Annotated in this window: 95 protein-coding genes, 3 rRNA genes and 3 pseudogenes (2 of these 101 only partly in view); 66 read left to right on the top strand and 35 right to left on the bottom strand. The window is 69.8% G+C overall.

Annotation, left to right across the window (positions count from 1 at the left end; translation table 11 throughout):
• The 5 genes and pseudogenes from OG241_RS12745 to OG241_RS12725 form a co-directional block, all read left to right on the top strand.
• Positions 1–212: ribosomal RNA gene (locus tag OG241_RS12745) — 16S ribosomal RNA — on the top strand (it extends 1315 nt beyond the left edge of the window).
• Between the two features lie 320 nt (positions 213–532).
• Positions 533–3656, top strand: a 23S ribosomal RNA gene (locus OG241_RS12740).
• Between the two features lie 107 nt (positions 3657–3763).
• Positions 3764–3880 (top strand): 5S ribosomal RNA (gene rrf / locus OG241_RS12735).
• Together the 16S, 23S and 5S rRNA genes form the textbook arrangement of a ribosomal RNA operon.
• Positions 3881–4560: 680 nt before the next feature.
• Positions 4561–5289, top strand: a pseudogene (locus tag OG241_RS12730) (tetratricopeptide repeat protein); the annotation flags it as partial.
• A gap of 480 nt (positions 5290–5769) precedes the next feature.
• Positions 5770–6603 carry a hypothetical protein gene (locus OG241_RS12725; protein ID WP_405826177.1) on the top strand — a complete coding sequence of 278 codons (834 nt, stop codon included), beginning with the start codon at positions 5770–5772 and terminating at the stop codon, positions 6601–6603.
• A gap of 62 nt (positions 6604–6665) precedes the next feature.
• Here OG241_RS12725 and OG241_RS12720 read toward each other — a convergent pair whose 3' ends face one another.
• Positions 6666–7970: a DUF1015 domain-containing protein gene (locus OG241_RS12720; RefSeq protein WP_405815372.1), complete on the bottom strand. Its 1305-nt coding sequence runs from the start codon at positions 7968–7970 to the stop codon at positions 6666–6668.
• A 73-nt stretch (positions 7971–8043) separates the two neighbouring features.
• On the opposite strand from OG241_RS12720, the gene OG241_RS12715 reads away from it, so the two are divergent.
• The 4 genes from OG241_RS12715 to OG241_RS12700 all read left to right on the top strand — a co-directional run bounded on the left by OG241_RS12715 (position 8044) and on the right by OG241_RS12700 (position 12133).
• On the top strand, positions 8044–9072 hold the full coding sequence (locus tag OG241_RS12715) for an HAD hydrolase-like protein (RefSeq protein ID WP_405815371.1): 1029 nt from the start codon (positions 8044–8046) through the stop codon (positions 9070–9072).
• Between the two features lie 70 nt (positions 9073–9142).
• On the top strand, positions 9143–10186 hold the full coding sequence (locus OG241_RS12710; RefSeq protein WP_405815370.1) for a FecCD family ABC transporter permease: 1044 nt from the start codon (positions 9143–9145) through the stop codon (positions 10184–10186).
• A 56-nt stretch (positions 10187–10242) separates the two neighbouring features.
• Positions 10243–11256, top strand: a complete 1014-nt coding sequence (locus OG241_RS12705) for a FecCD family ABC transporter permease (RefSeq protein ID WP_405826175.1) — start codon at positions 10243–10245, stop codon at positions 11254–11256.
• 19 nt (positions 11257–11275) lie between these two features.
• Entirely contained in the window at positions 11276–12133 is an 858-nt protein-coding gene (locus OG241_RS12700; RefSeq protein WP_405815369.1) for an ABC transporter ATP-binding protein, read from the top strand.
• Here the strand turns inward: OG241_RS12700 and OG241_RS12695 are convergent.
• Complete coding sequence (locus tag OG241_RS12695; RefSeq protein ID WP_405815368.1) at positions 12117–12464, bottom strand: alkyl sulfatase C-terminal domain-containing protein; 348 nt, start codon at positions 12462–12464, stop codon at positions 12117–12119. The genes OG241_RS12700 and OG241_RS12695 overlap by 17 nt on opposite strands.
• Positions 12465–12506: 42 nt before the next feature.
• On the opposite strand from OG241_RS12695, the gene OG241_RS12690 reads away from it, so the two are divergent.
• The 5 genes from OG241_RS12690 to OG241_RS12670 all read left to right on the top strand — a co-directional run bounded on the left by OG241_RS12690 (position 12507) and on the right by OG241_RS12670 (position 17873).
• Entirely contained in the window at positions 12507–12827 is a 321-nt protein-coding gene (locus OG241_RS12690) for a hypothetical protein (protein ID WP_405815367.1), read from the top strand.
• A 7-nt stretch (positions 12828–12834) separates the two neighbouring features.
• On the top strand, positions 12835–13650 hold the full coding sequence (locus OG241_RS12685) for a TlyA family RNA methyltransferase (RefSeq protein WP_319098552.1): 816 nt from the start codon (positions 12835–12837) through the stop codon (positions 13648–13650).
• Positions 13647–14552: an NAD kinase gene (locus OG241_RS12680; protein ID WP_405815366.1), complete on the top strand. Its 906-nt coding sequence runs from the start codon at positions 13647–13649 to the stop codon at positions 14550–14552. Before OG241_RS12685 ends, OG241_RS12680 begins: the two co-directional genes overlap by 4 nt.
• Positions 14553–14769: 217 nt before the next feature.
• On the top strand, positions 14770–16512 hold the full coding sequence (gene recN, locus OG241_RS12675; RefSeq protein ID WP_405815365.1) for a DNA repair protein RecN: 1743 nt from the start codon (positions 14770–14772) through the stop codon (positions 16510–16512).
• A gap of 230 nt (positions 16513–16742) precedes the next feature.
• Entirely contained in the window at positions 16743–17873 is a 1131-nt protein-coding gene (locus OG241_RS12670) for a glycosyltransferase family 4 protein (RefSeq protein ID WP_405815364.1), read from the top strand.
• A gap of 22 nt (positions 17874–17895) precedes the next feature.
• Here the strand turns inward: OG241_RS12670 and OG241_RS12665 are convergent, their stop codons facing one another.
• The 3 genes from OG241_RS12665 to OG241_RS12655 form a co-directional block, all read right to left on the bottom strand.
• Positions 17896–19539, bottom strand: a complete 1644-nt coding sequence (locus OG241_RS12665) for a PucR family transcriptional regulator (RefSeq protein ID WP_405815363.1) — start codon at positions 19537–19539, stop codon at positions 17896–17898.
• Between the two features lie 66 nt (positions 19540–19605).
• The gene (locus tag OG241_RS12660; RefSeq protein ID WP_405815362.1) at positions 19606–20988 is read right to left on the bottom strand and encodes an FAD-binding oxidoreductase; all 1383 of its coding nucleotides are present in this window, start codon (positions 20986–20988) and stop codon (positions 19606–19608) included.
• 70 nt (positions 20989–21058) lie between these two features.
• The gene (locus OG241_RS12655; RefSeq protein WP_405826173.1) at positions 21059–22861 is read right to left on the bottom strand and encodes a glycoside hydrolase family 15 protein; all 1803 of its coding nucleotides are present in this window, start codon (positions 22859–22861) and stop codon (positions 21059–21061) included.
• 530 nt (positions 22862–23391) lie between these two features.
• On the opposite strand from OG241_RS12655, the gene OG241_RS12650 reads away from it, so the two are divergent.
• From OG241_RS12650 to OG241_RS12595, 12 genes are all read left to right on the top strand, one after another.
• Positions 23392–25059 carry a CTP synthase gene (locus tag OG241_RS12650; RefSeq protein WP_405826172.1) on the top strand — a complete coding sequence of 556 codons (1668 nt, stop codon included), beginning with the start codon at positions 23392–23394 and terminating at the stop codon, positions 25057–25059.
• A 133-nt stretch (positions 25060–25192) separates the two neighbouring features.
• Positions 25193–25822, top strand: coding sequence for an NUDIX domain-containing protein (locus tag OG241_RS12645; RefSeq protein WP_405815361.1), 630 nt, complete (start codon positions 25193–25195; stop codon positions 25820–25822).
• A gap of 169 nt (positions 25823–25991) precedes the next feature.
• Positions 25992–28088 (top strand): tetratricopeptide repeat protein, encoded by a 2097-nt coding sequence (locus OG241_RS12640; RefSeq protein ID WP_405815360.1) that lies wholly within the window; start codon positions 25992–25994, stop codon positions 28086–28088.
• A 143-nt stretch (positions 28089–28231) separates the two neighbouring features.
• A complete protein-coding gene (gene ald / locus OG241_RS12635) occupies positions 28232–29347 on the top strand; it encodes an alanine dehydrogenase (protein ID WP_319098560.1) in 1116 nt (371 codons plus the stop codon).
• A gap of 434 nt (positions 29348–29781) precedes the next feature.
• The gene (locus OG241_RS12630) at positions 29782–30918 is read left to right on the top strand and encodes a ParA family protein (protein ID WP_405815359.1); all 1137 of its coding nucleotides are present in this window, start codon (positions 29782–29784) and stop codon (positions 30916–30918) included.
• A complete protein-coding gene (locus OG241_RS12625; protein ID WP_405815357.1) occupies positions 30903–31493 on the top strand; it encodes a hypothetical protein in 591 nt (196 codons plus the stop codon). The genes OG241_RS12630 and OG241_RS12625 overlap by 16 nt, the downstream gene beginning before the upstream one ends.
• An 18-nt stretch (positions 31494–31511) precedes the next feature.
• Positions 31512–32552: a segregation and condensation protein A gene (locus OG241_RS12620; RefSeq protein WP_405815356.1), complete on the top strand. Its 1041-nt coding sequence runs from the start codon at positions 31512–31514 to the stop codon at positions 32550–32552.
• Entirely contained in the window at positions 32549–33211 is a 663-nt protein-coding gene (scpB, locus tag OG241_RS12615) for an SMC-Scp complex subunit ScpB (RefSeq protein WP_405815355.1), read from the top strand. The genes OG241_RS12620 and scpB overlap by 4 nt, the downstream gene beginning before the upstream one ends.
• Positions 33211–34455, top strand: coding sequence for a pseudouridine synthase (locus OG241_RS12610; RefSeq protein ID WP_405815354.1), 1245 nt, complete (start codon positions 33211–33213; stop codon positions 34453–34455). Before scpB ends, OG241_RS12610 begins: the two co-directional genes overlap by 1 nt.
• 292 nt (positions 34456–34747) lie before the next feature.
• The gene (locus OG241_RS12605) at positions 34748–35608 is read left to right on the top strand and encodes an NUDIX hydrolase (protein ID WP_405815353.1); all 861 of its coding nucleotides are present in this window, start codon (positions 34748–34750) and stop codon (positions 35606–35608) included.
• Positions 35605–36627: an ADP-ribosylglycohydrolase family protein gene (locus OG241_RS12600; protein WP_405815352.1), complete on the top strand. Its 1023-nt coding sequence runs from the start codon at positions 35605–35607 to the stop codon at positions 36625–36627. The genes OG241_RS12605 and OG241_RS12600 overlap by 4 nt, the downstream gene beginning before the upstream one ends.
• Before the next feature lie 3 nt (positions 36628–36630).
• Positions 36631–37392: a DNA polymerase beta superfamily protein gene (locus tag OG241_RS12595; RefSeq protein WP_405815351.1), complete on the top strand. Its 762-nt coding sequence runs from the start codon at positions 36631–36633 to the stop codon at positions 37390–37392.
• Here the strand turns inward: OG241_RS12595 and OG241_RS12590 are convergent.
• The 4 genes from OG241_RS12590 to OG241_RS12575 are packed head-to-tail and all read right to left on the bottom strand — an operon-like array spanning position 37318 to position 39833.
• Positions 37318–38100, bottom strand: coding sequence for a DNA polymerase beta superfamily protein (locus tag OG241_RS12590; RefSeq protein WP_405815350.1), 783 nt, complete (start codon positions 38098–38100; stop codon positions 37318–37320). The two genes, OG241_RS12595 and OG241_RS12590, sit on opposite strands and share 75 nt — an antisense overlap.
• 21 nt (positions 38101–38121) lie before the next feature.
• Positions 38122–38529, bottom strand: a complete 408-nt coding sequence (locus OG241_RS12585; protein ID WP_405815348.1) for a Rieske (2Fe-2S) protein — start codon at positions 38527–38529, stop codon at positions 38122–38124.
• Positions 38526–39110, bottom strand: a complete 585-nt coding sequence (locus OG241_RS12580; RefSeq protein WP_405815347.1) for a DUF6529 family protein — start codon at positions 39108–39110, stop codon at positions 38526–38528. The genes OG241_RS12585 and OG241_RS12580 overlap by 4 nt, the downstream gene beginning before the upstream one ends.
• Positions 39111–39137: 27 nt before the next feature.
• Positions 39138–39833: a hypothetical protein gene (locus tag OG241_RS12575; protein WP_405815346.1), complete on the bottom strand. Its 696-nt coding sequence runs from the start codon at positions 39831–39833 to the stop codon at positions 39138–39140.
• A 270-nt stretch (positions 39834–40103) separates the two neighbouring features.
• On the opposite strand from OG241_RS12575, the gene aroH reads away from it, so the two are divergent.
• From aroH to der, 5 genes are all read left to right on the top strand, one after another.
• Positions 40104–40466, top strand: coding sequence for a chorismate mutase (aroH, locus tag OG241_RS12570; protein ID WP_405815345.1), 363 nt, complete (start codon positions 40104–40106; stop codon positions 40464–40466).
• Positions 40463–41548 (top strand): prephenate dehydrogenase, encoded by a 1086-nt coding sequence (locus OG241_RS12565; RefSeq protein WP_405815344.1) that lies wholly within the window; start codon positions 40463–40465, stop codon positions 41546–41548. Before aroH ends, OG241_RS12565 begins: the two co-directional genes overlap by 4 nt.
• Positions 41549–41899: 351 nt before the next feature.
• Complete coding sequence (gene cmk / locus OG241_RS12560) at positions 41900–42577, top strand: (d)CMP kinase (RefSeq protein WP_405815343.1); 678 nt, start codon at positions 41900–41902, stop codon at positions 42575–42577.
• On the top strand, positions 42535–43287 hold the full coding sequence (locus tag OG241_RS12555) for a lysophospholipid acyltransferase family protein (RefSeq protein ID WP_405815342.1): 753 nt from the start codon (positions 42535–42537) through the stop codon (positions 43285–43287). The genes cmk and OG241_RS12555 overlap by 43 nt, the downstream gene beginning before the upstream one ends.
• Before the next feature lie 91 nt (positions 43288–43378).
• Entirely contained in the window at positions 43379–44851 is a 1473-nt protein-coding gene (gene der, locus OG241_RS12550) for a ribosome biogenesis GTPase Der (RefSeq protein ID WP_405815341.1), read from the top strand.
• A gap of 102 nt (positions 44852–44953) precedes the next feature.
• On the opposite strand, the gene OG241_RS12545 is transcribed toward der, so the two are convergent.
• Entirely contained in the window at positions 44954–45415 is a 462-nt protein-coding gene (locus tag OG241_RS12545) for a hypothetical protein (RefSeq protein WP_405815340.1), read from the bottom strand.
• Positions 45416–45569: 154 nt separating this feature from the next.
• Positions 45570–46343, bottom strand: coding sequence for a hypothetical protein (locus tag OG241_RS12540; protein WP_319098520.1), 774 nt, complete (start codon positions 46341–46343; stop codon positions 45570–45572).
• A gap of 540 nt (positions 46344–46883) precedes the next feature.
• Here OG241_RS12540 and OG241_RS12535 point away from each other — a divergent pair.
• The 3 genes from OG241_RS12535 (at position 46884) to OG241_RS12525 (ending at position 49371) form a co-directional block, all read left to right on the top strand.
• A complete protein-coding gene (locus OG241_RS12535; protein WP_405815339.1) occupies positions 46884–47600 on the top strand; it encodes a transglycosylase family protein in 717 nt (238 codons plus the stop codon).
• A gap of 136 nt (positions 47601–47736) precedes the next feature.
• A complete protein-coding gene (locus OG241_RS12530; protein WP_405815338.1) occupies positions 47737–48741 on the top strand; it encodes a helix-turn-helix transcriptional regulator in 1005 nt (334 codons plus the stop codon).
• A 408-nt stretch (positions 48742–49149) separates the two neighbouring features.
• Positions 49150–49371 carry an I78 family peptidase inhibitor gene (locus OG241_RS12525; protein WP_405815337.1) on the top strand — a complete coding sequence of 74 codons (222 nt, stop codon included), beginning with the start codon at positions 49150–49152 and terminating at the stop codon, positions 49369–49371.
• Positions 49372–49395: 24 nt separating this feature from the next.
• On the opposite strand, the gene OG241_RS12520 is transcribed toward OG241_RS12525, so the two are convergent.
• Positions 49396–50433 carry a phosphatase PAP2 family protein gene (locus OG241_RS12520; protein WP_405815336.1) on the bottom strand — a complete coding sequence of 346 codons (1038 nt, stop codon included), beginning with the start codon at positions 50431–50433 and terminating at the stop codon, positions 49396–49398.
• 233 nt (positions 50434–50666) lie between these two features.
• Positions 50667–51914 carry a mannosyltransferase family protein gene (locus tag OG241_RS12515; RefSeq protein WP_405815335.1) on the bottom strand — a complete coding sequence of 416 codons (1248 nt, stop codon included), beginning with the start codon at positions 51912–51914 and terminating at the stop codon, positions 50667–50669.
• A 258-nt stretch (positions 51915–52172) separates the two neighbouring features.
• Between OG241_RS12515 and OG241_RS12510 the strand changes: the two genes are divergently transcribed.
• Together OG241_RS12510 and OG241_RS12505 are read left to right on the top strand one after the other, a co-directional pair.
• Positions 52173–53786: an MFS transporter gene (locus tag OG241_RS12510; protein ID WP_405815334.1), complete on the top strand. Its 1614-nt coding sequence runs from the start codon at positions 52173–52175 to the stop codon at positions 53784–53786.
• A gap of 402 nt (positions 53787–54188) precedes the next feature.
• On the top strand, positions 54189–55385 hold the full coding sequence (locus OG241_RS12505) for an acyl-CoA dehydrogenase family protein (RefSeq protein WP_405815333.1): 1197 nt from the start codon (positions 54189–54191) through the stop codon (positions 55383–55385).
• A 38-nt stretch (positions 55386–55423) separates the two neighbouring features.
• Here OG241_RS12505 and OG241_RS12500 read toward each other — a convergent pair whose 3' ends face one another.
• Positions 55424–55867, bottom strand: coding sequence for a cell division protein SepF (locus OG241_RS12500; protein ID WP_189151702.1), 444 nt, complete (start codon positions 55865–55867; stop codon positions 55424–55426).
• A 1022-nt stretch (positions 55868–56889) separates the two neighbouring features.
• Between OG241_RS12500 and OG241_RS12495 the strand changes: the two genes are divergently transcribed.
• The 8 genes from OG241_RS12495 (at position 56890) to OG241_RS12460 (ending at position 69701) form a co-directional block, all read left to right on the top strand.
• The gene (locus OG241_RS12495; RefSeq protein ID WP_405815332.1) at positions 56890–58842 is read left to right on the top strand and encodes an FAD/NAD(P)-binding protein; all 1953 of its coding nucleotides are present in this window, start codon (positions 56890–56892) and stop codon (positions 58840–58842) included.
• 55 nt (positions 58843–58897) lie between these two features.
• Entirely contained in the window at positions 58898–60082 is a 1185-nt protein-coding gene (locus OG241_RS12490) for an LLM class flavin-dependent oxidoreductase (RefSeq protein WP_405815331.1), read from the top strand.
• A gap of 219 nt (positions 60083–60301) precedes the next feature.
• A complete protein-coding gene (locus OG241_RS12485; protein ID WP_405815330.1) occupies positions 60302–61153 on the top strand; it encodes a DUF1684 domain-containing protein in 852 nt (283 codons plus the stop codon).
• Between the two features lie 218 nt (positions 61154–61371).
• Positions 61372–62280 (top strand): S1 family peptidase, encoded by a 909-nt coding sequence (locus tag OG241_RS12480; protein ID WP_405815329.1) that lies wholly within the window; start codon positions 61372–61374, stop codon positions 62278–62280.
• Between the two features lie 191 nt (positions 62281–62471).
• The gene (locus tag OG241_RS12475) at positions 62472–63509 is read left to right on the top strand and encodes a slipin family protein (protein ID WP_405815328.1); all 1038 of its coding nucleotides are present in this window, start codon (positions 62472–62474) and stop codon (positions 63507–63509) included.
• 247 nt (positions 63510–63756) lie between these two features.
• The gene (locus OG241_RS12470) at positions 63757–64836 is read left to right on the top strand and encodes a S1 family peptidase (RefSeq protein ID WP_405815326.1); all 1080 of its coding nucleotides are present in this window, start codon (positions 63757–63759) and stop codon (positions 64834–64836) included.
• 324 nt (positions 64837–65160) lie between these two features.
• Positions 65161–68724 (top strand): DNA polymerase III subunit alpha, encoded by a 3564-nt coding sequence (locus OG241_RS12465; protein ID WP_405815325.1) that lies wholly within the window; start codon positions 65161–65163, stop codon positions 68722–68724.
• Positions 68721–69701 carry a DNA polymerase thumb domain-containing protein gene (locus OG241_RS12460; RefSeq protein WP_405815324.1) on the top strand — a complete coding sequence of 327 codons (981 nt, stop codon included), beginning with the start codon at positions 68721–68723 and terminating at the stop codon, positions 69699–69701. Before OG241_RS12465 ends, OG241_RS12460 begins: the two co-directional genes overlap by 4 nt.
• Positions 69702–69795: 94 nt before the next feature.
• Here the strand turns inward: OG241_RS12460 and OG241_RS12455 are convergent.
• The 3 genes and pseudogenes from OG241_RS12455 to OG241_RS12445 form a co-directional block, all read right to left on the bottom strand.
• Positions 69796–70357: pseudogene (locus tag OG241_RS12455) on the bottom strand (LuxR C-terminal-related transcriptional regulator).
• Between the two features lie 32 nt (positions 70358–70389).
• Positions 70390–70875, bottom strand: a complete 486-nt coding sequence (locus OG241_RS12450; RefSeq protein WP_405815323.1) for a lipocalin-like domain-containing protein — start codon at positions 70873–70875, stop codon at positions 70390–70392.
• A 468-nt stretch (positions 70876–71343) separates the two neighbouring features.
• Entirely contained in the window at positions 71344–72960 is a 1617-nt protein-coding gene (locus tag OG241_RS12445; RefSeq protein ID WP_405815322.1) for a S8 family serine peptidase, read from the bottom strand.
• A 751-nt stretch (positions 72961–73711) separates the two neighbouring features.
• Here OG241_RS12445 and OG241_RS12440 point away from each other — a divergent pair.
• Both OG241_RS12440 and OG241_RS12435 read left to right on the top strand, forming a co-directional pair.
• Positions 73712–74530: an ArsR/SmtB family transcription factor gene (locus tag OG241_RS12440; RefSeq protein WP_405815321.1), complete on the top strand. Its 819-nt coding sequence runs from the start codon at positions 73712–73714 to the stop codon at positions 74528–74530.
• Between the two features lie 74 nt (positions 74531–74604).
• Positions 74605–75201: a TetR/AcrR family transcriptional regulator gene (locus tag OG241_RS12435; protein ID WP_405815320.1), complete on the top strand. Its 597-nt coding sequence runs from the start codon at positions 74605–74607 to the stop codon at positions 75199–75201.
• Between the two features lie 313 nt (positions 75202–75514).
• Here the strand turns inward: OG241_RS12435 and OG241_RS12430 are convergent.
• A pseudogene (locus tag OG241_RS12430) lies at positions 75515–76506 on the bottom strand (sugar ABC transporter substrate-binding protein).
• A 111-nt stretch (positions 76507–76617) separates the two neighbouring features.
• On the opposite strand from OG241_RS12430, the gene OG241_RS12425 reads away from it, so the two are divergent.
• The 13 genes from OG241_RS12425 (at position 76618) to OG241_RS12365 (ending at position 91613) form a co-directional block, all read left to right on the top strand.
• Positions 76618–77655, top strand: coding sequence for a LacI family DNA-binding transcriptional regulator (locus OG241_RS12425; RefSeq protein ID WP_405815319.1), 1038 nt, complete (start codon positions 76618–76620; stop codon positions 77653–77655).
• A gap of 467 nt (positions 77656–78122) precedes the next feature.
• Positions 78123–79214 carry a sugar ABC transporter substrate-binding protein gene (locus OG241_RS12420; RefSeq protein ID WP_405815317.1) on the top strand — a complete coding sequence of 364 codons (1092 nt, stop codon included), beginning with the start codon at positions 78123–78125 and terminating at the stop codon, positions 79212–79214.
• Between the two features lie 104 nt (positions 79215–79318).
• Positions 79319–80404 carry an ABC transporter permease gene (locus tag OG241_RS12415; protein WP_405815316.1) on the top strand — a complete coding sequence of 362 codons (1086 nt, stop codon included), beginning with the start codon at positions 79319–79321 and terminating at the stop codon, positions 80402–80404.
• 5 nt (positions 80405–80409) lie between these two features.
• Complete coding sequence (locus tag OG241_RS12410) at positions 80410–81204, top strand: ATP-binding cassette domain-containing protein (protein WP_405815315.1); 795 nt, start codon at positions 80410–80412, stop codon at positions 81202–81204.
• Between the two features lie 61 nt (positions 81205–81265).
• Entirely contained in the window at positions 81266–82255 is a 990-nt protein-coding gene (gene iolC / locus OG241_RS12405) for a 5-dehydro-2-deoxygluconokinase (RefSeq protein ID WP_405815314.1), read from the top strand.
• 4 nt (positions 82256–82259) lie between these two features.
• Positions 82260–83132 carry an aldolase gene (locus tag OG241_RS12400; RefSeq protein WP_405815313.1) on the top strand — a complete coding sequence of 291 codons (873 nt, stop codon included), beginning with the start codon at positions 82260–82262 and terminating at the stop codon, positions 83130–83132.
• A complete protein-coding gene (iolB, locus tag OG241_RS12395) occupies positions 83129–84013 on the top strand; it encodes a 5-deoxy-glucuronate isomerase (RefSeq protein ID WP_405815312.1) in 885 nt (294 codons plus the stop codon). Before OG241_RS12400 ends, iolB begins: the two co-directional genes overlap by 4 nt.
• Positions 84014–85891 (top strand): 3D-(3,5/4)-trihydroxycyclohexane-1,2-dione acylhydrolase (decyclizing), encoded by a 1878-nt coding sequence (iolD, locus tag OG241_RS12390; protein ID WP_405815311.1) that lies wholly within the window; start codon positions 84014–84016, stop codon positions 85889–85891. It abuts the gene before it with no gap.
• A gap of 13 nt (positions 85892–85904) precedes the next feature.
• Positions 85905–87395, top strand: coding sequence for a CoA-acylating methylmalonate-semialdehyde dehydrogenase (locus OG241_RS12385; protein ID WP_405815310.1), 1491 nt, complete (start codon positions 85905–85907; stop codon positions 87393–87395).
• A gap of 47 nt (positions 87396–87442) precedes the next feature.
• The gene (locus OG241_RS12380) at positions 87443–88636 is read left to right on the top strand and encodes a Gfo/Idh/MocA family protein (RefSeq protein ID WP_405815309.1); all 1194 of its coding nucleotides are present in this window, start codon (positions 87443–87445) and stop codon (positions 88634–88636) included.
• Between the two features lie 29 nt (positions 88637–88665).
• Positions 88666–89664, top strand: a complete 999-nt coding sequence (locus OG241_RS12375; protein ID WP_405815308.1) for a sugar phosphate isomerase/epimerase family protein — start codon at positions 88666–88668, stop codon at positions 89662–89664.
• A 32-nt stretch (positions 89665–89696) separates the two neighbouring features.
• Positions 89697–90587 carry a sugar phosphate isomerase/epimerase family protein gene (locus tag OG241_RS12370; RefSeq protein ID WP_405815306.1) on the top strand — a complete coding sequence of 297 codons (891 nt, stop codon included), beginning with the start codon at positions 89697–89699 and terminating at the stop codon, positions 90585–90587.
• Between the two features lie 303 nt (positions 90588–90890).
• Entirely contained in the window at positions 90891–91613 is a 723-nt protein-coding gene (locus tag OG241_RS12365; RefSeq protein ID WP_405815304.1) for an isocitrate/isopropylmalate family dehydrogenase, read from the top strand.
• Between the two features lie 232 nt (positions 91614–91845).
• Here OG241_RS12365 and OG241_RS12360 read toward each other — a convergent pair whose 3' ends face one another.
• Positions 91846–92934 (bottom strand): alkene reductase, encoded by a 1089-nt coding sequence (locus OG241_RS12360; protein WP_405815303.1) that lies wholly within the window; start codon positions 92932–92934, stop codon positions 91846–91848.
• Positions 92935–93134: 200 nt separating this feature from the next.
• Positions 93135–94496 (bottom strand): aldehyde dehydrogenase family protein, encoded by a 1362-nt coding sequence (locus tag OG241_RS12355; RefSeq protein ID WP_405815302.1) that lies wholly within the window; start codon positions 94494–94496, stop codon positions 93135–93137.
• Positions 94497–94666: 170 nt separating this feature from the next.
• On the opposite strand from OG241_RS12355, the gene OG241_RS12350 reads away from it, so the two are divergent.
• Both OG241_RS12350 and OG241_RS12345 read left to right on the top strand, forming a co-directional pair.
• Entirely contained in the window at positions 94667–95020 is a 354-nt protein-coding gene (locus OG241_RS12350; protein ID WP_405815301.1) for an ArsR/SmtB family transcription factor, read from the top strand.
• A 181-nt stretch (positions 95021–95201) separates the two neighbouring features.
• The gene (locus OG241_RS12345) at positions 95202–96242 is read left to right on the top strand and encodes an NAD(P)-dependent alcohol dehydrogenase (protein WP_405815300.1); all 1041 of its coding nucleotides are present in this window, start codon (positions 95202–95204) and stop codon (positions 96240–96242) included.
• Between the two features lie 157 nt (positions 96243–96399).
• On the opposite strand, the gene OG241_RS12340 is transcribed toward OG241_RS12345, so the two are convergent.
• The gene (locus tag OG241_RS12340; RefSeq protein WP_405815299.1) at positions 96400–96657 is read right to left on the bottom strand and encodes a hypothetical protein; all 258 of its coding nucleotides are present in this window, start codon (positions 96655–96657) and stop codon (positions 96400–96402) included.
• Positions 96614–96805 carry a hypothetical protein gene (locus tag OG241_RS12335; RefSeq protein ID WP_405815298.1) on the bottom strand — a complete coding sequence of 64 codons (192 nt, stop codon included), beginning with the start codon at positions 96803–96805 and terminating at the stop codon, positions 96614–96616. Before OG241_RS12335 ends, OG241_RS12340 begins: the two co-directional genes overlap by 44 nt.
• A 369-nt stretch (positions 96806–97174) precedes the next feature.
• On the opposite strand from OG241_RS12335, the gene OG241_RS12330 reads away from it, so the two are divergent.
• Positions 97175–98068 carry an esterase/lipase family protein gene (locus OG241_RS12330; RefSeq protein WP_405815297.1) on the top strand — a complete coding sequence of 298 codons (894 nt, stop codon included), beginning with the start codon at positions 97175–97177 and terminating at the stop codon, positions 98066–98068.
• Positions 98069–98131: 63 nt separating this feature from the next.
• Here OG241_RS12330 and OG241_RS12325 read toward each other — a convergent pair whose 3' ends face one another.
• On the bottom strand, positions 98132–98260 hold the full coding sequence (locus OG241_RS12325) for a hypothetical protein (RefSeq protein ID WP_405815296.1): 129 nt from the start codon (positions 98258–98260) through the stop codon (positions 98132–98134).
• A gap of 156 nt (positions 98261–98416) precedes the next feature.
• Complete coding sequence (locus tag OG241_RS12320; protein WP_319098483.1) at positions 98417–98551, bottom strand: hypothetical protein; 135 nt, start codon at positions 98549–98551, stop codon at positions 98417–98419.
• Positions 98552–98688: 137 nt separating this feature from the next.
• On the opposite strand from OG241_RS12320, the gene OG241_RS12315 reads away from it, so the two are divergent.
• Positions 98689–99276, top strand: a complete 588-nt coding sequence (locus OG241_RS12315; RefSeq protein WP_405815295.1) for a class I SAM-dependent methyltransferase — start codon at positions 98689–98691, stop codon at positions 99274–99276.
• Positions 99277–99312: 36 nt separating this feature from the next.
• Here the strand turns inward: OG241_RS12315 and OG241_RS12310 are convergent, their stop codons facing one another.
• A complete protein-coding gene (locus OG241_RS12310; protein ID WP_405815294.1) occupies positions 99313–99831 on the bottom strand; it encodes a DUF402 domain-containing protein in 519 nt (172 codons plus the stop codon).
• Positions 99812–100741, bottom strand: a complete 930-nt coding sequence (locus tag OG241_RS12305) for a GNAT family N-acetyltransferase (protein ID WP_405815293.1) — start codon at positions 100739–100741, stop codon at positions 99812–99814. The genes OG241_RS12310 and OG241_RS12305 overlap by 20 nt, the downstream gene beginning before the upstream one ends.
• Before the next feature lie 71 nt (positions 100742–100812).
• On the opposite strand from OG241_RS12305, the gene OG241_RS12300 reads away from it, so the two are divergent.
• On the top strand, positions 100813–101181 hold the full coding sequence (locus OG241_RS12300) for a GntR family transcriptional regulator (protein WP_405815291.1): 369 nt from the start codon (positions 100813–100815) through the stop codon (positions 101179–101181).
• Positions 101182–101286: 105 nt separating this feature from the next.
• Here OG241_RS12300 and OG241_RS12295 read toward each other — a convergent pair whose 3' ends face one another.
• Positions 101287–102381: a DUF5925 domain-containing protein gene (locus tag OG241_RS12295; RefSeq protein ID WP_405815290.1), complete on the bottom strand. Its 1095-nt coding sequence runs from the start codon at positions 102379–102381 to the stop codon at positions 101287–101289.
• A 175-nt stretch (positions 102382–102556) separates the two neighbouring features.
• Here OG241_RS12295 and OG241_RS12290 point away from each other — a divergent pair, with 175 nt between their 5' ends.
• Entirely contained in the window at positions 102557–103984 is a 1428-nt protein-coding gene (locus OG241_RS12290; protein ID WP_405815289.1) for a GH39 family glycosyl hydrolase, read from the top strand.
• 60 nt (positions 103985–104044) lie between these two features.
• Here OG241_RS12290 and OG241_RS12285 read toward each other — a convergent pair whose 3' ends face one another.
• The 7 genes from OG241_RS12285 to OG241_RS12255 form a co-directional block, all read right to left on the bottom strand.
• Positions 104045–107836, bottom strand: a complete 3792-nt coding sequence (locus OG241_RS12285) for a lipopolysaccharide biosynthesis protein (protein ID WP_405815287.1) — start codon at positions 107834–107836, stop codon at positions 104045–104047.
• A complete protein-coding gene (locus tag OG241_RS12280) occupies positions 107829–108638 on the bottom strand; it encodes a polysaccharide deacetylase family protein (RefSeq protein ID WP_405815286.1) in 810 nt (269 codons plus the stop codon). Before OG241_RS12280 ends, OG241_RS12285 begins: the two co-directional genes overlap by 8 nt.
• Entirely contained in the window at positions 108635–109633 is a 999-nt protein-coding gene (locus OG241_RS12275; protein ID WP_405815285.1) for a glycosyltransferase family 2 protein, read from the bottom strand. The genes OG241_RS12280 and OG241_RS12275 overlap by 4 nt, the downstream gene beginning before the upstream one ends.
• Complete coding sequence (locus OG241_RS12270) at positions 109630–110469, bottom strand: glycosyltransferase family 2 protein (RefSeq protein ID WP_405815283.1); 840 nt, start codon at positions 110467–110469, stop codon at positions 109630–109632. The genes OG241_RS12275 and OG241_RS12270 overlap by 4 nt, the downstream gene beginning before the upstream one ends.
• A gap of 395 nt (positions 110470–110864) precedes the next feature.
• On the bottom strand, positions 110865–112004 hold the full coding sequence (locus OG241_RS12265; protein WP_405815282.1) for a GNAT family N-acetyltransferase: 1140 nt from the start codon (positions 112002–112004) through the stop codon (positions 110865–110867).
• A gap of 25 nt (positions 112005–112029) precedes the next feature.
• Positions 112030–112362 carry a hypothetical protein gene (locus OG241_RS12260; RefSeq protein ID WP_405815280.1) on the bottom strand — a complete coding sequence of 111 codons (333 nt, stop codon included), beginning with the start codon at positions 112360–112362 and terminating at the stop codon, positions 112030–112032.
• 252 nt (positions 112363–112614) lie between these two features.
• Complete coding sequence (locus OG241_RS12255; RefSeq protein WP_405815279.1) at positions 112615–113826, bottom strand: S8 family peptidase; 1212 nt, start codon at positions 113824–113826, stop codon at positions 112615–112617.
• A gap of 310 nt (positions 113827–114136) precedes the next feature.
• On the opposite strand from OG241_RS12255, the gene OG241_RS12250 reads away from it, so the two are divergent.
• A complete protein-coding gene (locus OG241_RS12250) occupies positions 114137–114943 on the top strand; it encodes an SGNH/GDSL hydrolase family protein (RefSeq protein ID WP_405815277.1) in 807 nt (268 codons plus the stop codon).
• Positions 114944–114964: 21 nt separating this feature from the next.
• On the opposite strand, the gene OG241_RS12245 is transcribed toward OG241_RS12250, so the two are convergent.
• Positions 114965–115343, bottom strand: partial view of a serine/threonine-protein kinase gene (locus OG241_RS12245; protein WP_405815276.1) — the final stretch only. Its footprint extends 1280 nt past the window's final position; only the last 379 of its 1659 coding nucleotides appear in the window; the start codon falls outside the window, past its right edge; its stop codon occupies positions 114965–114967.

Genomic DNA, 115343 nt, shown 5'->3' with positions numbered 1-115343 from the left:
CGGAGTTGCTAGTAATCGCAGATCAGCATTGCTGCGGTGAATACGTTCCCGGGCCTTGTACACACCGCCCGTCACGTCACGAAAGTCGGTAACACCCGAAGCCGGTGGCCCAACCCCTTACGGGGAGGGAGCTGTCGAAGGTGGGACTGGCGATTGGGACGAAGTCGTAACAAGGTAGCCGTACCGGAAGGTGCGGCTGGATCACCTCCTTTCTAAGGAGCATCTAGGCCGCTAGACATTGTCTGGTGGTCCAGGACCATTACGTCGGCATACGTTCGACGGTGGTTGCTCATGGGTGGAACGTTGATTATTCGGCACCGTCGGTCGTCTCAGGCTGCAAGTACTGTCCCCTTTTGGGGGGCGTGGAAAGCTGATCTGGGGGGCGGGGGTGTCGGGCACGCTGTTGGGTGTCTGAGGGTACGGCCGGAAACGGTCGCCTTCAGTGCTCGGCCCCAGTGAACTCGCCCGTGTGGGTGGGGTGGTGGGTGGTTGGTCGTTGTTTGAGAACTGCACAGTGGACGCGAGCATCTGTGGCCAAGTTTTTAAGGGCGCACGGTGGATGCCTTGGCACCAGGAACCGATGAAGGACGTGGGAGGCCACGATAGTCCCCGGGGAGTCGTCAACCAGGCTTTGATCCGGGGGTTTCCGAATGGGGAAACCCGGCAGTCGTCATGGGCTGTCACCCACATCTGAACACATAGGGTGTGTGGAGGGAACGCGGGGAAGTGAAACATCTCAGTACCCGCAGGAAGAGAAAACAACCGTGATTCCGGGAGTAGTGGCGAGCGAAACCGGATGAGGCCAAACCGTATACGTGTGAGACCCGGCAGGGGTTGCGTGTGCGGGGTTGTGGGATCTCTCTTTCACAGTCTGCCGGCTGTGAGGCGAGTCAGAAACCGTTGGTGTAGGCGAAGGACATGCGAAAGGTCCGGCGTAGAGGGTAAGACCCCCGTAGTCGAAACATCAACGGCTCGTTTGAGAGACACCCAAGTAGCACGGGGCCCGAGAAATCCCGTGTGAATCTGGCGGGACCACCCGTTAAGCCTAAATATTCCCTGGTGACCGATAGCGGATAGTACCGTGAGGGAATGGTGAAAAGTACCGCGGGAGCGGAGTGAAATAGTACCTGAAACCGTGTGCCTACAAGCCGTGGGAGCGTCGCGCGCCAAGTTTACTTGGTGCGTCGTGACTGCGTGCCTTTTGAAGAATGAGCCTGCGAGTTTGCGGTGTGTTGCGAGGTTAACCCGTGTGGGGAAGCCGTAGCGAAAGCGAGTCCGAATAGGGCGATTCAGTAGCGCGCTCAAGACCCGAAGCGGAGTGATCTAGCCATGGGCAGGTTGAAGCGGAGGTAAGACTTCGTGGAGGACCGAACCCACCAGGGTTGAAAACCTGGGGGATGACCTGTGGTTAGGGGTGAAAGGCCAATCAAACTCCGTGATAGCTGGTTCTCCCCGAAATGCATTTAGGTGCAGCGTCGTGTGTTTCTTGCCGGAGGTAGAGCACTGGATAGGCGATGGGCCCTACCGGGTTACTGACCTTAGCCAAACTCCGAATGCCGGTAAGTGAGAGCACGGCAGTGAGACTGTGGGGGATAAGCTCCATGGTCGAGAGGGAAACAGCCCAGAGCATCGACTAAGGCCCCTAAGCGTACGCTAAGTGGGAAAGGATGTGGAGTCGCACAGACAACCAGGAGGTTGGCTTAGAAGCAGCCACCCTTGAAAGAGTGCGTAATAGCTCACTGGTCTAGTGATTCCGCGCCGACAATGTAGCGGGGCTCAAGCGTACCGCCGAAGTCGTGTCATTCCAGCAATAGGGCCAACGCCTGCTGGGATGGGTAGGGGAGCGTCGTGTGCCGGGTGAAGCTGCAGCGGAAGCTAGTGGTGGACGGTTCACGAGTGAGAATGCAGGCATGAGTAGCGATACACACGTGGGAAACGTGTGCGCCGATTGACTAAGGGTTCCTGGGTCAAGCTGATCTGCCCAGGGTAAGTCGGGACCTAAGGCGAGGCCGACAGGCGTAGTCGATGGATAACCGGTTGATATTCCGGTACCCGCTGTGAAGCGTCAAACATTGAACCAGGCGATGCTAAGTCCGTGAAGCCGCCCCGGAGCCTTCGGGCAAGGGGGAGTGGTGGAGCCGACGGACCAGACCTGCAGTAGGTGAGTGATGGGGTGACGCAGGAAGGTAGTCCATCCCGGGCGGTGGTTGTCCCGGGGTAAGGGTGTAGGCCGTGCGATAGGCAAATCCGTCGCACACTAGGGCTGAGACCTGATGCCGAGCCGATTGTGGTGAAGTGGATGATCCTATGCTGTCGAGAAAAGCCTCTAGCGAGTTTCATGGCGGCCCGTACCCTAAACCGACTCAGGTGGTCAGGTAGAGAATACCGAGGCGTTCGGGTGAACTATGGTTAAGGAACTCGGCAAAATGCCCCCGTAACTTCGGGAGAAGGGGGGCCATCACCGGTGAGGAAACTTGCTTTCCGAGCTGGGGGTGGCCGCAGAGACCAGCGAGAAGCGACTGTTTACTAAAAACACAGGTCCGTGCGAAGCCGTAAGGCGATGTATACGGACTGACGCCTGCCCGGTGCTGGAACGTTAAGGGGACCGGTTAGTCACATTTCGGTGTGGCGAAGCTGAGAACTTAAGCGCCAGTAAACGGCGGTGGTAACTATAACCATCCTAAGGTAGCGAAATTCCTTGTCGGGTAAGTTCCGACCTGCACGAATGGCGTAACGACTTCTCGACTGTCTCAACCATAGGCCCGGTGAAATTGCACTACGAGTAAAGATGCTCGTTTCGCGCAGCAGGACGGAAAGACCCCGGGACCTTTACTATAGTTTGATATTGGTGTTCGGTTCGGCTTGTGTAGGATAGCTGGGAGACTGTGAAGTGGGCACGCCAGTGTCTGTGGAGTCGTCGTTGAAATACCAGTCTGGTCGTGCTGGATGTCTAACCTGGGTCCGTGATCCGGATCAGGGACAGTGTCTGATGGGTAGTTTAACTGGGGCGGTTGCCTCCTAAAGAGTAACGGAGGCGCCCAAAGGTTCCCTCAGCCTGGTTGGCAATCAGGTGTTGAGTGTAAGTGCACAAGGGAGCTTGACTGTGAGACCGACGGGTCGAGCAGGGACGAAAGTCGGGACTAGTGATCCGGCGGTGGCTTGTGGAAGCGCCGTCGCTCAACGGATAAAAGGTACCCCGGGGATAACAGGCTGATCTTCCCCAAGAGTCCATATCGACGGGATGGTTTGGCACCTCGATGTCGGCTCGTCGCATCCTGGGGCTGGAGTCGGTCCCAAGGGTTGGGCTGTTCGCCCATTAAAGCGGTACGCGAGCTGGGTTTAGAACGTCGTGAGACAGTTCGGTCCCTATCCGCTGCGCGCGCAGGAACATTGAGAAGGGCTGTCCCTAGTACGAGAGGACCGGGACGGACGAACCTCTGGTGTGCCAGTTGTCCTGCCAAGGGCATGGCTGGTTGGCTACGTTCGGGAGGGATAACCGCTGAAAGCATCTAAGCGGGAAGCCTGCTTCGAGATGAGTGTTCCCACCCCCTTTGAGGGGTTAAGGCTCCCAGTAGACGACTGGGTTGATAGGCCAGATCTGGAAGCCCGGTAACGGGTGGAGGTGACTGGTACTAATAGGCCGAGGGCTTGTCCTCAGTTGCTCGCGTCCACTGTGTTAGTTCTGAGACAACGAACAGTTGTCGGCTTTTGAGCTGGAACATCTAACTGAAAAGTGTGCTTGTTCGCTCGAAACCAATAGGGTTTCGGTGGTCATAGCGTGAGGGAAACGCCCGGTTACATTCCGAACCCGGAAGCTAAGCCTTTCAGCGCCGATGGTACTGCAGGGGGGACCCTGTGGGAGAGTAGGACGCCGCCGAACAATCTTTGGAGGACCCCTGGTCCCAGCGTTCACGCTGGGACCAGGGGTCCTTTTGTTTTTAAGGCAAGCACACAGCCCGGAGCGCGCCGGCTAGTCGGCTGCGCGAGAATGACTTGCGGTACCGAAGACAGGAGTCACCCATCATGTCCACCAACTCTCCCGACGAGCGCCCGGAGCGCGACCAGCGCCGCCGGGACAGTGGTGACCGCGGCGACCGTGGCGGATACCGAGGGGCGCCACGCCGCGACAACGATCGCCGTGACGACCGCAGCGGTTCTTCCGACCGCGGTGGCCGACCCGCCGGTGGTTACGGTCGCCGTGAGGACCGGCCGGCGGCCCCCCGACGTGACGACCGGGGTGACCGGCCCTCCGGCGGAGGTTTCCGCCGCGACGACAACCGTGGTGAGCGTGGCGGTGCTCCGCGCCGCGACGACCGCCGTGACGGAGATCGCGGGGCACGTCCCGCTTTCCAGCGTGACAACCGTTCGGACCGGCCGGAGCGCTCGGACCGTCCGGCGGGACCTCGTCGTGACGATCGGGGGGACCGTCCCGCTTTCCGTCGGGATGACAACCGTGGTGGTGGCGACCGTGGCGGTTTCGCGCGGCGTGACGATGACCGTGGTGGGTTCCGTGGTCGGAGTGACGACCGTGGAGGCCGTCCTGCCGGTGGTGGCTTTGCGCGGCGTGACGATCGTCAGGATGACCGTGGTGGCCGTCCCGCCGGTGGCGGCGGTGGTGGGTTCCGTCGTGACGACGACCGCGGTGACCGTGGTGGGTTCCGTCGCGACGACGACCGTGGTGGGTTCCGTGGTCGGAGTGACGATCGCGGTGGCCGTCCCGCTGGTGGTGGCTTTGCGCGGCGTGACGATCGTCAGGATGACCGTGGTGGCCGTCCCGCCGGTGGCGGCGGTGGTGGGTTCCGTCGTGACGACGACCGCGGTGACCGTGGTGGGTTCCGTCGCGACGACGACCGTGGTGGGTTCCGTGGTCGGAGTGACGATCGCGGTGGCCGTCCCGCTGGTGGTGGCTTTGCGCGGCGTGACGATCGTCAGGATGACCGTGGTGGCCGTCCCGCCGGTGGCGGCGGTGGTGGGTTCCGTCGTGACGACGACCGCGGTGACCGTGGTGGGTTCCGTCGCGACGACGACCGTGGCGGGTTCCGTGGTCGTAGCGACGACCGCGGTGACCGTCCCGCCAGTGGTGGCTTCCGTGGGCGGGACGACCGGCCGGCGGGGCCCCGTCGTGACGATCGGGGGGACCGTCCCGCTTTCCGTCGGGATGACAACCGTGGTGGTGGCGACCGTGGCGGTTTCGCGCGGCGTGACGATGACCGTGGTGGGTTCCGTGGTCGGAGTGACGACCGTGGAGGCCGTCCCACCGGCGGTGGCTTTGCGCGGCGTGACGATCGTCAGGATGACCGTGGTGGCCGTCCCGCCAGTGGCGGCGGGGGCGGGTTCCGTCGCGATGACAACCGTGGCGGCTTCGCTCGGCGCGACGACGACCGCGGTGGTAGCTCCGCCGGTGGCGGCGGGTTCCGTGGGCGTGACGACAACCGCGGCGACCGAGGTGGCTTCCGCCGGGACGACAACCGTGGTGGTGGCGACCGTGGCGGTTTCGCGCGGCGTGACGATGACCGTGGTGGGTTCCGTGGTCGGAGTGACGACCGCGGTGGCCGTCCCACCGGCGGTGGCTTCCGTGGGCGGGACGACCGTGGAGGTCGGCCCGGTGGCGGCGGCGGTTACCGGGGACGTGACGACAGCCGGGGCGACGACCGGCGGGGCGGTGGGTTCCGGGACGAGCGTGACCGGGACCGGGAGCCGATCAAGCGGCTGCCGATCGACGAGGACGTCACGGGCGACGAGATCGACAAGGACGTACGCCAGGAGCTGATGAGCCTGCCCAAGGGGCTGGCCGAGGAGGTCTCCAAGAACCTGGTGATGGTCGCCAAGCTCATCGACGAGGACCCCGAGGGTGCTTACGGGTACTCGCGGGTGGCCCTGCGGCTGGCCTCGCGTGTGGCCGCCGTACGAGAGGCGGCCGGGTTCGCCGCGTACGCGAACCAGAAGTACAGCGAGGCGCTGGCCGAGTTCCGTGCGGCTCGGCGGATGACGGGGAACGTCGACCTGTGGCCCGTCATGGCCGACTGCGAGCGTGGGCTCGGGCGGCCCGAGAAGGCGCTCGACATGGCCGGGGCGCCCGAGGTGCACAAGCTGGACAAGGCCGGGCAGGTCGAGATGCGGCTCGTCGCGGCCGGCGCTCGGCGTGACATGGATCAGCTCGACGCGGCCATCGTGACACTGCAGAGTCCCGAGCTGGCCTCCAACTCCGTACAGCCGTGGACCGCGCGCCTGCGGTATGCCTACGCCGACGCGCTGCTGGCGGCCGGGCGTGAGGACGAGGCACGCGAGTGGTTCGCCAAGGCCGTCGAGTCCGACAAGGACGGCAGCACGGACGCCTCGGATCGCCTCGCCGAGCTGGACGGTGTGGAGTTCGTCGACGCCTTCGACGAGAGCGAGGACACCGACGAGGACACGGACGAGGACGGGGACGAGCCCGACAAGGGCGTCGAGTCCGTCGAGATCGAGTCCGCCGCCTCGACCGAGGTTGTGGAAGCGGCTTCGGCCGACGACGACATCGACGACCCCGACAGCATCGATGCCAGTGACGACATTGATGTCAGTGACGACGTGGTTTCGGACGACGTCGAGGACGACAAGCGCTGATCCGAAGTAGTCGGTTGAGTTGAAGGGCGGGATCCCGGTCAGGGGTCCCGCCCTTCTGCGTTTCAGTGCACCAGGCTGCGCAGGACCAGGCCGGAGGCCGGCTTGGGGCCGAAGGACGTCGACTTGCGGGGCATCGTGACGCCCTGGCGGGCCAGGTCGCGTACGACCTCCTCGCGGACCGGGTGCATCAGGACGGCCGTACCGCCGTCCTGCTCCGCCTTCTCCACCGTCGCCGCAGTGTCGTGGATGTACGCGATGTGCGCCGGGGAGTCCTCGGGGATGTGCCAGACGTGGTCGAGGAGTGTGGCGTGCAGGACCGTCGCGTCCAGGGTGCGCCAGGCCTGTGGGTGGCCGGCCGGGACCGTACGGGCCAGAAGGGCCTCGTCCGGGTGGTCCACGAGGTGGAAGGCGCCGTCGCCGGCCAGGAGGAAGGCGTTGCCCGCGGTGGCCGCCTCCGCGAGGGCCGTGAGCGCCTCGGCGAGCGGGACAGCCAGATGACGTACCCGGAAACGGCCCTCCAGGGCCGCCAGGGCCTCGGAGACGGGGAGGCGGTGCAACAGGCGGTGGATCGCCCGGACCCGTAGGGGGTAGCGGAGGGTGTTCACGAGGAGTACCAGACCGTGGTCCCAGGGGCTGGGGGACGGATGCTCCGCGCGTAGACGCAGATACGTCGCCCAGCGGTGGTGACCGTCGGCGATGAGGGCCTGGTGATGTGCCAGGTCCGCCTGGATCCCGGCGAGTTCGGCGGGGTCGGTGACCGCCCACAGACGATGGCCGAAACCGTCCTCCGTGGTCGTCGAGAGCAGCGGGGGGCGGTCGGCCGCGCGTTCGACCACAGCGCTCGTGGTGTGCGGCGACGCGGCGGCCGAGTCGTCGCTCCGGTAGGTGAGGAGGAGCGGTTCGAGGTTCGCGGTGGTGGCCCGCATCAGGGCCGCGCGGTCCGCCACGACGTGCGGCATGACGTCCTCGTGCGGCAGTACGACGCCTTCCGACGGCTCCGACAGGCGCAGGGCGCCGATGACCCCGCGTTGGAGGTGACCCGTCGTGTCACGCTGCTCGTAGACGTACAGGGCGGGTTCGGGGTCGGCGGTCAGGATGCCCTCGGCGAGCCAGTCGTCCAGGGTGTCCGCCGCCTGTTCGTTGCGTATCGACGGGGTCGCCGCCTGGGGGAGGATCAGCCGGACGATGTTGTGCGGGTCGGCCGATTCGAGGTGTATCAGGCCGTCCGGGCGCACGATGACGTCGTACGGCGGAGAGGTCACGGCGGCCAGGCTGCCGACCCGGTCGGGGTCGTAGCGCAGCCCCCGGAAAGGGGTCAGTTGAAGGCCCATGCGAGCCGGTACGTCCGCGGGACCTGCAGTCTTCATTGGTGCATCGTAGGGCTGTCAGTGGCATGGGGGATGATCGGGGGAAAGCCGGTCGAACGAGGAGCGATGCACAATGAGCCAGACCGTCAGGACGCGGCCCGGAGGCAGTGCGCGGACCCTCAGTGAGGCGTACGACACGGCGCTGCTCGACCTCGACGGGGTGGTGTACGCGGGGGGCAACGCGATCGTGCACGCCGTCGAGTCGCTCGGTGTCGCGCGGGACGGCGGTATGCGGCTCGCCTATGTCACCAACAACGCGTTGCGCACCCCGGACGCCGTGGCCGAGCACCTCACCGAGCTCGGTATAGCGACCGAAGGCTCCGACGTCATCACGTCGGCGCAGGCCGTGGCCCGGTTGATCGCCGACCAGGTGCCGGCGGGCGCGCGTGTGCTGGTGATCGGCGGCGAGGGGCTCCGGGTCGCGCTGCGCGAGCGGGGGCTCGACCCTGTCGAGTCGGCGGAGGACGAGCCGGTGGCTGTCGTGCAGGGGTACGGCGGGCCCGAGTTGCCCTGGGGGCGGTTCGCGGAGGCGTGCTATGCCATCGCGCGCGGGGTGCCCTGGTTCGCGTCCAACACCGACCTGACGATTCCGAGCGCACGCGGGATCGCGCCGGGCAACGGGGCCGCGGTGGAGGTCGTACGCATCGCGACCGGGGCCGAACCCCAGGTGGCGGGCAAGCCGTTGCCGCCGATGCACAGGGAGACCGTACTGAGGACCGGTGCGAAGCGGCCCCTGGTCGTCGGGGACCGGCTGGACACGGACATCGAGGGCGCGTTCAACGGGGAGGTCGACTCGCTGCTGGTGCTGACCGGCGTGGCGGACGGCGCACAACTGCTCGCCGCGCCGCCGCAGCACCGGCCCACCTATGTCGACGCCGACCTGCGGGGGCTGCTGACCGGGCAGCCCGAGGTGACGGACGCGGGCGACGGTTTCCGGTGCGGGGGGTGGACGGCGACCGCGGGGGAGAAGCACCTGGAGCTGACAGGGGATGGGGAAGCGCTCGACGGGCTTCGCGCGCTGTGCGCGGCTGCCTGGACGGCTGCGGGGGACGGCACATGTGCGTTGGACGGGGGAAAGGCGCTGGCGCGGCTGGGGTTGTGAGGCACGGAGGCACGGGGCGCTCTCAGAGGCGGGCAACGAGACGCTAGCGAGGGTAGGCTAACCTAACCTTGTGTTTGTCGACAGCCCTCCCGAACCTCGCGCGGAGACCGCCCCCGCGCCCTCGAAACGTTGGGCGATACGGGCCGTTGGGCTCCTCGTCTCACTGGGGATCCTGATTCTCGTCGCTCTCGCGAGCATCGCGATCGGCGCGAAAGAGCTGTCCCTGGAGCAGGTCTGGCACGGCCTGCTCCAGGACTCGGGGACCTACGGCGACGTCGTCGTGGGCGAGCGGGTCTCGCGCACCCTCCTCGGCCTCCTGGCCGGTGCCGCACTCGGGCTGTCCGGCGCCGTTCTCCAGGCGCTGACCCGCAACCCGCTGGCCGATCCCGGGCTGCTCGGCATCAACGCGGGCGCCTCGGCGGCCGTCGTCACCGCCATCACCTTCTTCGGCGTCACCTCGCTCAAGGGCTATGTCTGGTTCGCGTTCTTCGGAGCCGCCGCCGTGGGCGCGCTGGTCTGGTTCCTGGGCGGCAGCCGGGGTGCCACGCCCGTGCGGCTCGCGCTCGCGGGCACCGCGATCAGCGCCGCGCTCTACGGCTATCTCCAGGCCGTGATGATCACGGACGACGCCGCGCTCAACAGGATGCGCTTCTGGACGGTCGGATCGCTGGCGTCGGCCACCGACGACACCATCACGCAGGTCCTGCCGTTCATCGTGGTCGGCACGGTCCTCGCGCTGCTGCTCGCCCGGCCGCTCAACGCCGTGGCGATGGGCGACGACACCGCCCGCGCCCTCGGCGCGAACCTGAACCGCACCCGCGCGTTGTCCATGGCGGCCGCGACCGTGCTGTGCGGGGCCGCGACCGCCGCCTGCGGTCCGATCGTCTTCGTCGGGCTGATGGTCCCGCACGTCGTCCGGTCGTTCACCGGCCCCGACCTGCGCTGGATCCTGCCGTACGCGACCGTCCTGTCACCTGTGCTGCTGCTCGGCGCCGATGTCGTCGGACGGATGGTCGCCCGACCTGCCGAACTCCAGGTCGGCATCGTCACCGCGGTCATCGGCGGGCCGGTCTTCATCTTTCTGGTACGACGGCGGAGGACGGCGCAGCTGTGAAGAACAACCTTGTCCGGCCCGGCCGAGGAGGTGCCCGCGCCGGCCGTTTCGTACGGATGCCTGGGGGCCTTTCCCTCCGCCTCGATGTGCGTGCGTTGGTCGTCGTCGTGGCGCTGCTGCTAGCCGCGCTCACCGCGAGCGTGGTGCTGATCGGCACCGGTGACTTCCCGATCCCGGCCGGCGACGTCCTCAGGACACTGTTCGGCGACGGGAACGCGGGCCAGGAGTTCATCGTCAACCAGCTGCGGCTGCCCCGGGTGCTGGTCGGGCTGCTGGTCGGGGCCTCGCTCGGGCTGGGCGGTGCCCTGTTCCAGGCCATCTCCCGCAATCCGCTGGGCAGTCCGGACGTACTCGGCCTCAGTCAGGGCTCGACAGCCGGTGCGCTGGTCGTGATCGTGCTGTTCTCCGGGAGCGCCGGCGCGGTCACCCTCGGGGCCCTCGCCGGCGGGCTGGTGACCGGGCTCGCCATCTATCTGCTCGCCTGGAAGCAGGGCGTGCACGGGTACCGGCTGGTGCTCGTCGGCATCGGGGTCTCCGCGGTCGTCACGGCGGTCAACGGCTACCTGATCACCAAGGCCGACCTCGTCGACGCGGCCCGTGCGGTGGTGTGGATGACCGGCTCCCTCAACGGGCGTGGCTGGGACCAGGTCTGGCCGCTGCTGTGGCTGTGCGCGGTCCTCGTACCCGTGGTGCTCGCGAACGCACGCGGGCTGCGGATGACGGAGATGGGCGACGACGTGTCGTACGCCCTTGGCGTGCGCGTCGAGCGCGTACGACTGGTGCTGATGCTGGCCGCAGTGCTGCTCACCGCGGCTGCCACGGCCGCCGCCGGGCCCGTGGGCTTCGTGGCGCTGACCGCGCCGCAGCTCGCCCGGCGGCTGACCCGCTCGCCAGGCTCGAACCTGGTGGCGTCCATGTGCATGGGCGCCACCCTGCTGATCGTGGCCGACTGGGCCTCGCAGCGGCTCTTCGGCGCCGACCAGTTGCCCGTGGGTGTGGTCACCGGGGTGCTCGGCGGGGTGTATCTGCTGTGGCTGCTGGTCACCGAGCGCAAGGCGGGCCGGATATGAACCGACCGGGCGGGCAGAAATGAGCGGCTCAGTGAACAAGGACGTCGAGAAGGGCACCCACACCGTGAACCGCCTGTCCGCAGAGAGCGTCACCCTCGCCTACGACCAGCGGGTGATCGCCGAGCAGTTGTCGGTGGAGATCCCCGACAACTCCTTCACCGTCATCGTCGGCCCGAACGCGTGCGGCAAGTCCACGTTGCTGCGGGCCCTGTCGCGGATGCTGAAGCCGAGTGAGGGCCGGGTGCTGCTCGACGGGCAGGTCATCCAGTCGATGCCCGCGAAGAAGGTCGCGCGGACCCTGGGGCTGCTGCCCCAGTCGTCGGTCGCGCCCGACGGGATCACCGTCGCCGATCTGGTGGGCCGGGGCCGCTACCCGCACCAGGGCATCCTGCGCCAGTGGTCCCACGACGACGAGCGGATCGTCCGGGAGTCCATGGAGTCGACCGGCGTCGCCGAACTCGCCGACCGCTATGTCGACGAACTCTCCGGCGGCCAGCGCCAGCGCGTGTGGATTGCTATGGCGCTCGCCCAGCAGACACCGCTGCTGCTGCTCGACGAGCCGACGACCTATCTCGACATCCAGCACCAGATCGACGTCCTCGACCTCTGCGCCGAGCTGCACGAGGAACAGGGCCGGACCCTGGTCGCCGTACTGCACGACCTCAACCACGCGGCCCGCTACGCCACCCACCTGATCGCGCTGCGTGAGGGCGCTGTCATCGCCGAGGGCGCGCCGGGCGACATCGTCACGGCCGGGCTGGTCGAGGAGGTGTTCGGGCTGCGCTGCCAGGTCATCGACGATCCGGAGACGGGGACGCCGCTGGTGGTGCCGGCCGCGCGCAAGGCCCGTAGCGGGGTGGCTACAGGAGCTTCCTGAGGCGGAACAGATCGCGCAGGCCCGCCTCCAGTTTCACCCGGCCCGAGCCCCACGCCTTCGCGAAGTTCAGCTCCCCGGCGACCAGCGCCAGCAGGTCGTCGCCGGTCATCGTGAGCCGGATCTCGGCCTTCTCCCGGGGCGGGCCCTGGAGGGTGTCCCGCACCTCGATACGGCCGCCCCGGAGACGTCCTACGAAGGTGACGTCCAGGTCGGTGATACGGCAGCTCAGCGAGCGGTCCAGGGCCGCCGCCTCGCGTACGTCCCCGCTCGCGCCCGCCATGTTGTCCGAGAGCTTGTCGAGTGCGCTTCGGCACTCCTCAGTCGTGGCCATCGCGAACGACGGTACCTCAGCCGTTCGGGGTAGCGTCGGGGCATGAACGACTCAGTGCCCCAGGCCGCGGGCCCGGCGGAGGCTCCCGTTCCGGATCCGGCTCCCGGCGTGGTCGCGGAAGCGGCCGTCGAACCCGAGCCGGACCCCGCCGCGCCGGCCCCGCTGGACGTCCCCCGCGCCCCCACGGGCGACGCCGACGTCGACGCCCTGCTCGACCGGCTCGGCGACGCCGACCACCTCGCCACGGACGGTCATGTCGAGGTGTACGAGGATGTACACCGGGGGCTGCGCGACACGCTCACCGCGCTCGACGCCCGCCCGGGACCTCCGGCGCCCCCATCGACGTACGGCAATAGGAGCTGAACCGAACGTGGCAGGAGTGGCACGCCGCCGCCTTGACGCCGAGCTGGTGCGGCGGAAGCTCGCCCGCTCGCGCGAGCACGCGAGCCAGCTGATCGCCGCCGGGCGGGTCACCGTCGGCAAGACCGTCGCGACCAAGCCCGCCACCCAGGTGGAGACCGCCGCCGCGATCGTCGTCGTGACCGACGACAACGATCCCGAGTACGTCTCCCGGGGCGGTCACAAGCTCGCGGGCGCCCTGGAGGTCTTCGTCCCGCAGGGGCTGAAGGTCGGCGGACGGCGGGCGCTGGACGCCGGCGCGTCCACCGGCGGATTCACCGACGTACTGCTGCGCGCCGGTGCCGCTCACGTCGTCGCGGTCGACGTGGGGTACGGACAACTTGCGTGGTCTCTCCAGAGCGATGAACGCGTCACCGTCAAGGACCGTACGAACGTACGCGAGTTGACGCTCGAAGCGATCGATGGGGAACCAGTGGATCTTGTCGTGGGGGATCTGTCCTTCATCCCGCTCGGTCTCGTGCTGCCCGCCCTTGCGCGGTGCGCGGCACCCGATGCCGACCTGGTGATGATGGTCAAGCCACAGTTCGAGGTGGGGAAGGAACGGCTGGGCAGTGGAGGAGTCGTACGCAGTCCCGAACTGCGTGCCGAGGCGGTACGCGGAGTCGCCACCCGCGCAGGGCAGTTGGGGCTCGGGGTGCAGGGCGTGACGGCCAGCCCGCTGCCCGGTCCTTCGGGGAACGTCGAGTACTTTCTGTGGCTGCGGGCCGGCGCACCTGAACTCAACCCGGCCGATGTTGACCGTGCAGTGGCGGAGGGGCCTCGTTGACTCAGACCCGAGATCGTACTGTTTTCCTGCTCGCCCACACCGGGCGGCCGGCCGCGATCAGAAGTGCCGAACTCGTCGTCCAGGGGCTGGTGCGCTCCGGACTCGGGGTTCGGGTGCTCGCGGCCGAGGCGGCCGACCTGCCGTTGCCGCCCGAGGTGGAGCTGATCGAGGAGGCCACGGCGCAGTGCCTCGACGGCTGCGAGCTGCTCATCGTGCTGGGCGGCGACGGCACACTGCTGCGCGGCGCCGAGTTCGCCAGGGCGTCCGGGGTGCCGATGCTCGGCGTCAACCTCGGTAGCGTCGGCTTCCTCGCCGAGGCCGAGCGCGACGACCTCGACAAGGTGGTCGACCGGGTGGTGACGAAGGCGTACGAGGTCGAGGAACGCATGACCATCGACGTCGTCGTGAGCCGGAACGGCAACATCGTGCACACCGACTGGGCGCTGAACGAGGCGGCCGTGCAGAAGGTGTCGGCGGAGAAGCTGCTCGAGGTCGTCCTGGAGATCGACGGGCGGCCTGTCACCGGCTTCGGGTGTGACGGCATCTGTCTGTCGACGCCTACGGGGTCCACCGCCTATGCCTTCTCGGCCGGTGGGCCTGTGGTGTGGCCCGAGGTGGAGGCGCTGTTGATGGTGCCGATCAGTGCGCACGCGTTGTTCGCGAAGCCGTTGGTGACTTCGCCGGATTCCGTGCTCGCTGTGGAGGTTCTGCCTCATATTCCGCCGGGTGTGTTGTGGTGTGACGGGCGGCGGACGGTGGAGTTGCCCCCCGGGGCGCGGGTGGAGGTTCGGCGGGGGGCTGTGCCGGTTCGGTTGGCTCGGCTGCACCATGCTTCGTTCACTGATCGGCTTGTGGCGAAGTTCGCGTTGCCTGTTTCCGGGTGGCGGGGGGCTCCTCACTAGCGCCGTTTGTGGGGGGTGGCCTGGGCTCGTTGGCGGGTGCGGGTGCGCTGTGGTTGTTCGCGCCCACGCGGCGGAGCCGCAGATGAGATACAGCCCCGCGCCCCTATGGGGGCGCTTCCACTCCCCTGGGTGATATGTGAAGGCCGGTTGTCATTCGTTACCTGCGGGTTCTCTCATTCGAGGTGGGGGGCGTCGCACATCGGGTGGCTGACCTCGTATGGTCGTGTTCGTGTTGGAGGAGATGCGGATACGGTCGCTCGGCGTGATCGACGACGCGGTCGTCGAGTTGTCGCCCGGCTTTACCGCCGTGACCGGTGAGACCGGTGCGGGTAAGACCATGGTCGTGACCAGCCTCGGGCTGCTGCTCGGTGGGCGGGCTGACGCGGCTCTGGTGCGGATCGGGGCCAAGAACGCCGTCGTGGAGGGGCGGATCACCGTGCCTCCGGGCGGGGCGGCCGTCGTACGGGCCGAGGAGGCCGGTGCGGAGCTGGACGACGGGGCGCTGCTCATCAGCCGTACCGTTTCCGCCGAGGGGCGCTCCCGGGCGCATCTGGGCGGGCGTTCGGTGCCCGTGGGTGTGCTGGCCGAGCTGGCCGACGAGCTGGTGGCCGTGCACGGGCAGACCGACCAGCAGGGGCTGCTCAAGCTGTCCCGGCAGCGGGCGGCGCTCGACCGGTACGCGGGGGACGCGGTCGCCGCGCCCCTCACCAAGTACGGGGAGGCTTACCGGCGGCTGCGGGCCGTCGCAGGCGAGCTGGACGAGATCACCACGCGCGCGCGTGAACGGGCCCAGGAAGCCGACATGCTGCGGTACGGGCTCGACGAGATCGCCGCCGTGGAGCCGCGGGCCGGTGAGGACGCCGAGCTCGCCGAGGAGGCGGAGCGGCTCGGGCACGCGGAGGCGCTGGCCTCGGCCGCGACCGTCGCCCACGCCGCCCTCGCCGGCAACCCGGAGGACCCCGAGGGCATCGACGCCGCCACGCTCGTCGCGGGCGCCCACCGGGCCCTGGAGGCCGTACGGTCGCACGACTCGGCCCTGGCCGCGCTCGCCGACCGGATCGGCGAGGTCGGCATCCTCCTCGGGGACGTCGCCGGGGAACTGGCGGGATACGCCGACGACCTGGACGCCGATCCGTTGCGGCTGGCGGCCGTCGAGGAACGCCGGGCCGCGCTCACCGCGCTCACCCGGAAGTACGGCTCCGATGTCGCCGGTGTGCTGGCGTGGGCCGAGGAGGGCTCCGCGCGGCTGTTGGAACTCGACGGCGACGACGAGCGGATCGGCGAGCTGACGGCCGAGCGGGACGCACTGCGCGGCGAACTGAGCGGGATGGCACAGGCGTTGACGGACGCGCGGACGGAGGCCGCCTCGCGGTTCGCGGACGCCGTGACCGCCGAGCTGGCCTCGCTGGCCATGCCCCACGCGCGCGTGTCGTTCGACATCCGGCAGACCGAGGACCCCGAGGGCGTCGAGGTCGACGGACGCACGGTCGCCTACGGGCCGTCCGGCGCCGACGAGGTCGAGCTGCTCCTCGCCCCGCACCCCGGGGCGCCCGCCCGGCCCATCGCCAAGGGGGCGTCCGGGGGTGAGCTGTCCCGCGTGATGCTGGCCGTGGAGGTCGTGTTCGCGGGGACCGACCCGGTGCCCACCTATCTGTTCGACGAGGTGGACGCCGGGGTGGGCGGCAAGGCGGCCGTGGAGATCGGGCGCCGTCTGGCCAAGCTCGCGAAGAGCGCGCAGGTCGTCGTCGTGACGCACCTGCCGCAGGTCGCCGCGTTCGCCGACCGGCAGCTGCTGGTGGAGAAGACCAACGACGGATCGGTGACCCGGTCGGGCGTGAAGGTGCTGGAGGGCGAGGAGCGGGTACGGGAGCTGTCCCGGATGCTGGCCGGGCAGGAGGACTCGGAGACGGCGCGGGCGCATGCGGAGGAACTGCTGGCGGCGGCTCGGGCGGACGGCTGACATTCGAACAGTTGACGTTTAGTGGGGTCTCTCTCACCCGAGTGAGTGACCCGCCGCACCCCTCCATGGTTCGGAACACCCGTACGTACTGGCATCCTTGAAGGAGTACGGAATATCCCCCGTACCCGGAGGAAGCAGCGCGGTACACCCCTTCCGCCCAAACCTTCTGTACGTTTCTCCGTGTCCTTTCTTCGTGACCGCCCGACGCCGAACCAGGAGCCCCCGGCCACGTGAGCCTCGCGAGCAGCCACTCACCGCACGGTCAGTCGCCGCTGCGCACCGTGCAGGTGCTCGGCGGCGGCAACGCCGGCAGCAGCGCGCACGTGCGCTCGCTGGCCGCGGGGCTTGTGGCGAGAGGCGTGCGGGTCATCGTGTGCGCCCCCTCCGACGCAGACAGTGCCTACGACTTCACGGGAGCCGGTGCCGAACACGTGCCCATCCCGCGCAGCAGCGACCCCGGCTCGGTGGCGGCGCTGCGCGCGGCCTGTTCGAACGCCGACCTGGTGCACGCGCACGGGCTGCACGCCTCCTTCCGGGCCGCCCTCGCGCTCAGCGGGCGCCGCACTCCGCTCGTCGTCACCTGGCACAACCGGGCGTACGCCGAGGGGCCGCGCGCCCAACTGCTGAGGGTGCTGGAGCGGCGGGTCGTGAAGGCCGCCGCCGTCGTCCTGGGAACCTCCTCCGACCTCGTGGACCGGGCCAGGCGGCGGGGGGCCCGGGATGTCCGGCTGTCCGCCGTGGCGCTGTCCGCCCCGCGCGGGACCGTCGGGCGGGACGAGTCCGACCGGAGCAAGACCCGCGCCGAACTCGGGGCCACGGACCGCCCGTTGCTCGTGTCCGTCGGCTCCCTCGACCGGCACCGGGGGTACGACGTCCTGCTGGACGCCGTCGGCGCGTGGCGCGGTCTCGATCCCGCGCCGCTCCTCGTGATCGCGGGGGAGGGGCCGCTGCGGGCGGAGTTGCAGGGCCGCATCGAGAACGAGGGGCTGCCGGTCCGGCTCATCGGTCAGCGCGACGACGTGAGCGAACTGCTGTTCGCCGCCGATCTCGCCCTGCTGCCCAGCCGTTGGGAGTCGCGCTCCGTTCTCGCCCAGGAGGCCCTCCACGCGCGCGTGCCGCTGATCGCGACCGCCGTGGGAGGCGTTCCGGAGCTGGTCGGGGACGCGGCCGAATTCGTCCCCTACGGCGACGCGGTGGCGCTTGGCAGGGCTGTCGTACGGCTGCTCGACGATCCGGAGCGCCGGGAACTCCTCCGGGAGCAGGGCGTCCGGCAGATCGCCACCTGGCCCACCGAGGACGAGACCGTCGCCCAAGTGCTCAGTGTCTACGACGAGTTCACACAGCCCCGGCCGCTGCCCTGAGGGATCGGGCGCCCGCCGGGGGTCAGGGCAGGTGTCTGCGGGCCCGTAGCGCCAGGCTCAACGCCAGTACGGTCTGCGGGTCGTCCAGGTCGGTGCCCAGCAACTCCCCGATCCGTGCGAGGCGGTTGTAGAGCGTCTGGCGGTTGAGGTGGAGTTCGCGGGCCGTCTCCGCCTTGCGGCCCGCATGGGCCAGATACGTCTCCAGGGTGGGCAGCAACGGCGGCTTGGAGCGGTGGTCGTGGGTGCTCAGCGGACCGATCGCGCGGTCCACGAAGGCCGCCAGGTCCGGGTGGTCGCGCAGCCGCCACAGCAACAGGTCGATGTCGAGGCGGCGGGCGTCGTACCACGGGCGGTCCGGCAGACCCTGGGCCGCCGTCGCCGTCTCCGCCGCATGGCGCAGCCCCGCCGAGGCCGCCGCCCAGCCGCCGGCGACCCCGACCACGACGACCGGAGGCCGGGCGCCCGGGCGTTGCATCCCGGCCCGTTCCACGCCCGCCCGCAGCGCTGTCGCGACGCGGTCGGCGACCGCCGGGCGCTCCGACTCCGCGCGCAGGCCCACCAGCAGCGGCACCCGTCCCTCCACCGGCCGTACGCCCAGCAGGACGGGCACGCCGACCGACGCCAGCTCCTCGGTGACCGCGCGGGCCAGCACCGCCCAGCCCCCGCCCGGGGTCAGCGTGTCGCCGAGCCGCATCACCATCGGCAGCAGCGGACCGGCGCCGGGCCGGAAACCGAGGACGCGGGCCTGCGCGGGGGCGGCCTCCGCGTCGACCCGGCCCTCGGCGAGGTCGGTGAGGAAGTCGCCCCGGCCGCGCGCCGCCAGCTCCTCCTCCTGGCGGGCCTGCATCAGGACGACGGCCAGGATGCCCGCGGCCCGTTCGGCGGCCATACGGTGCACGGGGGCAAGGGGTTCGAGGACGGGAAGCAGGACCAGACGTGCGCGGACCGACCCGGTGCCGGGCCCGCCCCCAGGGACGTCGACGAGCACGGAACCGGCGGGCGGCGGCGCGTCCTTGTGCTGGGTGCGCAGGCCCTCCCAGACCTGGAGCGGGTCGGCACCCTCGGGGCCGGCCCCGGCGGCGTACAGGAGCTGGCCGTCGGCCGTCTCCAGGAACACCGGGTTGCCGCTGAAGTCCGCCAGGATGCCGAGGACCTGCGGGACACCGCCACCGCCGAGCAGGGCCTCCGTGCAGCGCCGGTGGACCTCCTCGGCCCGCTGGAGCAGCGCGTAGTGGCCGTTGACGATCTCGGTGTGGATCTCCTCGGTGACGGCCACGAACGCCACCTCGCGGTGCAGCTGCACCAGGGGGAGACCGGTCGCGACGGCAGTCTCCACGAGGGCGGCGGGCAGCCGGGTGAAGCGCGGGCCCAGCTCCACTACGAGCGCCGCGATGCCACGCTCGGCGAGGGTGCGGACGAACGCGCGCTGCTCGGCCGGACGGGTGCCGAGCCCGTACCCGGTCGTCAGGAGCAGCTCGCCGCCCTTGAGCAGCGAGGCGATGTGCGGGACCTCACCCGCGTGCACCCACCGCACGGTCCGCCCCAGCCGGTCGGCCCCCGCCAGGACCTCCGGCAGCCCGCTGCGCAGCCCCGGCAGGTCGAGCGCCCGCCGCACGGTGATGCCGGCGCCCCGGGTCTCGTGACGGCTGTCCGTACGGCTGTCCATGCAGCGGACGCTACCCGCACCTGCGCCGAGCTGACGATCCGCGCATCGGCGGCACGCGCGGATCGGCTACGCCGGAACGATGTTGTGGTTGAAGCGGAACACGTTGTCCGGGTCGTACTGGCGCTTCACCGACGCCAGACGGCGGGTGTTCTCGGCGCCCAGGCCCGCGATCACGCGCTCCGCGCCCTCGTCCCCGATGAAGTTGAGGTAGACCGCGCCGGTGCTCCAGGGCTGGACGCGGGTCCGCACGTCGTGGACCCACTGGATGCAGCGCTCGTCGTCCGCGGGGTCCTCCCAGCAGCCGAAGGGGTGGACGGCCCATGGGGCGTCCCGGTAGGGGACGGGGTACTCGGACGGGCCGTCGGCGATGGCGCCGCCGAGCGGGAACAGCGCGCTCTGGGTTCCGGTGGGTACGGGAACCGCGTCCCCGAGAGCGCAGAAGACGTCCAGCAGCTCGTCGGGCGCGCCCGTCAGGTACTCGGCCGACCAGTAGTTCCGCATCCCGGGCGGGTCGTCGAGCATGCACTGGAAGTCGGCGTACGGGATCGCGGTGACGATCTCCACCTCGTGCGGCAGCGCCAGCAGCGGTTCGGCGAGCTTGCGCATGTCCTCCTCGGTGCCCGCGTACGTCAGCAGCGCCCCGCACAGCAGGTGCCCGACCAGATGCGGCGGGACGAACTCCTCGGGCGGGCCGGTGAGATGGATGACCCCGCCGCTCGCCTCGACCGGTCCGGCCTGGATCACGTCGCGGTAGGTACGGGTGACCTCGCCGGCGAACTCGGGGAGATAGAGCATCAGCGCGATGGAGAACGCGGGCAGCTCGTGCAGTCGCAGGGTGAGCGAGGTGGCGACGCCGAAGTTTCCGCCGCCGCCGTGCAGGGCCCAGAACAGGTCCGGATTCTGCTCGGGGCTCGCGTGGACCGCGGTGCCGTCGGCGGTGACCAGGTCCGCGCCGAGGAGGTTGTCGACGGCGAGGCCCTGGACCCGGTCGAGCCAGCCGCTGCCGCCGCCGAGCACGAAGCCGGCGACGCCGGTCGTGGAGACCCGGCCGCCGGTGGTCGACAGCCCGTACGGCTGGGTCGCCCGGTCCAGGTGGCTCATCAGCGCCCCGCCCTGGACCCGTACCGACTGCGCCGCACGGTAGACGGTCACGTCGTGCATCCGGCGCAGGTCGATCACCAGACCGGCGTCGTTCAGGCCCATGCCTGCCACGCTGTGGCCGCCGCCGCGCACCGCGATCGGCAGGTCCAGATCGCGGGCGAAGCGCACGGAACGGGCCACGTCGGCCTCGTCCGCGCACTGGGCGATCACCGCCGGACGCCGGTCGATCATGGCGTTGAAGACGGTCCGGGCGTCGTCGTACCCCGGATCCCCCGGGGCGAGTACGTCTCCGGTCAGATCCTCGCGCAGCGCGGCGAGGGCCGCGCCCGCCTTCGACGGGGAAGCCATGACGGTCCCCTTTCGATCAGGGGCATTCGTACGCTTTCCAGACTAGGTGGGTGCGGCTCATTGGGCGCGTTCAGCCGCCGTACGCCCCCGAAGCCGTCAGCCTCAGGGCCGTGTCGATGAGCGGGACGTGGCTGAAGGCCTGGGGGAAGTTGCCCACCTGGCGCTTGAGGCGCGGGTCCCACTCCTCGGCCAGCAGGCCCAGGTCGTTGCGGAGGTCGAGGAGCTTCTCGAAGAGCTTCCGGGCCTCGTCGACCCGGCCGATCATCGCCAGGTCGTCCGCCATCCAGAACGAACAGGCCAGGAACGCGCCCTCGTCGCCCGGCAGACCGTCGAGGTTCTCCTCGCCGCCTGTGGTCGGGTAGCGCAGGATGAAGCCGTCCGAGGTGGACAGTTCGCGCTGGATCGCCTCGATGGTGCCGATGACGCGCTTGTCGTCGGGAGGCAGGAAGCCCATCTGCGGGATCAGCAGCAGGGAGGCGTCCAGCTCCTTCGAGCCGTACGACTGCGTGAAGGTGTTGCGCTCCTTGTCGTAACCCTTCTCACACACGTCCCGGTGGATGTCGTCGCGCAGTTCGCGCCACTGCTCCAGCGGGCCGTCCGCGTCGCCGGACTCGATGAGCTTGATCGTGCGGTCCACCGCGACCCAGGCCATGACCTTGGAGTGCACGAAGTGCCGGCGCGGGCCGCGCACCTCCCAGATGCCCTCGTCGGGCTCGTCCCAGTGCCGCTCCAGGTAGCGGATCAGCTTCAGCTGGAGCAGGGAGGCGTAGTCGTTGCGGGCCAGACCCGTCATGTGGGCCAGGTGCAGGGCCTCGGTGACCTCGCCGTACACATCCAGCTGGAGCTGGTGGGCCGCGCCGTTGCCGACCCGGACGGGGCCCGAGTTCTCGTAGCCGGGCAGCCAGTCCAACTCGGCCTCGCCCAGCTCCCGTTCGCCCGCGATCCCATACATGATCTGCAGGTTCTCCGGGTCGCCGGCGACCGCGCGCAGCAGCCATTCCCGCCAGGCGCGGGCCTCGTCGCGGTAGCCGGTGCGCAGCAGGGAGGAGAGGGTGATGGCCGCGTCGCGCAGCCAGGTGTAGCGGTAGTCCCAGTTGCGTACGCCGCCGATGTCCTCCGGGAGAGAGGTGGTGGGCGCGGCGACGATGCCGCCGGTCGGCGCGTACGTCAGGGCCTTCAGCGTGATGAGCGAGCGGACGACGGCCTCCCGGTAGGGGCCGTGGTACGTGCACTGCTCGACCCACTCGCGCCAGAACTCCTCGGTGGCGTCGAGGGACTGCTCCGGCTCGGGCAGCGCGGGCGGCTGCTTGTGCGAGGGCTCCCAGGAGATCGTGAACGCGATCCGGTCACCCGGCGCCACCGTGAAGTCGGCGTACGTCGTCAGGGACTTGCCGTAGGTCTCGGCGGTGGTGTCGAACCACACCGAGTCGGGGCCCGCGACGGCGACCGTCCGCCCCTCGTGCTTGTGCACCCAGGGCACGACACGGCCGTACGAGAACCGCATGCGCAGGGCCGAGCGCATCGGCACCCGGCCGCTGACGCCCTCCACGATGCGGATCAGCTGCGGGGCGCCGTCGCGAGGGGGCATGAAATCGGTCACTCTGACCGTGCCGCGTGGGGTGTCCCACTCGGATTCGAGGATCAGCGAGTCGCCCCGGTAGCGGCGGCGGGCCGCCACGGGGGGTTTCGCGTCCGCCGCGTGCGCGGGACCGAGGCGCCAGAAGCCGTGCTCCTCGGTACCGAGCAGTCCCGCGAAGACGGCATGGGAGTCGAAGCGGGGCAGGCACAGCCAGTCGACCGTGCCGTCCCGGCAGACCAGCGCGGCAGTCTGCATGTCCCCGATGAGTGCGTAGTCTTCGATGAGCCCGGCCACGTGCAACTCCAGTCGAACGGCCACGTCGCCCCCAAAAGGAGAACGGGGGTCTCGATCTTGCGGTCAAGGGTTCGTTGTCCAGCATCGTTGAGCGATGAAGCAAACACCAATCTTTGCTCAACGGACTGACGAGCGCTCGTTGTTCCGGGGATACAGGCGGGGGTGGTGCCGTGTTGCCGGAAGGGCTCGGCAGCGAGTGTCCGAGGAGCATACGACGCACTCAGACGCTCCGCGTGCCGCTCCGGAGAACCCGGGTCCGCTGAACGAGTGAAGCTCTGGTGAGCGGGCACTGTTTCGGGTGAGCGCCGGACAGGGTGATGGTGACTCGTGTACGGGATCCGTGTCCGCGTGTGCGCGGAGCGTGGCCGGAAGCCAGCTCCCCGGGTCGCTGATACCCTGGTAGCCCGTGGACCGGTGGGCACGAAACCCCCGAACCGCAGCGACGGATCCTCCCCTGAAAACCCGGAAAGCTCCGGGCCGGGCGGCCGTACCGCACTCCAGACCGCGACCACGGGAGCCCCGCCTTGGCCATGACACCCGCTGCTTCTCGAAACAGCAACGCCACGACGACCAAGCACATCTTCGTCACCGGGGGTGTCGCCTCCTCGCTCGGCAAGGGTCTGACGGCCTCCAGCCTCGGCATGCTCCTCAAGGCGCGCGGTCTGCGTGTCGTGATGCAGAAGCTCGACCCCTACCTGAACGTCGACCCCGGCACGATGAACCCCTTCCAGCACGGCGAGGTGTTCGTCACTCATGACGGCGCCGAGACCGACCTGGACATCGGCCACTACGAGCGCTTCCTCGACCGCGACCTCGACGGCTCGGCCAACGTCACCACCGGCCAGATCTACTCGACGGTGATCGCGAAGGAACGGCGTGGCGAGTACCTGGGCGACACCGTCCAGGTCATCCCGCACATCACCAACGAGATCAAGCACCGCATCCGCCGGATGGCCACCGACGAGGTCGACGTCGTCATCACCGAGGTCGGCGGCACGGTCGGCGACATCGAGTCGCTGCCCTTCCTGGAGACCGTGCGTCAGGTCCGCCACGAGGTCGGCCGCGACAACGTGTTCGTCGTGCACATCTCGCTGCTGCCCTACATCGGCCCGTCCGGCGAGCTGAAGACCAAGCCGACCCAGCACAGCGTGGCGGCCCTGCGGAACATCGGTATCCAGCCGGACGCGATCGTGCTGCGCTGCGACCGCGAGGTTCCCACCGCGATCAAGCGCAAGATCTCCCTGATGTGCGACGTCGACGAGGCCGCCGTCGTCGCCTGTCCGGACGCCCGCTCGATCTACGACATCCCAAAGACCGTGCACCGCGAGGGCCTGGACGCCTATGTCGTCCGCAAGCTGGACCTGCCCTTCCGGGACGTGGACTGGACGACCTGGGACGACCTCCTGGACCGCGTCCACAACCCCGCCCACGAGATCAACCTGGCGCTGGTCGGCAAGTACATCGACCTGCCCGACGCCTATCTCTCGGTCACCGAGGCGCTGCGCGCCGGCGGATTCGCCAACCACGCGCGCGTGAAGATCAAGTGGGTCACCTCGGACGACTGCAAGACCCCGGCGGGCGCCAAGAAGCAGCTTGAGGACGTGGACGCGATCTGCATCCCGGGCGGCTTCGGCGACCGCGGTGTGTCCGGCAAGGTCGGCGCGATCCAGTACGCCCGCGAGCACAAGATCCCGCTGCTGGGACTGTGCCTGGGCCTGCAGTGCATCGTCATCGAGGCGGCCCGCAACCTGGCCGGCATCGCGGACGCCAACTCCACCGAGTTCGACGCCGCCACCGCCCACCCGGTCATCTCGACCATGGCCGAGCAGCTCGACATCGTCGCGGGCGACGGCGACATGGGCGGAACGATGCGCCTGGGCATGTATCCGGCCAAACTCGCCGAGGGCTCCATCGTGCGCGAGGTGTACGACGGCAAGGAGTACGTCGAGGAGCGCCACCGCCACCGCTACGAGGTCAACAACAGCTACCGCGCCGAACTGGAGAAGCAGGCCGGTCTCCAGTTCTCCGGCACCTCCCCGGACGGCAAGCTGGTGGAGTACGTCGAGTACCCGCGCGACGTCCACCCCTACCTGGTGGCCACGCAGGCCCACCCGGAGCTGCGTTCCCGCCCCACCCGCCCCCACCCGCTCTTCGCCGGCCTCGTCAAGGCCGCTGTCAAGCGCAAGACGGGCAAGTAACGCAAGGGCTGTACGGTGACCGGGGTGCGCGCCTTTGGGGGTGCGTGCCCCGGTTTTCTGTGCCGGCTTCCGGGGCCGGTGTTTTGTGTACGGGTGTACGGGCGGGACGCGGGATGCGAGAGGACAAGTCGACATGACCACCATCAAGGACACTCCGGAGGAGTGGGAGATCCGGGCGACGGAGACCCCCTTCGTGGGCAACAAGACCTCCGTGCGCACCGACGAGGTGGTCATGCCCGACGGCTCGGTCGTGGGCCGCGACTACCAGGTCCACCCCGGCTCCGTGGGCGTCCTCGCCCTCGACGACGAGGGCCGGGTCCTGCTGATCCGCCAGTACCGCCACCCCGTCCGCCAGCGGATGTGGGAGATCCCGGCGGGCCTGCTCGACGTACCTGGCGAGAACCCGCTGCACGCCGCCCAGCGCGAGCTGTACGAGGAGGCGCACGTCAAGGCCGAGGACTGGCGGGTGCTGACCGACGTCTACCCCACGGCGGGCGGCTGTGACGAGGCCGTACGGATCTTCCTGGCCCGGAATCTGTCCGAGGCCGACGGGGAGCGCTTCGAGGTCGAGGACGAGGAGGCCGACATGGAGTACGCGCGCGTGCCCGTCGAGGAACTCGTCCGGGGTGTCCTCGCCGGCGAAGTGCACAGCAACTGCCTGGTCGTGGGCGTCCTTTCGCTGGTGGCGGCCGAGAAGGGCGACGGACTCGACGCACTGCGCCCAGCCGACGCGGCGTGGCCGGCCCGGCCCTTCGAGGCCTGAGGCGCCCTCAGGGGCCCTGCCCCCTCCGGTGTGACCATCGGCTGATCCGATCGAGCGACCTGCCCGCCGCGCTCCGCACAGATCGTTGCAGAGCGTGAACTAGGCTCTGGAAACGCCCGAACCGGAGTCCCGGCGGGCTTGCGCGTGCAGGTGGACGGGAGTGTGGCCCGTGACGGATCAGGCGGTGGACACAGACGGTACGAAGGTGTCCGGAAATGATCGGTCGCCCGTTCCTACGGACAGTCAGTTCCTCGGCCGGACAAGAGAGTTGAAGGAACTGCGCGCCGACATCGAGCGCGCCGGACTCGACACTCTCGCGGGCCGGAAGGCTCCCCGCGCGCGCGTGCTCCTCATCGCGGGCAAGCCCGGATCGGGCCGCAGCGCGCTCGCCGAGGAACTGGCCCGCCAGGTCGCGGACAGTTACCCGGACGGCGTACTGCGCGCCCGGCTCACCGAGCCCGACGGCACGCGCGTGCCGACCGAGCACACCGCTCGCGAGCTGCTGACCGCCCTGGACCTGCCCACCCCGCCAGGCGCCGACGAGGACGAGCTGTCCGAGGCCCTTCGCGACGCACTCGCCGACCGCCGGATGCTGCTCCTGCTCGACGACGCGGCCGACGCCGAGCAGGTCGACGCGCTCCTCCCGGACAACCCGGACTGCCTGGCCGTCGCCGTCTCCGGGGGCCCGCTGACCGGGATCTCCGACGTCCGCCCCTGCACCCTGGGCGGCCTCGACACCAAGTCCGCCGTGGAACTGCTCGAACGCTTCACCGGGTCGGTGCGCGTCACCGTGGACCCGCGCTCCGCCGAAGCCCTCGCCGAGGTGTGCCAGGGCCAGCCCGCCGCACTGATGCTGGCCGGCGGCTGGCTGGAGGCCCGGCCCAAGGCGGCCGTCTCCGACCTCGCCAAGCAGCTGCACGCCGAGGGCGACGAGGGCACCGCCCTCAGCCGCGTGTTCCACCTCGTGTACGCCTCGCTGCCCACCCCGGCCGCCCGGATACTGCGACTGCTCTCCCTCGCCCCCGGCGGCCTGGTCGACCCGCAGACGGCCTCCGCGCTGGCCGGCTGCTCGGTCGGCGGCGCCCGCGCCACCCTGGACGACTTCGTCGCCCTGAGCCTTCTGACGGCCGTGGACTCGCCGCTGCCGCAGTACGAGGTCCCCGGCTGCCTGATGCCCCTCCTGCGCCCTCTCGCGGTGTCCCAGGACCGCCCGGCCGAGCTCCAGCTCGCCCGGGCCCGGATGCTGGAGCGGACGGTACGGCTGCTGGTGTCCTGCCGGGCGATCACCGAGACCGACAGTCCACTGGCCCGCGAGAAGCTCCTCGGCATGCCCAGCGCGCTGCGCTTCCCGAACCCGAGGGCGGCGGCGGACTGGCTCGCCGTCCGCAGGCCCGCCCTGCTCGCCTCGGCCCGGCTGGCCGTGGCCGACGGGGAACTGGACACACTGGCCAGGCGTCTGATGTCCGCCCTGGTCAAGGCCATGGTCGCGCATGTCGGCACCCAGGCCGCCGCGCCCGACCTCTACGGCGTCCACCGCCTGGTCCTCGACATCGCCGAGCGCCGCGAACTGCCCCGCGAGCGGGCCGCCGCCCTGCTGAACCTCGCCGACCTGGACGCCCAGACCGGCCGTACGAACGACGCGCTGGCCCGCTACCGGGCCGCGCTGGACGCCGGACGCGAGGCGAACGACCCGTACGCGACCGGGCGGGCGATGGAATCCGTAGGGGGCGCACACCAGGAGCTCGGGGACTACGACCGGGCCGCCGACTGGTACGGGCGGGCGCTCGCCCAGCGCCTGGCGCGCGACGAGCGCGAGGACGCCGCCCGGCTGTACGGCCGTATCGCCACCGCGCACACCTACGCGGGCCGCTACGGGGAGGCGCTGCGCAACTGGCGTGCCGCAGTGGCCGGGCACCGCAAGAACGGCGATGTGGGCGCGCACGCAAGGGCGTTGAGCGAGCTGGCGCGGGTCCAGGAGTACGCGGGGCGGCCCGACGAGTCGCTGCGCACCTGCCAGGAGGCGGTGGAGTGGGCGCGCCGCGCCGACGACGTACGGCTGCAGGGAGCGCTTCAGCTGCGGCTGGCCGACACGCTGGAGCACCTCGGTGACCCGGTGGCGGCCGGACTGCACCGGAGCGCCGCCGAGCGGCTGCTGGGCGACGAGCCGGACGCTCCGGAGAGCGGGCCGGAGCTCCCCGAAGGCGAACCCGACCTGGAACACGGCGCTAACACCTACGAAATCCGTAGCGCATCAGTCGAAGATTGATGCATTGAAAGGCTAGACACCGAGAACACCTTCATTAGACTGGCTCTGCCGCGCCTTCTCCTGCGGTCTCCTGGTGTGCCCCCGCACGTCCGGGTATGTATTGCTATGCCCCCACATCCTTCGAGCCAAGGACCGTGATCGACGTGAAGGTCGGCATCCCCCGCGAGGTCAAGAACAACGAGTTCCGGGTGGCCATCACCCCGGCCGGCGTGCACGAGCTGGTGCGCCACGGCCATCAGGTCGTCATCGAGCGGAACGCCGGTGTCGGCTCCTCGATCACGGACGACGAGTTCGTGGCCGCCGGTGCGCGCATCCTCCCGACGGCCGACGAGGTGTGGGCCACCGCCGACCTGCTGCTGAAGGTCAAGGAGCCCATCGCCGAGGAGTACCACCGCCTCCGCAAGGACCAGACGCTCTTCACCTACCTGCACCTGGCCGCGTCCAAGGAGTGCACGGACGCGCTCGTCGCGTCCGGCACCACGGCGATTGCCTACGAGACCGTCGAACTGCCCGGTCGCGCCCTGCCGCTGCTCGCCCCGATGTCGGAGGTCGCCGGCCGGCTGGCCCCGCAGGTCGGCGCCTACCACCTGATGCGCTCGGTCGGCGGACGTGGCGTGCTCCCCGGTGGCGTCCCCGGCACGCAGCCCGCGCGGGCCGTCGTCATCGGCGGCGGTGTCTCCGGCTGGAACGCCACGCAGATCGCCGTCGGCATGGGTTTCCACGTCACGCTGCTCGACCGCGACATCAACAAGCTGCGCGAGGCCGACAAGGTCTTCGGCACCAAGGTCCGGGCGATCATGTCCAACTCCTTCGAGCTGGAGAAGGCCGTCCTGGACGCCGACCTCGTGATCGGCGCCGTGCTGATCCCCGGCGCCAAGGCACCGAAGCTGGTCACCAATGAGCTGGTGTCGCGGATGAAGCCGGGGAGCGTTCTCGTCGACATCGCGATCGACCAGGGCGGCTGCTTCGAGGACTCGCGCCCCACGACCCACGCCGAACCGACCTTCCCGGTCCACGGATCGGTTTTCTACTGCGTCGCCAACATGCCCGGCGCGGTGCCCAACACCTCGACCTACGCGCTCACCAACGCCACGCTGCCGTACATCGTGGAACTCGCCGACCGTGGCTGGGTGGCGGCGCTGCGTCGCGATCCCGCCCTCGCCCGGGGCCTCAACACCCATGACGGCAAGGTCGTTTACCGAGAGGTCGCAGAGGCGCACGGGCTGGAGCACGTGGAGTTGGAGACACTGCTCGGCTGACGTTCCGGGCCGCTCCGACGGTGCTCCCGGTCGACTAAACGACCAAGTCATCAACGGGTAAAAGGCGATACGTCAACAGGGGTCGTCAACGCCCCGCACCCCGCCGGACCTTGCCCGACAAGGTCCGGCCGGATGTGTGTATGGTCACTTTGCGACACTCGTTCAACTCGCCTCGAACGTAACGCTTCAACCGATTCGCGCACCGGTGAACCCTGCCGTGCGACGGCCGTACGCCCTTGACAGAGGGATGTTTCATTGCCGACACATCGGGCCGGGTCCGGCGGATTGTGTTGCTGCGAACGGCCGACACGCCATAGAGTCGCCAACCGTCGGCATGGTGCCACGCTGACCTATCGAGAAGTTTCCTGGTCACCAAGGAGGTAAGACGACTTGTGAATGAGTCGACATTTACTCCCGGGGGTGGTCAACCAGGAATGCCGGCGCGGGGATCGGGCCCCACGGGGCTCGCGGCTGTCGGCTCCGTCGCGGTCCGCACCTTCGCAGCCCACCAAGGTCACCCGATGTCCGAGGTGACTCGGCCAGGACACATGAGCATGGATGGTCATCACGTGAACGCCATGGCCGGCGACGGTAGTGGCGGGGTCCACAACCACTTCGCCGACTACGACGAACTGCCCGACGGGCACTTCTACGACCCCGACGCCGAGTACGAGCCCGATCCGGAGTACGCGGCCACGCTCGCGCCCGACGCGGCCCGTCAGCGCCGCGAGCGCATCGGCCCCACCGGCCGCCCGCTGCCGTACTTCCCGATCCCGGGTCCGCTGACGAGTCACGGCCCCGCGACGATCGTCGCGATGTGCAACCAGAAGGGCGGCGTCGGCAAGACAACGTCGACCATCAACCTGGGTGCCGCGCTCGCGGAGTACGGACGCCGGGTCCTGCTGGTCGACTTCGACCCGCAGGGCGCCCTCTCCGTGGGCCTCGGTGTGAACCCGATGGAACTCGACCTGACGGTCTACAACCTGCTCATGGAGCGGGGGATGTCCGCGGACGAGGTGCTGCTCAAGACGGCGGTCCCGAACATGGACCTGCTGCCGAGCAACATCGACCTGTCGGCGGCCGAGGTGCAGCTGGTGTCGGAGGTCGCGCGCGAGTCGACGCTCCAGCGCGCCCTGAAGCCGCTCATGGCCGACTACGACTACATCGTGATCGACTGTCAGCCCTCGCTCGGCCTGCTCACCGTGAACGCCCTCACGGCCGCTCACAAGGTGATAGTGCCTCTCGAGTGCGAGTTCTTCGCGCTGCGCGGTGTCGCGCTGCTGACCGAGACCATCGAGAAGGTCCAGGAGCGGCTGAACCCGGAACTGGAGCTCGACGGCATCCTCGCCACGATGTACGACTCGCGCACGGTGCACAGCCGTGAGGTGCTCGCACGTGTAGTCGAGGCCTTCGACGAGCACGTCTACCACACGGTCATCGGGCGCACGGTCCGCTTCCCGGAGACCACGGTCGCCGGTGAGCCGATCACCACGTACGCCTCGAACTCCGTCGGTGCCGCCGCCTATCGCCAGCTCGCCAGGGAGGTGCTCGCCCGGTGTCACGCCGAGTGAGTCTGCCGGGGGCCGACGAACTGTTCCGTACCACCGGGGGCATGGCGCTCCAGTCGTCCTCTCCCAGGCGCCAGGCCAACGGGGAGGCCCGGGTTCCGGGTCCCGCCGGGGAGAGCGACGGGGCCGCCGCCTCGGAGGACGCGCCGCACTCGGTGCCCGTCCAGGGCGGCGACGGTGACGGCGACGAGCATGTCGCCGCCGGCGTGGACCCGGCCGGGGAGTCGCGCAGCCGGCAGGCCGCCGCGGAGCGTTCGATGCGCCGCCAGGGCGAGCAGGAAGGTTCTGCCTCCGGACAGCAGGGTCCGTCGCCCCAGTCGGTGTCGGCGTCCCGCAAGCGCGGCCGGGCCCCCTCGCGGCGGCCCAGCGGACGTGAGCGGCACGACGAGAAGATCACCGTGTACGTCTCCGCAGAGGAGCTGATGGACCTGGAGCACGCGCGTCTGGTGCTGCGGGGCGAGCACGGGCTTGCGGTCGACCGCGGGCGGATCGTGCGCGAGGCGGTCGCGGTGGTGCTCGCGGATCTCGAGTCCCGTGGGGACGCGAGCATCCTCGTACGACGGTTGCGTGGCCGCTAGCGGTAGCCTGCGTGGGCCATGACCTCGAACGACGCCCCTGCCCCTGCCCCCGGCCCCGGCTCCGCCGGTCGTCGGCGTGTGCTGGGGCGGGGTCCGGGAGGCTCGCCGCCGGTCGCGGCCGAGGAACCCCCAGGGGCGCCCCCCGAGGCCTCCGGGGAGCCGGTGGAAGCCCCCGAGGTCCCTGCGGTCGCCGAGGAAGTACCGGAAGTACCGGAGCCCCCGGTTCCGTCGGCCGAATCCGATGACGGTGTCTTCAAGGTCCGGCTCGCCAACTTCGAGGGGCCCTTCGATCTCCTCCTCCAGCTGATCTCCAAGCACAAGCTCGACGTCACCGAGGTCGCCCTCTCCAAGGTGACCGACGAGTTCATCACACACATCAGGGCGATGGGCCCCGACTGGGATCTCGACCAGACGACCGAGTTCCTGGTCGTCGCGGCCACCCTGCTGGACCTGAAGGCCGCGCGGCTGCTGCCCGCCGCCGAGGTCGAGGACGAGGCCGACCTGGCCCTGCTGGAGGCGCGCGACCTGCTGTTCGCGCGGCTGCTCCAGTACCGCGCGTACAAACAGGTCGCCGACATCCTCAGCCGCCGCCTCGACGACGAGGCCCGCCGCTATCCCCGTACCGTCGGACTGGAACCGCACCACGCCGAACTGCTGCCCGAGGTCGTCATCAGCATCGGGGCCGAGGGGTTCGCGAAGCTCGCCGTGAAGGCGATGCAGCCCAGGCCGAGACCACAGGTGTACGTCGACCACATCCACGCACCCCTGGTGAGCGTGCAGGAGCAGGCCCGGATCGTCGTCGCGCGGCTGCGGGAGCTGGGCGAGGCCACCTTCCAGGACCTCGTCGAGGACACCGACGACACACTGACCGTCGTGGCGCGCTTCCTGGCCCTTCTGGAGCTGTACCGGGAGAAGGTGGTCGTCCTGGACCAGGAGACCGCGCTCGGGGAGCTGGTGGTGCGCTGGACGGGCGGGGAGGGCGATCGGGAGCTGACGGTCACCGACGAGTTCGACCGGCCACCGGAGCCGGTGCAGCCAGGGAAGGACGAGAAGGCGTGAGCGAGGAGACCACAGAGGTGCCGGCCGGGCCGAGGACCGTCGCCGATCTCGATCTCAGGCCCGCACTGGAGGCCGTCCTCATGGTCGTGGACGAACCCGCGACCGAGGAGCACCTCGCGAAGATCCTGCAGCGGCCCCGGCGGGAGATCGCGGACGCCCTGCGCGCGCTGGCCGACGAGTACACCGTTCAGGGGCGCGGTTTCGAGCTGCGGCTCATCGCCGGGGGCTGGCGTTTCTACTCCCGGCCCGAGTACGCGGCGGCCGTCGAGGGCTTCGTGCTGGACGGCCAGCAGGCCCGGCTCACCCAGGCGGCGCTGGAGACGCTGGCGGTCGTCGCGTACCGCCAGCCGGTCAGCCGCAGCCGGGTCTCGGCCGTCCGCGGAGTCAACTGTGACGGGGTCATGCGGACCCTGTTGCAGCGCGGTCTGGTCCAGGAGGCGGGCACGGAACCCGAAACAGGTGCGATCCTGTACACGACGACGAACTACTTCCTGGAGCGGATGGGCCTGCGAGGCCTGGACGAACTCCCGGAGCTCGCACCCTTCCTTCCGGAGGCGGACGCGATCGAGGCCGAGACGCAGGAAGGTGTTCCGTCGTTCGATCCGGATGCTCCCGATGCTCCGGGTGCAGACGACGCAGACGACCAGACGGAATTTTGATGCGAAGCAGTAGCGGCAGCGGTAGCGGTGGCGGCAAGAGTGGTGGCGGGCGCGGTAACTCTCGCGGCGCCGGGAGCGGCGGGGGCGACAGGCGCGGCCAGGGCCAGGGTCAGGGTCGCGGTCAGGGCCAGGGCCGCGGTCAGGGTCCGAGTCAGGGGCGCGGTCAGGGCCAGGGTCAGGGGCGCGGTCAGGGCCAGGGTCAGGGGCAAGGCCAGAGTCGCGGTCAGGGTCAGGCCCCGGGCCAGGGGCAGCCCCAGGGGCGTCCCAGTAAGCCGCGCCCCGAGGAGCGCCGCTACGACGTGGGACCGGGCGCCACCCCGGACGGTCCGAAGTCCGGGCGCGGTGCCTCCGCGCGCGGCGGAGCCAAGGGCGGGCCCAGGCAGGGCCACAACAGCACCGGACGCGGGCGCTGGGTCCCGGCGACCTCTCGCGAGTACGACGCGCGGGCCGAGGAGCGCAACCGGGAGCGCTACGCCGAGAAGAAGGACGTCAAGCTGCCCAAGACGTTCCCGGGCGCCGAGCAGGAGGGCGAGCGGCTCCAGAAGATCCTGGCGCGCGCGGGCTACGGCTCCCGGCGGACCTGCGAGGAGCTGATCGAGCACGCGCGTGTGGAGGTCAACGGCGAGATCGTGGTGGAGCAGGGGCTGCGTGTCGACCCCGAGCACGACGAGATCAAGGTCGACGGGCTGACGGTGGCCACGCAGTCGTACCAGTTCTTCTCGCTGAACAAGCCCGCGGGCGTCGTCTCCACGATGGAGGACAACGAGGGCCGGCAGTGCCTCGGCGACTACGTGACGAACCGCGAGACGCGGCTCTTCCACGTCGGGCGGCTCGACACCGAGACCGAGGGCGTCATCCTGCTCACCAACCACGGTGAGCTGGCGCACCGGCTGACCCACCCCAAGTACGGCGTGAAGAAGGTCTACCTCGCGCACATCGTGGGCCCGATCCCGCGCGACCTGGGCAAGCAGCTCAAGGACGGCATCCAGCTGGAGGACGGGTACGCCCGCGCGGACCACTTCCGCGTCGTCGAGCAGACCGGCAAGAACTACCTCGTGGAGGTCACCCTTCACGAGGGCCGCAAGCACATCGTGCGCCGCATGCTCGCGGAGGCCGGCTTCCCGGTCGACAAGCTGGTGCGTGTCTCCTTCGGGCCGATCACCCTGGGCGACCAGAAGTCGGGCTGGTTGCGCCGGCTGTCCAACACCGAGGTCGGCATGCTGATGCAGGAAGTCGACCTGTAGGCGATCTGTGGGCGAGCCGATGTGCTCGCGCGTGCGGCCGGTCCCGGAGCAGTGCGGGGCCGGCCGTTTCCTGTGCGCCGCAGAGCCTCCCCTGGCGCGACTGGGCGCGCAGGACGGCTTCGGTGCCCTCCCGGGCCCTCCTGCGCCTCCCGGGCGCCTGAGGGGCCGCTGAGGGGCTTTGGGCGTATGGGAGTCGTCAAGAAGGGTTGTGCGGTCCGCTCGCGCTCTTTATAGTCGGTATGACTATTGGTCATGGTGACCATAAAGAGTGACCGCAGGGGGGTGGGCGGGCATGACCGCACCTGTGAACGGAGCGGCTCGGGGCCAGGCCCCCGAGGGGTACGACAAGTACGCCTTCGAACCCTTCGCCGTCACCGTCGACCTGGCCGTCCTCACCCTGCGCGCGGGCGCGCTGCACGTGCTGCTCGTCGAGCGCGGTCACGAACCGTACGCCGGCCGCTGGGCGCTGCCCGGAGGGTTCGTCCTGCCCGACGAGTCCGCGGAGAAGGCGGCCCGGCGCGAACTCGCCGAGGAAACCGGCCTGTCGGACGTGTCCGGACTGCACCTGGAGCAGCTGCGCACGTACAGCGAGCCCGACCGCGACCCGAGAATGCGGGTCGTCTCCGTGGCCTTCGCCGCCCTGCTGCCGCACGCGCCCGAACCGCACGGCGGCGGGGACGCGGCACAGGCCCAATGGCTGCGGTACAACGCGCTCGGGCCGCTCGCCTTCGACCACGACCGCATCCTCGCCGACGCCCACGACCGGGTCGGCGCCAAGCTGGAGTACTCCTGCATCGCGACCGCCTTCTGCCCGCCCGAGTTCACCCTCGGCGAGCTGAGGCAGGTCTACGAGACCGTGTGGGGTACCGCACTCGACCCGCCCAACTTCCGCCGCAAGGTGCTCGCCACCCCCGGCTTCGTCGAGCCCGTGCCGGGCGCCGCGCGTCTCACCGGCGGCCGGGGCAAGCCCGCCGCGCTGTACCGCGCGGGCACCGCGGCCACCCTGCACCCGCCGCTGCTGCGCCCGACCACGTCGGCGTCGCCGGCCCCGTTCGCACCAGCCGCATCCTCCCCGTCCCCATCCACCTCGTCCCCCTCCTCGCCGTCCCCTTCGTCACCGTCTCCCACGTCACCGGAAGGACGCCCCGCATGACCACCACGACCGTCAGGAAGCGCGCCGCCAGCGGGGCGTTGATCGGGCTCGCGCTCGGCGACGCCCTGGGCTTCCCGACCGAGTTCAAGGACATCCCGTCGATCCTCGCCACCCACGGCCCCTGGCGTCGGATGGAGCTGCCCACGCCCGCGATCGTCACCGACGACACACAGATGACCCTGGCGCTCGCCCACGGTCTGCGTGCGGCGATGGACCGAGGGCTGCTCGCCCCGGCGGGGATGGAACGGCCGGTGCGCGAGGAGTTCGTGAAGTGGTACCGGTCGCCGGACAACAACCGGGCGCCGGGCCACACCTGCCTGGTCGCCTGCGACCTGCTGGAGAACGAGCGGCTGCCCTGGCAGGAGGCCAGCCAGATCGGCTCGAAGGGCTGCGGCGCCAACATGCGCGTCGCGCCCCTCGGCCTGATCGCGGCCCTCAGTGACGAACAGCGCGCGGGCGCCGCCCAGTTGCAGGCCGCGCTCACCCATGGCCACCCGACGGCCCTGGCCGCGTCCGACCTCACCGCCTACGCCGTACGGCTGCTCGCCCACGGCGCCGGCCCGGCCGAACTGGTGCCCCTGCTCCGTACACACGCCCTCGAGAGCCGCAGCCACTACTACCACCGCTGGCTGGGCGACCTGTGGACACACAGCCACGACCCGAGCCCCGAGCACTTCATCGCCCGCGGCTGGGACGAGTGCCTGGCGATCCTGGACCGGCTCCAGCTCGCCGTCCGTACCGCCTCGCCCGAGGACGACCCCTGCCTCGCCACCGGCGCCGGCTGGACCGCCGAAGAGGCCCTGGCCACCGGTCTGCTGTGCTTCCTGCTCTTCCCCGACGAGCCCCTCACGGCCCTGCGCCGCGCAGCCTGCACCTCCGGCGACTCGGACTCGATCGCCTGCCTGACCGGATCCTTCGCCGGCGCCCACCACGGCACCGACGCCTGGCCGACCGCCTGGGCGGACCGCATCGAGTACGGGGGTGACCTGCAGACACTGGGCGCGCTCTGGGACGCTTGACGGATGCGCAACGCCCTCGATCTCGCCGACCTCGACCTGACGTCCGTGGTCGCCGAGCAGCCCGACCCGGTGCTCTTCGCCACTGTCTCGGGCGCCCACCTCTACGGCTTCCCGTCCCGCGACTCGGACGTGGACCTCCGGGGCGTCCATCTCCTTCCGGCCGCCGACCTGGTCGGTCTGCGCGAGCCGGAGGAGACGCGGTCGAGGATGTGGGAGCGGGACGGTGTCGAGCTGGACCTGGTCACCCACGATCTGCGCAAGTTCGTACGGCTGCTGCTGCGCCGCAACGGTTATGTGCTGGAGCAGCTGCTGTCGCCGCTGGTCGTGCACACGACCGACACGCACCGGGAGCTCGCCGTGCTCGCCCCCGATGTCCTCACCGGCCACCACGCGCATCACTACAGGGGCTTCGCGCTGACCCAATGGCGGCTCTTCGAGAAGACAGGCGAACTCAAGCCGCTGCTCTACACGTTCCGCGTGCTGCTCACCGGCGTCCACCTGATGCGCAGTGGCGAGGTGCAGGCCCATCTGCCCACGCTTGCCGGTGAGATCGGCGAGGCCCCCGCGTATCTGCCGGAGCTGGTCGCGGCCAAGGCCGAGCGGGAACACGGGGCGGCCGACGTCGGCCACGCGCGCGTGGCGGCCGATGTGGAGCGGCTGCACCGCGTACTGGACGAGGCGCAGGCCGCCTCAGGGCTGCCGGACGCCCCCACCGCGTACGACGCCCTGCACGACTTCGTCGTACGGGTCCGGCAGACGGGCTGAGGTGCGGCGGGTGCGGATCAGGAAGTCCTCGACGCGGGGGCGGTCCGGTTCCTCGGGGAGAGGGCTGGTGCGGGAGGCCTGCTCGACCTCCTCCGCGAGGCGGTTCATCCGGGACTCGATCTCCGGCCAGCCCACCTCGCCCCGTTTCACCGCCAGCAGCGAGCCGCGCTCGTCGCCGACGTCGATCGTCAGCGTGCCCGTGCGCAGCAGGTCGCGGCAGCTCATCAACAGGCGCAACAGGTGCATCGCGTGCTTCCAGCGCGGGGCGCCGTGGACGCGGACGTCGGCCTCCAGCTTCCCGCGCTGGCCGAGCGCGTAGCGCGCGAACGTCTCGTGCGCCCGGCGGGAGAGGAACGCCTCGCGCAGGGAGAGGAGTTCACGGCCGGTGTCGTCGGCGTACTCCACGAGAGGGGAGTGGAGGCACTCCAGGATGTTCGGGTTGGCCCGCAGAGCCAGCGTGCAGAAGCGTTCCAGCTCCCAGCTGAACTGCTCCTCCGCCGGTCCCGCCACATGCGTGGGCGGCTTCTCGAAGCGCCAGAACAGGGGAGTGGGCGCGAGGAAGACCCCGCGCCGGTCCGTGTCGCTGCCGTCCGTCGCCAGACCGAAGGCACGCGAACCCATCACACAGGCGTAGACCGTGTGGTCGCGTACCAGGGTCTCGTGGCTCTCCACGCTCTCGGAGCTCTTCGAGTCGGAATGCGGGCTCATTCCGGGAGCGTACGGGGGAGGTCACGCCAGGCGGATCGAATTTCCCGTCACCGTGATCTTCTTCTCCGCCAGTGGCCGCGCCGCAGGCGGGTTGGCCACCGAACCGTCCGTGATGTTGAACTTGCTGCCGTGGCAGGTGCAGTTGATGGTGCCGTCCTTGACGTTGGCCACCGGGCACTGCTGATGCGTGCAGATCGACGTGAAGGCCTTGAAGTCGCCCTCCTTGGGCTGGGTCACCACGACCTGCTCGTCCTTGAAGATCTTGCCGCCGCCGACCGGGATGTCGGCCGTCGTGGCCAGCTCCTGGCCGGGAGAGCCGGCGGAGTCCTTCGACGACCCGGATTCGTCGCCGTACTCGCTGCATCCCGCAGTGAGCGCCGCCGCGCCCGTCGCGAGCAGGATCGTGCGGCGCGTCGGGCCTTGCGTCATGTCGTCACTCCGATGTTGCGGAAGAACCAGAGGGCGGAAGTGAGCCAGATGACCGTCAGGACGGTGAAGACCAGTCCGCCGACGACCGGCAGCAGCCAGCCGGGCAGCCGGTCCCAGCGAAGCAGCAGCATCTTGGCACTGAACACGCCGAAGAAGAAGCATCCCAGGAGGGAGTGCCACATCACACGTGAATCGTATTTTTGATATCCGAAAGCGTACAGACAGTGCACTGCCACCGGAACCGCCACCAGGAACGCGATCCGCCCCGACCAGCGGTGCACCGCCGCCGACCAGCTCGGGCCCGGCAGCTTCCCGTACACCATGAGCGCCGACACGACCTGGAGGAGCGCGAAGCCGAACGCCGTCGTGGCGAGCCAGGACTTCACCGCGCCCGTGCTGCTGAAACCGGCCAGGTTGAAGGCGGTGCCCTGCGGGTCGTGGACCTTGCCGTACACCCCCAGGCCCACCGCCACGGCAGCGGCCACGAGCGCCGGGACGAGATAGCGGGCCGCGCTCGGGCCGCTGGGGGCAGGCGGGCGCGGAGGGAAGCTCTGGGTGGCGGCGTTCGGGTCCACGGTCATGTTCGGCTCCCTGCGAGGAGTGGGATGTCAGGGTGTGACCGGGCGGGCCGTGAGCCGCTGGCCGTCGATCGTGACCGCGCCGGTCTCCGGGTCGATCCGGGGCGCGGGGGAGGGCTTGCCGTCGCGCCTGAGGATGCCGACCTGCTTCCCGGTCGACAGCACGATCCAGCCGCCGTCGATCCTGGCGCCCCGGACGGTCGCGGTCGCCCGGTACAGCCCCGACGGCTTGACCGCCTTGTCCGCGGTGAAGGCGTAGTGCCCGCCCTCGATGTCGACCGTGCCGCGGATGCTCCTGCCCTTGAGGGTGCCGTTCAGTACGGAGCCGCCCCCGCCGGTGAGCTTCATGGAACCGTCGGCCTCGACATCGCCCTTCAGCCACGACTCCTTGTCGTGTCCGTCGCAGAAATACGCGATCGCGTGGCCGTCGCGCAGCGAGACCGCCACCGCGGAGGAGTCGTCGTCCGTACGGCCCGCGTAGTCCGCGTTCGGCGCGGGGGCCTTGGTGGGCGACGGCGACGGCGACGAGGACGGGGTCATGGGCGGGGAAGACGACGGAGACGCCTTCGTGTTCGGAGGTGCCGGCGACGGAGACACCTTGTAAGAGGGTGAGTCCGCCTTGGACGTGGACGTCGGCTTCGTCCCTGTCGTCGCGTTGAGCGACAGCATGAACAGGGCCAACAACAGTCCCGCGAGCAGTGTGAAAAGCGGTCCGGTGCGCTTCATCGGGCCTCCCCCGAGGCGAGCTTCCTGCCATGAGAGCGGACCCGGGCCCCCGCGTCCAGAGCGCAGGGGCGTGTTCGCACTCCAAGTCGCGGATTGGGGCGAATCGGGTGACATTGGCAGAGCCCGGTGTGAGGCGGGGGCGCGTCTCAGCGGGCGAGCGCCGCGGGTCCACTTCGCGCGGGCTGACTAGGCTGGATGCGCCAAGAGCCGATACGTAGATACGAATACGTACATCAGCTCCACCCATGTACATCAGCAAGGAGCATCACAGTGGCGGTACGAGCGGTCCGGGGAGCCGTCCAACTGGACCGGGACGAGGCCGGGCACATGGCCGAGCGGGTCGGTGAGCTGCTCGTCGCGGTCCTGGAGCGCAACAGCCTCACCGCGGACGACCTGATCAGCGTCTGGTTCACGGCCACCCCCGACCTGCACAGCGACTTCCCGGCCGCCGCGGCCCGCAAGCTCGGCATCGTCGACGTACCGCTGATCTGCGCCCAGGAGCTGGACATCGAGGGCGCGATGCCCCGCGTGGTGCGGATACTCGCGCACATCGAGTCGGACCGGCCCCGCGCGGACATCGCGCACGTCTACCTCGGTGCCGCGGGTGCCCTGCGCAAGGACATCGCCCAGTGAGGACCGCACTCGTCATCGGCACGGGCCTCATCGGTACGTCCGCCGCGCTCGCCCTCGTCTCGCGCGGCGTCGTCGTGCACCTCACCGACCACGACCCCGAGCAGGCCCGTACGGCATCCGCGCTGGGCGCCGGGACGGACGAGGCGCCGCAGGGGCCGGTCGACCTCGCGATCATCGCCGCGCCGCCCGCGCACGTGGCCGGCACCCTCGCCGACGCGATGCGCCGGGGTGTCGCGCGCGGCTACCTCGACGTGGCCAGCGTCAAGGGCGGCCCGCGCCGCGAGCTGGAGGCGCTGGGCCTCGACCTGGCGTCCTACATCGGCTCGCACCCCATGTCGGGCCGCGAGAAGTCCGGCCCGCTGGCCGCGACCGGCGACCTCTTCGAGGGCCGGCCCTGGGTGCTGACCCCGACGCGGGACACCGACACGGAGGTGCTGAACCTCGCCCTCGAACTGGTCTCGCACTGCCGTGCCGTCCCCGTCGTCATGGACGCGGACGCCCACGACCGTGCCGTGGCCCTCGTCTCCCACATGCCCCATCTGGTCTCCAGCATGGTCGCCGCGCGGCTGGAGAACGCGGAGGAGGCGGCTGTACGGCTGTGCGGGCAGGGCATCCGGGACGTCACCCGGATCGCCGCGTCCGATCCCGGCATGTGGATCGACATCCTCTCCGCCAACCCCGGGCCGGTCGCCGACCTCCTCACGGACGTCGCCGCGGACCTGGAGGAGACGGTTCAGGCGCTGCGGTCCCTCCAGTCCTCCGACGAGGCGAAGCGCCGTGCGGGCGTGTCCGGGGTCGAGGCCATGCTGCGGCGCGGGAACGCGGGACAGGTTCGGGTGCCCGGCAAGCACGGGGCCGCTCCGCTGGTGTACGAGGTCGTGGCCGTGCTCATCGACGACCAGCCCGGGCAGCTGGCCCGGATCTTCGCCGACGCGGGACGGGCGGGGGTCAACATCGAGGATGTGCGGATCGAGCATGCGACGGGGCAGCAGGCGGGGCTTGTGCAGTTGATGGTGGAGCCGAAGGCGGCTCCCGTGCTGTCGGCTTCGCTGCGGGAGCGTGGGTGGGCGATTCGGCAGTAGTGGGCGGTGTTGGTGCCGGCCTCGCTGGGGGCTGCCGCCCCCAGGCCCCCGCTTCGGCCCTGAACGGGCCTTGTCCTCAATCGCCGGACGGGCTGGATATGCGGGCCGGGGCGATAGGGGTGCGGCCGGGGCTGGAGGGGTGCGGCCGGGGCCGGAGGGGTGCGGCCTGGGCTGTAGATGCGGTGGGGGCGGGTGGGTGGGAAAGAAGCCGGCCCTGAAGGGGCCTTGTCCTCAAACGCCGGACGGGCTAAAAGGGCTTGCGGCCGGATGAGTGACTTGCACCCAGTAACCTTGTCCGGGGTGCCATGCGCCCTCGCCCCACCACCCCGGACCAGGAAAGGTGCCTCCACAGTGGATCGCGCCGCAGTGATTGTCGCCATAGACGGGCCCTCCGGCACCGGCAAGTCGAGCACGTCGAAGGCTGTCGCCGCGCAGCTCGGGCTGAGCTACCTGGACACCGGGGCCCAGTACCGGGCCATCACCTGGTGGATGGTGACCAACGGGATCGACCTCACGGACCCCTCCGCGATCGCCGACGTGGTGGGCAAGGCGGAGATCGTCTCCGGTACCGACCCGGAGAACCCGACGATCACCGTGGACGGCACCGACGTCAGTGGTCCGATCCGTACCCAGGAGGTCACCTCCAAGGTCAGCGCGGTGAGCGCCGTCCCGGAGGTGCGTGCCCTGATCACCGAGCTGCAGCGGTCCGTCGCCGCGTCGGCCGAGAAGGGGATCGTCGTCGAGGGGCGGGACATCGGGACGACCGTGCTGCCCGGCGCCGACCTGAAGATCTTCCTCACCGCGTCCCCGGAGGCCCGCGCCGCCCGCCGCAGCGGCGAGCTGAAGGGTGCCGACGTCAACGCCACCCGTGAGGCGCTGCTGAAGCGGGACGCGGCCGACTCCAGCCGTAAGACCTCGCCGCTCGCCAAGGCGGACGACGCGGTGGAGGTCGACACCTCCGAGCTGACTCTGCAGCAGGTCATCGAATGCGTCGTCACCCTCGTCGAGGAGAAGCGGGACGCGAAGTGAGCGTTCCCTCGAAGGCGGCGCCGGTGTCGAAGGCGGCCGAGGTTCCCACGCAGCGGGGTGCCGAGGTCGGGCGGCGTATCGGTGTCGGCCTGATGTACGGGCTGTGGAAGCCGCGCGTCCTGGGCGCCTGGAAGGTCCCCGCGACCGGTCCGGTGATCCTCGCCGTCAACCACTCGCACAACATCGACGGCCCGATGGTCATCGGCGTGGCGCCCAGGGCGTCGCACTTCCTGGTCAAGAAGGAGGCGTTCATCGGGCCGCTCGGACCCGCCATGCACGCCCTCGGCCAGGTGAAGGTGGACCGCTCGACCGCCGACCGCACGGCGATCGCCCAGGCCCTGGCGGTACTGGCGAACGGCGGAGTCCTCGGGATCTTTCCCGAGGGCAGCCGTGGCGAGGGCGACTTCGCCTCGCTGCGCGCCGGGCTGGCCTACTTCGCCGTGCGCAGCGGTGCGCAGGTCGTTCCGGTGGCCGTCCTGGGAAGTACCGACCGGCGCGGACGGTTGATAAAGGGGCTGCCTCCGCTGCGCAGCCGCGTCGACGTGGTCTTCGGAGACCCGTTCGAGGCGGGCGACGGCACCGGGCGGCGTACGCGGGCGGCGCTGGACGAGGCGACCGTACGCATTCAGAAGCAGCTCACCGCGCATCTGGAAAACGCCAGACGGCTCACCGGCCGTCAGGAAAACGCCGGGCGCCCCGCTGGGCGCTGAGCGACACTTGAGTACTTGAGCAGTTTGAGTAGTGGATCACCCGATACCGGGGGATTCCACCGATCACCACGATGAACGAGGTACGGACTTCATGAACGACCACATTCCCTCCGACGGCTCGGGAGAGCACGAGCACGGAGAGCTTGGCGATGCCGAGTACGCGGAGTTCATGGAGCTCGCCGCGGTGGAGGGCTTCGATGTCGCCGATGTCGAGGGCGCGCTCGACGAGGCGGGTCACGGGCCGCTGCCCGTCCTCGCCGTCGTAGGGCGGCCGAACGTCGGCAAGTCGACACTCGTCAACCGCATCATCGGGCGCCGCGAGGCCGTCGTCGAGGACAAGCCCGGCGTCACCCGCGACCGCGTGACCTACGAGGCCGAATGGGCCGGGCGGCGCTTCAAGCTCGTCGACACCGGCGGCTGGGAGCAGGACGTCCTCGGTATCGACGCCTCCGTGGCCGCGCAGGCCGAGTACGCGATCGAGGCGTCCGACGCCGTCGTCTTCGTCGTCGACGCCAAGGTCGGCGCGACCGACACCGACGAGGCTGTCGTCCGGCTGCTGCGCAAGGCCGGCAAGCCCGTCGTGCTGTGTGCCAACAAGGTCGACGGGCTGAGCGGCGAGGCCGACGCCTCGTATCTCTGGGCCCTCGGTCTCGGCGAGCCGCACCCCGTCTCCGCGCTGCACGGCCGTGGCACCGGCGACATGCTGGACGCCGTCCTGGAGGCACTGCCCGATGCGCCCGCGCAGACCTTCGGCGCCGGGGTCGGCGGCCCGCGCCGCATCGCCCTCATCGGCCGCCCGAACGTCGGCAAGTCCTCGCTGCTGAACAAGGTGGCGGGCCAGGAGCGCGTCGTCGTCAACGAGATCGCGGGCACCACCCGTGACCCGGTCGACGAGCTGATCGAACTCGGCGGCGTCACCTGGAAGTTCATCGACACGGCGGGCATCCGCAAGCGCGTCCACCTCCAGCAGGGCGCCGACTACTACGCCTCGCTGCGTACGGCCGCCGCCGTGGAGAAGGCCGAGGTCGCCGTCATCCTGATCGACGGCTCCGAGAACATCTCCATCCAGGACCAGCGGATCGTCACCATGGCCGTCGACGCGGGCCGTGCGATCGTCCTCGCGTACAACAAGTGGGACACCCTCGACGAGGAGCGCCGCTACTACCTGGAGCGGGAGATCGAGACCGAGCTCGCCCAGGTGGCGTGGGCGCCCCGCGTCAACGTCTCGGCGCGCACCGGCCGCCACATGGAGAAGCTGGTCCCCGCGATCGAGGCCGCTCTCGCGGGCTGGGAGACCCGGGTTCCGACGGGCCGGCTGAACGCCTTCCTCGGCGAGCTGGTCGCCGCCCACCCGCACCCGATCCGGGGCGGCAAGCAGCCGCGCATCCTGTTCGGCACGCAGGCGGGCGTCAAGCCGCCGCGGTTCGTGCTCTTCGCCTCCGGCTTCATCGAGGCGGGCTACCGCCGCTTCATCGAGCGCCGCCTGCGCGAGGAGTTCGGCTTCGAGGGCACGCCGATCCACATCTCGGTGCGGGTGCGCGAGAAGCGCGGCAGGAAGAAGTAGCCGTCGGTCGTATGCAGATGTCGTGCGTAGTGGTCGTACGTCTCTTACGTGACTGAGGGCGGCTCCGGATGGGAGCCGCCCTCAGTCACGTGCAGGTGGTGGTCACGCACCCCGGCGCGGGCCCGGTGGCAGCGCCGCCGGGATGTGGGTCATCCCGGTGTAGTGCTGCTGCCGGGCACCCGTCGGCCACACGGCGGTCGGGGTCGGGGCCGCCGACTGTCCCTGCTGCGCGTCGAGTTGGCCGACCCGCTGCCATCCGCCTCCCTGACTGCCGGTGCGCGCGCTGAGCGCCCCCGCGCTGTAGGCGCTGTACGAGCCGGAGTTCGAGCCGTACGAGCTGCCGTAGGGCGGGGTGAGGCCGTTCGGGTTGGCCCTGAACGCCGCGAAGTCCAGCTCTTCCTCGCCGCTACGGTCGCCCGGCAGCGAGCGGAAGGACTTGCCGTACTCGGCGTACAACGCGTCGAAGATCGGCGTGGCCGATGGGCCGCTCGGATAGTCCTGAGTCGCTCGCGCGGACGGGAGCGACTGGTAGGACTGGCGGCGGGGGACGTCGTAGGTGTGCACGTACGTGCAAACGACTCCGCCGCCCAACAGGTGCGGCCGACGCCCGGACTTTGCAGAGCGCGTAGCGCGCCGCAAAGGGGCGCGGGGAACTGCGCGCTCAGCCCAACTCGACCGGTAGCCGCCAACCTACCGATGCACCCCCGGTCCGCAGCGCTCAGGTCCCGGCCAGAGGCAGCGCGCTGGCGACCAGCTTCCCGATGCCCGCCGCCTTGTCCAGCGCGTCTCGCAGCAGGTCCTCGCGGGGCTGGCGGCCGATGGAGCCGACCGGCGCCGCGAACACCAGCACCTGCTGGTGCTTGTTGGCGGCGGCGCGCCAGCTCTCCGTGACCTGGAGCGGCTGGTGTGCCTGCCACCAGGCCACCGCCGAGCCGCCGTTCGGGCCCGGCTGGAGTACGGCGTGCAGCTGGCCGGCCGCGAGCAGCACCGACCAGCCGTGCAGCACGGGCGGCACCTCCGTCAGCTCGGTCAGGGGCATGAACCCCTGCTCGATGAGGAGGGGGAGGAAGTCGTCGCCGGCGCCGGTCGCGCCGGGGCGGACGATCGGGGCGGTCGGCTCGACGACCAGGGCGGGGTGCAACTCGCCCTCGATCAGGACGAGTCCGCTGGTGACGCCCAGTACTGCCTGCTCGGGTGCGGCCATCGGGGTCTCCTCGTCGGCGTTGATGGAGCGGACCGCGCCCTGGAGCTGCTCCTCGGTGACCTGGACGACCTGCGAAGGCAGGCAGCCGGCGTGGGCGAAGGCGAGGACGGCGGTCTCGTCCCCGATGAAGAGAACGGTGCTGGTGCGCTCCTGGGCGGAGTCGCCCGGCGTGCGGCAGGACGTGCAGTCGTAACTGCCCGGGGCGTTGTCGCCGGTGAGCAACCGGTCGGCTTCTTCGTCGCCGATCTCGGCGCGGACCTCGTCGCTGACATCGAGCATGCGCGGCACGGGTGGCTCCCTCGGGATGCGGTGCGTGGCGAGGCCGGGTCGCCCCCGGCCGGTGGGCCCGGACAGTCCGGGCTCATGAAGATGACAACGGACGACCTGTGGTGGGGGTCACGCTGCACGGCGAACGGAATCGAACCATCCTGCGCGCGCGGTCACAGTAGGTGCGGAATTGGTCACTCCATGTCAAGTAACAGGCAGGTTACGGAAGTTGGTCCGGTGAACTGACTCACAGTTTGTTCGAGTGATTGGTCGACACATCAGGAAATGGGGTGATGTAGTGGGTGGCCGAAACTCGCCGATACCGGCGGTAACCATGAACTGGCCTGGGACAACAGGGAGTTGGTTGATATCCCCTCGTCGTCGTCCATAGATTCCTCCGCCGAGTGCACCTAGCACCGCTCGGGTACGTCCGCCGGCAGCGCAGAACCAGACACCGCGCAGAATCACCGCCGACGGACGGGGCGGAGCGTGCCGACCGCGTTCACACGCGGCCGACGCGCTCCGGTCAGGGGGAGCCCGGGTCTGTGGAGAGGGATCTACATGTCCGAATGTGCCGATAGTTACACCCGCAAGACGCGCAAGACGGCGGTCCTCGCCGGGGCGGCTCTGCTCGCCCCCCTCGGACTGCTGGCCGCGACAGGCAACGCCGCGGCGGCGGACAGCGGGGTGTGGGACCGCATCGCCCAGTGCGAGAGCGGCGGAAACTGGCACATCAACACCGGCAACGGGTACTACGGAGGACTCCAGTTCTCCGCCGGCACCTGGCGCGCCTACGGCGGCACGGCCTACGCGGCCACCGCCGACGGGGCCAGCAAGTCCCAGCAGATCGCCGTCGCCACCAAGGTTCAGGGTGCCCAGGGCTGGGGCGCCTGGCCGACCTGTTCGGCGCGCGCCGGGGCCGCCGGGAGCGCTCCCGCGGCATCGGGCTCCAACTCGGGTTCCGACGCGGGCTCCGGTTCGGCCACCACCAAGTCGACGAAGAAGTCGGCCACCTCGTCCACCGGCCGGTCCGCCGGGAAGTCGACCGGTTCCGGTGAGTCCGCCGCGTCGAAGGCTCCTTCGAAGGCGCCGGAGCGTTCCCCGGCCCACACCGGCCGCAGCTCCTCCCGTGGCGACTACACCGTCCGCGTGGGTGACACCCTGAGCGGCATCGCCGCCCGGTACACGACCACCTGGCAGCACCTCTACGCCGCCAACAAGGCCGTCATCGGCGACAGTCCCGACCTGATCATGCCGGGCCAGAAGCTCGACTTCTGAGCCGCTTCCCCTGCTTCGGGCACGCTGCCCCACCCTGTCTCCGGACCGGGTGGGGCAGCGGCGTCCCACGCGGGCGGCCTACCTGCCATGGCCGTTGAGGACAGCGGCTGTCCGCGACCGCTGGCAGACTCGCCCCATGTTGGAGACCTCGGCACGGCTGCTGCGCCTGCTCTCGCTGCTTCAGGCCCACCGGGAGTGGTCGGGCCCGGACCTGGCCGACCGCCTCGGGGTGACCCCTCGTACCGTCCGCCGGGACGTGGACCGGCTGCGCGACCTCGGCTATCCCGTGGACGCCAGTCCGGGCACCGGCGGTGGCTACCGGCTCGGTGCCGGGGCCGAGCTGCCGCCGCTGCTGCTGGACGACGACGAGGCGGTCGCCGTGGCTGTCGGGCTGCGGACCGCTGCCGGGCAGGGCATCGAGGGCATCGGCGAGACCTCCGTACGGGCGCTGGCCAAGCTCGAACAGGTGTTGCCCGACCGGCTGCGGCGACGGGTCGGGGCCCTGAACGCCTTCACCGTGCCGATGCTGCGCGGGCCGCAGCCCTCCGCCGTGGACCCGGCCGTCCTCACCGAACTCGCCCATCTGTGCCGGGACACGGAGCGGCTGCGCTTCGAGTACCGGGGGCACGAAGGGGCTGTGTCCCGCCGTACCGTCGAACCGCACCGCCTGGTGTGCACCGAGCGGCGCTGGTACCTGGTCGCCTGGGACGTCGACCGCGCCGACTGGCGTACGTTCCGCGTGGACCGCATCACGCCGAAGCCGCCGCACGGACCGCGCTTCGCCCCTCGTACGCCTCCCGCCGACGATCTCGCCGCCTATGTCTCCCAGGGCGTCTCCACGCGTGCGTACGCCACGCACGCCGTCATCCGGCTGCTGGTGCCCCTCGACGAGGCCGCCGCGCGGATCTCGCCCTCCTCCGGGACGTTGGAGCCGGACGGCGATGAAGCCTGTCTGTTGCGCACCGGGGCCGGGAGCCTCGACGTGATGGTCATCCATGTCATGTTGACGGGCTTCGAGTTCGAGGTGCTGGAGCCCGCGGAACTCGTCGACGCGATCAGGACCTCCAGGGACCGGCTGTCCCGCGCGGCGGAGCGATCGCCGCATATCGGGAGCGGGAGCAGCTCAGGGTCGGTGTCCTGAGGATGCGGGGCGGTGGCGTGCGGAGGTTATGTGGGGAAGTCGTGGGTGTTTTATGCGTTCTGTCGCCAGGGGTGGCGGCCGAGACGCGTGGCATCAGCACGTATGGCGTGTATAAGAAACCGGTAAGGCGTAGTGGTGGGGGTGGCCGGGGCAATTCGCCGTCTCCGTAGTGCCCTTCCGGCGATCTTCGACGGGGTTTATGAGGGGATCGCGCAGAGGTGGCGAATTACGTTCGAATGGCCGCCGGTAGTTTGGGTGACCGGCCTTGCGTGTGGTGTGCGCGTGCTGATTATCGCTTGAAACGAGTGGCGCGATCTTGTGACAGAAGTGTGACCGGAGTCGGACGAGTGATGCGTGGGGTCGGGGCCGGGCTTCCCCGGCCGCCGGTGGGCGCCTACCGTGACGGGCATGTCACCGAATCCCAGGCCCGAAGAACCCCAGGACGCCCAGGACAGCCCGGACAGCTACGTCGGTCTCGATGCGGCCGGGGCCGAACGGCTCGCCCGCGAGCGCGGCTGGTCGGCGGTGCGGTCCCTGCCGCCCGGGGCGATCATCACCATGGAGTACCGGTCGGGGCGGCTGAACTTCGAGGTCACCGGCGGTCGGGTGACGCGCTGCTGGAAGGGCTGAAGCCGACCCCGCCGGGCCCCTGGCTCAGCTGCTGCCGGGCAGGGGGCGGGTCGACGGGTTGCCGGTGGCGCGCGGGGCACGGTCCGCGTGCGGGGGGCGGCGGCTGCCGGCCGGGGTGACCGGGGTGCGCTCCGAACGGCTCGCGTGCGGGTGCGGGGCCGGATGCGCGGGGTGCGCGGGTGCCCGTGACAGATGGGCCGCCGGGGCGGTGTCCTCGCGGGCCGTGGCCTCCTGCCCGGCGGTCGCGTGCGGCGTGACCATCGCCGGCGTACCGACCCGGGCCGGGACGGGCGCGGCGCTGGTGCCCCGGGCGCGCCTGCGGTCGCGCTGCTCCAGTATCCAGGTCTCGGCGCGAGTGATCATCGGCTCGCACCACGGCAGCGCCAGCAGGACCAGCAGGCCCGCGACCCAGCCCAGGACGACATCGCTCAGCCAGTGCGTGCCCAGATAGACCGTGGTGAGGCCGACGCCGAGCGACATCAGCGCCGAACTGGCGGACAGCCAGCGCCTGGCCCGCGGGGTCGAGGCCAGATAGGCCAGGATGCCCCAGGTCACCACGGCGTTCGCGGTGTGACCGCTGGGGAATATGTCCCCGCCCATACCCATCTCGTTCGAGCCGATGGTGGTCGCGTAGTGCGGTCCGAGGCGGCCCATGCCGATCTTCGCGGCACCGACCGTGACGTTGAGCAGCAGCAGCGCCGCGCCGAACGTGAGCAGCGGACGCAGGGTGTGCTGACGCCAGGCTCGCCAGCCCAGCCAGGCCGAGATCATCACGGCGGTGGGGCCGCGCTGACCGAGCACCACGTAGTAGTCGAGGATCGCGTGGATCTCCGGCCACTGCTGATAGGGCCGGAAGAACATGACCTGCCAGTCGAGCCGGACCAGCCATGAGGTGATCACGACGGCCCACACGGTGGCGAGATAGAAGACCAGGGTCGCGACAAGAAGCGCGATCCTGTGCCTGCTCATCTTCGGCACATCGATGTGGGTCGGCCGGCTCGGCTCCCGGTCGAGCCTCGCGAACACCCGGTCCAGACGGGCGAGATCTCCTTCAGTACGCACCCAATCGACGTTACAGCGAGTGAGCGCGGATCTCCGGCCGATCCGCCGGTTTGTAATGACGATGTGATGTGGGATTGCTCTCAAGGTGATGTTTAATTCACCGGAATCCCTATTCGGCGGCCCAGGTTCCCTGCATTTTCATTGATCAAGCGGGTGTGGCCCGGTGGGCGCTGTTTTATGGCTCTTTCGAATTGGTTCACCAGTTGGTTGTCCGGAATTCGCCGGAAGGTCGCTCAGGGGGGACCGGAGCCGTTCAGCCAGAACGCGCCGTAGACCGCCGAGGCCACCGCGACCACGCCCGTCACCAGCACCGATCGGGCCGTACGCAGCCGGGCCAGGGCCAGGGCGAGCGGCAGCAGGAGAGGGAAGGCGGGCAGCAACAGGCGTGGTTTCGAGCCGAAGTAGCTCGACGCGCAGAGGGCGAGCACGGTGACGACACCCGCGTACACGAGCAACGGCAGTGGCTGGCGCTGCCGTACACAGGTGACGAACAGCCAGATCAGCAGGCCCACACCGACGATCAGCCCGACCCCGGCCAGTGCCGACGGGAAGGACGTGAACTTGGCGGCGACGAAGCGGGCGAACGCGGCGCCGCCGTCGAAACCGTTGCGCCAGCCGGCCTGGACGTCCAGGTAGCCCAGCGGCCCCTTGCCGGTGTGATGACCGACCCACAGGACGTAGCCGGCGGCGCCGAGCGGCGCGATCAGCATGCCGAGGGCGCGGCGCCAGACGGGTGCGCCGTGCGGAGCGGGCGCGCTTCGCCGTCGTACGAACGAGGTACGGGAAGCGGCACTGGACTCGGGGCTGGAAGCGGGGCTGGACTCGGTATCGGAGGAGTTGCCGGGCCAGGTGCCGAACGAGGCGATGGCGGTTGCCCATACCGCCGCCACCACCGCGAGTCCCACCGGGCGGGTCAGGCCCGCCAGCAGAGCCAGGGTGCCCGCCGTGAGCCAGCGGCCGGTGAGGACCGCGTACAGGGACCATGCGGCCAGGGCCGTGAACAGCGACTCGCTGTACGCCATCGACTGGACGATCCCGACCGGCAGGACCGCCCACAGCACTGCGGCGTACACCCCTGCCCGACGGCCGTACACATGGTCGGCGACCGCGAACACGCCCCACGCGGCGGCCAGGGAGGCCAGGGCGCTCACCGTGAATCCCGCGTCGGCGTACGACATCGGGGTAACCGATGACAGAAGCCGCTCCAGCCAGGGCAGCAGCGGGAAGAAGGCGAGGTTCGAGTGGACGTCACCGTTCGGCAGGCGCACCTCGTAGCCGTAGCCGAGTTCGGCGACCCGCGTGTACCACAGCGAATCCCAGCGGGCGGTCAGCAGCTTGTACGCGCTCTTGTCCCGCGCCGCGCTCCACAGGGCCAGCGCGACCAGGCCCAGCACACGGACGGCCACGTACCCGAGGAGGGCGGGCGCGGCACGGCGGAGCGTTTGCGGCGCGGGGAGCGGACGGGTTCCAAGATCTGTCACCGGTCGATTATCGACGGGTGACCGAACGAGGGCGGTCGGGGGAGCGGGCGGCCCGCCGGACGCGTGGCGCACGCCACACGAGCTCCCGTGGAGGGGTGAGAGGTCCGCCACTTTTCGCCGGTGCGAACTCGCGTACGCTGTCGGACCACTCGCCTTTCGCCGCGCGGACTGAGGACCACCGCTCCTCCTCAGCCCAGACCCCCGGGGAGTCCCCACCCCGAGGATCGCCGAACGCGAGGGAATCTTGGAGGTACGTACATGTCCGGGACGACCACGGCTGCCGCAGCGCCGCGCCGTCGGACGGCCGGTGCGAGTGCCAACCGCTGGGTCGTACTCCTCGTCCTCTGCACGAGTCTGCTGCTCGTCGCGGTCGACGCGACCGTGCTGCATGTGGCGGTGCCCGCCGTCAGCGAGGATCTCCGGCCCGGCGCGATAGAGCTGCTCTGGATCGTCGACGTCTACCCGCTGGTCTGCGCCTCACTGCTGATCCTTTTCGGCACGCTGGGCGACCGGGTCGGCCGCAGACGGATTTTGCTCCTCGGATACGGACTGTTCGGCGTCGCCTCCGGCCTGGCCGCTTTCGCCGGCAGTGCGTCGTTGCTGATCCTGGCGCGGGCGCTGCTGGGCGTCGGCGGTGCGATGATCATGCCGGCGACGCTCTCGATCCTTCGCCAGGTCTTTCCCGACCGGCGCGAACGGGCGCTGGCGATCGGTGTGTGGAGCGCGGTGGCGGCGGTGGGCGCGGCGGTCGGCCCGCTGCTCGGCGGCTTCCTGCTGGAGCACTTCTGGTGGGGTTCGGTCTTCCTCGTCAACATCCCCCTGATGCTGGTCAGCCTGCCGGTCGGCCGGCTGCTGCTGCCCGAGTCGCGCGGTGAGCGCGGTGCCGGGCCGTGGGACGTGGTCGGCGCGCTGACAGCGGCGGGCGGGCTGTTCGGCGTCGTCCTGGGCGTGAAGCGGCTGGGCGGCGGGGAAGGTGCCGGGAACCTCCTGACGCTGGTGCCGCTGGTGGTGGGCGCGGCGCTGCTGGTCGCCTTCGTACGGAGACAGCGACGGCGTACGTATCCGCTGGTCGACCTGCGGATGTTCGCGCGGCCGGCCTTCAGTACGTCCGTCGGGTGCATCGTGCTGGCGATGCTCGCGCTGGTCGGACTCGAGCTGATCGCGGCGCAGTATCTGCAACTGGTGCTGGACCTCTCGCCCCTGGAGACGGGGCTACGGCTGCTGCCGCTGACGGTGGCGGCGATGGCGGCCGGGCTCGCGGGGGCGCGGCTGCTGCGGAGGTTCGGGCCGAGGGCGATGGTGTGCGCCGGGTTCTGCCTCACCGCGGCGGCGGTCGGACTGCTGACGGCGATGGGCGGCGAGGACAACCCGGGGCTGATGCTGTCCGGGTTCGTGTTGCTGGGCTTCGGCCTGGAGACGACGCTCTTCGGGGCGTACGAGTCGATGCTGAGCGAGGCTCCGGCGGCGCAGGCGGGCGGGGCGGCGGCGATCGGTGAGACGTCGTACCAGCTGGGCGCGGGGATCGGGATCGCGCTCCTGGGCAGTGTGATGAACGCGGCGTACGCGCCGGGGGTGGGGTCGGTGCCGGGGGTTCCGGCGTCGGCGTCGGCCGCGGCGGGGCATTCGCTGGGCGAGGCGTACGAGGTTGCCGGGCGGCTCGGGGGGTCGCCGGGGGTTGCCCTGCGGGCGGCGGCTCGGGATGCGTTTGTGCACGGGCTGCATGTGACGTTGCTGGTGAGTGCGGGGTTGTTGGTGCTGGGGGCGGTGATGGCGTTGCGGTTGCCGCGGGTGATGCAGTGTGGCGGCGCCGCTGAGGCGTCGGTCGCGGTGCCGGGGCCTCGCGAGGTCGAGGGGGCACGCGTGCCGGTGTGACCGCCGGGGGGGGGGCTCCCACCCACGCACCGCCCGTGACGGTCATTTGAGGGGTGGGCCTCTCCTGTGGGGGTGCGGGTGCGTCGGCGGGTGCGGGTGCGACGGTGTGATCGCCGGGGGGTCTCCCGCCCACGCGCCGCCCGTGGCGGTCGCTTGAGGGGTGGGTCTCTCCTGTGGGGGTGCGGAGACGTCGGCGGGTGCGGGTGTGTGCCACTGGCGGGCGGGCGGGCAGGGCAGGGCCAGCCGCGGGTCGCGGGCGGCACATGGAGTTCGGTGGGACAGTCGTCCGGGATGTGCACCTGAGGTGCCGGCGGGCCCCGTCGGGTTGTACCGGCGGAATTGCGGGCGTAGCGTCGGGCGCATCGTAACTAGCGGTGCTAGTTTAAGTTGCCGGAGGCTCCTGTGGCTGTGTTCGCGAAGCTGCCCCCTTTTGATCCCGCCGACCCGCTCGGCCTCGACGATCTGCTGGACGCGGAGGACCTGGCCATCAGGGACACCGTCCGGACCTGGGCGGCGGACCGCGTGCTGCCCCATGTCGCCGGGTGGTTCGAGGAGGGTGAGCTGCCGGACATCAGGGGGCTTGCCCGAGAGCTGGGCGGCATCGGCGCCCTGGGGATGTCGCTCACCGGCTACGGCTGTGCCGGCGCGTCCGCCGTGCAGTACGGGCTGGCCTGCCTGGAGCTGGAGGCCGCCGACTCCGGTATCCGGTCTCTTGTCTCCGTGCAGGGGTCTCTCGCCATGTACGCCATCCACGCTTTCGGGAGTGAGGAGCAGAAGCAGCACTGGCTGCCGAGCATGGCCGCCGGTGACGTCATCGGCTGCTTCGGGCTGACCGAGCCCGACCACGGCTCCGACCCCGCAGGCATGCGTACGTACGCCAAGCGCGACGGCGGCAGCGGTGACTGGGTGCTCAACGGGCGGAAGATGTGGATCACCAACGGATCCGTGGCCGGCGTGGCCGTCGTGTGGGCGCAGACCGACGACGGCATCCGCGGGTTCGTCGTCCCCACCGACACCCCCGGGTTCTCCGCGCCCGAGATCAAGCACAAGTGGTCCCTGCGCGCCTCCGTCACCAGTGAGCTGGTGCTCGATGACGTGAGGTTGCCGGCCGATGCCGTGCTGCCTGATGTCACCGGGCTGCGCGGGCCCCTCAGCTGTCTCTCCCACGCCCGGTACGGGATCGTCTGGGGTGCCATGGGCGCCGCCCGGTCCTGTTTCGAGGCGGCCGTCGACTACGCGAAGACGCGTGAGCAGTTCGGGCGGCCCATCGGGGGGTTCCAGCTCACCCAGGCCAAGCTCGCCGACATGGCGGTCGAGCTGCACAAGGGGATTCTGCTCGCCCATCATCTGGGGCGGCGCATGGACGCCGGCCGCCTGCGTCCCGAGCAGGTCAGCTTCGGCAAGCTCAACAACGTACGAGAGGCCATCGACATCTGTCGTACGGCCCGGACGATCCTCGGCGCCAACGGGATCTCGCTCGAGTACCCCGTGATGCGGCACGCGACGAACCTCGAGTCGGTGCTCACGTACGAGGGCACCGTCGAGATGCACCAGCTGGTGCTGGGCAAGGCGCTCACCGGACTTGACGCCTTCCGCTGACCTGAACAACGGACGGCGGTGCCGGTGAGCTGCCTTGCTCAGCTCTGGTTGAAGAAACCGTCCGCCCGGTGCGGCTGCGCCTCCCCGCTGACGATCTCCGTGTCGGCGGGGGTCAGCAGGAACACGCGGTTGGACACCCGCTCGATGGAGCCGCGCAGGCCGAAGATGAGGCCTGCCGCGAAGTCGACGACGCGCTTGGCGTCGGCGGCCTCCATGGCGGTGAGGTTCATGATGACCGGAACGCCGTCCCGGAAGAGCTCGCCGATGGCGCGGGCGTCCCGGAAGCTGTCCGGGGTGACCGTGCCGATGCGGCGGCCCTTCTCCTCGGCCACCTCGCCCGCGACCTTGACCCGGGGGTCCGTGACCCAGGCATCCCCGGGCTGCTCGGTCCCCTCGGAGTAGTCGTCGTCGTAGTAACGCTCGTCATCGTTGTTGTCGTCGACGAGGCCAAGCCAGGCACTCGCCTTGCGTACCGATCCCATGGACGCCTCCTCTCACAGCGGTCTCTCATGCTTTCCGCATCCCTATGGTCATCCATGATGCGGATGGCGCGCCAAGTGAATAGACGCCGCGCGGGGGTTTCGTGACGGTACTGGTGCACAACCATTTCGTCGAGAGGCCCGTTGCCGCAAGGGTCTTGCTGTGTCCGACTGCTGACTGAGAGTGAAATATGATTCTTCGTGGCGTATGGGTGAGCGTTGGGACGTATGGGTGAATGAGAGGCCTGCCCGCTTTCCTGACGGAGCCTCAGGCGTGGTCATGGGAGGCCCAGTCGTGTCCGGGACGCGTCTGACGTCGGGTCAGGCCTCGATCTGTCGTGGCGAGATCCGCGGAGGCCGGCTCCTGTTCGCTGTAGGTCTGTGTAGGTCTGCATGTTGTGCGTCTCCTTGCCCGTGTCCGCGCGAACATGCGTGAAAGGAACGGGAAAGGAACGCGAAAGGGAATGGGGAGTGCTTGAGGGGGAGGGGTGTGCGGTGTGTGAAGGCTCGGGTGAAAGGTGAGGTGCGCGGGAGAACGCGAAAAGGCGCCCGGCCGAGCGGGCGCGCAGGGGGTCAGCTCAACAGGAGGAGGACCACACTCGACCGAGATCGATGTGGGAGCGTTTGACCAGCCACTGCTGTGGATGCATGGGGCAAGTGGAACAGGCATCCGGTTTGGCGTCAACCGACGTGAGACGAAGCGCTCACAGTTCGGACACCCTTGACAGTGAGGGGAAACGTCGCCGTAGAGTCGGAGGACGGCCCTGCTGAGGGGCTCGGCCGTACAGCGCGCCCCGTACGTCGTACTGCTGCCATGTGCGCCGTACCGCGCGCCCTGCGACACCCGTGTGAAGGCATCACCGTGTTCGACCCATCGCGTCACGGAGCCTTTCCATGTCCTCGCACACCCTGGCCGCGTCGGCCCCGCCCCCACCTCCACCTTCGTCCCCACCCCGGTACCTGGAACAACCGCACGGCGCGGCGCTCCCGGCCGCCGTCCGCACGCACAGGGCGGAGCGGGTGCGATGAGGCCTGTGCTTGTCATCGTGGGGGCCGGTCCGCGGGGGACCGGTCTCCTGGAGCGGATCGCCGCCAACGCCCCCGAGCTGTACGGGGATTCGGGCCTCGACATCCATCTCGTCGACCCGCATCCGCCGGGTGCCGGCCGTATCTGGCGCCAGGAGCAGTCCCCGCTGCTGTGGATGAACTCGCAGGCCCAGGACGTCACCATGTTCACCGACGAGACGGTGGCCATGGTCGGCCCGGTGCGCCCGGGGCCCACGCTGCACGAGTGGGCGGACATCGACGGCCGCGTCTTCTCGGACCGCCAACGCCTCGGCGCCTACCTGAACTGGGTGTACGAGGACACGGTGGCCGCCCTGCCGCCCGGCATCCGCGTCCAGTACCACGCCGGGCGCGCCCTGCGGATCGCCGGGCCGCGCGAGGGGCGCCAGCAGGTGTGGCTGGAGGGGCGTGCCCGGCCGTTGCTCGCCGATCTCGTGGTGCTGACCCTCGGCCATCTCGACGCCGAACTCGACGACGAGCAGCGCGAGTTGGCCTCGTACGCGCAGGCCAACGGGCTGGTGCATCTGCCGCCAGACTTCACCGCCGACAGCGACCTGTCCGCGCTGCGGCCCGGTGAGCCCGTCCTCGTGCGGGGTTTCGGGCTGGCCTTCGTCGACCTGATGGTGTTGCTCACGGAGGGGCGCGGCGGACGCTTCGAGGAGAGTTCCGGGGGCGATCCCGGCAGCGGCGAGGGGGAGTTGACCTATCTGCCGTCCGGGCGTGAGCCGGTGCTGTACGTCGGCTCCCGGCGCGGGGTGCCGTACCACTCGAAGATCGACTACGACTGGACCGGTGAACGACCGCCCCTGCCAAGGTTCTTCGGGCCGGACGAGGTGGACGCCCTGCTCGCGCGGCCGGACGGCTTCGACTTCCGGCGGGATGTGTGGCCGCTGGTGGAGAAGGAGTTGGGATTCGCGCACTACCACCGGCTGTTCACCGTCCACCCGGAGCGCACCAGAGGCGCCTGGTCGGACTTCGAGGAGAAGTACGCAGCCGCGGACCCGGCGGAGCGGGAGGTGCTGGTCGCCTCGACCGTGCCCGATCCGGCCGACCGGCTCGACCTCGACGCCCTCGACCGGCCGCTCGAGGGCGTGCGGTATCCGTCGTACGAAGCGCTTCAGGAGGGGCTGCGGGAGTACATCCGGGATGATCTGACGCGACGTCATGATCCTTCGTACAGCCCGGATCTGGCTGTCTTTCTCGGGCTGCTCTCTGTCTACGGGCAACTCGTGCGGCTCGGGGACATCGGGTCCTGGTGGCACGGCTACTTCAGCTATCTCGCCTCCGGGCCGCCCGGACCCCGGCTGCGGCAGATGCTCGCGCTGTCCCGGGCCGGTCTCCTCAACTTCCTCGGCGCCGACGTGACCGTCACCGCCGAGGACGGGGTGTTCCGGGCGGGCGGTGCCAGTGTGCCCGGAGCTTCGGTGGAGGCCCGCGCGCTTGTCGAGGCGCGGCTGCCGGAACCCACGCTGGAGCGTGCCCGCGACAGCCTGCTGCGCGAGTTGTACGACGACGGGGTCGGCGTGACCGCCGAGGGGCTGCTCGCCGTGGACCGCGGTGACGGACGGCTCCTGGACCGGGACGGCCGGCCGCACCCACGGCGCTTCGCGCTCGGACCGCACACGGAGGCGCGGGGCTCCGGAGCATTCACCCGGCCGCGCACCGGCGGGCCCGCGTTCCGGCAGAACGACGCGACCGCGCGCGCCGCACTGGCCTTTCTATGGACGGCGGCCCGGCACGACGGCATCGGCGACGACGACGGCGACGACGTGCGCGGTGTCGGGCAGGGCGCTGAGCGCGTCGCGGATGGGCGCGGTACCGGGCGCGATGACGAGCTCATAGCTGAGAGCGGTGTCGAGAACGGTTCCGAGCGCGGTGTCGAACCGGTGGCCGGTCACGGCACCGCCGCATGACGCCTCCCCCTACTTGTCACGCGGGTGCTGTGGCACCGACGAAAGGTTCGTCCTCATGACCTCAACGCACGGCCGGGGGCTGTTGCACCTGGCCGCCGCCGTCGATCAGCCCGTGGCCGGACAGCAGGCCCTGCCCGACGTCGACCTGTACGTCGAGGCGGCGCGGCTCGCCGAGAGCGGCGGGCTCGACTTCGTGACGCTCGGCGACTCCTTCGCGCACCCCGGTCCCGACGCGCTCGGCGTGCTCGCCCGGATCGCGCCCGCCACCGCGCGGATCGGTCTGGTGGCCACCGGCACCACCACGTACGCCGAGCCCTTCCACGCCCGGGCGGCCCTGGCGACCCTCGTCCGGGTCAGCGGCGGCCGGGCCGGCCGGCAGCTCGACCTGCCGGCGACCGAGGCCGGGACCGGGAGCGGGGCCGAGGATCGGACCGTGGCTGAGGCTGAGGCTGAGGCTGGGGCCGAGACCGCCACCCGGCTTTTCGGGCGCCGTCGGGCTGCTCCCGGCGGCACACCGCCTGGGGAGATCGGTGAAGTCGCCGACAGAGCAGCCCGGTTGTGGGACAGCAAGGAGGGTGACGCCGGGACACGGGACCTGGCGACCGGCCGGTTCGTCGACGAAGGCAAGCCGCACCATGTCGACTTCGAGAGCGCCACCTTCTCCGGCACGGGCCCCTCCACGGGCCCCTCCGCCTTGCCGAAGCCGTCCCAGGGGCACCCCGTCCGTGTCGTCGACGCCACCGAGACGCAGGCCCGGCGGCTCGCGGCCCGGTACGCCGACGTGGTGCTCGTCCGGGCGGTGAGCGCCGCACAGGCGGGTGCCGTACGGGACGAACTGAGGCTTGCGGCAGAGGACTTGGGACGTGACCCGGACGAGCTGCGGGTCCTCGCGAGCCTTGTCGTCGACCTCGGCGGCGGCGAGTACGCGGCCGAGCCGGGGCACGGGGGCGGCGGTCCCCGGCCGAGTGCGCAGGGCCCGCTGTACCGGGGTGGCCCCGTCGACCTCGCCGAGCTGATCACCGCCTGGCACGCGTCCGGCGTCGTCGACGGTTTCCACCTCGTCCCCGCCGAGCCGCGCCGTGACCTGGAGCGCCTTGTCAACGGCACGGTGGCGCTGCTTCAGCACCGGAGCCTGTTCCGTACCTTCTATCCGGGCAGCACCCTCCGGGAGCACCTGGGGCTGGCCCGGCCGGTCAAGCAGTGCGCCGGGCCAGTCGTGAGCGCCGGGGGCGCGTCGTGACCGTACGGGCACCGGGGCGTGGACCCGCGCTCGTGTCCTGTGCTCGTGTCCTGTGCTTGTGCCGTGCGCCGCGAGACCCGTATGGACGGGCTGACAGGGCGTCGCACCGATAAAGATGACATACAGGTTGTGTACCGGCCGTGCACAGAACGTGCGGTCCGGGGCGTGGGCCGGAGGCGGCGCACGGAGTGATTCCAGGGAGTGAGCTGGAGTGAGTTCATGACGGCGGAGGTGTCCGAGGCGTGGCAGAGGTGGCACGAACGGCGCATCGAGACGGTGTCGGCGCCCTACGGGCCCCTCGCACTAGTCGGTACGCACTGGATCGAGGACTTTCCGGACGGTCGGCTTCCGGCCGTCCCCGGCCGCTGGACGGCCGACGGCGACGGGATCGTCCTGGACGCCGGGGCCACGGACGGGCTGACGCTCGACGGTGAGCCCTTCGCCGGGAAGGTCCGGCTGACCGCCGACTCCGGTCCGGCGGGCGCGGCCCGGGTCGGTGTCGGCGACCGACGCCTGGTCGTACTGGTGCGCGAGGGCAGCTGGGGCGTACGCGACTTCGACCCCGCCGCCGAGACGCGCACGGCGTTCAAGGGCGTCGAGGTGACCCCGTACGACCCGCGCTGGTCGGTGCCCGGCAGGTTCACGCCGTACGACGGGCGGCGGACCGTGCGGGTCGCGAACGCGGACGGGCGGGAGCGCGGGCTCGGGCTCGGCGGTGAACTGACGTTCACGCTCGACGGGCAGGAGCTGGCGCTGCGCGTGACGGTCGAGGAGGACGGCACGCTGTGGGCCGTCTTCGCCGACTCCACCAGCGGCGACGGCAGTTACCGCTTCCGATTCCTGCGCCCCGCGGCCCCGGACGCCGACGGGCGCACAACGGTGGACTTCAACCGGAGCCTGCTCCCACCGTGCGCGTTCGCCGACCATTTCGTCTGCCCGTTTCCCCCGCCGGGAAATACGCTGGACGTCGCGATAGCCGCGGGGGAGCGCGATCTTCGTCGGAACACCGCGAGACCACCGATAGAACACCGAGAGAAACACCGAGAGAAACACCGAGTAAGTACCGAGTAAGTACCGAGTTTCTTGTTCAACCCCTGTGAGTCGTACAGGGGTTGAACAGTGCGCGGCCGGAAGGCGCTCTTGCGTCGACCGGTCGAACGGCCGAATACTTCCACCCAGCGCTTGTCAGGGTCACAGCATGTCCGGAATCCGGGCAGAGCGGCTCCGACTGCGCCTCACGGGCCCCGACCCCACGCGGGCCCCCGACTTCCCATGTGGAGGAACGACAAGTGAGGATCAAGCGCACCACCCCCCGCAGTGGCATCACGAGACGGACCCGGCTGATCGCCGTCAGCACCGGACTCGTGGCCGCGGCCGCCATCACCATCCCCAACGCGACCGCCGCCGACGTCACCACCTTCAGCACCGCCCAGCTCACGAAGGCGAGCGGCTCGGTACTCAAGGCCGACATCCCGGGCACCGCCTGGGCCGTCGACGCCAAGACGAACCGCGTTGTCGTCACCGTCGACAGCACGGTCTCCAAGGCGGAGATCGCGAAGATCAAGCGGCAGGCGGGCAGCACCGCCGACGCCATCACCATCAAGAAGACCCCGGGCAAGTTCAGCAAACTGATCTCCGGCGGCGACGCAATCTATGCGAGTAGCTGGCGCTGCTCCCTGGGCTTCAACGTCCGCAGCGGCTCCACCTACTACTTCCTGACCGCCGGTCACTGCACCGACGGCGCGGGCACGTGGTGGTCGAACTCGGGCCACACCACCACCCTCGGGTCGACGGCCGGGTCCAGCTTCCCGACCAACGACTACGGTCTCGTCAAGTACTCGACGAGCTACCCCACGAGCTCGATCTCGGGCACCGTCGGCAGCGTCGACATCACCAGCGCCGCCACCCCGTCCGTGAACACCACGGTCTACCGTCGCGGTTCCACCACCGGCATCCACAGCGGCCGGGTCACCGCGCTGAACACGACCGTCAACTACGGCGGCGGCGACGTCGTCTACGGCATGATCCAGACCACGGTCTGCGCCGAGCCCGGCGACTCCGGCGGCCCGCTCTACTCCAACAGCGGCATCGCCTACGGTCTGACCTCGGGCGGCAGCGGCGACTGCTCCTCCGGTGGCACGACCTTCTTCCAGCCCGTCACGGAGGCTCTGAGCGCCTACGGCGTAAGCGTCTTCTAGGGCCTGCCCCACGGGTCCGCCCCACGGCACCATCGGTTTTCGCACAGTCCGACCTTGCAGCCGGCCGGCAGCAGGCGAGCCCCCGTACGCAACCCGCGTGCGGGGGCTCGCCCTTGTCCGCCCGACGGAGTTACCTTCGAAGTACAGGAAGTCTCCCCTGCATACGCCCACTTCGGACCCTGGGGGCCGGCATGGTCGAGGAGCTGGTGACGGCGGGAGTCGCTGTCGCGTCCGCCGGAGTGCTGTACGTGGCGGCTGCGGCGCGGGTCGTCAAACAGTACGAGCGAGGTGTGGTGTTCCGCCTCGGGCGCCTCACGTCGAGTGTGCGCGGGCCGGGGTTCACCGTGATCGTGCCCTTCGTGGACAGGATCCGCAAAGTCAACATGCAGATCGTGACGATGCCCGTGCCCGCGCAGGAGGGCATCACCCGGGACAACGTGACCGTGCGCGTGGACGCCGTCGTCTACTTCAAGGTGGTCGACGCGGCCGAGGCGATCGTCCAGGTCGAGGACTACCGGTTCGCGGTCTCGCAGATGGCGCAGACCTCGTTGCGCTCGATCATCGGCAAGAGTGACCTGGACGATCTGCTGTCCAACCGGGAGCAGCTCAACCAGGGGCTGGAGCTGATGATCGACAGTCCGGCCATGGGCTGGGGTGTGCAGATCGACCGGGTCGAGATCAAGGACGTGTCCCTGCCGGAGACCATGAAGCGTTCGATGGCCCGGCAGGCGGAGGCCGACCGGGAACGCCGGGCGCGGGTCATCAACGCGGACGCCGAGCTGCAGGCGTCGAAGAAGCTCGCGGAGGCCGCCGGAGTGATGTCCGAGCAGCCCGCGGCACTCCAACTCCGGCTGCTCCAGACCGTGGTGGCGGTCGCGGCCGAGAAGAACTCCACGCTCGTCCTGCCCTTCCCGGTGGAACTGCTCCGCTTCCTGGAACGGGCGCAGCAGCCGGCCGGGCCGCCGGCCGCACCAGCGGCCGCAGCACCGCCGGTCGTGTCGCCGGCCGTGTCGGCGGACGCGCCCTCGGTGGAGCCGTCGCAAGGGGAGAGGTCCGAGACGTCCGGTCCATCCGGGCCATCACGTCCGTCCGGGCCGTCCGGGCCAGTCGATCCGTCCGATCCGTCCGATCCGTCCGATCCGTTCGAGCAATCGGTGCAGGAGCAACTGCCTTCCGCCGCTTCCTTGTTGGAGTTGAGCCCCGAAAGGGCGATTTCAAGACAGGACTAGACCTCACGGTGTGCCCACTCATTACTCACGCGTAGTGTTTGCAGTGCGAATTCGCGTGAAGCAACTGTGAAATGACCGTGGACTGTCAAGGTGGGGCCGTGGGTGGGGGCGCACGCCCGTTTGTCTACGCGCGTCCTGAAGTCGACCTTGTGTGCTCCCCGAACGTCTCGGAATAGTGGGCGGCGTCCAACCGGCACAAGGAGGTCCCCACAACCTCCCGGCCGAACCCCCCACAGGAGGACACAAGTTGAAGCACCGACGCATATCAGGGCGCCGCGCCACCATGGTGGGTGCGGGCATCACCGCACTCGTGGCCGCGGGATTGACCTTCCAGAGTGCGAACGCCAGCGAGGTCGCCAAGACCGCTGAACCCAGGGCCCTTTCGGTCCCGGCGGCCGGAAAGATCGCCTCGACGCTCGCCAGGGACCTCGGCGCCGACGTCGCGGGAACGTATTACGACGCGAAGACGAAGAACCTCGTCGTCAACGTGCTCGACGAAACGGCGGCCCGGACCGTCGAGTCGGCCGGCGCCCGGGCGCGGATCGTCGAGAACTCCGTCGCCGAACTCGACAGCGCCCGTACGACGCTGAAGCGGGACGCGACCATCCCCGGCACCTCGTGGGCGGTCGACCCGACGGCCAACAAGGTCGTCGTCACCGCCGACCGCACCGTCTCCGCAGCCGAGTGGAGCAAGCTCACCAAGGTCGTCGACGGCCTCGGCGGCACAGTCGAACTCCAGCGTACGAAGGGGGAGTTCAGGACCTTCGTCGCAGGCGGCGACGCGATCACCGGCAGCGGGGGCCGCTGCTCGCTCGGCTTCAACGTGGTCAAGGGCGGCGAGCCGTACTTCCTGACCGCCGGGCACTGCACGGAGGCGATCTCGACCTGGTCGGACTCGTCCGGCGTGATCGGCCAGAACGAGTCGTCCAGCTTCCCCGGCAACGACTTCGGCCTGGTCAAGTACACGGCCGATGTCGCCCACCCGAGTCAGGTCAACCTCTACAACGGCAGCTCCCAGCGGATCACCGGCGCCGCCTCGGCCACCGTCGGCCAGTCGGTCACCCGCAGCGGCTCCACGACCCAGGTGCACTCCGGCACGGTCACCGGTCTGAACGCGACCGTGAACTACGGCAACGGCGACATCGTCAACGGGCTCATCCAGACCGACGTCTGCGCCGAGCCCGGCGACAGTGGCGGCTCGCTCTTCTCGGGCAGCAGTGCGATCGGCCTCACCTCCGGCGGCAGCGGCGACTGCAGCGCGGGCGGCGAGACCTTCTTCCAGCCGGTCACGGAAGCGCTGTCGGCCACCGGTACGCAGATCGGCTGAGCCCCTTACCGCGCGTCCTTCACGCGCGCTGTCCCTCTCCCGGTCCGATCGGTCCGGGACGGTCCCGCCCCTGGTTTCCAGGGGCGGGATTTCGCCGTTCGGGAGGCTGTGTACGAGGCCGGGCGCGAGGCCGTACGGACGGGGCTGTGGCGGCGTCGACGGCCTTCGAGCAGCTGCGGTCGTCCTTGATCAGGTCGCTGACCGGGGTCGATGGGGCTAGAGTGAACGAACCAATCGAACGGAAGTGCGAATCTCGTACGAGCCGATCGTCGAACTGGTGATCGAATGCGTGGCCGAAAAGGGACGGAGTGATGGAGGTGCGGCATGACGGGCTTCGCCCATCTGCACGTCGCGTCCGGTTATTCCGCCCGCTACGGCGCCGCCCACCCCGAGCTGCTCGCCCGGCGGGCCGCCGAGCGCGGTATGGGGACGCTGGCCCTCACCGACCGGGACACGGTCACCGGCGCCGTACGGTTCGCCCGGGCCTGTGCGAAGGAAGGGGTCCGGCCGGTCTTCGGCGTCGACCTGGCGGTGGCCGCCCTCGCGCCGCCGCCCCCGGACCGGCGGCGCCGTACCCCGGTGCGCGGCGGCGCCCATGTGGCCGAGCCGCCGCTGCGGTTCACGCTGCTCGCGCAGGACCGGGCCGGCTGGGCGCGGCTGTGCCGGATCGCCTCGGCCGCGTATGTCGGTACGGCGTCCGGCGCGGCGCCGGTGATGGTGCCCTGGGAAGCGCTGCGTGAGTACGGCGGTCCCGGTCTGACTGTGCTGCTCGGCCCGCTCTCGGAGCCGGTGCGGGCCCTGTCGGTGGGCCGGGAGGACGTCGCGGTGCGCTTGCTGGCGCCTTGGCGGGAGGTGTTCGGGAGTGGGGTGCGGCTGGAGGTGATCATGCACAAACGTTTCTTCATCGACGCCGATGGCAGTGGCATCGGCGGTGCCGGTGGCAGTGGCAAGGGCAGCGGCGGTGGTGGTGGCGGTGCAGCTACGGGTATCGGCCCCGGCCCCGGTACGGGTATCGGCCCCGGCTCCCTGCGCCTCGCCGCCCGTACCCTCGCCCTGGCCGACCGAACCCGTACCCCCGCCGTCCTCACCAATGCCGTCCGCTATGCCGACCCCGACCAGCACCGTCTCGCCGACGTCCTGGACGCCGCCCGGCTGCTGCGGCCGATCGACCGGCGCCGCCTCGACAGCGGGGAGCGCTGGCTGAAGGACGAGGGAGGGATGACGGAGATCGCGTACGCGGTCGCCGAGTGCGCCGGAGCCGACGCCCGGCGGGCCCGACGGCTGCTGGCCGACACCGCCGCCACGGCGGACGCCTGCGCCCTCGACCCCGTGGCCGACCTGGGCCTGGGTACCCCCCACCTGCCGGAACCTTCCGTACTCGGTGCCGGGCCCGGTGCGGGCGCCGCCGGCCGGTTGCTGCGTGAGCGGTGCGAGGCGGGCCTGGCCGTACGTGGCCTCGACCGCGACCGAGTGGCGCTCGGCCGGCTGGACGACGAGCTCGCCGTGATCTCCAAGCTGAACTACGACCCGTACTTCCTCGCCGTCGGCCAGGTCGTCGCCGACATCCGGGAACTGGGCATCCGGGTCGCCGCCCGCGGCTCGGGCGCCGGTTCCATGGTCTGCCACGCGCTGGGCATCGCCACCGCCAACCCTCTCGAACACCGGCTGCTGTTCGAACGGTTCCTCAGTGAGCGGCGCAAGGGGCTGCCCGACATCGACATCGACGTGGAGTCCGCCCGACGCCTGGAGTGCTACGACGCGATCTTCGAACGGTTCGGCAAGGAACGGGTCGCGGTCACCGCCATGCCCGAGACCTACCGCGCCCGCCGGGCACTGCGTGACACCGGCCTGGCCCTCGGCATCGCACCCGCGGACGTCGACCGGATCGCCAAGAGCTTCCCGCACCTGCGTGCCTCGGACATCACCGGCGCCCTCGCCGAACTGCCCGAACTGCGTCAACTGGCCGCAGAAGCACACCGGTTCGGACCGCTGTGGGAGTTGGCCGAGGGCCTCGACTCCCTGGTCCACGGCATGGCCATGCACCCCTGTGGCGTGGTCATCAGCGACGCGACCCTGCTGGACCGGCTGCCTGTACAGCCCACCCCGCAGGGCGACTACCCCATGGCGATGGCGGCGAAGGAGGAGATCGAGGCGCTGGGCAACATCAAACTGGACGTCCTGGGTGTGCGGATGCAGTCCGCGATGGCCCACGCCGTCACGGAGATCGAACGAACAACGGGTCGCCGTATCGAACTGGACGATCCGGAACAGGTGCCGCTCGACGACGTCTTCGCCTTCAAGCTCATCCAGGAGAGTCGGACCCTGGGTCTGTTCCAGCTCGAATCGCCCGGCCAGCAAGATCTTTTGTCCCGGCTCCAGCCGCGCGACGTGCAGGACGTCATCGCCGACATCAGCCTCTTCCGCCCCGGCCCGGTCGCGGGCGGTATGCCCGAGCGGTACATCGCCGCCCGTCATGGCGGCACCCCCGCCTACGCCCACCCGGACCTGGAACCGGTGCTCGCCGACACCTACGGCGTGACCATCTGGCACGAGCAGATCATCGAGACGCTGGCGGTCATGACCGGCTGCGACTACGCGATGGCGGAGATCGCACGGAGGGCACTCGGCGACAAGGCCCGGCTGCCACGGGTCAGGGACTGGTTCCAGGCCTTGGCACGCGCGCGTGGCTACAGCGCGGCCGTCCGGGACGAGGTCTGGAAGACCGTCGAGGCCTTCGGCGCCTACGGCTTCTGCCGCGCCCACGCGGTCGCCTTCGCCGTACCCGCGTTGCAGAGTGCCTGGCTCAAGGCCCACTACCCGGCGTACCTGCTGGCCGGTCTGCTCGAACACGACCCGGGTATGTGGCCCAAGCGTGTCCTGGTCGCCGACGCCCGGCGGGGAGGTGTGCAGGTCCTGCCCGTGGACATCAACCGCTCCCGGGTGAGACACATCGTGGAGAAGGCCGAGGGAGAGCGGTGGGGTGTACGGCTCGCGCTGTCCGAGGTGCGTGGCATCAGCGAGGAGGAGTCCGCGCGGATCGAGGAGGGGCAGCCGTACGGATCACTGTCGGACTTCTGGCAGCGAGGCCGGCCCAGCAGGCCGGTCGCCGAACGCCTCGCCGAGATCGGCGCCCTGAGCTGTCTCCACGACGGCCGGCTCACCCGGCGTGATCTCCTGCTCCAGATCGCCGAGTTGCACCGCCAGTCCCGCAACCGGACCGCAGGCGAGGGCCAACTGCCCATCGATACCGGGGCGGTCGGCGGGGCGGAGCCGAGCGGGCTGCCCGAGATGACCGGACGCGAGGCCCTGAGCGCCGAGTTGAGCACCCTGGGCATCGACGTCTCCAAGCATCTGATGGAGCATCACCATCGGCTGCTGCGGGAGATCGGCGCGACCGACGCGGCCCATCTGGCCGGACTGCGCGCCGGTCAGCAGGTCCTGGTCGCGGGGGTACGGGCCTCGACGCAGACTCCGCCGATCGCCAGCGGCAAGCGGATCATCTTCGTCACCCTGGAGGACGGCTCCGGCCTGGTCGACCTGGCCTTCTTCGAGGATTCGCATCCGGCGTGCGCGCACACCGTCTTCCACAGCGGGCTGCTGCTGGTGCGCGGCACGGTCCAGGTGCGCGGCACCCGTCGTACCGTCGTCGGCACCATGGCCTGGGACCTCGACGAGATCGCCGCCACCCGCCGCGACAACGGCCCCGAGGCCGCACTCGCTCTCCTCGGCGAGCGTCGCCCGCACCCGACCCCCGCCCAGCCGCGGCGCACCCTCGCCAACGGCACGACAGGGGCTCAGCTGCATCCGTACGCCGATCTGCAGCCCGCCGGGACCCGCTCCGCCGACCTGAAGAAGTTCGGCCACCGCAGTCCGGGGAGTGCAGGATGAACACGCGTCAGCGGCATATCGCACACTTCCATCTGCACGCTGTGCTGACCGAGGCGCAGTACGGCGACGTAATCGAACTGATGTCTGGCGTCACGCCCCATGTGCAGGCGGTTCCGCCCGACGCCGTTCAGCTGGACCTGACTTCGGCGCTCCGGTATTTCGATCTGTCCCCTTACGACGTGGTCCAACTGGCGAAGATCAGGCTGAAGGCCCTCTACGGCATCGACAGCAGTGCCGGCCTCGCGGGCAATCGCATGCTGGCATCCATGGCGGCCGACGCCTCCGCGCCGGGAGACACCACCTGGGTCCCGGCCGCGAGGGCCGCCGAATGGCTGTACCCCCGCCCCGTCACCGCACTGCCCGGGATCGGCCGCGCCACGACCAGCACCCTCGCCCGGTACGGACTGCATACCGTCGGGCAGGTCTCCGACCTGCCCGCGGCGACCCTGCAACGGCTCCTCGGTGCCGCTCAGGCGCGGCTGCTGGCCGAACGCGCCCGCGGCTACGACCCTCGTACGGTCACCCCGAAGGAGCCTGCGGCGCACCTGACCGCCGACCTTGTGCTCGACCGGGACTGTCTCGATCCGACACGACATCACCAAGCCGTCCTGGGACTCGCCGACCAGATCGGCCAACGTCTGCGCGGGGAGAACCAGATCGCCAGGAGGCTCACTCTCACGGTGCGCTACGCCGACCGCAGTTCCACCACACGTACGAACACGATGTCGGAGCCCACCAACCACTCGCCCGCCATCGCGGCCACCGCTCTGAGTCTGCTGACCGCGCTGGGGCTGCAACGAGCACGAGTCCGCTGCTACACGATTCGCGCCGACAACCTGCTGCCCGCCGGCAGCGCCTACCGCCAGCTCTCCATGGACCCGGGCGACGACCGGGCCCGCGCGGCAGAGCGTGCCGCCGACCGGGCGCGCCGACGCTTCGGCCCGCAGGCCGTGCGTCCAGCGGCTCTGGCGAATTGATCGTCTACGCCGACAAAGAACGCTGTGACCAGCGGAAACGCTTCCGGAAACTGGACGCTTCGCTCGCCGGGTTCGTCGGTGGGGAGCTGGCAGATCAGCGGTGTGGGTGCGGCTTGACCAGGCCGCTCTGGTACGCGATGACGACGAGTTGGGCGCGGTCGCGGGCGTACAGCTTGGTCATGGCGCGGTGGATGTGGCTGCGTACGGTCAGCGGGCTCACCACCAGTTCGTCGGCGATCTCGGCGTTGGACTTGCCGTGGGCGGCCAGGGCGACCACTTCGCGTTCGCGGTCGGGCAGGGCCTTGGCGGCGTCGGGGAGGGCGAGGAAGCCGTCGTTGTCGGGGGTGGCCAGGAAGCGGCTGATCAGGGCTTGGGGTGGTCAGGACGAGGATGTGCGTTCCGGCGAGTTCTGGCCGGGCGCAGATGGCGGCCGTGGCGGAGACCCCGTCGAGGTGCGGCATGCGGATGTCCCTGATGACGACGTCGGGGCGGTGCTCGGCGGTGAGGTCGACGGCCTCCTGTCCGTCGGCGGCCTCGGCGACCACGGTGAGGTCTTCGACCGAGTCGATGAGGATGCGGAAGGTGGCACGCAGGAGCGCCTGGTCGTAGGTGCCGGTGACGGCGGCGCTGCCCTCGTAGCCGGGCCCGGGGACCAGAAGTTCCTGATCCTCGGCGTAGACGGTGACGTTCAGCTTGGCGTGCTCGCCGGCGTGAGGGTCGCCTCGGTGACGGTCTGCGTGCCGTCGGGCTGCACGATGGTCGCGAAGTTGTTCTTCCTGTCGCCGTACTTCTGGTTCCAGACACTGACCTTGTCACCGTTGGACAGGGTCAGGTTCAGCCAGGACTGCCCGCGGACCTTCTCGGTGCGGCCGTTGAGAGTCAGGGTCCCGGAGGTGTCCACCGTGGGCAGGGCGTATTCGTAGTTCGAGTACTTCGCGTCGCCGAACATGGGGAAGTAGCCCGTCCCCAGGTTGTAGAGGACGCTTCCGCGGGGGCGCAGTGTGACGTCGATCGTCCCCTCAGGAACCTTGGTGCGCAGCTTCATCTCCCTGACGTCGTCGGTCCAGGTGATGTTGTCGGTGTGGATGTCCACGCCCTGCTTGTCGGACAGGCCCGTTCCGGGCGGGAGGGGGATCTCCGACTTCGTGTACCAGCCGGTGTCCTCATTGACCACCGACACCTTCGAGACGGCGCCTGCCTGAAACCGACAGGTTCGCGGGTTCCCGGAGGTGTGAAGCGGCAAACCCGCCGGACTGTGGTTTCTTGTGCGGTGAAGGACCCGCGGGTTCGCCGCGATCTCATGGCGCGCCATTGTCCAGAGCGAGCGCAATGCCCCATGCGTGTTCCGACTGGGACGGCAGTGACGATGCCCCGCCCGGCCGCCGCACGCGAAGGCATGGCCCGACGAAAACCGAGCCTCCGGGGCCAGCGCGTCCTTGCCTGGTCGGGAAGTGCTCCGCTACTGGGACCACGCGGTGTAGCAGCCGTACAGCACCGTCCTGGTGCGGTCGGCCCGGCGCTCTCGTCTGAGGGCTGACGTCGGGGAGAAGAACTTCGCCCCGAGCACGCTACCGATCAAAGGGAAACCGAGGTAGGACGCGGCACCACGGTGACCATCGGGTCACCGTGGTGCCGTAGCTGTCTAGGGTCTCAGCGAGCCGTCGAACACCGCCCAGCCCGACCCCGACCAGTCACCGGGAGAGGTCTGCAGGCGGTGGACGATGGCTCCGGCGCCGTTGACGCCGAACAGTTCGACTCGTCCGTCGGCGTTGGTTTCGGCGGCAACCGAGCGCAGTGAGCCGTCGAACACTCCCCAGCCCGACCCCGACCAGTCACCGTTGGAGGTCTGCAGGCGATGGACTACCGCGTCCTGAGTGTTGGTCCCGAAGATCTCCAGTTGCCCATCGCCGTTGCGCGCGGCGGCGATCGAGGAGCCGAAGACGGGCTCCGAGTAGAGCAGGCGGTTGGGTGAACCGGCGCCGACGTTGCTCAGGACGCCGGGAGTGGACGCGTCGGTGATCCAGCCCTTGATGACCGCGGGTGGGGTGGTGGGTCTGTTCTGCAGGTAGAGCGCGGCGACTCCGGCCACGTGGGGGGTGGCCATCGAGGTGCCGCTGATGGTGTTGGTGTCGGTGTCGGACCCGTTCCACGCGGAGGTGATACCGGTGCCAGGGGCGAACAGTGTCACGCAGGAGCCGTAGTCGGAGTAGGCGGTGGCACGGCTGTCGGAGCTGGTGCTGGCCCCGACGGTGATCGCCGCAGGGGTGCGGGCCGGGGAGTAGTTGCACGCGTTGTCGTTGAAGTTGCCGGCCGCGACGGCGTAGACGACCCCGGAGTTGATCGAGTTGGTGACGGCGTCATCCAGTGGCTGGTAGGCGCTCCCGTCCAGGCTCATGTTCGCTACCGATGGCCCGGAGTGATGGGCCGTGACCCAGTCGACCCCGGCGATGACCGTGGAGAACGGAGCGCTACCGCTGCAGTCGAGCACGCGCACGGGGACTAAGGAGACGGCTTTGGCGACTCCGTAGGTGGACCCGCCGATCGTGCCGGCGACGTGGGTGCCGTGCCCATGGCAGTCGTTGGTGCCGTTGCCGTCACCGACGAAGTCGGCACCGCCGGAGACGCGCCCGCCGAACTGTGTGTGCGTGGCGCGAATTCCGGTGTCAATGACGAAGGCGGTCACCCCCGCCCCGGTGGCGTTGCTGATGTAGTTGTTGTCCAACGGTAGGTTGCGCTGGTCGACGCGGTCCAGACCCCAGGTCGGCGACGGTTGTATGTCATCGACGTGGGCCACACCGTCGGGGTAGACCGAGGCGACGTCCGGGTCGGCACGCACCGCCGCGAGCTGGGCCGACGACAGCGCCGCGGCGAATCCGCTTAGCGCATGCCCGTACTCATGCTCCACCTGCACCCCCAGGGACCGGGCCCGTACCACGGCTGCAGCTGGGTGTCCCGCGGCCCGGCCGGCAGGCTTCGAGCGCAGCACCACGACATACCGGCCGGATATCACCGACTGGCCGTGCACAGCCTCCAATGGAGCCAGACCATCGGCAGGGGTAGCCGCCGAGGCTGCGCCCGGCGCAGCGACGACGAGCACAGCGACCAGCGCCGCCACGGCGAAACACGCCGTTAACCGGCCCGCCCGGGTAGCGCGCTGCCACCGGGCAGTGGATCGTCCGGGTCCGGTAAGCACATCACCGACGACCCCGGTTCTCAGAACACTGACCAGAACACCGATCAGTCTGTGTCGACTTTCCATGCGACTGCCTCTCTTGCACAGAAACGGAATCGATTGCCCCGGGCCGCACTCCTCGACGCCCGGTCCACGGGCCGCGACCGGACGGCCGCCGCCACAAAACACAGGGGGTAGAGCTCTCCCACTGAGGTGCCACCACCACGAGCGGTAGTGCCCGGATCGTGTTGTCCGGTCGGAAGGCGGCCTGGTCCGCCAGAAGCCGCTTGTGGCCGTCCACTTCCGATCAGCGGCCGAATCACCGGCCGTGTGGCTCCTGTGCTGATCGCCCTGCCGGCATGCTGAACGGCATCTGTAGGCCGTTCCCGATGGTGTGCGGGACCGGCGGTGACACACAGGTCGCCACCGGGCCGCCGCCCCCGCAGCGCCAGGCCGGAGAAGCCGGCCGCAAGCAACATGCAGCCGGAGGACAGCAGGCCATCAGCGGACGCGCCGCACTGGACAGACGAAGCACAAAGCTCCCCCTCTCCTCCCCCTTCGCCCCCTTGTCCCTCTGCAGTCAGCCTGGGTGAATGAAAGGGGCATGACCAGAATGCTGCTACGGGGCGGGGACGCAGACGATCGTTTCGGCCCTGCCCGAAAGGCTTGCCCGGCATCACCACGGGGGGTAACAGTGCTGCGGATCCACTTATCGGCCGACGATCTTGCCCGCATCAGGTTCGCGCCGCGGCCAGCACCGCTGACTGAGCTGAGCGTGGCCCTGATAATGCTGACCCGTCCCGACGGCAACGTTCTCTTCGGCCGCTGGAGACGTAATATGCGCCGTTCCCTTCCCGCCAGCACCAGACCACTGTGGGACCTGGTCTCACCCGTAGTCGGGTCCCCCGAATTCGCCGACGCCGCCAGCGACACCGTCACAGAAGGGCTGAGCATCGTGCGGGCCGCGCCGCCCGACCTGATCCGCACCGGGATCGAGATGCTGCATCCCTCGCAAGCGTCCCCGACTCCGCGATGGATACGCGGCCTGTACCAGGGCCACGCCGAATCGTGGCAGCTCCTCCTGCGCGCCCAGCTCGACGCCTACGAGACCATCCTGCAACCCAACTGGCTTACGGTGCAGGACCTGCACCAGACGGAGTTCACCCGTCACGCCCTGGCCACGGCCGAGCACGGCATCGGCGCCGCGCTCGCCGCCCTGCTGCCCAGCTCCCGACTCCACGACGGCGTCTGGGAGATCGACATGCCCCGCCAACGGGACATCCGGCTGGGCGGCCGCGGAGCGATACTCATGCCGACCTTCCACTGGACCGGAAACCCATTCGTCTCCGACCTGCCCGACCGACCCCTGCTGCTGGTCTACCCCGCAGGCTCCGGCCTGCCCCTTCCACCCGCCACAGGCAACAGCGACCCGCTGGCCGGGGTACTCGGCCAGACCCGGGCGGACCTCCTGCGGCTGCTCGCCCACGAACACACAACCAGCGACGCCGCCCGCCACCTCAAAGTCAGCAACGCCACGGTCTCCGAACACACCACCGCGCTACGCAAAGCCGGCCTGATCACAACGGTCCGGGCCGGCCGAGCGGTCCTCCACCACCGAACCCCCCTCGGCACGATGCTGTGCACCCGGTCCCTGTAACCGCGTCAAGGGTGCGCCGCATCGGCGTCTGATCCCTTCGTACGTGTCCGGGCCCCAGGGCGGATTCCACCGCGGTGCCTGCGGGGCGGGAGGTGCTGCTGCGGGGCCTGGAGGCGTTCGCGACGCTCGGATACGACCGGGCGTCGGCGCGGGAGCTCGCGCGCCGTCTCGGGGTCGGACCCACCTTCATCAACGACCGCTACGGCTCCAAGGCCGCCTACTGGCGTGCGGTGGTGGACGCCGCGCTCAGTGCTCAACTCACGGGTATGGCGCAGCCCGCCCCCGGGAGCGCCGACGGGGACGTGGTGCGGCAGTTCGTCAGGGAGTTCTACCGCGTCAGCGTCGGCGAGCCGTACCTCGCCATGCTGATGGCGGACGAGTCCGCACAGGACACCGAGCGGCTGGACTACCTGTACGAGCGCTACATCGGCCCGACGCTCGCCCTCGTTGCGCCCAGCATCGAGAGGCTGATGGCCTCCGGAGGCATGGCGCGGGTCCCCGTCGACGTCGTGTTCTTCGCCATCATCGCCCCCGCGTCGGGACTGGTCCATGAACCCCTCGCCCGGCGCCTCGGCAGCCCGGAAGGCACGTGGCATGCGGACCGTCTGACCAGGGCGCAGGCCCTGGCAGGACTGGTGGTGGACGGCCTGCTGGCGACCGAGCGCCAGTGACCCACTGACGATGGTGTGGGGGAACCGTGCGTCTGTGTGATCGTCGAGCGGATCGCCCAGGGCGTTCTACGTCGCCGGCGTGGGCCTCTGTCAGCTCGGTGTCTGCTCTGACGCCGGCCGCGCGAGCCCGCTCGGAACGAGGGGGAGTGGTACAGAGCGGTACGGAAAGAGAACCTTTGGCGCTCCCGGCCTGGCCGGCCGATCCGCCTCGGTGGCACAGGCCTGAGCCTGTCCGCGTCCGCCGGTGCCGACACGGATCACAGGCAAGGCGTACGGATCACAGACAAGGCATGCCGGTACGGGCACACCCCACTCAGCGCGTCCCGTTGGCCGCGAAGGCCGCGACGGAGTGGACGTTGGTCTTGTCGACGAAGGCGGGACCGGTCAGGACCGGCTCCTCGCCGCCGCCCGTGTAGTTGCCGTTGGTCTTGTACAACCACAGCGAGTCGACCGCCAAGTAACCCTGAAGGTAGGGCTGCTGGTCCACGGCGAACTGGACGGTCCCCTTCTCGACGGCCGCCACCAGTTCCTTGTCAAGGTCGAACGTGGCGACCTTGGCCTTGTTGCCCGACTCGGAGACCGACTGCACCGCCGTCAGCGCGAAGGGGGCGCCGAGCGTGACGACGTAGTCGATGGAGCCGTCCTGGGCGAGCTTCGCCGCGATGGTGGATTTCACCGACGGCATGTCGGTGCCGTTGACGTAGAGGATGTCGGTCCTGCCGCTGAAGGTCTTCCTCACGCCCGCGCAGCGCTGTTCGAGATTCACGTCGCCCTGGGCCTGGATGACACACAGGGCGTGCTTGGCGCCGGCGCTGTTGAGGCGGGTCCCCAGGGCCTGGCCGGAGACCGACTCGTCCTGACCGAAGAACGCCAGCAGGAGAGCCCCGCGTTGAAGCCGACCACCGGGATGCCGGCCCGCTCCGCCTTGGCGACCACATCCTTCATCGCGTCCGGCTTGGCCAGAGTGACCGCGATGCCGTCGACCTTCTGGTCGATCGCGTTCTGCACCAGCGTGGACTGACCGGACGCCGTCTCGTCGTTGGAGTAGATCAGCTTGACGTTGTCCTTCGCGGCCGCGGCCTCGGCGCCCTTGCGGACGGTGTCCCAGAAAGTGTCACCGCTCGGTGCATGGGTGACCATCGCCACCGTCATACGGGGCGTATCAGCCTTCCCGGCCGAAACCTGGGCGATGGGCTCCTCCGCCTTCTTGCCGCCGGATGCGCTGGAGCAGCCCGCAAGCACCAGAGCCGCCGCGGCAACGGCCGGTGCCACTCTGCGGAGGCAATGTGCGGGGAAGTGGTTCATGGCGCTTGCACCTCTGATGCACCTACGAATTAAAACGCTTTAAGCGCTGCTATCATCAACATCGCCACTGGCATGCGTCAAGGGTATGACCCCAACCCACCAGGAGGTGACGTGGGCGACTTCGAGACCGCCGGCCCCGCCGGCGGAAACGGCGCGTCCCCTCGTCCCAGGCTGGAGGACGTCGCCGCGCGGGTGGGCCTCTCCACCGCCTCGGTCTCTCTGGTGCTGCGCGGTGTTCCCGGACCCAGCGAGCGCACCCGCCAGCGCGTCCTGAAGGCCGCGGCCGACCTCGGCTACCGTCCGGACCGCACCGCCAGCACGCTGGCCAGTCGCCGCAGCAGGCTCCTCGGCGTGGTGATCGACATCCACAGCCCGTTCCACGCGGAGCTGGTCGAGCATCTGCACACGGCAGCCGAGGAGATCGGGTACGACCTCGTCCTGAGCACCCGGACCCGGACCCGGACCGAGAGCACCGCGATCGAGACACTCCTGGCCTTCCGGTGCGAGGCGCTCATCCTGCTCGGCTCGGACTCCACCGACGCCGAACTCGCCGAGCTCGCCCGCCGGGCCCCTGTCATCTCCATCGGTCGCCGGATCATCAAGGCCGGCCTCGACGTCGTACGCACCGCGGACGACGCCGGAGTCGGCCAGATCGTCGACCATCTGGCAGAACTCGGTCACCGCTCCATCGTCTACGTGGACGGCGGCAAGGGCGTCATCGTCACCGACCGCCGCCGCGGTTACCGCTCCGCCATGCGCCGCAACACCCTCGACGCCCACATCAGGGTCCTGCACGGCGGAAGCACGGAGCAGGCGGGAGAGCAGGCCGCCCGGCATCTTCTGGAAAGCGGCGATCTGCCGACCGCCGTCGTCGCCTACAACGACCAGTGCGCCATCGGCATGCTCACCGCCTTCAGGCGGGCCGGAGTCGACGTTCCGGGCAAGATCTCCGTCGCCGGCTACGACGACGACACCCTCTCCCGGCTCGCTTCCTTCGACCTCACCACGGTCAGTCAGAACGCCGAGGAACAGGCCCGGCAGGCCGTCACAGTCGCCGTCGAACGCCTGGACCACGGCCGCACCACCCCTCGGGAGATGGTCCTCAACCCCAGCCTGATCGCACGCGGCACCACGTCCGAGCCGCGCTGACCAAGCCTTGTCGCGCCCGCCTCTCTGAATCACCTCTCCGAACCGCCTCTCCGAACGCCGATATGTGTGGCCATTACACCATTTGGTCATTGCATCATTCGGGGGGTCACGGAAAGATATCGGGAACTGAAGGTCGCGCGACAAACCCTTGACACGTTCCCGAAACGCAAGCATGCTCTGGCCATCACTTAAAGCGGTTTAAAAGATCCTTGAGTGTGAGGCATCCGCCGCCCGGCAATGCGGTCTGTCTCCCCGGGAATTCTCGCGAGATTCCAGACGTCCGTAACCCGCTCGTCCGCGCCCACTTTTCTCCGATCGCGCACCGCGACCCCGCATCACGATCGGCACCGCCAGAGCCGCGGCGGCACCGGTTTCCGGCCGCACCGACGGTCCGGAGAACCGCCGCACGATCGCCCCCGGCGCCCCGCCCTCCCCGCGCCGGTCGTCACGAAGGAGCACCGCAGCACATGGAACGCACCCAGACCCGTCGGCCCCAGGGCCGCCGCCTTCCCCGCAGACTGCTGGCCACGGTCGGCCTGTTCACCCTGGCCGCCTCCGCACTGACCGCCTGCGCCAGTGGCAAGGCCACCGACGCCAACGCGGGCCAGGCGACGGCATCCGCCGCGGGCGGCTCGGACTCCGGCGCCAAGAGCAACGGCAAGGTCTCCGTCTACGTCATCGGCGGCAAGGCCGACGACCCGTTCTGGTCCGCCATCAAGCGCGGCGGCGAGGACGCGGCGAAGCTGGTCAAGGCCGGCGGCGGCTCGGTCACCTTCCTCGGCCCGCAGAACTACGACAACCTCGGCCCTGACGCGGCGAAGCTGACCCAGACCGCGCTCTCCCAGAACCCCTCGGCGATCGTCGTCCCCGACTGGGTCCCGGACAGCCAGGACGCGGCGATCAAGCAGGCCGTGGCCAAGGGCGTCAAGGTCTTCATCTACAACTCGGGCGGCGTCGAGGCGGCGCAGCGCACCGGCGGTCTCAAGTACATCGGCTCCGACGACTACGAGGCAGGCAAGGCCGGCGGCGTGAAGTTCGCCGAGTCGGGTGCCAAGAAGATCCTGTGCGTCAACACCGTTCCGGGCGCCGCCAATTCCGAGGCCCGCTGCAAGGGCATCGCCGACGGCGCCAAGAGCAAGGGAGCCACCTCCAAGCAGCTGCCGCTGCCCTCGTCGAACTTCGGCAACCCCTCAGCCGTCACCCAGGCCATCAAGGGCGCGCTGCTGCAGGACGGCAGCGTCGACGCCGTGGTCACCATCGGCGTCCAGGACGCGGACAGCGCCGCCTCCGCGATCGACCAGGCCAAGGCCGGCGACAAGGTCAAGCTCGGCACCTTCGACCTGTCGACGAGCCAGCTGGGCCGGGTCAAGGCCGGCAAGCAGCTGTTCGCCATCGACCAGCAGCCCTACCTCCAGGGCTTCTACGCCGTCTCCATGGCCAACCAGTACCTCTCCTACGGCGTGATACCGCCCCAGAACCCCCTGCTGACCGGCCCGCTCCTGGTCACCGCGGACAACGTCGGCGCAGCCATCGCGGGTACCAAGGCCGGCGTCCGCTGAGAGCCCCGCGCCGGGTCCGCATGCCGAACGCCCGGCGCGGACCCGGTGGCTGAGGCCCCTGCTCGCACCCTCCATCCGAGATTCACGAAGGTGACACCAGACCGATGACTTCCTCACTTCCCGACACGGTCGGCACCACGGCCGAGACGACGGCCGAGTCCGCGCCCGCCGTCTCCGCACCCAAGCGCACCGGAAGCCCCCTGGGCCAGCTGCGGCACCGCCCGGAGGCGGGCGCACTCATCGGAACGATCAGCGTCTTCGTCTTCTTCGCGATCTTCGGCGGTGAGAAGTTCCTGGCCGCGGCGGGTGCGGCGAGCTGGCTGAACATCGCCGCCGAGCTCGGCATCGTCGCCATCCCCGTCGGACTGCTGATGATCGCCGGCGAACTCGACGTCTCCGTCGGCTCGGTCCTCGCCGGCTCCTCGATGACACTGGCGATCGTCTCCGGCCACTGGGGCGCGCCGATGATCGTCGGCATCGTCCTGGCCCTCGGCCTCGGTCTGGTGATCGGCCTGCTCAACGGCATCATCGTCACCCGCACCAATGTTCCGTCGCTGGTCGTCACGCTGGCGACGATGTCCGGTGTCGCAGGTCTGACCCTGGGCCTGTCCCGCGTCGCGACCGGCACGACGAGTGTGGCGATCAGCCCGGACCCGTTCTCCAAGTCGGTGTTCGGGCAGTTGATCGGCGGGCAGTTCGAGGTGGCGATCTTCTGGTGGATCGGCATCGCGGTGCTGGTCTCGGTGGTGCTCCAGATGATGCCGTACGGCAACTGGATCTTCGCGATCGGCGGAGACAAGGAGAGCGCCCGCGCCACCGGCATCCCGGTGACGAAGGTCAAGATCGCGCTGTACATGGCCAGCGGCTTCGGCGCCGCACTGGTCGGCGTGATCCAGACCATCCTCTACAACGGCGCCCAGGTCGCCAACGGCCAGTCCTTCGTCTTCAACTCCATCATCGCCGTCGTCATCGGCGGTGTGCTGCTCACCGGCGGCTACGGCTCCGTCATCGGCATCGCGCTGGGCACGCTGACCTTCGCCATCGTCAACCAGGGCATCTACTACACCGGCTGGAACTCCGACTGGGCCAGCCTCATCCTCGGCATCCTCATCCTCACCGCCGTGCTGATGAACAACACCTTCCGCCGCCTGGCCCTGTCCTACAAGCCCCGCACCGCGAGGAAGGCCTGACCTCCATGACCACCACGCCCCTGCTTCGCATCACCGACGTCAGCAAGTCCTTCCTCGGCACCAACGCCCTCCAGGACATCTCCCTCACGGTGGAAGCCGGCAAGGTCCTCTGTCTGCTCGGCGACAACGGCGCCGGCAAGTCCACCCTCATCAAGATCCTCTCCGGCTTCCACAAGCCCACCGTCGGCACCATCGAGATCAACGGTGAACGCGTCGAGTTCGACAGCCCCCGGGACGCGAGCGCGCGGGGGATCGCCACGGTGCACCAGTTCGGCGGCACCTTCCCGCTCATGGGCGTCGGCCGCTGCTTCTTCGTCGGCGCCGAACCCACCAAGGGCTGGGGCCCGTTCAGGCTCTTCGACAAGAAGCTGGCCGGCGAGATCGCCGTCCGCGAGATGCAGTCCCTCGGCATCACCCGCGTCACCGACGGCAACCGCCTCGTCGGCGCCCTGTCCGGCGGCGAGCGCCAGGCCCTCGCCATCGCCCGGGCCGTCTACTTCGGCGCCAACGTCCTCATCCTCGACGAACCCACGGCCGCCCTCGGCGTCAAGGAAGCCGCCCACGTCCTGCGGATCATCATGCAGGCCCGCGCCAAGGGTGTCGCCGTCATCCTCGTCACCCACAACGTCCGCCACGCCATGATGGTCGGCGACCACTTCGCCGTCCTCATCCGCGGGCAGAAGGCCGACGACTTCCGCAAGGGCGAACGCACCCGTGAGGAGATCACCGACCTCATGGCCGGCGGCGAAGCCATGGCCGACCTCGAAGCCGAACTCGCCCAACTCCAGGCCGACGCCTGAGCGTGTTTTGTTCGGCCCCTCTTTAAAGCGCTCTAAAGCAGGACGGGAAAGGAAACCAGCAATGCCGTTCGAAGTGCTGACCATGGGTCGGGTGGGAGTGGATGTGTACCCGCTCCAGACCGGGGTGGGGCTGGCCGAGGTCACCTCGTTCGGCAAGTACCTGGGCGGCAGTCCGACCAATGTCGCGGTCGCTGCGGCGCGCTACGGGCGTACGGCGGCCGTGATCACCAAGACCGGGCGCGACCCGTTCGGTGAGTTCGTGCGCGCCGCGTTGCAGGGATACGGCGTCGATCCCCGCTTCGTCGGTACGTCGGACGTGGCGCCGACACCGGTGACGTTCTGCGAGATCTTCCCGCCGGACGACTTCCCGCTGTACTTTTACCGGCTGCCGAAGGCTCCTGACCTGGACATCCGGCCGGAGGAGCTGGATCCGGTGGCGGTGCGGGAGGCGGCGGTCTTCTGGATCACGGGGACCGGGCTGAGTGAGGAGCCGAGCCGGGCGGCGACGCTGGCGGCGCTGGAAGCGCGGGCGAAGGCGGGAATCACGGTCTTCGACCTGGACTGGCGGCCGGTGTTCTGGAAGGACGCGGCCCGGACGGCCCCGGCCGAAGCGGGTGCGCTGTACGCCCAGGCCCTGCGCCACGTCACGGTGGCGGTGGGCAATCTCGACGAGGTCGAGGTCGCGACGGGTGAGCGTGAGCCCCGTGCGGCGGCGAAGGCGCTGCTGGCGGCGGGTGTGGAACTGGCGGTGGTCAAGCAGGGCCCCAAGGGGGTCCTGGCCATGGGCCAGGACGGCGTCGCCGTCGAGGTGGCGCCGGTTCCGGTCGACGTGGTCAACGGCCTGGGCGCCGGGGACGCGTTCGGCGGGGCACTCTGCCACGGCCTGCTCTCCGGCTGGGACACACGGCGCACGGTGTCCTTCGCCAACGCCGCCGGCGCGATCGTCGCGGGTCGGCTGGCCTGCTCGGAGGCGATGCCGACCGAAGCCGAAGTCGAACAAAAACTCCAGGAGGCGTCTTACGGCTCCGTTGCCACTGAACGAAAGGCGTGACCTCGTGCTGTCCGAGAACGTGAGCCGGATCGTGTCCGCCCGGGTGAACGATCCCGGTGCGGTGACGGCGGCTGCCGCCCGCCGGGTGAAAGCCACCTCGCTGTTCGGCGAGCACGGCAAGGCCATGATCATCGCCGCCGACCACCCCGCGCGCGGAGCCACTGGCGTCGGCGGCGATCCCAACGCCATGGCGGATCGTTTCGAGCTGCTGGACCGACTGTGCACAGCGCTCGAACGCCCCGGCGTGACAGGCGTGTTGGCCACGGCCGACATCCTCGAGGACCTGCTCCTACTCGGCGTCCTGGACGGCAAGAGCGTGTTCGGTTCGATGAACCGGGCGGGGCTGGCGGGCTCGGTGTTCGAGATCGACGACCGCTTCACCGGGTACGACGCCGAGACGATCGCCGCGATGGGCTTCGACGGCGGCAAGACGCTCACCCGGATCGCGCTGGGCGATCCTGCCACCCCCTCCGTGCTGGAGAACACGGCCTACGCGATCAACGAGCTCAACGACCGTCAACTCATCGCAATGGTGGAACCGTTCATCTCCGTCTGGCAGGACGGGAAGATCCGCAACGACCTGTCCACGGACGCGGTCATCAAGTCGGTCGCCATCGCCTCAGGGCTGGGGCGCCGCACCGCCTACACCTGGCTGAAGCTGCCGGTCGTGGAGGGGATGGAGCGCGTCCTGGCCTCCTCGACCCTGCCGGCGCTGCTGCTGGGCGGTGAGGTGAAGGACGCGGAGACGGCGTTCGCGTCCTGGGGCAGGGCACTCAGACAGCCGACCGCGCAGGGACTGGTCGTCGGCCGCTCCCTGCTCTACCCGGCGGGCGGCGATGTGGCCGGTGCGGTGGACAAGGCGGTGAGTCTGCTGTGACCAGCTCCGCGAGCAAGTACCACCTGCCGGCCGGGAGTTCGGCTGACGGCCCTTACGACGTCCTGGTCACGCCGGAGTCGGCGGGCTGGGGATACTCCGGCCTCAGGATCCTGACCCTGGGACCGGGAGAGGCACACGCCCTCACCACGGACGACAGCGAGTTCCTGGTTCTTCCCCTCGACGGCGGATGCACCGTCACGGTCGGCGGGCAGAGCTTCGAACTCGACGGTCGGCAGGACGTGTTCGCCTCGGTCACCGACTTCGCCTACCTCCCCCGCGAGTCGGAGACCCTCATCAGCAGCGCGCACGGAGGACGGTTCGCGCTGCCCTCCGCCCGTACCGAGCGGGGCTCACTCCCCGCCCGGTACGGGCGCAAGGAGGACGTACCGGTCGAGCTGCGGGGCGCCGGTGCGTGCTCGCGGCAGGTCAACAACTACTGCCTGCCGGGGACCTTCGACGCCGAGCAGCTGCTGGTGTGCGAGGTCCTCACGCCGGGCGGCAACTGGTCGTCGTATCCGCCGCACAAGCACGACGAGGCCCGGCCCGGGGTGGAGTCGGAGCTGGAGGAGATCTACTACTTCCAGGTCTCCGGTGACGGGAACGGGTTCGGCTACCAGCGTGTTTATGGCACCCCGGACAGGCCCATCGACGTGCTGGCGGAGGTCCGCTCCGGGGACACGGTCCTCATCCCGCACGGCTGGCACGGACCGTCGATCGCCGCACCCGGATACGACCTGTACTACCTCAACGTCATGGCGGGTCCGGGTCAGGACCGCGCCTGGCTGATCTGCGACGACCCCGCCCACGGCTGGGTGCGCGGCACCTGGGACACCGAGGACATCGATGACCGGCTGCCCTTCGGCGCCGAGGGGAACGAGTAAATGGAAACGATCAGGCTCACCACGGCCCAGGCGCTCGTGCGCTTCCTCGCCAACCAGTACAGCGAGCGGGACGGGCAGGAGCAGCGTCTCGTCCCCGGTGTGTGGGGCATCTTCGGGCACGGCAACGTGGCCGGAATCGGCCAGGCACTGCTACAGGCAGCGACGACCGGCGAGGCCGACCTGCCCTACTACCTGGCCCGCAACGAGCAGGGCATGGTCCATGCGTCGGTGGCCTACGCGAAGATGCGTGACCGACTCGCCCTCTTCGCCTGCACGGCATCCACCGGACCCGGCTCGACGAACATGATCACCGGAGCGGCGCTCGCGACGACCAACCGCCTGCCGGTACTGCTGCTGCCGTCGGACATGTTCGCCACCCGGGCCGCCGACCCGGTGCTCCAGCAACTGGAGGACACCCGGGGCGGGGACGTCACCGTCAACGACACCTTCCGCGCCGTGTCGAAGTACTTCGACCGCGTCCAGCGCCCCGAACAGCTCGTCCCCGCCGCCCTGGCGGCCATGCGAGTGCTCACCGACCCCGTCGAGACCGGGGCCGTCACCCTCGCCCTTCCGCAGGACGTGCAGGCCGAGGCGTACGACTGGCCCGTCTCCTTCTTCCGGCACCGGGTCTGGCATGTGGGCCGCCCGGTGCCGGAGCCGGCCGTCGTCGAGCGGGCCGCCCGGCTGCTGCGGGGTGCGAGGAAGCCGCTGATCGTGGTGGGCGGCGGCGCGGTCTACTCCGGCGCGGAGACCATGCTGCGAGCCTTCGCCGAGGCCACCGGCATTCCGGTGGCGGACACGCACGCCGGCAAGGGCGCGGTGCCGTGGGACCACCCGTACGCGGTCGGCGGCATCGGCTCGACGGGGTCGTACGCGGCCAACGAGCTCGCGAAGGACGCGGACGTGGTGCTGGGCATCGGCACCCGGTACTCCGACTTCACCACCGCCAGCCACACCGTCTTCGCCAACCCGGACGTCACGTTCGTCAACCTCAACGTGGCCCGCCTGGACGCCGTCAAGCACTCCGCCGAGCCGCTGGTCGCGGACGCCCGCCTCGGCGTCCAGGCCCTGGCCGGGGCGCTCGACGGCTGGGAGGTGGAGCCGTCGTACCGCGCGAGGACCCGTGAACTCATCGCCCGTACACGGGAGATCGAGGAGCGGTGCTTCACCGTCGGCCATGGTCCGCTCCCGGCCCAGACGGAGATACTCGGCGCCCTCAACGACGTCCTGGACGACCGCGCGGTGGTCATCAACGCGGCCGGGTCCATGCCGGGCGATCTGCAACAGCTGTGGCGGGCGCGCGATCCGAAGGCCTACCACGTCGAGTACGCCTACTCCTGTATGGGCTACGAGGTGGCCGCCGGGGTCGGCGCGAAGATGGCCGACCCGAGCCGCGAGGTCGTCGTCCTGGTCGGTGACGGCTCGTATCTGATGATGGCTCAGGAGATCGTCACCATGGTCTCCGAGGGCCTCAAGGTGATCGTCGTCCTGGTCCAGAACCACGGCTTCGCCTCGATCGGCGCGCTGTCGGAGTCGCTGGGTTCACAGCGCTTCGGCACCAAGTACCGCTATCGGGACGGCGATTCGGGCCACCTCGACGGAGACGTCCTCCCGGTCGACCTCGCCGCCAACGCCTCCTCGCTCGGCGCGGACGTCCTGCACGCCACCTCGGTCGAGGAGTTCCGCGCGGCGATGGAGAAGGCGAAGGCGGCCACCCGTACGACCGTCGTGCACGTCGAGACCGATCTCTACGGCCCCAACCCGCCCGGTCACGGCTGGTGGGACGTCCCGGTCAGCGAGGTCTCCGCCCTCGACACCACCCGGACCGCGTACGAGACCTACGCCACCCACAAGCACAACCAGCGTCACTACCTCTAAGGACACCGCTCCCGTGAACACCATTCCCCACTGGATCAACGGCGCACCCCTCTCCGGCACGGACACCCAGGCGGTGTTCAACCCGGCCACCGGTCAGGAACAGGCCCGGGTCGTCCTCGGCGGCGACGCCGCCGTGGACACCGCCGTCCAGGCCGCAGCCGCCGCGTTCGAGACCTGGTCCGAGTCCTCCCTCACCCAGCGCACCCAGGTGATGTTCGCCTTCCGCCAGCTCCTCGTCGAACACGAGGAGGAGCTGGGCCGGATCATCTCCGCCGAGCACGGCAAGACCGTCGACGACGCCCGCGGGGAGATCGTGCGCGGCCGTGAGGTCGTCGAGTTCGCCTGCGGCCTCGGCGACGTGCTCAAGGGCTCCTTCTCCGACCAGGTCTCGCGCGGCGTGGACGTGCACGACTTCCGCCAGCCGCTCGGCGTCGTCGCCGGCATCACCCCGTTCAACTTCCCGGCGATGGTGCCCCTGTGGATGCACCCCATCGCCATCGCGACCGGCAACACCTTCATCCTCAAGCCGTCCGAACGCGACCCCTCCGCCGCGAACTTCGTCGCCGAGCTGTACCGGAAGGCCGGTCTGCCGGACGGTGTCTTCAACGTCGTCCACGGCGGCAAGCCGGCCGTCGACGCGATCCTCACCCACCCGGGCATCGAGGCCGTCTCCTTCGTCGGCTCCACGCCGATCGCCAAGTACGTGCACGAGCAGGCGACTTCGCACGGCAAGCGGGTCCAGGCCCTCGGGGGCGCCAAGAACCACGCCGTCGTCCTGCCCGACGCCGACCTGGAGTTCGCCGCCAACCACATCACGGCCGGCGCCTACGGCTCGGCCGGCGAGCGCTGCATGGCCGTCTCCGTGGCGGTCGCCGTCGGCGAGGCCGCGGACGAGCTCGTCGAGGTACTTCGGCGCAAGGCCCGCGAGGTCAAGGTCGGCCCCGGTGACGCGCCCGGCACCGAGATGGGCCCGCTGGTCACCAAGGCCGCCCAGGAGCGCGTCGAGAACGCCGTCGGCACCGCGGCGGACCAGGGTGCCACCGTTGTCGTCGACGGACGCGGACTGAAGATCGACGGGCACGAGAACGGCTTCTTCACCGGCCCCTCCCTCCTCGACCACGTCACCACCGAGATGGACGCCTACAGGGAGGAACTGTTCGGCCCCGTCCTGGCGATCGTGCGCGTGGACAGCCTCGACGACGCCATCGACCTCGTCAACGCCAACCCCTACGGCAACGGCACCGCCCTGTTCACCGCCTCCGGCGAAGCCGCCCGCACCTTCCAGCGCAAGATCAAGGTCGGCATGATCGGCATCAACGTCCCCGTGCCGGTCCCGATGTCGTACTACTCCTTCGGCGGCTGGAAGGACTCCCTCATCGGCGACTCCCCGATCCACGGCCCCGAGGGCATCCGCTTCTACACCCGCCCCAAGGTCGTCACCACCCGCTGGCCCGAGCCCAGGCAGCAGGTCAGCGCCGGTTTCAACTTCCCCACATCCAACTGACATTTCCCCTGACGTTCCCCCACCGGGACCTTTCGAAGGACAGGACCATGACCACACCCAAGCCGCTTTCCGTTGCCGTGATCGGAGCCGGTATGGCCGGCCGCAGTCACGCCGCCGGATACCGCAACGTCAACACGGTCTTCGGCGCCGGTCTGCCGCCGGTACGGCTGGCCGCGATAGCCGATGCCAACGTGGCGCTCGCCGAGGACGCCGCCCGGCGTTACGGCTTCGAGAAGGCGCTTCCCAGCTGGGAGGCCGTAGCGGAGGACCCGACCATCGACGCGGTCAGCATCGTCGTCGGCAACGCTCTGCACCGGCCGATCGCCGAGGCGCTGGTCGCCGCCGGGAAGCACGTGCTGTGCGAGAAGCCCCTGGCCGGGACGCTCGAAGACGCCCGGGCCATGGCCGCGTTGGAGCGATCCGCCGAGGTCGTGACCGCTGTCGGGTACACCTTCCGCCGTGCGCCCGCCATCGCCGCGATCCGCGACCATGTGCTGCGCGGTGAACTGGGTGACCTCACCCTGTTCGGCGGACGCTACTGGTGCGACTACGCGACCGACCCCAACGGGCCGCTGAGCTGGCGGTTCAAGGGCGGACCCGGGTCCGGTGCGCTGGGGGACGTCGGCTCGCACATCATCGACGCCGCCGAGTACGTCGCCGGGCCGATCGCCTCGGTGTCCGGTGCCGTGCTGTCGACGCAGATCACCAAGCGTGCACTGCCGCTGGGCGCGGTCGTCGGGCACAACGCCGCACCTGTCTCGGACGAGTTCGGCGAGGTCGAGAACGAGGACACCGCGTCCTTCACCGTCCGGTTCGAGTCCGGGCTGGTGGGCACCTTCTCCGTGACGCGCACCGGGTTCGGGCTGCCGAACGGGCTGGCCTTCGACGTGCTCGGCGTCGGCGGGCGGGCCGCGTTCGACCAGCACCGGCCCGCCGAGTACCTCCTGGACGACGCCCAGCCCGACGCCCGTAGCCGGGGCGCCCGGCAGATCATCGTCGGCCCGCAGGCGCCGTACTTCGCCGGCGGTGTCCCGATGGAGGCACCGGGTGTCGGTGCCAGCAACGGCGACAACTTCACCTACCAGGCGCGGGCCTTCCTCGACCAGGTCGCCGCAGTCGCAGAGCCGCTGCCCGCATGCGCCACCTTCGCCGACGCGCTGCGGACCATGGAGATCATCCAGGCCGTCGTCGACTCCTCCCGCAACGGCGGCGCGTCCGTCGCCGTTCCGCCCGCGGCCTGACCTCCCCCCTCGACCGAAGGACCTGACTCATGGCTCTCAAGCTCGGCGCCTACACCGCCTGTCTGCACGACCGTCCGCTGACCGAAGCCCTCGACATCCTCAAGGAGAACGGGCTGACCTCCGTCGAGGTCAACACCGGCGGGTTCATACCGTCGCCGCACTGCCCCGTCGATCTGCTGCTGTCCTCGGCCGCCGCGCGTGCGGAGTACCTCGCCACCTTCGCCGACCGGGGCATGGAACTGACCGGCCTGAACTGCAACGGCAACCCGCTCAACCCGCTTCCCGGGGTCGGGCCGAAGCACGCCGACGACCTGCGGCGGACCATCCGGCTGGCCGGACTGCTCGGCGTCAGGCACGTGGTCACCATGTCCGGCACGCCGGGCTCCGACCCCGACGCCAAGTACCCCTCCTGGGTCGTCAATCCGTGGGACGGCGTCTACATGGACGTCCTCGACTACCAGTGGGGTGTGGCCGTCGAGTTCTGGAAGGAGATCGATGCCCTCGCCCGGGAGAACGACGTCCGGGTCGCCGTCGAGATGCACCCGCACAACGTCGTCTTCTCTCCGGTCACCCTCAAGCGTCTGGTCGACGAGGGCGGGCTGACGAACGTCGGTGCCGAGATGGATCCCTCGCATCTGATGTGGCAGGGCATGGACGTCATCGCCTCCGTCAAGTGGCTCGGCCCGCTCGTGTTCCACGCCGCCGCCAAGGACGCGACCCTCTGCCCGGGCGCCGACATCCGCGGTGTCCTCGACACCTCGTTCACCCGGGTGCCGGCCGACGCCCCGGACAAGGTCCCCACCGGGTACGGCTTCTGGTGCAACGCCTGGCCGGAGAACCCGGCCTGGAAGTTCGTCGCCGTCGGCATCGGCCACGACGTCGCCTACTGGACCGAGTTCCTGCGCGCCCTCGCCGAGATCGACCCGGACATGGCCGTCAACATCGAGCACGAGGACGCCGCCTTCTCCCGTACCGAGGGACTCGCCCTGGCTGCGAAGAACCTGAACAGCGCCGCGTCGGCCCTCTGACCGCCCTCGCTTCCGAACTCGGAGGACACCCAGTGAAACTCGCTCTCGATCCGCAGATGTTCTATTCCACGCACTCCGTGCTGGACCTCCCCGACCTCGTGGCCCGGGCCGGCTACTCATGGATGGAACTCTCGCCCAAGGACGACTTCATCCCCTTCTTCAGCCACCCGCGCGCCGACGACGCCACCGTGGTCAAGCTGCGCAAACGTGCTGCCGACGCCGGGGTCGGCATCGCCTCGGTGCTGCCGGTGCTGCGCTGGTCAGGGCCGGGGGAGGAAGAGCGGCAGGCCGCGGTGCGGGCCTGGAAGCGCGCCATCCGGATGACCGTCGACCTCGGCGTCGACACCATGAACTCCGAGTTCAACGGCCGCCCCGAGGGTGCCGAGTTGGCGGAGAGCCAGTTCCTGCGCTCGATGGACGAACTGATCCCCGTGTTCGAACGCGAGGGCGTCAAGCTCGTCCTGGAACCGCACCCGGACGATTTCATCGAGGACGGCCACGCCGCGGTGAACATGGTGCGCGGCCTGAACCGGGACTGGATCTCGTTCCTGTACTGCACGCCGCACACCTTCCACCAGGGAAACGACGCGACCGGGATCATCACTGCCGCGGCCGACAAGGTCAGCTACGTCCACCTCGCCGACACCCTCGACCACACCGCGTCCAACGGACTGCGCTACATCGTCAACCCGCCCGGATCGACCGTGCGCGTGCACCAGCATGCCGAAATGGGCCGCGGTGAGGTCGACTTCGACGAGGTGTTCGCCGCGCTTGCCTCGATCGGATTCGACGGCGTCGTCTCGTCGTGCGTCTTCGGCTGGGAGGAGCATGCCGCCGAGATCAGCGTCCGCCAACGGGAGAAGGCAACCGCACTGATCGAAGAGCACTTCGGAGGGGGCAGGCTGGAGACCGAGAGGCACTGATCTCCGACAGATCGTCGACCTGCCCGCCGGAACCCTCCCAACGGCTGCTGGGCGCAGGTCCCGCGCGTCTGCTGGCCGTGCGCGTCCGCGGACATGGCCCCCGTCCGGTCACACCGTCGGAACCGGCGGCACAGGCGGTCGCCGACCTGGCGTTGGAGCGGGCGCGTACCTGCGCCCGCTCCGCGTATGTCGCTCACCTGGTTCAGCCTGTGCGGGCCCCTCCCGTCCCCTGCATGATCGGTACGGTGGTATCGGGACGAGTGAAGGGGGCGGCGCGGCCGTGGGTGAGGAAGCGGGCTGACCATGACCGACTCCACCTTCGCCTTCGTTACCTCCGGCGCGCCTGCCGACGTCGTACCGCCGGCAGTACCTGGCCTCGGCGGCCGCAACCTGTCCGGACGCGGACCCGGCGGCGAAGTGGCCGTGCAGTCCGCCCTGTTCACCGAGGTGGGCTGCGAGCGGATCATGCGGTTCGCCTTCGACCTGGCCCGTACCCGGGACCGGAAGAAGGTCTCCTCTGTGACCAAGAGCAACGCCCAGCAGTACGGCATGGTCCTGTGGGACGACGTCTTCAAGCGGGTCGCGCTCGACTACCCGGACGTGGAGACGGAAAGCGTCCTGGTCGACGCCATGTCCGCGAAGTTCGTGCTGAAGCCGGAGGGCCTGTCGGTCGTCGTCGCCTCCAACCTGAACGCCGACATCCTCTCCGACCTCGGCAGCGCACTGGCCGGCAGCCTGGGGCTCACCGCCGGCGCCAACCTCAACCCCGAGCGCCGCTTCCCGAGCATGTTCGAGCCGGTGCACGGCTCCGCGCCGGACATCGCCGGCCAGGGCCTGGCCAACCCGATCGGCGCGGTCGGCAGCGCCGCGCTCATGCTGGAGCACTTCGGTCTGCCGGACCAGGCGGCCCGCCTCAACAAGGCGATCGAGGCGACGACTTCGGCGGGTGTCCTGACCCGTGACGTCGGCGGCAACGCGTCGACCGAGGACGGGGTGAAGGCCCTGATCGACGCGCTCAACGCCTGACGGACGGTCGGAAGGCGAGTCACTCGGCGGAGTGCCGGCTGACTGCCCCGAGTGGGGTCGAGGCGAGTCGAGTCGATCTGAGTTGTCTCCCACCACGGTCGGCAGGATTGGCGGGAAGTCGCCGCCGCCCGCCGCGACACCGGCCCCGAGGCACGGTCGGCCGCCCCGGCCGACCGCCGACGCCGCGAACCACTGGTTCCCGGCGAAGGCGGCTGCGTGACGTCATTTCAGGTCACGCGTTGTCGGTGGGCAGGGTCGGGTAGTCGGTGTAGCCGGTGTGGTCGCCGCCGTAGAAGGTGGCCGCGTCGGGGGTGTTGTAGGGGCCGTCGGCCGCGAGGCGGGCGGGCAGGTCGGGGTTGGCCAGGAACAGTGCGCCGAAGGCGATGATGTCGGCGGTGCCGTTCTCGATGTGGGCGAGAGCGTCGGGGCCGGTGGTCTCGGGGTGGGTGAAGGGGTTGAGGACGAACGTCGTCGGCCAGTCCTTGCGCAGTCGGGCGGTCAGGTCGCGGTCCGGGCTCTCGAGCAGGTGCAGGTAGGCGAGGTCCAGCCGGGCGAGAGCGGCGATCAGGGTGGTGTAGGTCTCCAGCACGTCCGCCGGGTCGGTCTCGGCGATGTCGTTGAAGGGGTTGCCGGGGGAGATACGGAAGCCGGTCCGGTGGCCGCCTATCGCCTCCGCCACGGCCGTGGCGACCTCGATACCGAAGCGGGCCCGGTCCGCGGCGCCGCCTCCCCAGCTGTCGGTGCGCAGGTTGGTGTTGGGGGCGAGGAACTGGTGGACCAGATAGCCGTTCGCCCCGTGGATCTCCACGCCGTCGAAACCGGCGGCGATCGCGTTGCGCGCGGCGTCGGCGTAGTCGGCGATCGTCTGGGTGATGCCGTCCTGGTCCAGTTCCTTCGGCGTGACGTGGTCCTGGGGGCCCTCGTAGGTGAACACCTGGCCCGCCGCCGCGACGGGGGAGGGGCCGACGGGGAGGAGGTCGTCGGGCAGCAGGCTGGGGTGGCTGAGCCGGCCGGTGTGCATCAACTGCGCGAAGATCGTGCCGCCCTGGGCGTGAACGGCCTCGGTCACCTTCCGCCAGGCATCGACCTGTTCGGCGGAGTGCAGCCCGGGGGTGTTGGTGTAGCCCTGGCCGACGACCGACGGCTGGATGCCCTCGGTGATGATCAGGCCGGCGCTCGCGCGCTGGGCGTAATAGGTGGCCATCAGCTCCGTCGCCGTGCCTGCGGAAGCGTCGGCGCGGCTTCGGGTCATCGGCGCCATCGCGATGCGGTTGGCGAGCGTCTTGCCGCTCAGGTCGATCGGGTCGAACGCGGTGGTCATGGCAACATCCTTCGAAGAATGGGTCGGGTGAAAGAGCCAGGCGGCAGCATGGACCGGCAGGCCTGGCGTGGTGTCGGGTAACTGGTGATCGGTAGAACAGAGATTTCGGTAATTCCCATGCCGCTGGGCCGGGGCACTTTCTGCTCGGTGATCATCAGTCAGGCAGCCTACTCACGCAGGCACGGGCCCAGTTGACGGGTCTAGTTGAGCGGCACGTCCGCGACGGCCTTGAGGTGGCTGAACGTCTCGAGGGTGTACCGGCCGTGGTAGCGGCCCATGCCGCTTTCGCCGACGCCGCCGAAGGGCAGACCGGGCATGATCAGTTGCATCGGAGGCTGGCCCCAGGCGACGCCGCCGGAGGACGTCTCGTTCGCCAGGCGCGACTTGGTGTCCTCGGAGGTGGTGAAGGCGTAGAGCGCGAGGGGCTTGTCGCGTTCGTTGATGAAGGCGATGGCGGCATCGAGGTCTTCGACTTCGACGACGGCGAGGATCGGACCGAAGATCTCCTCCCGCATGACCGGCGACGCGGGGTCGACATCGGTGAGCACGGTCGGCGCGAGGTACAGGTCGTCACGGTCGTGCCGGCCTCCCACCACTGCCTTGCCGGAGTCCAGCAGAGCGGTGAGGCGGTCGAAGTGCCGCTCGTTGATGATCCGGCCGAAGTCGGGTGAGGTCTGCGGGTCGGTGCCGAACTGGGCTTCGACCGCGGCGCGCAGGGCGGGGCCCAGTGCGGCGGCGGTGGCCGGGTCGGCCAGGACGTAGTCGGGGGCGATGCACATCTGCCCCGCGTTGCCGAACTTGCCGCCGACCAGCCGCTTCGCGGTCTCGTCCACGTCGGCGTCGGGCGCCACGAAGACCGGTGACTTGCCCCCGAGCTCCAGCGTGACCGGGGTGAGGTTCTTGGCGGCTGCGGCCATGACGATCCGGCCGACGGTGCCGTTGCCGGTGTAGAAGATGTGGTCGAAACGCTGCGCCAGCAGGGCCGTGGTCTCCTCGGCGCCGCCCTCGACCACGGAGAGTACGTCGGCGTCGAAGTACTCGCGCAGGAGGCGTGAGGCGACCGCCGAGGTGTGCACCGAGATCTCGCTCGGCTTGGCCACCACGGTGTTCCCGGCGGCCAGTGCGCCGATGATGGGCTCGATGAGCACGTGCAGCGGGGCATTCCACGCAGAGATCACCAGGACGACGCCGAGCGGGTCGTAGGTGGTGTATGCCGTGGTCGTGGGACCGAAGTGGGCGGGAACCTCCACCGGGCGAGGCTGAAGCCAGGTTTCGAGGTTCGCCAGTGCCTCGTCGATGTCGCCAATGGTGGAGTCGATCTCGTGCGCCTTGGCCTCGGCGGCGTTCTTCCTCAGGTCCGCCCAGAGCGCTTCGATCAGTTCCTGCTCGTTCTCGACCAGCAGTGCCCGCAGCCGCTGCAGCTGGTTGACGCGCCAGTCCAGTGGGCGGGTGACGCCGGTGTTGAACGTCGCACGAAGCCGGCCGACCACCTCCGCGGCCGTTTCCGTCCGGTGCGTCCTCGACTCGGTCGTCTGTGTCCCGGTCGTCTGTGTCGTGGTCATGGGGTGTGCTCCGTTCTTGACGCAGGCCACGCCGTCAAAAGGCGTTGAGGGCATGCGGTGGTACCGGTGATGGGCAAACCGGTGGATGACGGACGAAGGGTCAATCCGTGCCTTCACTGTAGCCCATGTACGCAATGACGCGAACATAAGTCGGGGGCTATTCTTTCCTCATGGCCAGTCGCACCTCGTCCCCCCTCGTCCACCCCGACACGGACGACCTCGACCTCTTCAAGATCATGAGCGCGTTGACCGACGAGACCCGGCTCACCATCGTGGTCACCCTCTCCGTCTCTCCCGGTCTGGCCTGCAGCGGCTTCACGCGGGACGTCACCGCGTCCGTACTCACCCGTCACTTCCGTGTCCTGCGCGAGGCCGGTCTCATTCGGCAGCACGACGTCGGCACCCGCCGCGTCAACACCCTGCGCAAGGAAGATCTGGACCAGCGGTTCCCCGGACTGCTCGACCTCGTCCTCAAGGAGAGCGTCGGCCGCGTGGAGCCCTACGTGAGCGCCGAGTGCGCCTGACGTTTCGAGGTACGCCTCAACGACCATGACCGCGGTCGCGGTGAATCCTGACGTGCATGCGCCGAGCGGGAAGGGTCGGTGGCCCCATGTTCGCGCCGACGCGAACATGGGCTACAGTGAAAAACGTGCCCCGCCGGAAGAAGGCAGTCGGGCGCGCACCCCCTGCTAGGAGAACCACGGCATGACCACTGTTGCTGCGTACGCCGCACCCGCCGCCAACGCTCCGCTGGAGCGCACCACCATCGAACGTCGCGAGGTCCGCGAGTTCGACGTGCTGATCGACATCAAGTTCGCCGGTATCTGCCACACCGACATCCACCTGGTCCGCGAGGGCTGGGGCCAGGCGACCTTCCCGATGGTCCCGGGCCACGAGATCGCGGGCGTCGTCTCCGAGGTCGGCCCCGGCGTGACCAAGTACAAGGTCGGCGACCGTGTGGGCGTCGGCTGTCTCGTTGACTCCTGCCGCGAGTGCGAGAACTGCAAGGCCGGCCAGGAACAGCACTGTGTACAGGGGGCTGTCCAGACGTACAACGCCATCGGCAGGGACGGCGAGATCACCTGCGGTGGTTACGCCACGCATGTTGTCGTCGACGAGAACTTCGTCGTCCGTGTCCCCGACGGGTTGTCCCTGGATGCCGCCGCGCCGCTGCTGTGCGCGGGCATCACCTTGTACGCGCCGCTCAAGCAGTGGGGCGCGGGCCCCGGCAAGAAGGTCGCTGTCGTCGGCCTGGGCGGTCTCGGCCACGTGGGCGTCAAGATCGCGCACGCACTCGGCGCGGAGGTCACCGTCCTGTCCCAGTCGCTGCGCAAGAAGGAAGACGGCCTGAAGCTGGGCGCCGACCACTACCACGCGACCAGTGACCCGAAGACTTTCGAGGAACTCGCCGGATCCTTCGACCTGATCGTCTCCACGGTGTCGGCGCCGCTGGACCTGAGCGCCTACCTCAGCCTGCTGAAGACGGGCGGCGCCCTGGTGAATGTGGGCGTCCCGGAGGAGCCCATCACCTTCCACCCGTTCGCCCTCATCGGGGGCAACAAGATCCTCGCCGGGTCGATGATCGGCGGCATCCCCGAGACCCAGGAGATGCTGGACTTCTGCGCCGCGCACGGCATCGGCGCGGAGATCGAGCTGATCAGCGCCTCCGAGATCAACGAGGCCTACGAGCGCGTGCTGGCGAGCGACGTGCGGTACCGGTTCGTGATCGACAACGCGACCATCTGAGACCCGTCGCACGAACGAGGGCCCCGGCGGATGATCGATGACCCTCGGGTTCCAGGGGCCCTCGCGCACTGAGCGGCGCTCCCGGTGAGCGTCTGCCTAGGACTATGGGCCGAGGACGGTTCGGGCTCCGGTAGGGTCCCCGTTCCCGGCCGCGTCGCTACCGTTCCTGGTGAGCCACCGTCATGTGGGTGATACCGCTGACCAGTTGGATCCGGGAGAGCGATGCCGAGCGACGGCTACACGTACGCGGAGCGGGCCGACGCGGCCCGCAACCGTGCTCGACTGCTGGAGGCCGCCGCTCGACTGGTGGGTCGGTGATGTCGGCCTTGGGCACCTTGTAGGTGACCTGGGCGTAGGCGATCGTGCCGTCCTCACTGACCGGGCCGCCGCTGAAGGGCTCGGAGACGCTCGCCACCTGCGGCGCCCCCCTTCTCGTCCGTCGTCTTCCCCGAGACACCGGCGGCGCCTATGCCGACGGCGGCGAGGACGACGATCCAGAACATGAGGAAGAGCCGTCGGCGTCTGAAGGCGAGCCGGCCCAGCCGGTAGAGGAACGTGGCCACGGAAGTACTCCCAGCAGGAGATGGATCATTGCGCGAACAGGGGCTTGATCGGGGGTTGCTCGAGGCTTGCTCGGGTTTGATCGACCCTGTGTTCAACCTATGAGCTCTGTTCCGCGCACCCCCGGCACCGCGGGACCCAATCCGGCGGCCGGGCAGTACCCCGGTACTGGTGGGGCTCATCCTCAGGGGGAGGGGGGGTGGGGACCCCTTTATCACGGCCTTCGGTTCGCTGTCAGAAGTTTTTACCGACGCGTAACTTCCCCCGTCGCGCTACTCGCTCGTAACTTGACGAGTGAACAGCATCCTCGTGATCCGGATCACAGGGCGTAGAGCCGTCGCAACTCCCTTGAGCCGCAAGGAGATCACTCGATGCTGCCCTGGAAACGCGCACTCAGACCTCTCGCCGCACTGCTGCTGGCCGCCGCGGCCACCATCGTGCCCGTCGCCACCGCACAGGCCGAAACGCAGGCCGAGACGTCCGAAACGCAGGCCGGATCCGCCGCCAGCAGTGGCTGGAACGACTACTCGTGCAAGCCGTCCGCCGCTCATCCCCGCCCCGTCGTCCTCGTCCACGGCACCTTCGCCAACGGGGTCGACAACTGGCTCACCCTCGCGCCGTACCTGACGAACCGCGGCTACTGCGTCTTCTCGTTCGACTACGGCCAACTGCCCGGCGTACCCCTCTTCTACGCCCTCGGTCCCATCGACAGGTCCGCCGAGCAACTCGCCGTCTTCGTCGACAAGGTGCTCGCCGCGACCGGCGCCGCCGAGACCGACCTGGTCGGCCACTCGCAGGGCGGCATGATGCCCCGCTACTACCTCAAGTTCCTCGGCGGCGCCGCCGAGGTGCACACCCTCGTCGGCATCGCGCCCAGCAACCACGGCACCACCCTGAACGGCCTGACGAACCTGCTGGCCTACTTCCCCGGGGCCGCCGACCTGCTCTCCACGGCCACTCCCGCCCTCGCCGACCAGGTGGTGGGGTCCGCCTTCCTCACCAAGCTCAACGCGGGCGGTGACACCGTCCCGGGCGTCCACTACACGGTCCTCGCGACCAAGTACGACGAGGTCGTCACGCCGTACCGCAGCCAGTTCCTGAGCGGCTCCGACGTGCACAACGTCCTGATCCAGGACCTGTGCCCGCTGGACCTCTCCGAGCACGCCGCCGTCGGCCTGCTCGACCGGATCGTGTTCCACGAGGTGACGAACGCCCTCGATCCGGCGCACGCCACCGCCACCACCTGTCTGTCGGCGGTTGGCTGACCCGGTCGGGAATCATCCGCCGGGGCCCGGCAGGCCTGAGCCGCCGGCCGCGCCCCGGCGAGCTCAGTGGCCGGGCCGGCCGGTGCCAATCGCCCGACGCCGGACCGAGAGCAACCAGGGCCGTCGCGCCGCGGCGATCCCGACGGCGGTGGCGCTGGTGGCCGCGGCGGCGGGGCGGCTGCGTGCGGGCATGGGGGGATCTCCTCGCGGCGGTCGATCAGGGGGCGATCAGCAAACTAGCCCCAGGAAACCGCTGAATCGCCTGCTGGAGGCGGGTGAGGGAGATCCTTATGGTCGGCTTAAGGAAGGCTTCGGACTGCGCTCAGGTACGCGCCGGGCCGGCCCACCTCAGCCGTCTGGCCACCACGTACGTGCGATGTCCTTGCGGACCTCCGGACGTGCGGTGGTGCGTTCGTCGGTCTCTTCCCGCACTCGTCGGGCGTCCGACTTCTTCAAAGGCTTCTGCACGGTTACGCGGCGCATGGCTGCCTCCTTCGGTCCACCGGGTTCCGCGTTTTCACGGAGATAGACCATTTCCGGGAGGGTGACTCATCGGCGCCGGTCTGTCAGTGGCGGCCGTCACGATTCGATTGTCAGTGGTGGGTGTCACTCTTGGCCGTATGACGAACACCGACTGGGACGCGGAAGCCGCAACCTTCGACGACGAACCCGACCACGGCCTGCGGGATCCCGTCGTCCGCGAGGCATGGGCGGACCGGCTGCGGTCCTGGCTGCCGGACCGCCCGGCCGACATCCTCGACCTGGGCTGCGGCACCGGCAGCCTGTCGCTCCTCGCGTCCGAACAGGGGCACCGAGTCACCGGGGTGGACGCCTCCCGGGCCATGGTCGAGCACGCCCGGAGGAAGCTGGCCGGCCGTGCCGCCGTGTTCCTCGTCGGCGACGCGGCGGCGCCGCCGGTGGGGGAGGAGCGCTTCGACGTCGTGCTCGTACGGCACGTCCTGTGGACGCTGCCCGACCCCGCGCGCGTGCTGCGTCACTGGCACGGGCTGCTCAGGGCCGGCGGGCGGCTGGTGCTGGTCGAGGGCGTGTGGGGCACGGTCAGCCCGGCCGGCATACCCGCCGACACACTCACCGCCCTCCTCACGCCCCTCGCCGAGGACGTCCGGCTGGAGCGGCTGTCCGGCGACGCGCGGCTGTGGGGGCGCGAGGTGGAGGACGAGCGGTACGCGGTACTGGCCCGGCTGTAAGGACTACGTCACCTTCGCGGGTCACGAGTCACGGGTTCAGGCGAGCAGCTTCTCGAAGCCGCCCTCGCGCGCCAGCGACTCCAGCTCGTCGAGGGCCGCCACGGCTGCGGAGGCGGCTTGCGGGTCCGACTCCGTCAGGCCGCTCTCCTCGAACTCGTCCTCGTCGAGTCGTCGTACGTCCCTGCCGTCGGCGGAGCGCCAGAGGTCCAGGTCGAGATCCTCGACGACCAGGTCGGTGCCGTCGAGAGTGGCCGGGCGGGCGATGTCGCAATACCAGCCCTTCAGCGTGCCCGCCGCGTCCCGGACCTCCTTCACCGAGTACCAGCGGTCCCGCCAGTAGTACTCCGTGAACACGTCACCGGGCTCGAAGCGGACGAAGCCGAAGTCGCGGAGTCCGTCCCCGGCCCAGGCGGCGCGCACGGCGAGGCGCGTGCCGTCGTCGTGGAGCAGCTCGGCGGGGTAACTGATCTTCGTGCGGCCGGCCTTGACCAGGACGACGTTCAGTGTGGGGGTGGGCGGGTGCGTGGGTGGGGTCTCAGGTGAGTTCGCGGACATACCGCACCTCCGTTGCGCAGATCTCGTAGCCGAACCAGTTGTTGATCGCGATCATCGGGCCGTTCCCCGCGTCGTTGCCCGTCAGGGCCTCCGTGTACCCGGCGGCGCGGGCGCGGTGCAGGGAGTCGTTCTTGGCGAGCTTCGCGAGGCCACGGCCCCGGAAGTCACGGGCGGTGCCCGTCATCACCGTGCCGTACCGGGTGTCGCCGTCGGTGCGGGCCAGGCTGAAGGCGGCGGGGCGGCCGTCGACGACCGCGACCGAGGTCAGCTCGGGGCTGGACAGGGGGTGCTGCCAGGTCTCGCGGAGCCAGGCCTCGTAGTCGGTGAACTCGTAGGAGACATCGCTGGGTTCGTCCGACATCGTCTCCGCGTCCAGGGTGAACAGGGCGCGCGGGTCGGCGGCGAAGTCGGAACCCCTGCGGAGTTCGACGCCGGGCGGGACATCCTGGAGCGGGGGCAGTTCGCCGTTCGCCAGGTCCAGACGCATGAAGTGCGCGGTACGGCTGGAGCGGTAACCGTGGCTCTCGGCGAAGGCGCGGTTCCCGGGGGCGTCCAGCACCCAGGCGAAGGACCTGGTCACCCCGGCCGCGGCGAGGTGCCGCTCGGCGGTACGGACGAGGAGCGCGCCGGCGCCACGGCGGGTGCGGTCGGGGTGCACGTACACGTTGACGAATCCCTGGCCGGGCTCCGGGCTGTCGTGGACGACCGCGGTCTGGGCGGTGCCGATGACCTCGCCGTCCTCCTCGGCGACGAGTGCCCGGAAGTGCGCGTCGGGGTGGGCGTGCGCGATGTCGTACGCGACGGCCTCCGGCGTGAACAGCAGGAAGGGCAGGGCGAGGCGCCGGACGCGGGCGAACGCCTCGACGCCGGGCCGGTCTTCGGTGGGCAGGGCACGCACGGTCACTGTCATGAGCTCGGACGTTACGTGGGGAGATACGGCGGGTGCCTCTTATTTTCCGGCCTGTACGGGACAATCGCAGCGTGACCCTGAAGATCCGCATCGACGACAGCGCGCCGCCCTACGAGCAGGTGCGCGCCCAGATCTCCGAGCAGGCCCGGGCGGGGACGCTGCCCGTGGGGTACCGGCTGCCTACCGTGCGAGGGCTTGCCGAGTCGCTCGGTCTTGCCGCGAACACGGTGGCGAAGGCGTATCGGGCGCTGGAGTCGGACGGGGTGATCGAGACGCGGGGGCGCAACGGAACGTTGGTCGCTGCGGCGGGCTCGGCGGCGGAGAGGGGTGCGGCGGTTGCCGCGCGGGAGTATGTGGAGCGGGTTCGGCGGCTGGGGTTGGGGGAGGAGGCGGCACTTGACGCCGTGCGGGATGCCCTGCGGGCGGCTTATCAGGGGTAGGAGCGGTGGTGATTCGGCTGCGGCGCGGTGGGGGCTTGTCGCGCAGTTCCCCGCGCCCCTTAAAGGCCCGCCCGCACCCTGCGATTACAGGTAAAGGCCTGGCTATTACAGGTACAGGCCCGCGTCTGATCCTTCCCTCTGGTCCGGGACTGTGGTGGGGCTCGTGCCTCTGCGTAGGGCGTAGAGCTCGGCCAGGGTGGCGCCCTCTCGGGGGATTCCTTCCTCTGTGCCGAGCCAGGTCGTCGCCTCTCGGCGGGTCAGGGGGCCCACCTCGATGCGGGCCAGGCAGCGGCCGGGGCGGACGACAGCCGGGTGGAGGCGTTCCAGGTCCTCGTTGGTCGTCACACCCACCAGGACGTTGCGGCCCTGGCCGAGGAGACCGTCCGTCAGGTTCAGCAACCGCGAGAGCGCCTGGCCCGCTGTGTGCTTCGCCTCGCCTCTGATCAGCTCGTCGCAGTCCTCCAGCAGGAGCAGACGCCAGCGGCCCTTGCCCGTGCCGTCCTCCTCGCCGATCGCGATGTCCATCAGATAGCCGACGTCGGAGAACAGACGCTCGGGGTCCAGTACGCAGTCCACCTGGCACCAGTCCCGCCAGGAACGGGCCAGCGTGCGCAGCGCGGACGTCTTGCCGGTGCCCGGCGGCCCGTGGAGCAGCAGCAGCCGGCCCGCGATGTCCTCGGGCGTCGTCTTCATCAGAGTGTCCATCGCGTCCGCCACCGGAGCGGTGTAGTTGGCGCGGACCTCGTCCCAGGTGCCCGCCGAGATCTGGCGGGTCGTGCGGTGCGGGCCCCGGCGCGGGGACACGTACCAGAAGCCCATCGTCACGTTCTCCGGCTGGGGTTCGGGCTCGTCCGTCGCCCCGTCCGTCGTCTGGCCGAGGACCTTCGCGGCCAGCTCGGAGCTGGTCGCCGTCACCGTGACGTCGGCGCCGCGGTTCCAGCGGGACACCAGGAGGGTCCAGCCGTCGCCCTCCGCCAGCGTGGCACTGCGGTCGTCGTCGCGGGCGGAGCGCAACACCCGGGCGCCCGGCGGGAGGAGGGTCGCCCCGGACCGTACGCGGTCGATGTTCGCCGCGTGGGAGTACGGCTGCTCGCCCGTCGCGAAGCGGCCGAGGAACAGTGCGTCGACGACGTCGGACGGGGAGTCGCTGTCGTCGACGTTGAGCCGGATCGGCAGCGCGTCGTGTGGGTTGGCAGACATGCCGCCATGATCCGGCACCCGGGCGCCCAGTGCACCCGGTTTCCGTGGTGCGCGCCGATTGCCGCCGACTGCGGTGCCTTCGGCCCGCGCGTCCGTTAAGTCCGTCTTCTGTTACCGGGCTGTGTGCCGCGGAGGCCTGCCCTCCGCCCGTGCCCCGCGGTTACTGTTGTCCTTGATGGGACGTCATGGGTGGAATTCGGGGGCCAGGCGGTGGCAGCTCACCGCCCTGCTAGGGGTGGGGGCCGCCGCACTGGCCCTGGTCCTGACCCTGCTCCACACGCTGCCGTCGAACGGCGGCAGCACCGCGGGTACCTCCCGCGACGGCGACAAGGTGCACGGCACACCGTCCGCCTCCTCGCCCGCTTCGTCGAAGCCGGACGTCGGGTGGGGCTTCACCCACACTCAGTTCAGCGCCGACGAGGGCGACGGCTCGGCCACCGGCCGGGTCGAGGCGCTGCTGTCGAAGGACGCCGGGCTGCCGCAGAACCAGCACATCATGGGCTGGGGCGCCGGCAACCCCGAGCCGGTCAAGGGGCGTTACGACTTCACCGAGATGGATCGCCGTATCGACTTCATGCGCGCCTCCGGCGCCACCCCGGTGGTCACCCTGTGCTGTGCCCCGGACTGGATGAAGGGCGGCAGGTCGGGCTCGGACAACACCGACTGGAGCCAGTCCGCCCTGGAGACCGCCCCGGAGCGCGCCCACTACAAGGACTTCGCGGCGCTCGCCGCGACCGTCGCCAGGCGTTATCCCGACGTACGTCACTTCATCGTGTGGAACGAGTTCAAGGGGTTCTGGAACAACACCGGGGCCCGCTGGGACTACGAGGGGTACACCGAGCTGTACAACCTCGTCTACAAGGCACTGAAGAAGGTCGACAAGGACATCATGGTCGGCGGGCCGTACCTCGTCATGGACAGTCTCGACCCACGGCAGAAACCGGACGCCTCCACGACCTTCAAGGGGCCCTGGGGCGCCATGGACCAGCGGGTCCTCGACGCCTTCGACTACTGGAACACCAACAAGGCGGGAGCCGATTTCGTCGTCGTGGACGGTTCCAGCTACACCCAGGACGACGAGCTGCTGCCCGACGAGTTCGCGGCGACCGACAAGTTCACCGCCGTCGGTGAGTGGGTGCGCGCCCGTACGCGCGGACTGCCGCTGTGGTGGGCCGAGTACTACGTCGAGCCCGCCGACGCCGACGACGACCGTGCGGGCTGGTCCGAGACCCACCGCGAGGCCGTCCAGGCCGCCGGTCTGATCGCGATGGCCAAGGGCGGCGCCTCCTCCGGCTTCTACTGGAACCCCGAGGAGGAGAAAGGTGCCGGATGCGCCGGCTGTCTCTGGACTCCCACCTCAAGTGACAGCGGGGGTACGGCACTTCCCATGTACGACCTCGTCTCCCGGTTCGGCGCCGCCTTCCCGCCGGGCACGGAGTACCGGACCGTGCCGGTGGCCCCGGACGACGTGCCCAACGTGCGGGTGCTCGCCGACGACCACGCCGTCCTCGTCGTCAACGTCCTGGACCGGACGATCGACGCACGGGTCGACGGGAAGAGTTTCACGATGGGCGCGTACGAGGTGAAGTGGCTCAGTCGTTGATCCGCTGAGCTACCTCCACCTCACGCACGTGCCGTCTCGCCAACCCTTCTGTCCGCAGGGCTACTTCATCGTCAGGAACCGCTGCACCAGCGAGGCCAGCAGCACCGCCAGCAGTGGCAGCGAGAACCAGAAGCTGCTCTGCAGCAGGCGGAGTTGCCGGATCCCCGGCCGCACCGCGACCCGTACCGCCTCCCGGGCCGTGAGGAGCAGGATCAGGGCGACGGCCGCCAGGCCGCCCACCACCGACCACGGCGTCCATGTCACCTGGGGACCGATCGGGCCGGGATCGGCCTTCGCGACCGCGCCCTCCGGTCGTTGCCGCAGCGCGTACATCGTGACGTCGGAGTTGACGAACACCTTCTTCAACTGGTCCCGCCCGTCCAGGTTCTGGAGCAGCCGTTTCTCCCAGGTCGCCGAGTAGCCCACGTCCAGCTGGAGATAGACGACCTGGCTGCGGTTGACCATCAGATACGAGTTGGGGCCCGCGTCCTTGAGCGCCTTCACCAGCCCCGACACCAGCGCCGGGTCGGCCGGTGCGAGCGTCGGCTCGTACCGCACCTTCTCCATGTCCCTGGCGCCCCAGGGCAGCGCCGGTGTCACGTTGTCGAGGAGGTCGTTGCTCAGCCACAGCAGCCGTACGGTCGGATCGTCGTGCGCGTAGACGTAGTTCATCGCGGCGACCTCGCCGGGGCGGGTCCGTTCGAAGGGCTCGTTGCCCCAACGGGCCACCAGGAAGCCGCCCATGAGGACCAGGCCCGCCATCAGCGCCGCCAGTGGAGCGAGGCTGATCCGGTCCCGTTCCCGTTCCTTCGGGGTGACCCCGGTGCGCGGGAAGAGCGCGAGCGCGGCGAGCAGGGCCGCGCCGGGCAGGGCGAACATGAAGACGCGCAGGGCCATTTCACCGCCGTACGACTGCATGCCGAAGCCCAGGAACGGGACGAAGGTGAGGACGAGCAGGGAGCGTTCGCGGTACTTGTGGTCGCGGCGGCGCCACCAGCCGTAGCAGGCGAGGGTCATGACCCCGCCGGCCAGCAGGACGCGCGTGTAGAGGACGAGCTTGTGCGTCGAACTGCCGCCCTGGATACGGCCGGAGACGCTCGACGACACGTTGCCGCCCACTCCGCCCATCCCGCCGAAGAGTTCGTCGAAGTGCCCCGACCAGTACGGCTCGGCCATGAAACCGACCCAGGCCGCGACGATCACGCCGAACAGGATGGGCAGGCCCCGCAGTTCGGACTTCCCGATCAGGACGAGGACTCCCAGCACGCCCAGCATCACGAAGGGCGTCAGCTGGTGTGCCGGGACCGTCGCCGCGAACAGGGCGATCAACACGGCCAGCAGTACGGCCTGTTGGCGGCGGTCGGTCGGCTCGACCTCCGCCTCGCCGGGCCGTACCTTCGCCCACAGCACCCGGGGCGCCCGGAACCACACCAGCAGGATCGCCACGAACACCAGATAGAGGAGATAGGTGAAACCCTGCGGGGAGAAGTAGTCCTGGCCCACCCAGCCGCTCAGTACGAAGATCCACACGCCGGTCCACTTGGCGCGCCAGCTCGCCCGCAGCGAGCGCGTCAGCAGCAACAGCGGTGCGAGGTACAGGAGTTGCATGGTCAGCGGCCACCAGCGGATGACCTCGGTGAGATCACGGACCCCGCAGGCCTTCGCCACGAACGCGGCACCGGCGAAGAAGCCCGGCCAGCTCCAGCGCGCGTCCAGGTCCGGTACGGCGGTCCCGGTCCGGTCGATGTAGTCGATGAACCCGAGGTGCTGCCAGGCCGTCGCGAACCGCGGCTCGGCCTCGATCACCGCGGGCAGCGCGTGCAGCGACACGACGGTCGCGAGCAGCGTGAGGGCCAGCAGCGTCCGGTGTTCCCGGTTCCCCCACAGCAGCGACGCGAACACCACGACCAGCAGCGCGGCCCCGGCCAGCGTCGGCAGCGGCAGTACGGAGACCAGCCCGAGCCCGCCCATCCGGTCCAGGTCCGCCTCGCCGAGACGGGACGCGGGCAGCCAGTACATCAGGAGCGCGGCGATCAGCAGTCCGCCGAGGAACACTCCGCCGCGGGTGGGCCGCAGACGCGCGCGCAGCGAGAGCTGACGCGATGCCGGCGGGGCGGGTGAGGTGTGCGGGGTGCGCAACTCCCGTACGAGGGAAGCCTGTACGGCGCGTACGAGGTCGGCGTCCGCGTCCGCCGGGACGGCGAACTCCTGGGAGGCGTCCTCGGCCGGCAGCCCCAGGGCCTCGGGCCCCACCTGTTTCAGGGCCCAGGTCGGCCTGTGGTCCGCGCGCGGCGCCGGTGTTCCGGTGGGCGGGGTCCCCGGCCCCGGGCGGACGTCCGGGCGGCGTTCCTGGTGGTCGAAGTCGAGATGGACGCCGAGCGGGAGCGTGTCCGAGTCCGGCGAACGCGCTGTCCAGCCCTGTCCGCGCCCCCGGGAGACCGCCGCCAGGTCGGCGAGGTCGCCGTCCGGTGCTGCGTCCTCGGGGACGGGGTCGGCCGGCGCCGCCCTGACCGTCCGGTACAGCCTGGGCGCGGCGAGCGCGACGATCACCGCGAGGGACGAGATCTCCGCGACCCCCGCACCGGTCAGCCCCATCCGGGGAAGCAGCAGCAGCGTCAGACCGAGCACCAGGACGCACAACAGGCCCTGCAGCCAGGCGAGTCCGGCGGTGCGGCTCTGCGCACGCAGCACCGCGAAGTACGTCTCCATGACGACCCGCAGCACCGCGCCGACCGCGAACCAGCGCAGCAGCGAGGTCGCCGCGTCCGCGTAGCCCGAGCCGAAGACAGCCAGGATCCTGGGCGCCCCGAAGAACAGCACCCCCGCGACCGGCAGCATGATCCGCGCCATGCGTTTGAGCGCGGCCCGGGTGTTGGCGGCCAGCCGGGCCGGATCGTGCGAGCCCTCGACGGTCAGGGACGCGCCCATGTTGATGGCGAGCAGGTTGACCGTGCCGCCGATGGTGGTGGTGATGTAGAAGTAGGCGTTGTCGGCGGAGCTGACCTGCGAGGCGACGATCACCGGCACCAGGTAGACCACCGCCAGGGAGAACAGCGACCCCGTGTAGTCCCCCGCCAGGAACCGGCCGATCTCCTTCAGCGTCGGCGGTTCCGCGTGCTCCTCGGTCGCCCTGACGTGCCGGGGCACCAGCCTGCGGAACACCAGCCAGCCGAGCGGAAGCACGGACATGGCGATCGCGGCGACCCACGACACGAAGACACCGCTCGTCGGGATCGCCGCCGCGAAGACGACCAGCAGCCCCAGCTTGACCGCCGAGAACGCCGTGTTGCCGACCGGCACCCACAGCGCGCTGCGCAGCCCGGTCAGCACCCCGTCCTGGAGCGTGAGCAGGTTCCACAGCACGACGGCGCCGACGAACCCGAGGGCGGGCACCGGCCCGTGCAGGAACCGGTACGACGGCCCCCAGCTGTCCAGCGTGAGCAGGAAGACCCCACCTGCCAGCGCCACGATCACCGAACTGCCAGCGTACGTACGGAAGATGAGCCGTCCGGTGCCGCGGCCCGCGACCGGGATGAAGCGGGCCAGCGCGCCCGTCAGCGTCACCGCGGTGAGACCGGCGAGGAGCTTCATCGCGGCGATCGCGGCGGAGCTCTGGCCGACCGCCGACTCGGAGTAGTAGCGGGCGGCGGCCAGCCAGAAGCCGAGCCCGAGCACGGCGGAGATGCCGGTGTTGAGCATCAGCGCGTAGGCGTTGCGGAACAGCTGGCTGCCGCCCCCCTGGCCCCTGCCGAGGCCGGGCAGCCGCAGCCGCCGCCCCGGACGCTGCTCAGGTGTCTGGGCCCCGAGAGTTCCGGCGGCCTCGGTCTCGGGTGTGGTCGTCGTGTCAGACACGGGAACGGCTGGCCTTCCGGCGGACCTGACGTGCTCTGCGGACGATGGCGTACCCCTTGGTGAGGGCGCGATCCCGGGCGAAGTTCTGGGCGATCGCGCGGCCCTCGATCAGCCGCTCGAACTCCTGGATGCCGGTGCTGTGGCGCACGGTGACGCGCCGCAGGGCGTACGGCCCCTGTGCCCGGCGCGCCAGGCCGTTGCCGACGGCGAGCGCCTGCGCGAACCCGGCCTCGCGGACAGCGGTGCGCACCCGGCGGCTGGAGTAGCCGTAGGGATAGGCGAACGACACGGGCACCGCGCCCAGTTCGTCCGCGACGATCTCCCTGCAGCGCGCCAGCTCGAAGCGCAGCGCGTCGCCGTCGAGCTGGTCGAGCTCCGGGTGAGTGTGGCTGTGGCCGCCGATCTCGACGCCCGCGTCCGCGAGTTCGCGCACCTGGTCCCAGTCCAGCATCGTGTCGAGGGCGCCGCCGGAGCAGTGCACGCCCCGGAGCCAGCCCGTGGAGACGAACAGCGAGGCGGGGAAGCCGTGTTGGGCCAGTACCGGCAGCGCGTGCCGGTGCACCCCCTCGTAGCCGTCGTCGAAGGTGATCAGGACGGGCTGCGGGGGCAGCACCCGCTCCATCGAGAACGGGCGGCGCCAGGAGGCGGCCAGTTGGGCCGTGGTGACCGGATGGAAGTCCCGGTTCGCGAGCAGCGCCATCTGCTCGGCGAACGCCTCGGGCGTCACCGAGAGGGTGCGTGTGGGGGGACTGGGCGTCCGGGTGACCGAGTGGTACATCAGGACGGGCACGGACGCGTTCATGTCGTACCTCCTTCGACGCGCCGCTCGATCTCCACGACCGTGAACGTGGCCCCGCCCCGGCGGGCCCGCAGGCTCCCCAGGACGTACCCGCCCGCCGCCGTCAGTACCCCGGCGACGATCGCGCCCGCCCGGCCCGCCCCGCCCGGCCGGGCCATCAGGGCGTCGCGCACACCGCGCGCGACCCCGGCGGGCAGCACCCGGGTGGTGTACCGGCGTTCGGACTCAAGTCCCTTGTCCGCGCCCACACTTCGGGCGACCAGCGCCTTCGACAGACCTTCGGCGTAGGCGCGGGTGCGGAAGTACCCGAAGTGCTCGCGGGCCTCGGGCACCCGGTGGTGGATCACCGCACGGTCGTCGATCAGCAGCACCGCGTCGGGCCTGGCCCGGGTGAGCCGGATGCACAGCTCCGTCTCCTCGCAGCCCAGCGGCCGTTTGTCGCCGTCCCGGCCGATACCGGTGGCGAAACCGCCGGCCGCGTCGAAGGCCGTACGCCGGAAGGAGGCGTTCCCGCCGAGCACGTTGCGGACCCGCACCCGCCCCGGCGGCAGCCCCTTGTACGTGCAGCCCACCACCCAGTCGAACTCCTCGGGGAACCAGGCCGGCCGGCGGCCCGACGCCCAGATCGGCACCGTACGGCCGCCGACGGCCATCACCAGGGGGTCCGTGTACCCCTCGGCGAAGTGGCGCAGCCAGTCCCGTTCGGCCACGGCGTCGTCGTCGAGGAAGGCGATGATCCCTCCGTGCGAGGCGGCGATCCCGGTGTTGCGGCCTGCCGACAGGCCGCGCGGGCCCGCGTTGGCGAGCACCCGTACCTCGTCGGTCTCCTTGTACTCCTTGGCCAGCCGCTCCAGAAGAGCCTGGTTGTGGTCAACAACCAGGAGTGTCTCCAGAGCCGGCCGTGACTGCGCCCGCACCGAGGCGACCGCCGCGAGGATGTCCTCCCAACGGTCCTCGGTGTAGACGCAGACGACCACCGAGACGTCCCTCTCGTTCAAGACACCTCTCCCCGGCTCGCGCTGAGCACGCGGGAGTGCGAACGGCCGCGCAGGGCGCGCCGGTTGGAGCGCTCCTTCAGGATCACCCGCAGGACACGCAGTCCGTCGTGCACGGCCCGCAGATTGCTCGTCCCGTGGATCCTGAGGTACTCGTGGCTCGGGATCTCCTGCACCTTGAGCCCTGCCTTGACCACCCGGATGTTGATCAGGGTCTCGATCTCGAAGCCGGTGCAGTCGAGGTCGATCTTGTCGAGGCAGTGCCGCCAGAACGCGTTGTAGCCGTAGCAGAGATCGGTGTAGCGGGCGCCGAACTTCTTGTTGACGACCGTGCACAGCGCCCAGTTGCCGAGCTTGCGGACGGGAGTCATGTCGTCGGTGCCGCCACCGTTGGCGAAGCGGGAGCCCTTGGCGAAGTCGGCGCCCGAGACGAGCGCGGAGACGTACGACACGATCTCCTCGCCGTCCGCCGAGCCGTCCGCGTCGACCATCACGATGATGTCGCCGGTGCAGGCCTCGAACCCGGTGATCAGGGCGTCCCCCTTGCCCTTGCCCTGCTGCTCCACGACCTTGACGTCGGGCCACAGCCCGCGGGCGACCTCGACGGTGTCGTCGGTCGAGTTGCCGTCGACCAGGACCACTTCGTGGATCCAGTCGGGCAGCGTCTTGAAGACGTACGGCAGGTTCTCCGCCTCGTTCATGGCGGGGATCACCACACTCACCGGTGGCGCGATCGCCAGGTGGGAGGAGATCGGCCGGTACCCGTCGGCCGTGATCGGTTTCTGGTCGGCGATCGCGGGCTCCTGACCCGGTATCGCCGGTCGCAGAACGGAACTCATGAGTCTTGTCCCTCTCGTCCGGTGGACCGCCCTCCCCAGGGCGGCCCGGCTCTTTGTCCGGTTCGAAAGGGGGGTTCTCACTTACGGCATGCGAATGGATCCTCCGTATCGGTCTTCTGGTGTCTCATGTGCATGCCGGGTGAGCTGGCAAAACTGGCCGAACACCCCTGCGGGTGGTCGGTTTCGCGGCACGGCCCGGCGGAACTCGCCTCCCCCGAGCACGGCACCCCCCTACCGCGTCCCGCTCCGACGGTCGTCGTGGACCCTGAGCCCTCCCCTGAGTCACAGGACGACGTACCGATGCGGGTGAGATGTACGACGGTATTGACGATTACGCCCTTATGGCAAGAGCTGAAACAAGGTCACCCGTTTTTGTTGGTTTGACCGTTACGCAACTACTTTGATCCATTTTTGGAACGGAGCTGCCCCATCCGTTTCAGCGCCCTGTCCGCCGGCTCGAAGAGCTCCGGCCGGGACAGCACCACATTGCGCAGCGCCCGCACCGGAGCGCGCCGCGCCCGGTGCCCGACCGCCACCGGATGGCGTCGTGTCACCCATCCCTCGGACACCATGAGTTCACGGGTCTTCAGGGAGTCCTTGTACTCCTTCTGCCCCCGGCCCAGATCGAGGTACGCGATCCCGTCGGCGGCAGCCGCCTCGGCCATCCGCAGATGCAGGATCAGCCCCGGCGAGTACTTCGCGTACGCCGGGTCGTACGCCGGGAACCAGCAGGCCAGCACGCGTTCCGTACGCAGCCCGAAGTGGGCGGCGACCGGCTTGCCGCCGGCGTAGAGCACCGACAGGACGCCCGCGAACGGGTCGGAACGGGTGTGGAACAGCTGCTCCACGAGCCGGGTGATCCAGGGATGCGCGAACCGGTCGCTGCGTCCGGTCCTGCGGTACTGGGCGGACTTCCATGCCATCAGTACGGCCAGCGCCTCGGGATCGCGCTCGTCGTGGACGTAGCGGATCTCGCCGGCGTCCCGGCCGAGCCTGCGCTCCTTGGCGAGCGTCGTGCGCGTGAACTTGGGCGAGCGCGCCCGGAGGCCGGCCAGATAGGCCTCGTACCCCTGGTCGACGTCCATCACCGGCGACGGGAAGGTGCCGGAGGCCCCGGCCTCGAACGGTGCCTGGCCGCCCACCAGATGGTCGAACTCCCACACCGCGAGCCCGCAGTCCCGCAGCAACTCCCGTGCGTCCCAGGCGAATCCGGGGCGGTGCACCAGCCCCTGGCAGTCGGAGACGCCGAGCCCGATCGCCCGGCCGACGCCGGCGGTGGATCTCTGGAACGGGAAGAACGCGGCCGGCTCCCCGTCCTCGTGGAGCACCGCGATACGTACGCCACGTCTGCAGCGGCCGACGGCGAGCGTGAACTCCGGGGACAGGAAGGGGTTCGCCAGTCCGGGCGTGCCGTGCAGATGGGCCTTGGCCTGCAGCGCCGTCCAGGCGGCCCGGTCCGCGGCGGTCAGTTCGCCGGGGCGGTGCACGGTGAGGGTCACGTCGGGGGCCGGATCACGAGCAGCGTCACCAGCCACGTCACCAGCCGCATCACCAGCCACGTCAGGAGGTCCGTCTTCTCGCCGTACGGCCGCGCCGTCGCCGTACCAGAACCAGCAGGAGGATCAGCGAGCTGATCACGGTCACGGTCACGACTCCACCGCGGACCGACCAGCGGTGTGTGGCCAACATGCCCTGGGCGACCAGGAGATCGAGGGCGACCGCCGCCGCCACGGAGGTCACGATCCGGCCGAACGGCTCCAGGCCGCGCAGGGCGGCTCCCACGGCGAACGCCGGTGCGGCGAGGAGGAAGAACAGGGTGAAGGGGCCGCGCAGCGGTGAGGCGGTGTCGGTCAGCGCGAGGCCCGCACCGACGGCCGCGACGGCCACGGACACGCCCGTGAGCAGCGGGAACAGGTCCTTTCCCGGCCCCTGTTCCGACGGCTCACCGTTACCCGATCCGTTACCCGGTCCGCTGCCCGATCCGCTCCCGGACGCAGGTGGCTTGATGCGTATGGTCTGCATTGGCGACTTTGCCCCCCGACGCGCCGGATGCCGGGCTTCAATGTCGCGCAGCGGGACGGGCCAGTCAAGAGACGAGTTCCCCGGAGGCGCCGGCTGCCTCCGGGGAACGGTCCTTCACAAGTGCTACGGGACGAGCTTCAGCAGACGGTTCGGGGAACCGGTGCCCGGGCTGGTGACGACGCCCGTGGTGGCGCCGCCCGTGAGAGCCGTGGCGACCTGTGCCGGGGTGGCGGAGGTGTGGCCCGCGAGGTAGACGGCCGCGGCGCCCGCGACGTGCGGGGTGGCCATCGACGTACCGGAGATCGTGTTGGTCGCGGTGTCGCTGGTGTTCCAGCCGGCCGTGATCGACGAACCCGGGGCGAAGATGTCCAGGACCGAGCCGAAGTTGGAGTAGCTGGCCCGGGCGTCCGTGCTGGTGGTGGCGCCGACCGTGATGGCCGCCGCGACCCGGGCGGGGGAGTAGGAGGAGGCGTTGGCGCTGCTGTTGCCGGCCGCGATCGCGTAGGTCACGCCGCTGGCTATGGAGTTGGAGACGGCCGTGTCCAGGGAGGTCGAGGCGCCGCCGCCGAGGGACATGTTGGCGACCGAGGGGCCGCTGTGGTTCGCGGTCACCCAGTCGATGCCCGCGATGACACCGGCGGTGGTGCCGGAGCCCGCGTTGTCGAGCACGCGGACCGCCACGATCCTCGCCGCCTTGGCGACACCGTAGGTCGAGCCGGCGATGGTGGTGGCGACGTGCGTGCCGTGGCCGTTGCCGTCCTGAGCGACGTTGTCGCCGTCCACGGCGTCGTAGCCGTTGGTGGCCCGGCCGCTGATCTGGGAGTGCGTGATGCGTACGCCGGTGTCGATGACGTACGCCGTCACTCCGGCCCCCGCGGTGTCCGGGTAGGTGTAGGTGCCGGACAGTGGCAGGGCGGCCTGGTCGATGCGGTCGAGGCCCCAGGGGGCGCTGGACTGCGTGGCGTCGACGTGCACCGTCTGGTTCTGCTCGACGGTGGCTACCGCGGGGTCGGCGGCGAGTCTGCGGGCCTCGGCCGCGGAAAGGGTCGCCGTGTAGCCGTTCAGCGCGGTGCTGAACGTCTTCCGCACCGTGCCGCCGTACTCGTTGATCAGGCTCTTGCCCGCGCTCGACGCGGACTTGAGGCCCGCCGTCTTCTTGAGCGTGACGATGTAGCTGTCCTTGACGGCTGTGGGGGAGCCGGCGGCCAGCACCTTGCCCTCGGCGGGTGCCGGGGCTGCCTGGGCGGGGAGTGCGGTGAATCCGCCGACGAGAGCGGCGGCTGCCACGACGGTGGTCGCGGCGGTCCTGATCTTCTTGCTGCGCAGTTGTGCCATTACGAGGGAGTCCTCCTCTTAGGCAGCACACGCCTGGATACGGGCGTGTCTGTGGGGGGCGCCCGCTGGCGCGGGCACAGTCCGGAGCGTCACGTTCCGACCGGGCTGAGGTAAAGACTCGGTCATGAAGGGGAGTTGCTCAAGAGGCTGAGCGGCTTGTCACATGCATGTCATGAACAGGCAATCGAACGAAACGTGAACGCCGGTGATCCGGCCCCTTAGGGGCGGAAAAGTCTTGGCATGGACACTTCCGATCAATACGCGGCGTTGGTACGAACGTTGTGGCAGAGATCCTGCTAAAGGAGGTTCCATGAGACGTTCCCGAATTACGGCATACGTGACCTCGCTCCTCCTCGCCACCGGCGCCGCCCTCACCGGGGCCACGTCCGCGCAGGCGTCCCAACTCGCCGCCCCCACCGGCTATGTGGCCCTCGGAGACTCCTACTCCTCGGGAGTCGGATCCGGCAGCTATATCAGTTCCAGCGGCGACTGCAAGCGCAGCACCAAGGCCTACCCGTACCTCTGGGCGGCCGCCCACTCACCCTCCACCTTCGACTTCACCGCTTGCTCGGGCGCCCGAACGGGTGATGTTCTGGCGAACCAGCTGACCCCGCTCGGCTCCACCACGGGACTCGTCTCGATCAGCGTCGGCGGCAACGACGCGGGCTTCGCCGACGTCATGACGACCTGTGTGCTCCAGTCCGACAGCTCCTGCCTCGCCCGCATCAACACCGCGAAGGCGTACGTCGACTCGACCCTCCCCGGTCGGCTCGACACCGTGTACGACGCCATCACCTCACGGGCGCCGGCCGCCCACGTGGTCGTCCTGGGCTACCCGCGCTTCTACAAGCTCGGCCAGGCCTGCCTCGGCCTCTCCGAGACCAAGCGCTCCGCGATCAACAGCGCGTCCGACTATCTGAACAGCGCGCTCGCCAAACGGGCGGCGGACCACGGCTTCACCTTCGGTGACGTCAAGCCGGCCTTCACCGGTCACGAGCTCTGCTCGGGCAGCTCGTGGCTGCACAGCCTCAACCTGCTCAACATCGGTGAGTCCTACCACCCGACGGCCGCCGGACAGTCGGGCGGCTATCTGCCGGCGTTCACCGGCACCGCCTGACCGGGCCGGGCCCCCGCCCCCTCAGGGCGTACCGGTGGAAGTGTCACTGGGAGAGGAGACCCCGTCGTCCGGAGGGGTCTCCTTCTCGCAAGTCACCGAGAACGGCACGGAGTTGGACTTCGCGTTCACCGGGTCGCGGACCTCCACTCCGATCGCGTTCTCGATCGTCCCGCTCTCGTCGTACGTCGTCACGAAGACCTTGTTCTCCTTGGTCTTCCCGCCGCCCGCCGGGAACGACAGCGTCCGCCAGCCCTGTTCGGGTGCGTCGCCCGTCTCCGTCACCCAACGGTAGGAGACCTTCGTGGGCACGTTGCCCACCGTGAAGGTCGCCGTGAAGCCGGGTGCCTCGGCGTCGGGCGGCGGACAGGTCCCCGAGTAGTCGGTGCCGGAGCCGGTGACA

It is taken from the genome of Streptomyces sp. NBC_01390 (assembly GCF_045040105.1).
Lineage (GTDB): Bacteria > Actinomycetota > Actinomycetes > Streptomycetales > Streptomycetaceae > Streptomyces.
Note: the sequence above shows the minus strand (reverse complement) of the source record. Positions and strands in the feature narration are given on the sequence as shown.

What these genes read in the sequence shown, in the direction of transcription:
- OG241_RS12725 (WP_405826177.1), top strand. Translation starts at nt 5,770, where the DNA reads ATGAGCCTGCCCAAGGGGCTGGCCGAGGAGGTCTCCAAGAACCTGGTG.
- OG241_RS12720 (WP_405815372.1), bottom strand. Translation starts at nt 7,970, where the DNA reads ATGAAGACTGCAGGTCCCGCGGACGTACCGGCTCGCATGGGCCTTCAA.
- OG241_RS12715 (WP_405815371.1), top strand. Translation starts at nt 8,044, where the DNA reads ATGAGCCAGACCGTCAGGACGCGGCCCGGAGGCAGTGCGCGGACCCTC.
- OG241_RS12705 (WP_405826175.1), top strand. Translation starts at nt 10,243, where the DNA reads ATGCCTGGGGGCCTTTCCCTCCGCCTCGATGTGCGTGCGTTGGTCGTC.
- OG241_RS12700 (WP_405815369.1), top strand. Translation starts at nt 11,276, where the DNA reads ATGAGCGGCTCAGTGAACAAGGACGTCGAGAAGGGCACCCACACCGTG.
- OG241_RS12695 (WP_405815368.1), bottom strand. Translation starts at nt 12,464, where the DNA reads ATGGCCACGACTGAGGAGTGCCGAAGCGCACTCGACAAGCTCTCGGAC.
- OG241_RS12690 (WP_405815367.1), top strand. Translation starts at nt 12,507, where the DNA reads ATGAACGACTCAGTGCCCCAGGCCGCGGGCCCGGCGGAGGCTCCCGTT.
- recN (WP_405815365.1), top strand. Translation starts at nt 14,770, where the DNA reads ATGGTCGTGTTCGTGTTGGAGGAGATGCGGATACGGTCGCTCGGCGTG.
- OG241_RS12665 (WP_405815363.1), bottom strand. Translation starts at nt 19,539, where the DNA reads ATGGACAGCCGTACGGACAGCCGTCACGAGACCCGGGGCGCCGGCATC.
- OG241_RS12660 (WP_405815362.1), bottom strand. Translation starts at nt 20,988, where the DNA reads ATGGCTTCCCCGTCGAAGGCGGGCGCGGCCCTCGCCGCGCTGCGCGAG.
- OG241_RS12650 (WP_405826172.1), top strand. Translation starts at nt 23,392, where the DNA reads ATGACACCCGCTGCTTCTCGAAACAGCAACGCCACGACGACCAAGCAC.
- OG241_RS12645 (WP_405815361.1), top strand. Translation starts at nt 25,193, where the DNA reads ATGACCACCATCAAGGACACTCCGGAGGAGTGGGAGATCCGGGCGACG.
- OG241_RS12630 (WP_405815359.1), top strand. Translation starts at nt 29,782, where the DNA reads ATGCCGGCGCGGGGATCGGGCCCCACGGGGCTCGCGGCTGTCGGCTCC.
- OG241_RS12620 (WP_405815356.1), top strand. Translation starts at nt 31,512, where the DNA reads ATGACCTCGAACGACGCCCCTGCCCCTGCCCCCGGCCCCGGCTCCGCC.
- OG241_RS12610 (WP_405815354.1), top strand. Translation starts at nt 33,211, where the DNA reads ATGCGAAGCAGTAGCGGCAGCGGTAGCGGTGGCGGCAAGAGTGGTGGC.
- OG241_RS12605 (WP_405815353.1), top strand. Translation starts at nt 34,748, where the DNA reads ATGACCGCACCTGTGAACGGAGCGGCTCGGGGCCAGGCCCCCGAGGGG.
- OG241_RS12600 (WP_405815352.1), top strand. Translation starts at nt 35,605, where the DNA reads ATGACCACCACGACCGTCAGGAAGCGCGCCGCCAGCGGGGCGTTGATC.
- OG241_RS12595 (WP_405815351.1), top strand. Translation starts at nt 36,631, where the DNA reads ATGCGCAACGCCCTCGATCTCGCCGACCTCGACCTGACGTCCGTGGTC.
- OG241_RS12590 (WP_405815350.1), bottom strand. Translation starts at nt 38,100, where the DNA reads ATGAGCCCGCATTCCGACTCGAAGAGCTCCGAGAGCGTGGAGAGCCAC.
- OG241_RS12585 (WP_405815348.1), bottom strand. Translation starts at nt 38,529, where the DNA reads ATGACGCAAGGCCCGACGCGCCGCACGATCCTGCTCGCGACGGGCGCG.
- OG241_RS12580 (WP_405815347.1), bottom strand. Translation starts at nt 39,110, where the DNA reads ATGACCGTGGACCCGAACGCCGCCACCCAGAGCTTCCCTCCGCGCCCG.
- OG241_RS12575 (WP_405815346.1), bottom strand. Translation starts at nt 39,833, where the DNA reads ATGAAGCGCACCGGACCGCTTTTCACACTGCTCGCGGGACTGTTGTTG.
- OG241_RS12555 (WP_405815342.1), top strand. Translation starts at nt 42,535, where the DNA reads ATGCGTCGTCACCCTCGTCGAGGAGAAGCGGGACGCGAAGTGAGCGTT.
- der (WP_405815341.1), top strand. Translation starts at nt 43,379, where the DNA reads ATGAACGACCACATTCCCTCCGACGGCTCGGGAGAGCACGAGCACGGA.
- OG241_RS12535 (WP_405815339.1), top strand. Translation starts at nt 46,884, where the DNA reads ATGTCCGAATGTGCCGATAGTTACACCCGCAAGACGCGCAAGACGGCG.
- OG241_RS12530 (WP_405815338.1), top strand. Translation starts at nt 47,737, where the DNA reads ATGTTGGAGACCTCGGCACGGCTGCTGCGCCTGCTCTCGCTGCTTCAG.
- OG241_RS12525 (WP_405815337.1), top strand. Translation starts at nt 49,150, where the DNA reads ATGTCACCGAATCCCAGGCCCGAAGAACCCCAGGACGCCCAGGACAGC.
- OG241_RS12510 (WP_405815334.1), top strand. Translation starts at nt 52,173, where the DNA reads ATGTCCGGGACGACCACGGCTGCCGCAGCGCCGCGCCGTCGGACGGCC.
- OG241_RS12500 (WP_189151702.1), bottom strand. Translation starts at nt 55,867, where the DNA reads ATGGGATCGGTACGCAAGGCGAGTGCCTGGCTTGGCCTCGTCGACGAC.
- OG241_RS12495 (WP_405815332.1), top strand. Translation starts at nt 56,890, where the DNA reads ATGAGGCCTGTGCTTGTCATCGTGGGGGCCGGTCCGCGGGGGACCGGT.
- OG241_RS12490 (WP_405815331.1), top strand. Translation starts at nt 58,898, where the DNA reads ATGACCTCAACGCACGGCCGGGGGCTGTTGCACCTGGCCGCCGCCGTC.
- OG241_RS12485 (WP_405815330.1), top strand. Translation starts at nt 60,302, where the DNA reads ATGACGGCGGAGGTGTCCGAGGCGTGGCAGAGGTGGCACGAACGGCGC.
- OG241_RS12475 (WP_405815328.1), top strand. Translation starts at nt 62,472, where the DNA reads ATGGTCGAGGAGCTGGTGACGGCGGGAGTCGCTGTCGCGTCCGCCGGA.
- OG241_RS12465 (WP_405815325.1), top strand. Translation starts at nt 65,161, where the DNA reads ATGACGGGCTTCGCCCATCTGCACGTCGCGTCCGGTTATTCCGCCCGC.
- OG241_RS12460 (WP_405815324.1), top strand. Translation starts at nt 68,721, where the DNA reads ATGAACACGCGTCAGCGGCATATCGCACACTTCCATCTGCACGCTGTG.
- OG241_RS12445 (WP_405815322.1), bottom strand. Translation starts at nt 72,960, where the DNA reads ATGGAAAGTCGACACAGACTGATCGGTGTTCTGGTCAGTGTTCTGAGA.
- OG241_RS12440 (WP_405815321.1), top strand. Translation starts at nt 73,712, where the DNA reads ATGCGCCGTTCCCTTCCCGCCAGCACCAGACCACTGTGGGACCTGGTC.
- OG241_RS12420 (WP_405815317.1), top strand. Translation starts at nt 78,123, where the DNA reads ATGGAACGCACCCAGACCCGTCGGCCCCAGGGCCGCCGCCTTCCCCGC.
- OG241_RS12415 (WP_405815316.1), top strand. Translation starts at nt 79,319, where the DNA reads ATGACTTCCTCACTTCCCGACACGGTCGGCACCACGGCCGAGACGACG.
- OG241_RS12410 (WP_405815315.1), top strand. Translation starts at nt 80,410, where the DNA reads ATGACCACCACGCCCCTGCTTCGCATCACCGACGTCAGCAAGTCCTTC.
- iolC (WP_405815314.1), top strand. Translation starts at nt 81,266, where the DNA reads ATGCCGTTCGAAGTGCTGACCATGGGTCGGGTGGGAGTGGATGTGTAC.
- iolD (WP_405815311.1), top strand. Translation starts at nt 84,014, where the DNA reads ATGGAAACGATCAGGCTCACCACGGCCCAGGCGCTCGTGCGCTTCCTC.
- OG241_RS12380 (WP_405815309.1), top strand. Translation starts at nt 87,443, where the DNA reads ATGACCACACCCAAGCCGCTTTCCGTTGCCGTGATCGGAGCCGGTATG.
- OG241_RS12375 (WP_405815308.1), top strand. Translation starts at nt 88,666, where the DNA reads ATGGCTCTCAAGCTCGGCGCCTACACCGCCTGTCTGCACGACCGTCCG.
- OG241_RS12365 (WP_405815304.1), top strand. Translation starts at nt 90,891, where the DNA reads ATGACCGACTCCACCTTCGCCTTCGTTACCTCCGGCGCGCCTGCCGAC.
- OG241_RS12360 (WP_405815303.1), bottom strand. Translation starts at nt 92,934, where the DNA reads ATGACCACCGCGTTCGACCCGATCGACCTGAGCGGCAAGACGCTCGCC.
- OG241_RS12355 (WP_405815302.1), bottom strand. Translation starts at nt 94,496, where the DNA reads ATGACCACGACACAGACGACCGGGACACAGACGACCGAGTCGAGGACG.
- OG241_RS12350 (WP_405815301.1), top strand. Translation starts at nt 94,667, where the DNA reads ATGGCCAGTCGCACCTCGTCCCCCCTCGTCCACCCCGACACGGACGAC.
- OG241_RS12345 (WP_405815300.1), top strand. Translation starts at nt 95,202, where the DNA reads ATGACCACTGTTGCTGCGTACGCCGCACCCGCCGCCAACGCTCCGCTG.
- OG241_RS12330 (WP_405815297.1), top strand. Translation starts at nt 97,175, where the DNA reads ATGCTGCCCTGGAAACGCGCACTCAGACCTCTCGCCGCACTGCTGCTG.
- OG241_RS12325 (WP_405815296.1), bottom strand. Translation starts at nt 98,260, where the DNA reads ATGCCCGCACGCAGCCGCCCCGCCGCCGCGGCCACCAGCGCCACCGCC.
- OG241_RS12320 (WP_319098483.1), bottom strand. Translation starts at nt 98,551, where the DNA reads ATGCGCCGCGTAACCGTGCAGAAGCCTTTGAAGAAGTCGGACGCCCGA.
- OG241_RS12315 (WP_405815295.1), top strand. Translation starts at nt 98,689, where the DNA reads ATGACGAACACCGACTGGGACGCGGAAGCCGCAACCTTCGACGACGAA.
- OG241_RS12310 (WP_405815294.1), bottom strand. Translation starts at nt 99,831, where the DNA reads ATGTCCGCGAACTCACCTGAGACCCCACCCACGCACCCGCCCACCCCC.
- OG241_RS12305 (WP_405815293.1), bottom strand. Translation starts at nt 100,741, where the DNA reads ATGACAGTGACCGTGCGTGCCCTGCCCACCGAAGACCGGCCCGGCGTC.
- OG241_RS12295 (WP_405815290.1), bottom strand. Translation starts at nt 102,381, where the DNA reads ATGTCTGCCAACCCACACGACGCGCTGCCGATCCGGCTCAACGTCGAC.
- OG241_RS12290 (WP_405815289.1), top strand. Translation starts at nt 102,557, where the DNA reads ATGGGACGTCATGGGTGGAATTCGGGGGCCAGGCGGTGGCAGCTCACC.
- OG241_RS12280 (WP_405815286.1), bottom strand. Translation starts at nt 108,638, where the DNA reads ATGAACGCGTCCGTGCCCGTCCTGATGTACCACTCGGTCACCCGGACG.
- OG241_RS12270 (WP_405815283.1), bottom strand. Translation starts at nt 110,469, where the DNA reads ATGAGTTCCGTTCTGCGACCGGCGATACCGGGTCAGGAGCCCGCGATC.
- OG241_RS12255 (WP_405815279.1), bottom strand. Translation starts at nt 113,826, where the DNA reads ATGGCACAACTGCGCAGCAAGAAGATCAGGACCGCCGCGACCACCGTC.
- OG241_RS12250 (WP_405815277.1), top strand. Translation starts at nt 114,137, where the DNA reads ATGAGACGTTCCCGAATTACGGCATACGTGACCTCGCTCCTCCTCGCC.